Source organism: Streptomyces sp. NPDC004788 (assembly GCF_053601115.1).
The window spans coordinates 1-111966 of sequence record NZ_JBSGBF010000003.1; the positions used below are offsets into that span (position 1 = coordinate 1).

Annotated in this window: 113 protein-coding genes and 1 pseudogene (1 of these 114 only partly in view); 33 read left to right on the forward strand and 81 right to left on the reverse strand. The window is 71.7% G+C overall.

All coding sequences use genetic code 11. The features are described 5' to 3' along the window. Positions 1–92: 92 nt before the first annotated feature. On the forward strand, positions 93–407 hold the full coding sequence (locus ACWEJX_RS02105; protein WP_403795611.1) for a chorismate mutase: 315 nt from the start codon (positions 93–95) through the stop codon (positions 405–407). 604 nt (positions 408–1011) lie between these two features. On the opposite strand, the gene ACWEJX_RS02110 is transcribed toward ACWEJX_RS02105, so the two are convergent. The 6 genes from ACWEJX_RS02110 to ACWEJX_RS02135 all read right to left on the reverse strand — a co-directional run bounded on the left by ACWEJX_RS02110 (position 1012) and on the right by ACWEJX_RS02135 (position 13707). Beyond that, a complete protein-coding gene (locus ACWEJX_RS02110) occupies positions 1012–2832 on the reverse strand; it encodes a GMC oxidoreductase (RefSeq protein WP_451605648.1) in 1821 nt (606 codons plus the stop codon). Between the two features lie 60 nt (positions 2833–2892). Continuing rightward, entirely contained in the window at positions 2893–4554 is a 1662-nt protein-coding gene (locus ACWEJX_RS02115) for a succinic semialdehyde dehydrogenase (protein WP_451605649.1), read from the reverse strand. 114 nt (positions 4555–4668) lie between these two features. Continuing rightward, the gene (locus ACWEJX_RS02120; protein ID WP_451605650.1) at positions 4669–6396 is read right to left on the reverse strand and encodes a serine/threonine-protein kinase; all 1728 of its coding nucleotides are present in this window, start codon (positions 6394–6396) and stop codon (positions 4669–4671) included. Between the two features lie 158 nt (positions 6397–6554). Further along, positions 6555–9437: a protein kinase gene (locus ACWEJX_RS02125; RefSeq protein ID WP_451605651.1), complete on the reverse strand. Its 2883-nt coding sequence runs from the start codon at positions 9435–9437 to the stop codon at positions 6555–6557. Between the two features lie 81 nt (positions 9438–9518). Next, positions 9519–11837 carry a protein kinase domain-containing protein gene (locus ACWEJX_RS02130; protein ID WP_451605652.1) on the reverse strand — a complete coding sequence of 773 codons (2319 nt, stop codon included), beginning with the start codon at positions 11835–11837 and terminating at the stop codon, positions 9519–9521. Positions 11838–12000: 163 nt separating this feature from the next. Further along, the gene (locus ACWEJX_RS02135) at positions 12001–13707 is read right to left on the reverse strand and encodes a glycerol-3-phosphate dehydrogenase/oxidase (protein ID WP_451605653.1); all 1707 of its coding nucleotides are present in this window, start codon (positions 13705–13707) and stop codon (positions 12001–12003) included. 274 nt (positions 13708–13981) lie between these two features. Here ACWEJX_RS02135 and ACWEJX_RS02140 point away from each other — a divergent pair, with 274 nt between their 5' ends. Further along, positions 13982–15235 (forward strand): nucleotide sugar dehydrogenase, encoded by a 1254-nt coding sequence (locus ACWEJX_RS02140; protein ID WP_451605654.1) that lies wholly within the window; start codon positions 13982–13984, stop codon positions 15233–15235. Positions 15236–15330: 95 nt separating this feature from the next. On the opposite strand, the gene ACWEJX_RS02145 is transcribed toward ACWEJX_RS02140, so the two are convergent. The 4 genes from ACWEJX_RS02145 to ACWEJX_RS02160 form a co-directional block, all read right to left on the reverse strand. Continuing rightward, on the reverse strand, positions 15331–16455 hold the full coding sequence (locus ACWEJX_RS02145) for a GuaB3 family IMP dehydrogenase-related protein (protein WP_451605655.1): 1125 nt from the start codon (positions 16453–16455) through the stop codon (positions 15331–15333). 105 nt (positions 16456–16560) lie between these two features. Beyond that, complete coding sequence (gene guaB, locus ACWEJX_RS02150; RefSeq protein ID WP_451605656.1) at positions 16561–18060, reverse strand: IMP dehydrogenase; 1500 nt, start codon at positions 18058–18060, stop codon at positions 16561–16563. Positions 18061–18211: 151 nt separating this feature from the next. After that, positions 18212–18814 carry a sigma-70 family RNA polymerase sigma factor gene (locus ACWEJX_RS02155; protein ID WP_403795584.1) on the reverse strand — a complete coding sequence of 201 codons (603 nt, stop codon included), beginning with the start codon at positions 18812–18814 and terminating at the stop codon, positions 18212–18214. Positions 18815–19060: 246 nt separating this feature from the next. Continuing rightward, a complete protein-coding gene (locus ACWEJX_RS02160) occupies positions 19061–19672 on the reverse strand; it encodes a response regulator transcription factor (RefSeq protein ID WP_003948568.1) in 612 nt (203 codons plus the stop codon). A gap of 439 nt (positions 19673–20111) precedes the next feature. Here ACWEJX_RS02160 and ACWEJX_RS02165 point away from each other — a divergent pair, with 439 nt between their 5' ends. Next, positions 20112–20459 (forward strand): WhiB family transcriptional regulator, encoded by a 348-nt coding sequence (locus ACWEJX_RS02165; RefSeq protein WP_403795581.1) that lies wholly within the window; start codon positions 20112–20114, stop codon positions 20457–20459. Between the two features lie 623 nt (positions 20460–21082). Here the strand turns inward: ACWEJX_RS02165 and ACWEJX_RS02170 are convergent. After that, the gene (locus ACWEJX_RS02170) at positions 21083–22018 is read right to left on the reverse strand and encodes a LysR family transcriptional regulator (RefSeq protein ID WP_451605657.1); all 936 of its coding nucleotides are present in this window, start codon (positions 22016–22018) and stop codon (positions 21083–21085) included. An 87-nt stretch (positions 22019–22105) separates the two neighbouring features. On the opposite strand from ACWEJX_RS02170, the gene ACWEJX_RS02175 reads away from it, so the two are divergent. Both ACWEJX_RS02175 and ACWEJX_RS02180 read left to right on the forward strand, forming a co-directional pair. Next, a complete protein-coding gene (locus ACWEJX_RS02175; protein ID WP_451605778.1) occupies positions 22106–22780 on the forward strand; it encodes an MOSC domain-containing protein in 675 nt (224 codons plus the stop codon). Between the two features lie 67 nt (positions 22781–22847). Beyond that, a complete protein-coding gene (locus ACWEJX_RS02180; RefSeq protein ID WP_451605658.1) occupies positions 22848–23621 on the forward strand; it encodes an SDR family NAD(P)-dependent oxidoreductase in 774 nt (257 codons plus the stop codon). A 46-nt stretch (positions 23622–23667) separates the two neighbouring features. Here ACWEJX_RS02180 and ACWEJX_RS02185 read toward each other — a convergent pair whose 3' ends face one another. Then, complete coding sequence (locus ACWEJX_RS02185; RefSeq protein ID WP_451605659.1) at positions 23668–25527, reverse strand: DUF2264 domain-containing protein; 1860 nt, start codon at positions 25525–25527, stop codon at positions 23668–23670. Positions 25528–25701: 174 nt separating this feature from the next. Between ACWEJX_RS02185 and ACWEJX_RS02190 the strand changes: the two genes are divergently transcribed. From ACWEJX_RS02190 to ACWEJX_RS02210, 5 genes are all read left to right on the forward strand, one after another. Continuing rightward, positions 25702–26814 carry a substrate-binding domain-containing protein gene (locus ACWEJX_RS02190; protein WP_451605660.1) on the forward strand — a complete coding sequence of 371 codons (1113 nt, stop codon included), beginning with the start codon at positions 25702–25704 and terminating at the stop codon, positions 26812–26814. A gap of 99 nt (positions 26815–26913) precedes the next feature. Then, positions 26914–28239: an ABC transporter substrate-binding protein gene (locus ACWEJX_RS02195; protein ID WP_451605661.1), complete on the forward strand. Its 1326-nt coding sequence runs from the start codon at positions 26914–26916 to the stop codon at positions 28237–28239. Between the two features lie 4 nt (positions 28240–28243). Next, positions 28244–29131 (forward strand): carbohydrate ABC transporter permease, encoded by an 888-nt coding sequence (locus ACWEJX_RS02200; RefSeq protein WP_451605662.1) that lies wholly within the window; start codon positions 28244–28246, stop codon positions 29129–29131. Further along, on the forward strand, positions 29128–29988 hold the full coding sequence (locus ACWEJX_RS02205; RefSeq protein ID WP_451605663.1) for a carbohydrate ABC transporter permease: 861 nt from the start codon (positions 29128–29130) through the stop codon (positions 29986–29988). The genes ACWEJX_RS02200 and ACWEJX_RS02205 overlap by 4 nt, the downstream gene beginning before the upstream one ends. Positions 29989–30005: 17 nt before the next feature. Further along, the gene (locus ACWEJX_RS02210) at positions 30006–31073 is read left to right on the forward strand and encodes a hydroxyacid dehydrogenase (RefSeq protein WP_451605664.1); all 1068 of its coding nucleotides are present in this window, start codon (positions 30006–30008) and stop codon (positions 31071–31073) included. Here the strand turns inward: ACWEJX_RS02210 and ACWEJX_RS02215 are convergent. Beyond that, complete coding sequence (locus ACWEJX_RS02215; protein WP_451605665.1) at positions 31050–34451, reverse strand: hypothetical protein; 3402 nt, start codon at positions 34449–34451, stop codon at positions 31050–31052. The genes ACWEJX_RS02210 and ACWEJX_RS02215 overlap by 24 nt on opposite strands. A gap of 85 nt (positions 34452–34536) precedes the next feature. Between ACWEJX_RS02215 and ACWEJX_RS02220 the strand changes: the two genes are divergently transcribed. Next, entirely contained in the window at positions 34537–35235 is a 699-nt protein-coding gene (locus ACWEJX_RS02220; RefSeq protein ID WP_451605666.1) for an ester cyclase, read from the forward strand. Between the two features lie 97 nt (positions 35236–35332). Here the strand turns inward: ACWEJX_RS02220 and groL are convergent, their stop codons facing one another. From groL to ACWEJX_RS02240, 4 genes are all read right to left on the reverse strand, one after another. Further along, positions 35333–36961: a chaperonin GroEL gene (groL, locus tag ACWEJX_RS02225; RefSeq protein ID WP_451605667.1), complete on the reverse strand. Its 1629-nt coding sequence runs from the start codon at positions 36959–36961 to the stop codon at positions 35333–35335. A gap of 126 nt (positions 36962–37087) precedes the next feature. Then, positions 37088–37396 (reverse strand): co-chaperone GroES, encoded by a 309-nt coding sequence (gene groES, locus ACWEJX_RS02230; RefSeq protein WP_020132158.1) that lies wholly within the window; start codon positions 37394–37396, stop codon positions 37088–37090. 174 nt (positions 37397–37570) lie between these two features. Beyond that, entirely contained in the window at positions 37571–37855 is a 285-nt protein-coding gene (locus tag ACWEJX_RS02235) for a hypothetical protein (protein WP_451605668.1), read from the reverse strand. Further along, entirely contained in the window at positions 37852–38835 is a 984-nt protein-coding gene (locus ACWEJX_RS02240; protein WP_451605669.1) for a polysaccharide deacetylase family protein, read from the reverse strand. The genes ACWEJX_RS02235 and ACWEJX_RS02240 overlap by 4 nt, the downstream gene beginning before the upstream one ends. A 101-nt stretch (positions 38836–38936) precedes the next feature. Here ACWEJX_RS02240 and ACWEJX_RS02245 point away from each other — a divergent pair, with 101 nt between their 5' ends. After that, positions 38937–40175 (forward strand): THUMP-like domain-containing protein, encoded by a 1239-nt coding sequence (locus ACWEJX_RS02245; protein ID WP_451605670.1) that lies wholly within the window; start codon positions 38937–38939, stop codon positions 40173–40175. On the opposite strand, the gene ACWEJX_RS02250 is transcribed toward ACWEJX_RS02245, so the two are convergent. The 8 genes from ACWEJX_RS02250 to tsaB all read right to left on the reverse strand — a co-directional run bounded on the left by ACWEJX_RS02250 (position 40120) and on the right by tsaB (position 46056). Further along, positions 40120–40806, reverse strand: coding sequence for a hypothetical protein (locus tag ACWEJX_RS02250; RefSeq protein WP_451605671.1), 687 nt, complete (start codon positions 40804–40806; stop codon positions 40120–40122). The genes ACWEJX_RS02245 and ACWEJX_RS02250 overlap by 56 nt on opposite strands. A 9-nt stretch (positions 40807–40815) precedes the next feature. Further along, on the reverse strand, positions 40816–42045 hold the full coding sequence (locus ACWEJX_RS02255; RefSeq protein WP_451605779.1) for an RNA polymerase sigma factor: 1230 nt from the start codon (positions 42043–42045) through the stop codon (positions 40816–40818). Between the two features lie 129 nt (positions 42046–42174). After that, a complete protein-coding gene (locus ACWEJX_RS02260) occupies positions 42175–42531 on the reverse strand; it encodes a YciI family protein (RefSeq protein ID WP_451605672.1) in 357 nt (118 codons plus the stop codon). A 96-nt stretch (positions 42532–42627) separates the two neighbouring features. Continuing rightward, positions 42628–43494 carry a polysaccharide deacetylase family protein gene (locus tag ACWEJX_RS02265; protein ID WP_451605673.1) on the reverse strand — a complete coding sequence of 289 codons (867 nt, stop codon included), beginning with the start codon at positions 43492–43494 and terminating at the stop codon, positions 42628–42630. A gap of 46 nt (positions 43495–43540) precedes the next feature. Next, complete coding sequence (locus ACWEJX_RS02270; protein WP_451605780.1) at positions 43541–43783, reverse strand: hypothetical protein; 243 nt, start codon at positions 43781–43783, stop codon at positions 43541–43543. Between the two features lie 23 nt (positions 43784–43806). Next, positions 43807–44919: a tRNA (adenosine(37)-N6)-threonylcarbamoyltransferase complex transferase subunit TsaD gene (gene tsaD, locus ACWEJX_RS02275; RefSeq protein WP_451605674.1), complete on the reverse strand. Its 1113-nt coding sequence runs from the start codon at positions 44917–44919 to the stop codon at positions 43807–43809. Beyond that, a complete protein-coding gene (gene rimI, locus ACWEJX_RS02280) occupies positions 44909–45379 on the reverse strand; it encodes a ribosomal protein S18-alanine N-acetyltransferase (protein ID WP_451605781.1) in 471 nt (156 codons plus the stop codon). Before rimI ends, tsaD begins: the two co-directional genes overlap by 11 nt. Before the next feature lie 17 nt (positions 45380–45396). Further along, positions 45397–46056 carry a tRNA (adenosine(37)-N6)-threonylcarbamoyltransferase complex dimerization subunit type 1 TsaB gene (tsaB, locus tag ACWEJX_RS02285; protein ID WP_451605675.1) on the reverse strand — a complete coding sequence of 220 codons (660 nt, stop codon included), beginning with the start codon at positions 46054–46056 and terminating at the stop codon, positions 45397–45399. Between the two features lie 121 nt (positions 46057–46177). On the opposite strand from tsaB, the gene ACWEJX_RS02290 reads away from it, so the two are divergent. Further along, complete coding sequence (locus ACWEJX_RS02290; protein ID WP_451605676.1) at positions 46178–46747, forward strand: hypothetical protein; 570 nt, start codon at positions 46178–46180, stop codon at positions 46745–46747. A gap of 112 nt (positions 46748–46859) precedes the next feature. Here the strand turns inward: ACWEJX_RS02290 and ACWEJX_RS02295 are convergent, their stop codons facing one another. The 8 genes from ACWEJX_RS02295 to ACWEJX_RS02330 all read right to left on the reverse strand — a co-directional run bounded on the left by ACWEJX_RS02295 (position 46860) and on the right by ACWEJX_RS02330 (position 54907). Further along, positions 46860–47036, reverse strand: coding sequence for a hypothetical protein (locus ACWEJX_RS02295; protein WP_451605677.1), 177 nt, complete (start codon positions 47034–47036; stop codon positions 46860–46862). A gap of 111 nt (positions 47037–47147) precedes the next feature. Beyond that, entirely contained in the window at positions 47148–47648 is a 501-nt protein-coding gene (gene tsaE, locus ACWEJX_RS02300; protein WP_451605678.1) for a tRNA (adenosine(37)-N6)-threonylcarbamoyltransferase complex ATPase subunit type 1 TsaE, read from the reverse strand. 28 nt (positions 47649–47676) lie between these two features. Then, positions 47677–48816 (reverse strand): alpha/beta fold hydrolase, encoded by a 1140-nt coding sequence (locus ACWEJX_RS02305; RefSeq protein WP_451605679.1) that lies wholly within the window; start codon positions 48814–48816, stop codon positions 47677–47679. A gap of 13 nt (positions 48817–48829) precedes the next feature. Next, entirely contained in the window at positions 48830–49978 is a 1149-nt protein-coding gene (gene alr, locus ACWEJX_RS02310) for an alanine racemase (RefSeq protein ID WP_451605680.1), read from the reverse strand. Between the two features lie 133 nt (positions 49979–50111). Then, positions 50112–51560 (reverse strand): NAD(P)H-hydrate dehydratase, encoded by a 1449-nt coding sequence (locus ACWEJX_RS02315; RefSeq protein ID WP_451605681.1) that lies wholly within the window; start codon positions 51558–51560, stop codon positions 50112–50114. A 335-nt stretch (positions 51561–51895) separates the two neighbouring features. Next, positions 51896–52264 (reverse strand): holo-ACP synthase, encoded by a 369-nt coding sequence (locus tag ACWEJX_RS02320; protein WP_451605682.1) that lies wholly within the window; start codon positions 52262–52264, stop codon positions 51896–51898. A 61-nt stretch (positions 52265–52325) separates the two neighbouring features. Further along, positions 52326–54173: a glutamine--fructose-6-phosphate transaminase (isomerizing) gene (glmS, locus tag ACWEJX_RS02325; RefSeq protein ID WP_451605683.1), complete on the reverse strand. Its 1848-nt coding sequence runs from the start codon at positions 54171–54173 to the stop codon at positions 52326–52328. 53 nt (positions 54174–54226) lie between these two features. Further along, positions 54227–54907 (reverse strand): hypothetical protein, encoded by a 681-nt coding sequence (locus ACWEJX_RS02330; protein WP_451605684.1) that lies wholly within the window; start codon positions 54905–54907, stop codon positions 54227–54229. Between the two features lie 352 nt (positions 54908–55259). On the opposite strand from ACWEJX_RS02330, the gene ACWEJX_RS02335 reads away from it, so the two are divergent. The 4 genes from ACWEJX_RS02335 to ACWEJX_RS02350 all read left to right on the forward strand — a co-directional run bounded on the left by ACWEJX_RS02335 (position 55260) and on the right by ACWEJX_RS02350 (position 59832). Further along, positions 55260–56342 (forward strand): acyltransferase family protein, encoded by a 1083-nt coding sequence (locus tag ACWEJX_RS02335; protein WP_451605685.1) that lies wholly within the window; start codon positions 55260–55262, stop codon positions 56340–56342. A 332-nt stretch (positions 56343–56674) separates the two neighbouring features. Continuing rightward, positions 56675–57739, forward strand: a complete 1065-nt coding sequence (locus ACWEJX_RS02340) for an acyltransferase family protein (RefSeq protein ID WP_451605686.1) — start codon at positions 56675–56677, stop codon at positions 57737–57739. 59 nt (positions 57740–57798) lie between these two features. Then, positions 57799–58803: a type I pantothenate kinase gene (coaA, locus tag ACWEJX_RS02345; RefSeq protein ID WP_451605687.1), complete on the forward strand. Its 1005-nt coding sequence runs from the start codon at positions 57799–57801 to the stop codon at positions 58801–58803. Positions 58804–58872: 69 nt separating this feature from the next. Next, complete coding sequence (locus tag ACWEJX_RS02350; protein WP_451605688.1) at positions 58873–59832, forward strand: DUF389 domain-containing protein; 960 nt, start codon at positions 58873–58875, stop codon at positions 59830–59832. Between the two features lie 72 nt (positions 59833–59904). On the opposite strand, the gene glmM is transcribed toward ACWEJX_RS02350, so the two are convergent. The 4 genes from glmM to ACWEJX_RS02370 all read right to left on the reverse strand — a co-directional run bounded on the left by glmM (position 59905) and on the right by ACWEJX_RS02370 (position 63087). Next, complete coding sequence (gene glmM, locus ACWEJX_RS02355) at positions 59905–61263, reverse strand: phosphoglucosamine mutase (RefSeq protein ID WP_451605689.1); 1359 nt, start codon at positions 61261–61263, stop codon at positions 59905–59907. A 213-nt stretch (positions 61264–61476) separates the two neighbouring features. Further along, positions 61477–61989: a 30S ribosomal protein S9 gene (rpsI, locus tag ACWEJX_RS02360; protein ID WP_403795494.1), complete on the reverse strand. Its 513-nt coding sequence runs from the start codon at positions 61987–61989 to the stop codon at positions 61477–61479. A 42-nt stretch (positions 61990–62031) separates the two neighbouring features. After that, positions 62032–62475, reverse strand: coding sequence for a 50S ribosomal protein L13 (gene rplM / locus ACWEJX_RS02365; protein ID WP_451605690.1), 444 nt, complete (start codon positions 62473–62475; stop codon positions 62032–62034). A 204-nt stretch (positions 62476–62679) separates the two neighbouring features. Then, complete coding sequence (locus ACWEJX_RS02370; RefSeq protein WP_451605691.1) at positions 62680–63087, reverse strand: winged helix-turn-helix transcriptional regulator; 408 nt, start codon at positions 63085–63087, stop codon at positions 62680–62682. Positions 63088–63208: 121 nt separating this feature from the next. On the opposite strand from ACWEJX_RS02370, the pseudogene ACWEJX_RS02375 reads away from it, so the two are divergent. Continuing rightward, a pseudogene (locus ACWEJX_RS02375) lies at positions 63209–64008 on the forward strand (alcohol dehydrogenase catalytic domain-containing protein). A gap of 132 nt (positions 64009–64140) precedes the next feature. Here the strand turns inward: ACWEJX_RS02375 and ACWEJX_RS02380 are convergent. After that, the gene (locus ACWEJX_RS02380; RefSeq protein WP_451605692.1) at positions 64141–65763 is read right to left on the reverse strand and encodes an ABC-F family ATP-binding cassette domain-containing protein; all 1623 of its coding nucleotides are present in this window, start codon (positions 65761–65763) and stop codon (positions 64141–64143) included. A gap of 56 nt (positions 65764–65819) precedes the next feature. Between ACWEJX_RS02380 and ACWEJX_RS02385 the strand changes: the two genes are divergently transcribed. Further along, on the forward strand, positions 65820–66809 hold the full coding sequence (locus ACWEJX_RS02385) for a hypothetical protein (protein WP_451605693.1): 990 nt from the start codon (positions 65820–65822) through the stop codon (positions 66807–66809). On the opposite strand, the gene ACWEJX_RS02390 is transcribed toward ACWEJX_RS02385, so the two are convergent. The 35 genes from ACWEJX_RS02390 to rpsJ all read right to left on the reverse strand — a co-directional run bounded on the left by ACWEJX_RS02390 (position 66803) and on the right by rpsJ (position 89991). Beyond that, a complete protein-coding gene (locus tag ACWEJX_RS02390; protein ID WP_451605694.1) occupies positions 66803–68281 on the reverse strand; it encodes a glycosyltransferase family 39 protein in 1479 nt (492 codons plus the stop codon). The genes ACWEJX_RS02385 and ACWEJX_RS02390 overlap by 7 nt on opposite strands. After that, complete coding sequence (locus ACWEJX_RS02395; protein WP_451605695.1) at positions 68278–69708, reverse strand: glycosyltransferase family 39 protein; 1431 nt, start codon at positions 69706–69708, stop codon at positions 68278–68280. Before ACWEJX_RS02395 ends, ACWEJX_RS02390 begins: the two co-directional genes overlap by 4 nt. A 242-nt stretch (positions 69709–69950) precedes the next feature. Further along, a complete protein-coding gene (locus ACWEJX_RS02400; RefSeq protein ID WP_451605696.1) occupies positions 69951–70943 on the reverse strand; it encodes a glycoside hydrolase family 26 protein in 993 nt (330 codons plus the stop codon). Between the two features lie 71 nt (positions 70944–71014). Continuing rightward, on the reverse strand, positions 71015–72442 hold the full coding sequence (locus ACWEJX_RS02405; protein WP_451605782.1) for a glycosyltransferase family 2 protein: 1428 nt from the start codon (positions 72440–72442) through the stop codon (positions 71015–71017). 380 nt (positions 72443–72822) lie between these two features. Next, entirely contained in the window at positions 72823–73677 is an 855-nt protein-coding gene (gene truA / locus ACWEJX_RS02410) for a tRNA pseudouridine(38-40) synthase TruA (RefSeq protein ID WP_451605783.1), read from the reverse strand. A gap of 94 nt (positions 73678–73771) precedes the next feature. Beyond that, a complete protein-coding gene (rplQ, locus tag ACWEJX_RS02415) occupies positions 73772–74242 on the reverse strand; it encodes a 50S ribosomal protein L17 (protein WP_451605697.1) in 471 nt (156 codons plus the stop codon). 190 nt (positions 74243–74432) lie between these two features. After that, the gene (locus ACWEJX_RS02420) at positions 74433–75455 is read right to left on the reverse strand and encodes a DNA-directed RNA polymerase subunit alpha (RefSeq protein ID WP_003966937.1); all 1023 of its coding nucleotides are present in this window, start codon (positions 75453–75455) and stop codon (positions 74433–74435) included. A gap of 151 nt (positions 75456–75606) precedes the next feature. Continuing rightward, positions 75607–76011: a 30S ribosomal protein S11 gene (rpsK, locus tag ACWEJX_RS02425; RefSeq protein WP_003956432.1), complete on the reverse strand. Its 405-nt coding sequence runs from the start codon at positions 76009–76011 to the stop codon at positions 75607–75609. A gap of 98 nt (positions 76012–76109) precedes the next feature. Beyond that, the gene (rpsM, locus tag ACWEJX_RS02430) at positions 76110–76490 is read right to left on the reverse strand and encodes a 30S ribosomal protein S13 (protein WP_351192692.1); all 381 of its coding nucleotides are present in this window, start codon (positions 76488–76490) and stop codon (positions 76110–76112) included. 186 nt (positions 76491–76676) lie between these two features. Next, on the reverse strand, positions 76677–76790 hold the full coding sequence (rpmJ, locus tag ACWEJX_RS02435) for a 50S ribosomal protein L36 (RefSeq protein ID WP_003956441.1): 114 nt from the start codon (positions 76788–76790) through the stop codon (positions 76677–76679). Between the two features lie 63 nt (positions 76791–76853). Then, positions 76854–77075, reverse strand: a complete 222-nt coding sequence (gene infA, locus ACWEJX_RS02440; protein ID WP_003956442.1) for a translation initiation factor IF-1 — start codon at positions 77073–77075, stop codon at positions 76854–76856. 140 nt (positions 77076–77215) lie between these two features. Further along, positions 77216–78067 (reverse strand): type I methionyl aminopeptidase, encoded by an 852-nt coding sequence (gene map, locus ACWEJX_RS02445; RefSeq protein ID WP_451605784.1) that lies wholly within the window; start codon positions 78065–78067, stop codon positions 77216–77218. 98 nt (positions 78068–78165) lie between these two features. Beyond that, a complete protein-coding gene (locus ACWEJX_RS02450; protein ID WP_451605698.1) occupies positions 78166–78813 on the reverse strand; it encodes an adenylate kinase in 648 nt (215 codons plus the stop codon). Beyond that, positions 78813–80132, reverse strand: coding sequence for a preprotein translocase subunit SecY (gene secY, locus ACWEJX_RS02455; RefSeq protein ID WP_451605699.1), 1320 nt, complete (start codon positions 80130–80132; stop codon positions 78813–78815). The genes ACWEJX_RS02450 and secY overlap by 1 nt, the downstream gene beginning before the upstream one ends. 213 nt (positions 80133–80345) lie before the next feature. Further along, positions 80346–80801: a 50S ribosomal protein L15 gene (gene rplO / locus ACWEJX_RS02460; RefSeq protein WP_169088488.1), complete on the reverse strand. Its 456-nt coding sequence runs from the start codon at positions 80799–80801 to the stop codon at positions 80346–80348. Positions 80802–80803: 2 nt separating this feature from the next. Next, entirely contained in the window at positions 80804–80986 is a 183-nt protein-coding gene (gene rpmD / locus ACWEJX_RS02465; protein ID WP_005313525.1) for a 50S ribosomal protein L30, read from the reverse strand. After that, positions 80986–81591 (reverse strand): 30S ribosomal protein S5, encoded by a 606-nt coding sequence (gene rpsE / locus ACWEJX_RS02470; RefSeq protein ID WP_030201551.1) that lies wholly within the window; start codon positions 81589–81591, stop codon positions 80986–80988. The genes rpmD and rpsE overlap by 1 nt, the downstream gene beginning before the upstream one ends. 45 nt (positions 81592–81636) lie before the next feature. Beyond that, positions 81637–82020, reverse strand: coding sequence for a 50S ribosomal protein L18 (gene rplR, locus ACWEJX_RS02475; protein ID WP_030759358.1), 384 nt, complete (start codon positions 82018–82020; stop codon positions 81637–81639). 3 nt (positions 82021–82023) lie between these two features. After that, positions 82024–82563: a 50S ribosomal protein L6 gene (gene rplF, locus ACWEJX_RS02480; RefSeq protein WP_128985127.1), complete on the reverse strand. Its 540-nt coding sequence runs from the start codon at positions 82561–82563 to the stop codon at positions 82024–82026. A 20-nt stretch (positions 82564–82583) separates the two neighbouring features. Then, positions 82584–82982 carry a 30S ribosomal protein S8 gene (gene rpsH, locus ACWEJX_RS02485; RefSeq protein WP_041130779.1) on the reverse strand — a complete coding sequence of 133 codons (399 nt, stop codon included), beginning with the start codon at positions 82980–82982 and terminating at the stop codon, positions 82584–82586. A 223-nt stretch (positions 82983–83205) separates the two neighbouring features. Then, positions 83206–83391, reverse strand: coding sequence for a type Z 30S ribosomal protein S14 (locus ACWEJX_RS02490; RefSeq protein WP_003956452.1), 186 nt, complete (start codon positions 83389–83391; stop codon positions 83206–83208). Between the two features lie 5 nt (positions 83392–83396). Beyond that, positions 83397–83954: a 50S ribosomal protein L5 gene (rplE, locus tag ACWEJX_RS02495; RefSeq protein ID WP_265864084.1), complete on the reverse strand. Its 558-nt coding sequence runs from the start codon at positions 83952–83954 to the stop codon at positions 83397–83399. Next, positions 83951–84262: a 50S ribosomal protein L24 gene (gene rplX, locus ACWEJX_RS02500; RefSeq protein ID WP_030494259.1), complete on the reverse strand. Its 312-nt coding sequence runs from the start codon at positions 84260–84262 to the stop codon at positions 83951–83953. The genes rplE and rplX overlap by 4 nt, the downstream gene beginning before the upstream one ends. Before the next feature lie 2 nt (positions 84263–84264). Continuing rightward, entirely contained in the window at positions 84265–84633 is a 369-nt protein-coding gene (gene rplN, locus ACWEJX_RS02505) for a 50S ribosomal protein L14 (protein ID WP_003956455.1), read from the reverse strand. 100 nt (positions 84634–84733) lie between these two features. After that, complete coding sequence (rpsQ, locus tag ACWEJX_RS02510) at positions 84734–85015, reverse strand: 30S ribosomal protein S17 (protein ID WP_386863973.1); 282 nt, start codon at positions 85013–85015, stop codon at positions 84734–84736. After that, complete coding sequence (rpmC, locus tag ACWEJX_RS02515; protein WP_265864047.1) at positions 85015–85239, reverse strand: 50S ribosomal protein L29; 225 nt, start codon at positions 85237–85239, stop codon at positions 85015–85017. Before rpmC ends, rpsQ begins: the two co-directional genes overlap by 1 nt. Continuing rightward, the gene (gene rplP, locus ACWEJX_RS02520) at positions 85239–85658 is read right to left on the reverse strand and encodes a 50S ribosomal protein L16 (protein ID WP_030494257.1); all 420 of its coding nucleotides are present in this window, start codon (positions 85656–85658) and stop codon (positions 85239–85241) included. Before rplP ends, rpmC begins: the two co-directional genes overlap by 1 nt. Before the next feature lie 5 nt (positions 85659–85663). Continuing rightward, entirely contained in the window at positions 85664–86491 is an 828-nt protein-coding gene (gene rpsC, locus ACWEJX_RS02525; RefSeq protein ID WP_128985132.1) for a 30S ribosomal protein S3, read from the reverse strand. Then, the gene (rplV, locus tag ACWEJX_RS02530; RefSeq protein ID WP_030359020.1) at positions 86491–86838 is read right to left on the reverse strand and encodes a 50S ribosomal protein L22; all 348 of its coding nucleotides are present in this window, start codon (positions 86836–86838) and stop codon (positions 86491–86493) included. Before rplV ends, rpsC begins: the two co-directional genes overlap by 1 nt. A 44-nt stretch (positions 86839–86882) precedes the next feature. Further along, the gene (gene rpsS / locus ACWEJX_RS02535; protein ID WP_030759378.1) at positions 86883–87164 is read right to left on the reverse strand and encodes a 30S ribosomal protein S19; all 282 of its coding nucleotides are present in this window, start codon (positions 87162–87164) and stop codon (positions 86883–86885) included. Between the two features lie 12 nt (positions 87165–87176). After that, positions 87177–88013 carry a 50S ribosomal protein L2 gene (gene rplB, locus ACWEJX_RS02540; RefSeq protein WP_282694360.1) on the reverse strand — a complete coding sequence of 279 codons (837 nt, stop codon included), beginning with the start codon at positions 88011–88013 and terminating at the stop codon, positions 87177–87179. Positions 88014–88052: 39 nt separating this feature from the next. Continuing rightward, positions 88053–88370 (reverse strand): 50S ribosomal protein L23, encoded by a 318-nt coding sequence (gene rplW / locus ACWEJX_RS02545; RefSeq protein ID WP_403795456.1) that lies wholly within the window; start codon positions 88368–88370, stop codon positions 88053–88055. Next, entirely contained in the window at positions 88370–89020 is a 651-nt protein-coding gene (gene rplD / locus ACWEJX_RS02550) for a 50S ribosomal protein L4 (protein WP_403795454.1), read from the reverse strand. Before rplD ends, rplW begins: the two co-directional genes overlap by 1 nt. A 4-nt stretch (positions 89021–89024) precedes the next feature. Then, the gene (gene rplC / locus ACWEJX_RS02555; protein ID WP_189948240.1) at positions 89025–89669 is read right to left on the reverse strand and encodes a 50S ribosomal protein L3; all 645 of its coding nucleotides are present in this window, start codon (positions 89667–89669) and stop codon (positions 89025–89027) included. Positions 89670–89682: 13 nt separating this feature from the next. Beyond that, complete coding sequence (rpsJ, locus tag ACWEJX_RS02560; protein ID WP_003948644.1) at positions 89683–89991, reverse strand: 30S ribosomal protein S10; 309 nt, start codon at positions 89989–89991, stop codon at positions 89683–89685. 624 nt (positions 89992–90615) lie between these two features. Here rpsJ and ACWEJX_RS02565 point away from each other — a divergent pair. From ACWEJX_RS02565 to ACWEJX_RS02585, 5 genes are all read left to right on the forward strand, one after another. Continuing rightward, positions 90616–91080 (forward strand): SseB family protein, encoded by a 465-nt coding sequence (locus tag ACWEJX_RS02565; protein WP_451605700.1) that lies wholly within the window; start codon positions 90616–90618, stop codon positions 91078–91080. Next, positions 91077–91739: a hypothetical protein gene (locus ACWEJX_RS02570; protein ID WP_451605701.1), complete on the forward strand. Its 663-nt coding sequence runs from the start codon at positions 91077–91079 to the stop codon at positions 91737–91739. Before ACWEJX_RS02565 ends, ACWEJX_RS02570 begins: the two co-directional genes overlap by 4 nt. Then, positions 91739–93910, forward strand: coding sequence for a putative T7SS-secreted protein (locus ACWEJX_RS02575; protein ID WP_451605702.1), 2172 nt, complete (start codon positions 91739–91741; stop codon positions 93908–93910). Before ACWEJX_RS02570 ends, ACWEJX_RS02575 begins: the two co-directional genes overlap by 1 nt. A 389-nt stretch (positions 93911–94299) precedes the next feature. After that, positions 94300–95382 (forward strand): ADP-ribosylglycohydrolase family protein, encoded by a 1083-nt coding sequence (locus tag ACWEJX_RS02580; protein ID WP_451605785.1) that lies wholly within the window; start codon positions 94300–94302, stop codon positions 95380–95382. 17 nt (positions 95383–95399) lie between these two features. Further along, positions 95400–96098 carry a toxin glutamine deamidase domain-containing protein gene (locus ACWEJX_RS02585; RefSeq protein ID WP_451605703.1) on the forward strand — a complete coding sequence of 233 codons (699 nt, stop codon included), beginning with the start codon at positions 95400–95402 and terminating at the stop codon, positions 96096–96098. On the opposite strand, the gene ACWEJX_RS02590 is transcribed toward ACWEJX_RS02585, so the two are convergent. Continuing rightward, complete coding sequence (locus ACWEJX_RS02590) at positions 96085–97272, reverse strand: hypothetical protein (RefSeq protein ID WP_451605704.1); 1188 nt, start codon at positions 97270–97272, stop codon at positions 96085–96087. The genes ACWEJX_RS02585 and ACWEJX_RS02590 overlap by 14 nt on opposite strands. 139 nt (positions 97273–97411) lie before the next feature. Between ACWEJX_RS02590 and ACWEJX_RS02595 the strand changes: the two genes are divergently transcribed. After that, positions 97412–98206 (forward strand): RNA repair domain-containing protein, encoded by a 795-nt coding sequence (locus tag ACWEJX_RS02595; protein ID WP_451605705.1) that lies wholly within the window; start codon positions 97412–97414, stop codon positions 98204–98206. Positions 98207–98282: 76 nt separating this feature from the next. Next, entirely contained in the window at positions 98283–100289 is a 2007-nt protein-coding gene (locus ACWEJX_RS02600; protein ID WP_451605706.1) for a PIG-L family deacetylase, read from the forward strand. A gap of 194 nt (positions 100290–100483) precedes the next feature. On the opposite strand, the gene ACWEJX_RS02605 is transcribed toward ACWEJX_RS02600, so the two are convergent. From ACWEJX_RS02605 to ACWEJX_RS02630, 6 genes are all read right to left on the reverse strand, one after another. Further along, the gene (locus tag ACWEJX_RS02605) at positions 100484–101734 is read right to left on the reverse strand and encodes an N-acetylmuramoyl-L-alanine amidase (protein ID WP_451605707.1); all 1251 of its coding nucleotides are present in this window, start codon (positions 101732–101734) and stop codon (positions 100484–100486) included. 130 nt (positions 101735–101864) lie between these two features. After that, on the reverse strand, positions 101865–103058 hold the full coding sequence (gene tuf, locus ACWEJX_RS02610; RefSeq protein ID WP_365754583.1) for an elongation factor Tu: 1194 nt from the start codon (positions 103056–103058) through the stop codon (positions 101865–101867). A gap of 158 nt (positions 103059–103216) precedes the next feature. After that, positions 103217–105343: an elongation factor G gene (fusA, locus tag ACWEJX_RS02615; RefSeq protein ID WP_403795440.1), complete on the reverse strand. Its 2127-nt coding sequence runs from the start codon at positions 105341–105343 to the stop codon at positions 103217–103219. A gap of 39 nt (positions 105344–105382) precedes the next feature. After that, positions 105383–105853, reverse strand: coding sequence for a 30S ribosomal protein S7 (gene rpsG, locus ACWEJX_RS02620; protein ID WP_389204802.1), 471 nt, complete (start codon positions 105851–105853; stop codon positions 105383–105385). A 2-nt stretch (positions 105854–105855) separates the two neighbouring features. After that, positions 105856–106227, reverse strand: coding sequence for a 30S ribosomal protein S12 (gene rpsL, locus ACWEJX_RS02625; protein WP_003948652.1), 372 nt, complete (start codon positions 106225–106227; stop codon positions 105856–105858). A gap of 515 nt (positions 106228–106742) precedes the next feature. After that, on the reverse strand, positions 106743–107201 hold the full coding sequence (locus tag ACWEJX_RS02630) for a helix-turn-helix domain-containing protein (protein WP_451605708.1): 459 nt from the start codon (positions 107199–107201) through the stop codon (positions 106743–106745). Positions 107202–107455: 254 nt separating this feature from the next. On the opposite strand from ACWEJX_RS02630, the gene ACWEJX_RS02635 reads away from it, so the two are divergent. The 3 genes from ACWEJX_RS02635 (at position 107456) to ACWEJX_RS02645 (ending at position 109006) form a co-directional block, all read left to right on the forward strand. Continuing rightward, the gene (locus tag ACWEJX_RS02635) at positions 107456–107797 is read left to right on the forward strand and encodes a WhiB family transcriptional regulator (RefSeq protein ID WP_451605709.1); all 342 of its coding nucleotides are present in this window, start codon (positions 107456–107458) and stop codon (positions 107795–107797) included. Positions 107798–108047: 250 nt separating this feature from the next. Further along, on the forward strand, positions 108048–108803 hold the full coding sequence (locus ACWEJX_RS02640) for a hypothetical protein (RefSeq protein WP_451605786.1): 756 nt from the start codon (positions 108048–108050) through the stop codon (positions 108801–108803). After that, the gene (locus ACWEJX_RS02645; RefSeq protein ID WP_403795431.1) at positions 108797–109006 is read left to right on the forward strand and encodes a MerR family transcriptional regulator; all 210 of its coding nucleotides are present in this window, start codon (positions 108797–108799) and stop codon (positions 109004–109006) included. Before ACWEJX_RS02640 ends, ACWEJX_RS02645 begins: the two co-directional genes overlap by 7 nt. Before the next feature lie 66 nt (positions 109007–109072). On the opposite strand, the gene ACWEJX_RS02650 is transcribed toward ACWEJX_RS02645, so the two are convergent. After that, complete coding sequence (locus ACWEJX_RS02650; protein ID WP_451605787.1) at positions 109073–109903, reverse strand: hypothetical protein; 831 nt, start codon at positions 109901–109903, stop codon at positions 109073–109075. 334 nt (positions 109904–110237) lie between these two features. On the opposite strand from ACWEJX_RS02650, the gene ACWEJX_RS02655 reads away from it, so the two are divergent. The 4 genes from ACWEJX_RS02655 to ACWEJX_RS02670 all read left to right on the forward strand — a co-directional run. After that, complete coding sequence (locus tag ACWEJX_RS02655; protein WP_451605710.1) at positions 110238–110648, forward strand: hypothetical protein; 411 nt, start codon at positions 110238–110240, stop codon at positions 110646–110648. Between the two features lie 136 nt (positions 110649–110784). Continuing rightward, complete coding sequence (locus ACWEJX_RS02660; RefSeq protein ID WP_451605711.1) at positions 110785–111396, forward strand: phage tail tube protein; 612 nt, start codon at positions 110785–110787, stop codon at positions 111394–111396. A 121-nt stretch (positions 111397–111517) separates the two neighbouring features. Beyond that, a complete protein-coding gene (locus ACWEJX_RS02665) occupies positions 111518–111808 on the forward strand; it encodes a hypothetical protein (protein WP_451605712.1) in 291 nt (96 codons plus the stop codon). A 71-nt stretch (positions 111809–111879) separates the two neighbouring features. Continuing rightward, a protein-coding gene (locus ACWEJX_RS02670) for a hypothetical protein (protein ID WP_451605788.1) crosses the window boundary here: on the forward strand, positions 111880–111966 show its 5' portion. 255 nt of this gene lie beyond the right edge of the window; the window shows 87 of its 342 coding nt (coding positions 1–87); it begins with the start codon at positions 111880–111882; its stop codon lies off the right edge, out of view.

Here is a 111966-nt window from a genome sequence, read left to right on the forward strand (position 1 = left end):
GTCACCGCCAAGGCCACCGCGACCTGGGCGAAGCAGGGCGCCGTCCCCGCCGTCATCCGGGGCATCCCCGAGAACCACGAGGAGCCCCACCCATGAGCACCAGCACCGCCACGAAGACCGCCGGCAAGACCGTCGCCGAGCAGACCGGCGCCCGCACCGACGAGGCCGCGGCCCTGATCGGCGACGCCCGCGAGCGGATCGACGCGCTCGACGACCGGATCATCGGACTGATCCAGGAGCGGATGGCCGTCTCGGCCGTCATCCAGGAGGCGCGGATCTCCTCCGGCGGCCGCCGGGTGAACCTGGCCCGCGAGATGGAGGTCCTCGGCCACTACCGGGACGCCCTCGGCAAGCCGGGCACGGCGCTCGCGATGACGATGCTGGAGCTGTGCCGCGGCCGCGTCTGACCCGCACCGCGTGTGAGTGCCGTCCCGCACCCGAGTTCGGTCGCCGTCTCACCCGTACGGCGCGTGACCGGGCCCGGCGCCGGTTCGTTGGTCGTGGTGTCCGTGCCAGCCAGGGGCGGGCCCGATGAAGACCACGCGTGGCTTCGCTGGGGCGTGTGGCGTACCTCGGTACGTCGTGGGACCTCGCTCCAGCGCGCGTGACCGGACGGCAGGGGACAGCAGCCCGGTCACCCAGAAAGGGCGGTCGGTCCCGGGGACGCCCGGGGCCGACCGCAACCGGCCGAACGATCCGACATCCCCGCGTCCCCGCTCCCCCACACCCCCGATCCCTCCTCCCCACCCCGCGTGGCGCCCGCCTCCCCCGGCGCCCGCAGCAGGGCCCCGCGCCGCGACCGGAATCGCGCCGCGGGGCCCTTGCGATGCGCCCGGACACCGCGCTCCCCACGACGTGACGCGCGTCACATAAAGATTGCGTGAGAGGGCTACAACCAATCCCCCAGGTCACGGGTCTCCTATGCAGCACCACCCAGAAACTGGAGAGGCGCTGCACTCGGAGGGGGGTGCAGCGCCTCTTCTGTTTTCCGGAATCCGTCCCGGAGGTGGCTCACGCCTTCTTCTGCGGGACCGTCGGGATGCCCAGGAACGGCAGCCGCAGCGCGCCGAAGGCCTCGGCCGGGACGGCCGGCGACTTGGGCTCGACGGCGGCGAGCCGGACGTACGCCTCGCCCTGACGCGGCCGCGGGTCCTCCTCGCCCTTGTTGGGCCAGAAGGACATGGCCCGCTCCGCCTGCGCCGTGATCGTCAGCGACGGGTTGACGCCCAGGTTGGCGGAGACCGCCGCGCCGTCGACGACGGAGATGCCCGGGTGGCCGTAGAGCCGGTGGTACGGGTCGATGACGCCGGACTCCGCGTCCGCGCCGATCGGGCAGCCGCCCAGGAAGTGCGCGGTGAGCGGGGTACCCATGAGCTCGCCGACGTTGGAGCCGGCGAAGCCGTTGATCTCCTCGGCGAGCAGCGTGGCGGCCTGCGTGGCCTCGCGGATCTGGGTCGGGTTGGGCGCGCCGTGGCCCTGGCGGGCGGTGAGCAGGCCCTTTCCGAGGCCGCCGGGCTTGCGGTAGGTGGTCAGCGAGTTGTCCAGGGACTGCATGACCAGGCCGATGATGGTGCGCTCCGACCAGTGCCAGTTGGACAGCGAGCGGACGGCGAGCGCCGGGTGCCTGACCAGGTTGAGCAGCCAGTTGCGGACCCGGTGGGCGCCGTAGGGCACCTGGAGGACGGTGAGGCTGCCCATCGAGTTGGAGCTCTTGCCGTAGCGGACCGGCTCGATGTGGGTGTTCTCGTTCGGGTGGACGGACGAGGTGATGGCGACGCCGCGGGTGAAGTCGGCCTTGGGCTTGCCGTGCCGCTTCCGGTAGCGGCGGTCGGTGGTCTGGGCGCCGACGAGGCCCTCGGAGTTGGTGCGGGTCAGCTCGCCGAGGCGGCCGGAGATGTGCGGCAGCAGGCCGGTGTCCTTCATCCGGTGCAGCAGGGTCTGGGTGCCGTAGGTGCCGGCGGCGATCACGACCTTGGGGGCGGTGAAGGTGCGGCCCGCGCCCTTCTTGCGGTTGTCGGTCGGGAGGGTCCGGACCGCGTAGCCGCCCCGGGAGTCCTCGGTGACGGCGACGACCGAGGTCATCGGGTGGACCACCGCGCCCGCCTTCTCGGCGAGGTAGAGGTAGTTCTCGTTGAGGGTGTTCTTGGCGCCGTGCCGGCAGCCGGTCATGCACTCGCCGCACTCGACGCACGCCTTGCGCGAGGGGCCCGCGCCGCCGAAGAACGGGTCGGCCACCTCGGTGCCGGGCTTCACCTTGCCCGTACCGGCCCCGTCCTCGCCGACGGCGTCCTTGCCGTCGCCGAAGAACACGCCGACCGGCGCCATGTGGAAGGTGTCGCCGATGCCCATCTTCTGGGCGGCCGCCTTCAGGTGCACGTCCGACGGGGTCATCGTCGGGTTGAGCCGGACGCCCAGCATCCGCTTGGCCTGGTCGTAGTACGGCGCGAGCTCGGAGCGCCAGTCGGTGATGCCCTTCCACTGCGGGTCGTCGAAGAACGGCGCGAGCGGCTCGTACAGCGTGTTGGCGTAGTTGAGCGAGCCGCCGCCGACGCCCGCGCCGGCGAGCACCATGACGTTGCCGAGCAGGTGGATGCGCTGGATGCCGTACAGGCCGAGCGCCGGGGCCCACAGGAAGTTCTTCAGGTCCCAGGAGTTCTTCGGCAGCTCGGCGCGCGCGAAACGGCGGCCGGCCTCCAGGACGCCGACCCGGTAGCCCTTCTCGGTCAGCCGGAGGGCCGTGACCGAGCCGCCGAAGCCGGAGCCGACGACGATGACGTCGTAGTCGTACGCCTCGGAGTCGTCCTGATTCTGGGCAGGGGGTACCGCGGTCATGGCTCTCCTCGTGCGAAAAGGGGCGAACAGGGTCCGGGAACGGGGGCCGGCGAACGGCGGTCAGCGCAGGCGCAGGGCCTTCATCACCTTCAGGGAGGTGCTCATGAAGGCCGCGTACTTCTCGTCGTCCATCCCGAAGGAGGGCGCGAGCGGGATCAGCCGCTGCTGGGCGACGGTCTGCGCCTCGGTGTACTTGAGGATGCCCTCGGAGCCGTGGCGCCGGCCGAGGCCGGAGTCCTTCATGCCGCCCATCGGGGACTGGACGCTGCCGTACGCGGGCGCGTACCCCTCGTTGATGTTGACGGTGCCGGTGCGCAGCCGGGCGGCGACGGCGTGGCCGCGGCGCGCGTCGGTGGTCCAGACGGAGGAGTTCAGGCCGTACGGGGTGGCGTTGGCCAGCTCGACGACCTCGTCCTCGTCGGTGAAGCGGTAGATAGAGACGACCGGGCCGAAGGTCTCCTCGGCGCAGACGGCCATCGGGGCCTCGACGCCGTCGAGGATGGTCGGCTCGAAGAAGTACGGGCCGATGTCGGGCCGGGCGACGCCGCCCGCGACCAGCTTGGCGCCCTTGGCGACGGCCTCCTCGACGTGCCGGGTGACGGTGGTCAGCTGGCGCTCGCCGACGAGGGAGCCCATGTCGGCGCCGTACGCGAGGGAGGTGCCGAGCCGCATGGCCTTCGTGCGGGCGGCGAAGCGGGCCACGAAGTCGTCGGCGACGGACTCGTGCACGTACAGCCGCTCGATGGAGATGCACAGCTGGCCGGCGGAGGAGAAGCAGGCGCGGACGGCGCCGGCGGCGGCCTTCTCGACGTCGGCGTCCTTGAGGACGATCATCGCGTTCTTGCCGCCGAGTTCGAGGCTGACGCCGACGAGCCGGGCGGCGGCGCCCTGGGCGACCTCGCGTCCGGTGCGGGTGGAGCCGGTGAAGGAGACGTAGTCGGCGTGCCGGACGACCTCGGGGCCGACGACCGGGCCCTCGCCGAGGACGACCTGGAAGACCTCGGCGGGCAGCCCGGCCTCGATGAGCAGGTCGCGGGCCCACAGGGCGGTCAGCGCGGTCTCGGTGTCCGGCTTCATGACGACGGCGTTGCCGGCGACGAAGGCGGGCAGGGCGTCGCCGACCGACAGCTCCAGGGGGTAGTTCCACGGCGCGATCTGGCCGACGACCCCGCGCGGCTGGCGCAGCTCGGTGACCTTGGTGAGGGTCGGCACGACACCGGTGTGGTGCTTGGGGCGGAGATAGGCGGGGGCCTTGCGGCCGTAGTGGCGCGCGGCGACGGCGACGGCCTGGATCTCCTCGTGGGCGTGCAGGCGCGCCTTGCCGGTCTCCAGCTGGATGAGGTCGAGGACCTCGGACTGGCGCCGCAGGATCAGGTCGTGGAAGCGCAGCAGCACGGCGGCGCGGGCCCGGACGGGGGTCGCGGCCCAGGCGCGCTGGGCGGCGCGGGCGCGCGCGTAGGCGTCGGCGACGTCCTCGGGCGTGGACTCGGGCAGGTCCGCCAGCTTCTCCCCGGTGAAGGGGGTGTGGTTGGCGGTACGGCCGGAGCCCGCGACCCCGCGGGTGAGCCGGGCGACCAGCTCGGGCGTGACCACGTCGGCGGCGGTACGGGCGCCGGCCGGCGCGGGCGCGACGGGGTTGGTGCCGCCGGGGGCGATCGAGGCCGCGGCGGCCGTCGCCGTGGTGGGCCGGTCCGTGCCGGGGAGAGGCTGCGAGTCCGTCATGAGGGTGAGGGTAGGCCGCATTCCGGGCTTTGGGTACCCGGCGGTAACGTCTTTTCACCCACCCCGCACATCGTGCCAGCGATCGCTGGCACATAAGCCCTGATCAGGGGCTTATCAAGGGCTCACGGCGTCTGCGGGAGTCCGCCAGTACTTCTTCACGATGTCGAACTGTTCCCTCGTACGGGCCCAGTCCTCCTCCGGCGAGGACATGTAGACGGCGTACTCCGTGCCGTCGTCCTCGTAGTACACCTGGTCGATCGCGTGGCGCGGTCCGGGGAAGGTCTTCCGCTCGTGCCAGGTGAACTCCCACACGCAGGACTGGACCTGGTCGCGGAAGGTGTTCTGGTTCAGCATCACCCGCTGGTAGGCGGGCAGCCGCTTCTGCAGGCTCTTCTCGACGTCGAGCATGTGCACGTACGGGTTCTCGAAGTCCGGGGACTTGTCGATGCTGATCCGGATCCGGTGGCGGCCGTTGTCCGGCGTGTAGTCGATCGAGTCGCCGTCCTTCTGGCGCTTCCAGCCGTCGGGGACGAGCAGGCTGACGCCCTCCGGGTCGTCGACACGGTGCCAGCCGACCGGGATGGCGCCCTTGTTCCTCTCCGCGCCGGAGGTCCCGCCGGAGCTCGCGCCCGAGCTCGTGCCGGCGGTGGGGTCGGTGGTCTTGCCGTTCCGGTCGCCGCCCTTGCCGCCGCCGAGACCGCCCAGATGGGTCATGGCGGCGAAGACCGCGCCGCCGGCGAGCAGGCCCGCGACCGCGGCGGCGAGCAGCGCGACGCGCCAGCGGCCGCGGCGCGGGGCGGCGGAGGCGGAGGCGGAGGCGGAGGCGGGCACGCCGGAGGCGACGGTGGCTCCCGTCGGCGTCGGTGCGGGGGCCGGGGCCGGCACGGCGGCGGGGCGGGGCTCGTCGTGCGGGACGGGCAGCGGAGTCGTCACGGACGGGGCCGCGGCGGCCAGTTCCTCCGCCGGTACCGGCCGCGTCGGCACGTACGCCTGCGCGGCCTGCGGCTCGCGCCCCTCCATGGCTTCGAGGAGCATCCGCTCGGCCTCGTCCGCGCGCGGGCGCTGGTCCGGGTCCTTGCGCAGCAGCGCGACGATGACCGGGGCGAGCGGACCGGCCTGCTCCGGATACGGCGGCTCCTCGGTCACCACCGCCTGCATGGTGCTGATCGGCGAGCTGCGGCGGAACGGCGAGGTGCCCTCCACCGCCGTGTAGAGCGTCGCGCCCAGCGACCAGAGGTCGGAGGCCGGGCCCGGGTCGCCGCCGCGCACCCGCTCGGGCGCCAGATAGTCGATGGAGCCGACGAGTTCGCCGGTACGGGTGATGGAGCTGTCGCCCTCGATCGCGGCGATGCCGAAGTCGGTGATGAGGACCCGGCCGTCGCGGGCGAGCAGCACGTTGCCGGGCTTCACGTCCCGGTGCAGCACGCCGGCCGCGTGCGCGGCGCGCAGGGCGCCGAGGACGTGCAGGCCGATCCGGGCCGCCTCGCGCGGCGCGATCGTGCCGGCCTCCTTGGCGGCGTCCGCGAGCGAGGGCCCGTCCACGTACTGCATCACGATCCACGGGCGGTCGTCGTGCTCCAGGACGTCGTGCACGGTGACCACGCCCGGGTGGGTGATCCGGGCCGCCGCCCGGGCCTCCTTCTGCGTCCGGGCGTGCAGGACCAGCCGGTCGGCCTCGGCCACGAACCGGCCCGCCGTCAACTCCTTGACGGCCACCACACGGTGCAGCACCTCGTCGTGCGCGCGCCAGACCTTGCCCATGCCGCCGCGCCCGATGGACTCGCCCAACCGGTAACGCCCGGCCAGCAGAAGTCCGGTTCCGGTGCTCTCAGACTGTTCCACGTGCCCCCGCCTGTTTGCTTCGGAAGCAAGGGTACGGAGGGAAGGGCAGTGCGCGGAACCTCGGGGCTGGTTAAGGAACAACACTGTGACCGGGGGCGAGTTTCAGCCAGTCCGGCACGTGCCGTTCACGGCTCATTTGTACGCCGTTGGAGCGTCGCTCAACGGGTGGCGCGGTACGCCTTCACCGCCTGCTCGTAGATCTCGGAGACCTTGTCCCGCTCGCCCTCCGGGCCGATGACCTGGACCACGTGGTAGCGGCCGCGGTCGATCAGCGCCAGGTTGCGCACGAAGACCTCGCGCCCGGTGCTGTCCTGCCAGGTGAACTGGCCCTCGGCCGTGGCGCGCTGCCCGATGTCCACACGGCGCAGGCCGGAAGCGCTCGACCAGGAGGATTCGCGCCACGGAGTGAGTTCGCGCTCCTTGGTGCTCTGGTAGCGCAGCGGGTCGTCGCCGTTGGCCTGAACCGAGTCCCGGCCGGGGACGACGACGAGGGTGAAGTCACCGCCGGTGAAACGCACTTGCCCGGCGTCGTTGATCGGGCTGCGCCGCCAGCCGCTCGGTACGCCGACCTGGAAGCCCTCGGGGTCCTTGCGCAGGACGTAACCGGAGGCGAGCGCGGGCGCCGAGGGGTCGGCGGCGGGCGGGGTGGTGGCGGCCGGGGGCCGGGAGGACGCGGGCGGGCGGGTGGCCGGGGCGGAGGACGGGGCGCCGGAGGACGGCGCGGCCGAGGCCGGGGGCTTCTGTGCCGACGGCCCGTTCTTCTCGCCCTTCTCGCCCTCCTCGGGCATGAACAGCACGGCGTACGCGACCGCCCCGCCGAGCAGCAGCAGGACCAGGAGCAGCAGCGTGCGGCCGAGGGCGCGCGGGGAGCCCGCGGGGCGCCCGGGAGCACGGGGGGCCCGCGGGGCGCGCTGCGGGATCTCGTCGTGCGCCGGTTCGTACGCGCGCTCCTGGCGCGTGTCGTGCATCAGGTCGTGCAGGGAGGCGTCCTGGTGCAGGTCCTCGCGCGCGGCGCGGCCCTTCGCGTGCCGGTGCCGCCCGTTCGCGGCGGCACCCCGGCGCCGCCGCCGCACCAGCTCGCCGCGGCGGCGCACGATGGGCAGCCGGGCGGCGTCGGGGGACGGCAGCGGTACGACGCCGAGGCCGGCGTCCGGTTCGGGCGCCGACCGTACGAGGGAGCGCAGCCAGCCGCTCAGCTCCTCCACGTCGGGGCGCTCGGTCGGGTCCTGGCGCAGCAGCGACTCGACGACGGGCCGCAGCGGGCCGGACTCCTCGGCGAACGCGGGCGGTTCGGCGCAGACCAGCTGGACCAGTTCGGCGGTGCTGTCCTCCGGGTACGGGGCGTGGCCCTGGACGGCCCGGTAGAGCAGCGCGCCCAGCGCCCACAGGTCGGTGGCGGGGCCGATGGGCGGGGCGAGCCGCCAGTGCTCGTGCACCGGGCCCGCCTGCTCGGGCGCCCAGCGCTCGGTGACCGCGCCGACGACCGCCATCCGGGTCTGCCGGGCCCGCTCGGCGGCGAGCCGCGTCACCGGGCCGCGATACGGCTCCGCGCCAGGCGCCGCGCCGGACGCCCCGGGCGTCGTCCCGGACGGCGCGCCGGAGCCCGCGGTGGAGCCGGTGACGGGCTCGGACGCGGGGCGCGGGGCGGGGGTGGCCGCCGTGTACCCGGCCGGCAGCGCGGGCAGCGCGGGACCGCCGCCGCCCGCAGGAACGTTGCGCCCGCCGTCGCGTGAGGCGTGCGGCCCGTCGCTCCAGCTCCCGGCGAGGTACGCGCGGGGCGGCGGGGGCGGCCCGTCCTCGCCGTCGGTCTCGACGTCGGTCCCGCCGTCGACGTGGTCGTCGACGTGGTCGTCGTCGTCATCATCGTCGTCGTCGCCCGTCCGCGCCCACCACTGCGGCTCGGGCGGGACCGGCGGCCCGGGAGGCGCGGGCGGACCCTGCGGTGCCGGGCGCTGGACCGGCAGCGCACCGGTGTCCCCGATGCTCGCCGCGGCCCGGGCCCCCGCCCGGTAGGCCGCGATCGCCCCGGCCCTGGCCGCCCGGACGTCCGCGCCGGCCGGGACCCCGGCCGCGGGCACTCCGGACGCGGCCGGCAACTCGGGCCTGCCGCCCGCGCGTCCGGCGTCGCCGTAGGGGGTGCCGCCGTGGGGCCCGTAGCCGGTGCGGTCGGGGGCCTCGGGCGGGTCCGGCTCGCCACGCGGGGGCACGACCGAGGTGCCGTACGGGGCGCCGTGCGGGCCGTACGCCTCACCGAGCGCGCCGGCCTCCAGCTCGTACGCGTCGGCCTCGTACACCCCGTCGCCGGGCTCGTCCTGCTCCGCGTACGTCTCCTCGTACCCCTCCGGCTCGTACCCCTCTGCCCCGTACCCGTCCGATCCGTACGCCTCCGATCCGTACGCCTCCGATCCGTACGCCTCCGATCCGTACGCCTCCGACTCGTACGGGTCGGGTCCGAACTCGTCCTCCGGCGGCACCGGCGCGTAGCCGCACAGCGCCTCCTCGGCCGCGCCGGCGGCGAGGCCGGTCAGGACGACGCGGCCGTCGTCGCAGACGAGGACGGTGCGGGCGGTGACGTTGCGGTGGGTCCAGCCGTGGGCGTGCAGGGCGCGCAGCGCGGTGAGGAGGTCGGCGCCGATCTCGGCGGCGCGGTAGGGGCTGAGCGGGCCCTCGGCGAGAAGTTCGGAGAGCGGGACGGCGGGGACGGACTCGCTGACGATCCACAGCGAGCCGGCCTCGGCGAACACGTCGAAGACCTGGTCGAGGCGCGGGTGGTCGGGGATGCGGGCGGCGGCCTGCGCGGCCTCGACGGCGCGGCGGACGGCCGGGTCGGCCGGTCTTCGGGTGGCCCGGCCGGGGTCCGCGTAGGGCCGGCCGTCGAGGAGTTCGGCGTCGACGACCTCGGGCAGCGGCACCTGACGGATCCGCACTTCCTGGCCGCTGTAGGTGTCGAAGGCGCGCGTCTCGACGAGTTCGTAGGCGTCGGGCGGCGGCAGGGGCAGGCGGTAGCGGTCCGCGAGCACCCTTCCCGCGTAGTCGTCCACGACGCCTCCCCACGCGCCTGCCGTCCCCCGTGCCCCGCCCTCACGGTCTCGGGACGGGGCTTCTCACGATACGTCCGCCGGTCAGTCCTTGGGGCTGAACGTGGCGAACGCCGTCTGCCGCAGCGTCTTGCACTCCGCCGCGTCCCACTGGTCGGCGCGGCAGCTGATCATGATCGAGTAGCCGCGCTCGCCGTCGACCTTGAAGCCGCGGTTGAGCACGTGGACGCGCTGGCCTGCCTGGTTGCGCTCGAACTCCCAGTCGGCGACGGTCGGATAGCCCTTGTACGAGACCGGGTGTATGCCGATGTGCCGGTAGCCGTTGCTGGTGGCGGCGACCGCGGCCAGGGCGGCGCGCCAGGCGGCGGCCGCGTCGTCCTTGGGGCTGTCGTTGAAGTCGACCTGGACGCGCGGGAAGGCGCCGGCGGCGGCGTTGAAGATGCCGCCGGAGTTCTGGCCCGCTATGGCGGTGAGCCGGAAGGAGGCGGGCATCGCCATCGAGAAGTGGAAGCGGTCGTTGGTCACCATGACGTACCCGGCGGGCAGCGCCGCACCGCCGCCGTTGCCGTTGCCGCTGCCGTTGCCGCCGCCCTGGTCGCCGCCGCCCGGTGTCCCGCCGGGCGTGCTGCCGCTCTGGCCGCCGCTGCTGGCGGCCGGCTTGGCGCCGCCGCCCTGCTGGGTCGGGCCGCTCGGCGAGGTGCCGGTGTTCCCGCCGCCGGACGCGGCGCCCGCGGAGGCGGTGGTGCCGCCGGCCGTGGCGCCCTTGCCCTGGTCGGTGTCGTCCTGGCCGCCGCCGAGGGCGACGTACAGGATCGTGCCGAGCAGCGCCAGGAGGACGACCGCGGCGATGATCACCAGGGTGCGGCGCGGTACGACGTCGGTGAGCGACGCCTTGGCGGGCGCGGACGCGGGCCGGCCCGGGGTGCCGGGGCCGGCCGGGCGGGCGGGCGCGGTCGCGCCGGCGGCCGCGTTCCGTACCGACTTCAGCGCGCCGCGCAGCCGCTCGGCCGTCGCCTCGCCGGCCTTCTCGCGGGCCGGCTTGTCGCGGCCGGGCACGGCCGGGGCCGAGGCCGGGCGCTCGGGCAGCGGCGGGAGCGGCGGCAGCGGTACGACCCTGGTCGCCTCCGGGCCCGGCTCCGGGGGCGCCTCGGGCGCGTCGAGCACGGCGCGCAGCAGCGCCCGGGCGCCGGCGTCGTCGAGCCGCTCGGCCGGGTCCTTGGCGAGCAGGCCGTAGATGACCTTCTCCAGCTCCGGGCCCGCGTTCTTCGGCGGGTCGACGGGCTCGGTCATCACGGCGGTGAGCGTGGCGATGGCGGAGCCCTTGTCGTACGGCGGGCTGCCCTCCACGGCCGCGTAGAGCAGACCGCCGAGCGACCAGAGGTCGGCGGCGGGACCGGGCTTGTGGCCGCGGGCGCGCTCGGGCGAGATGTACGAGGGGGCGCCGACGAGCATGCCGGTGGAGGTGATCGAGGGGTCGCCCTCGACCTGGGCGATGCCGAAGTCGGTGAGGACGGCCCGGCCGTCCTCACCGATCAGCACGTTCGACGGCTTCACGTCGCGGTGCAGGATGCCCTCGCGGTGCGCGGAGCGCAGCACGTCGAGGATGGCGAGGCCGACCTCGGCGGCGCGGCGCGGGGTGAGCGTGCCGTCCTCGCGGATCGCGTCGGCGAGGGACTTGCCCTCGATGAGCTCCATGACGATCCACGGGCGGTCGTCCTCGTCGACGACGTCGTAGACGGTCACGGCGCCGTTGTTGCGGATCCGGGCGATGGCCTTGGCCTCGCGCAGGGTCCGGGTGATGAGGCGTCGCTTCTCGTCGTCGTCGATGCTGTTGGGGAAGCGGAGCTCCTTGACGGCGACGGTCCGGCCGAGCGTCTCGTCGACCGCGCGCCACACCGTGCCCATGCCGCCGCGGCCGAGGACCGCGCCGAGCCGGTACCGCCCCGCGAGCAGCCGCCCTCCGGCGGACGCCGCGTCAGCCTTCCGGCCCCGCCCACCGGTTCCGGTCGCGTCGGCCCCGAACCCGGCCGCCGGAGCGGCGCCGTCCGTCGAACCGCTCCCGCCGGCACTCTTGGCCAGCCCGACCGCGGGCCGCGCCGCGGCGCCGTCCGTCGGACCGCTCCCACCGGCACCCTTGGTCAGCCCGACCGCGGGCCGCGCCGGCTCGGCGCCGGGCGCGTCGGCCGCGCGCCCGTCCTGCGACTCCGTGGCCTCCGGCGCGTCCGCCGTGCGCGCGCCCTTCGGCGCCGCCGGCTTCGCGTCCTTGCCCTCGGCCGTCGCCTCGTCCTGTTCCGCCGTGCGCGCGGCCGGGATCCCGTCCCGGTCGGCGTCGGTGGCGGCGCCCGCGGCGGCGTTCCGCCGGGGGGCCTGCCCCGTGTTCCGCGACTGCTCCGCCTCCGACATGCGTCCCCTCTGCGATCCCTGTTTCTCGCCCGCGTCCGGAGCTCCCGCGTTCTGCGGCAACCCGCCCTGGAAGAGAGCTCATTGTCCCTCACTCCGCGACCGCTGCCTCCCCCGGGTCCGAAGTGCGAGAACGCCGGGACACGCCCAGGACGCCTGCGAGGTCCTAGATCGGCACGATGTCCGGTGCTCCGAGGCGGGCCGCGTCGGCCGTCAGGTCGTCGGGCTGGCGCTGCGATTCGCGTTCGGCCTCGACCCGCTTCTCGTAGTGCTCGACCTCCTTGTCGATCTGGCGGGAGTCCCAGCCGAGCACCGGCGCCATGAGTTCGGCGCACTCGCGGGCGCTGCGGGTGCCCCGGTCGAAGGTCTCGATGGAGATGCGGGTGCGCCGGGTGAGGACGTCGTCGAGGTGGCGGGCGCCCTCGTGGGAGGCGGCGTGGACGATCTCGGCCTTCAGGTAGTCCTCGGCGGCCGGGAGGGGCGCGCCGAGGGCGGGTTCGGCGGCGACGAGGTCGAGGATCTCCTCCGTCAGGGAGCCGTAGCGGTTGAGGAGATGTTCGACTCGGGCGACGTGGAGGCCGGTGCGGGCGGCGATGCCGGCGCGCGCGTTCCACAGCGCCTTGTAGCCCTCGGCGCCGAGGAGCGGGGTGTCCTCGGTGACGCAGGCGGCGACGCGTTTGTCGAGTCCGTGGACGGCCTCGTCGACGGCGTCCTTCGCCATGACGCGGTAGGTCGTGTACTTGCCGCCGGCGACGACGACCAGGCCGGGCACGGGGTGGGCGACGGTGTGTTCGCGGGAGAGCTTGCTGGTGGCGTCGGACTCGCCGGCGAGCAGGGGGCGCAGGCCCGCGTAGACGCCCTGGACGTCGTCGCGGGTGAGCGGGGTGGCGAGCACGCCGTTGACGTGTTCGAGCAGGTAGTCGATGTCGGCGCTGGAGGCGGCGGGGTGGGCCTTGTCGAGGTCCCAGTCGGTGTCGGTGGTGCCGACGATCCAGTGCCGGCCCCAGGGGATGACGAACAGGACGGACTTCTCGGTGCGCAGGATGAGTCCGGTGGTGGAGTGGATGCGGTCCTTGGGCACGACGAGGTGGATGCCTTTGGAGGCGCGGACGTGGAACTGGCCGCGCTCGCCGATGAGGGCCTGGGTGTCGTCGGTCCACACGCCGGTCGCGTTGACGATCTGGTGGGCCCGGACCTCGTACTCGCCGCCGGCCTCGACGTCCCGGACGCGGGCGCCGACCACCCGCTCGCCCTCGCGCAGGAAGCCGACGACCCGGGCCCGGCTGGCGACCCTGGCCCCGTAGTGGGCGGCGGTGCGGACGAGGGTGGTGACGAAGCGGGCGTCGTCCATCTGGGCGTCGTAGTACTGCAGGGCGCCGACGAGGGCGTCCTTCTTGAGGCAGGGGGCGACGCGCAGGGCGCCGCGCCGGCTGAGGTGGCGGTGGACCGGGAGGCCGCGGCCGTGGCCGGAGGAGACGGACATCGCGTCGTACAGGGCGACGCCGGAGCCCGCGTACAGCCGCTCCCAGCCCTTGTGCTGGAGCGGGTAGAGGAACGGGACGGGTTTGACCAGGTGGGGGGCGAGCCGTTCGAGGAGCAGGCCGCGCTCCTTGAGGGCCTCGCGCACGAGTGCGAAGTCGAGCATCTCCAGATAGCGCAGGCCGCCGTGGATCAGCTTGCTGGACCGGCTGGAGGTGCCGGAGGCCCAGTCGCGGGCCTCGACGAGGCCGGTGGAGAGTCCTCGGGTGACGGCGTCGAGGGCGGTGCCCGCGCCGACGACTCCGGCGCCGACGACCAGTACGTCCAGTTCGCGCTCGGCCATGGCCGCGAGCGCCTCGGTGCGCTCGGCAGGTCCCAGTGTCGCTGTCCTCACGGTCGGTGCCTCCCGTCGTCCCCCGTCTGTCCAGCACACGAACCGGGCCTGTGTGGTCCGGCTCACAGACTTGATTCTGTCCCGGTCCACCGACTTCAGCCACCGCCCCTGCCCCACCCTGTGGATAACACTCGGCGACCTTCACCCCGACAATGCCACACATCGGTCATATTTACGCTTAGTCTGACATTGCGTCAGCCACCTTCGGTCCACAGGGCTTGCGCACCGCGTCCCCTCCGGCTAACCGGCTTCTGGGAAGGACGGCCCATCCCCCATGCCCGCTGATCTCGCCGTCATCGGCCTCGGCCACCACGGACTCCCACTCGCCCAGGCGGCCACCGCGGCCGGTGTCGACACCATCGGCTACGACACCGAGCCCCGCCCCGTCGCCGAACTCGCCGCCGGACGTCCCCCGGTCGACGGCTCCCTCACCGCCGCCGAGATCCGCCGGATGCTGTCCGCCGGCTTCCGGCCGACCACCGACCCCGCCGAGCTCGGCCGGGTCCGCACCGCCGTCATCTGCGCCCCCACGCCGCCCGCGCCCGACGGCGCGCTGGACCTCGGCGCCGTCACCGCGGCCGCCCGCGCGCTCGCCGCCCGGCTGCGCCCGCACACCACGGTCCTCCTGGAGTCACCGGTGCCGCCCGGCACCACCGAGGGCCTGCTGCGCGAGCTCCTGGAGACCGGCTCGGGGCTGCGCGCCGGGCGCGACTTCCACCTCGCGTACTCCCCCGGCCGGCTCGACCCGGGCAGCCGGGCACCCGGCGGGGCGCGCGACTTCTCCGCCACCCCCAAGGTGATCGGCGGTCTGACCCCCGCCTGCACCGAGTCCGCGGCGGCCTTCTACGGGCGGCTCACCGACAAGGTCGTCCGCGCGCGGGGGCCGCGCGAGGCCGAGACCGTCAAGCTCCTGGAGACCAACTTCCGGCACGTCAACATCGCCCTCGTCAACGAGATGGCGGTGCTCTGCCACGAGCTCGGCGTCGACCTCTGGGACGTCATCCGCTGCGCCGAGACCAAACCCTTCGGCTTCCACGCCTTCCGCCCCGGGCCCGGCGTCGGCGGCCACGGCGTGCCCGTGGACACCATCGGCGCCCACCGCCCGCTGCGCCTGGTCGAGCTCGCCGGCCAGGTCAACGAGCGCATGCCGGGATACGTCGTCCAGCGCTCCGCCACGCTCCTCAACGAGCACGGCAAGTCCGCGCGCGGCGCCCGCGTCCTGCTGCTCGGGGTCACGTACAAGCCCGATCTCGCCGACCGCCAGGGCTCCCCCGCCGACGAGATCGCCCGCCGTCTGATGGACCTGGGCGCGGCCGTCAGCTACCACGACCCCTACGTCCCCGACTGGCGCGTGCGCGAGCTGCCGGTCCCGCGCGCCGACTCCCTCTACGAGGCCGCCGCCCACGCCGACCTCACGATCCTGCTCCAGCACCACCGCACCTACGACCTCCAGGGCCTCGCCGTGAAGGCCCAGCTCCTCCTCGACACCCGCGGCGCGACCCCGGCGGGCGCGGCGCACCGCCTGTAGGGCCCTGGGCGCCCCCACGAGCGCGTACGGCGAAGGGGTACGGCGAAGGGCCCCGCACCACCCGGTGCGGGGCCCTTCTTCGTACGCCGGGGGCGTCAGCGCTTGTGCTGCGCGTCCGCCACGGTCACCTCGACGCGCTGGAACTCCTTGAGCTCGCTGTAGCCGGTGGTGGCCATCGCGCGGCGCAGGGCGCCGAAGAAGTTCATGGAGCCGTCCGGGATGTGCGACGGGCCGGTGAGGATCTCCTCGGTGGTGCCGACGATGCCCAGGTCGACCAGCTTGCCGCGCGGGACGTCCTCGTGGACGGCCTCCATGCCCCAGTGGTGGCCCTTGCCGGGCGCGTCGGTGGCGCGGGCCAGCGGGGAGCCCATCATGACGGCGTCGGCGCCGCAGGCGATGGCCTTCGGGAGGTCGCCGGACCAGCCCACGCCGCCGTCGGCGATGACGTGCACGTAGCGGCCGCCGGACTCGTCCATGTAGTCGCGGCGGGCGGCGGCCACGTCGGCGACGGCGGTGGCCATCGGGACCTGGATGCCCAGCACGTTGCGGGTGGTGTGCGCGGCGCCGCCGCCGAAGCCGACCAGGACGCCCGCGGCGCCGGTGCGCATCAGGTGCAGGGCGGCCGTGTAGGTGGCGCAGCCGCCGACGATCACGGGGACGTCGAGCTCGTAGATGAACTGCTTCAGGTTCAGCGGCTCGGCGGCGCCGGAGACGTGCTCGGCGGAGACGGTCGTGCCGCGGATGACGAAGATGTCCACGCCGGCGTCGACGACGGCCTTCGAGAACTGCGCGGTGCGCTGCGGGGAGAGCGCGGCGGCGGTGACCACACCCGAGTCGCGCACCTCCTTGATGCGCTGCCCGATCAGCTCTTCCTTGATCGGAGCGGCGTAGATCTCCTGCAGACGCCGGGTCGCCGTGGCCTCGTCCAGCTCGGCGATCTCGTCGAGGAGCGGCTGCGGGTCCTCGTAGCGGGTCCACAGACCCTCGAGGTTCAGCACGCCGAGGCCGCCGAGCTCGCCGATGCGGATGGCGGTCTGCGGCGAGACGACCGAGTCCATGGGGGCGGCCAGGAAGGGCAGCTCGAAGCGGTAGGCGTCGATCTGCCAGGCGATCGAGACCTCCTTCGGGTCCCGGGTGCGCCGGCTCGGTACGACGGCGATGTCGTCGAACGCGTACGCCCTGCGGCCGCGCTTGCCGCGCCCGATCTCGATCTCAGTCACGATGTGTGGCCTTTCCCTCTGTGTCTGCGCCTACCAGTATCCCCGACCCACGCCGAAGGGGCGGCTCCGGCCACATGCCGGAACCGCCCCTTCCGTCGCGCGCTGTTACTTCCTGCTGTAGTTCGGCGCCTCGACCGTCATCTGGATGTCGTGCGGGTGGCTCTCCTTGAGGCCCGCCGAGGTGATCCGGACGAAGCGGCCGCGGTCCTGGAGCTCCGGCACCGTGCGCCCGCCGACGTAGAACATCGACTGGCGCAGGCCGCCCACCAGCTGGTGGACGACGGCCGAGAGCGGGCCGCGGTAGGGCACCTGGCCCTCGATGCCCTCGGGCACGAGCTTCTCGTCGGAGGCGACGCCCTCCTGGAAGTAGCGGTCCTTGGAGAAGGAGCGCTGCTCGCCGCGGGACTGCATGGCGCCCAGCGAGCCCATGCCGCGGTACGACTTGAACTGCTTGCCGTTGATGAAGAGCAGCTCGCCCGGGGACTCCTCGCAGCCCGCGAGCAGCGAGCCGAGCATCACCGTGTCGGCGCCGGCGACCAGGGCCTTCGCGATGTCGCCGGAGTACTGCAGACCGCCGTCGCCGATGACCGGGACGCCGGCCGCCTTGGCGGCGAGGGAGGCCTCGTAGATCGCGGTGACCTGCGGGACGCCGATGCCGGCGACCACGCGGGTGGTGCAGATGGAGCCCGGGCCGACACCGACCTTGATGCCGTCGACACCGGCGTCGATCAGCGCCTGGGCACCGTCGCGGGTGGCGACGTTTCCGCCGATGACGTCGACCGAGGAGTTCGACTTGATCTTGGCGACCATGTCGCCGACCAGGCGGGAGTGCCCGTGGGCGGTGTCGACGACGATGAAGTCGACGCCCGCCTCGATCAGGGCCTGGGCGCGCTCGTACGCGTCACCGGCGACACCGACGGCCGCGCCGACGAGCAGCCGGCCTTCCTTGTCCTTGGCCGCGTTCGGGTACTTCTCGGCCTTGACGAAGTCCTTGACCGTGATGAGGCCCTTGAGCAGCCCGGCCTCGTCGACGAGCGGAAGCTTCTCGATCTTGTGGCGGCGCAGCAGCTCCATGGCGTCCACGCCGGAGATGCCGACGTGGCCGGTGACCAGCGGCATCGGGGTCATGACCTCGCGCACCTGGCGGCTGCGGTCGGACTCGAAGGCCATGTCACGGTTGGTGACGATGCCGAGGAGCTTGCCCGCCGGGTCGGTGACCGGGACGCCGCTGATGCGGAACTTGGCGCAGATCGCGTCGGCCTCGGCGAGCGTGGCGTCCGGGTGCACGGTGATCGGGTCGGTCACCATGCCGGACTCGGAGCGCTTCACCAGGTCGACCTGGTTGGCCTGGTCGGCGATGGAGAGGTTGCGGTGCAGGACACCGACGCCGCCCTGACGGGCCATGGCGATGGCCATCCGGGACTCGGTGACCTTGTCCATCGCGGCGGAGAGCAGCGGGATGTTCACCCGCACGTTCTTCGAGATGTACGAGGAGGTGTCGATCTGGTCGGGAGCCATGTCCGAGGCTCCGGGCAGCAGCAGCACATCGTCGTAGGTCAGCCCGAGTGTCGCGAATTTTTCGGGCACTCCGTCGACGTTGGTCATGACACCTTCCCCAATGGCCTTGATCGGTGCGGATGTCCATGCTAACGGGCTGCGGCCGTGTCTCATTCCACGAGCAAGATCAGCGAGGATCTTTGGACATTCCTACGTGTACGTGAGGGACACCTGCCCCTCACGAGGCTTACTCGCCGGACTACTGCTCGGCCAGCGCGCGCAGCCGGCTCAGCGCGCGGTGCTGCGCCACCCGGACCGCGCCCGGCGACATGCCGAGCATCTGCCCGGTCTCCTCGGCGGTCAGCCCGACGGCCACCCGGAGCACGAGCAGCTCGCGCTGGTTCTCCGGGAGGTTGGCGAGCAGCTTCTTGGCCCATTCGGCGTCGTCGCTGAGCAGCGCCCGCTCCTCGGGCCCCAGCGAGTCGTCGGGCCGCTCGGGCATCTCGTCGGAGGGCACCGCCGTCGATCCGGGGTGCCGCATGGCGGCCCGCTGGAGGTCGGCGACCTTGTGTCCGGCGATGGCGAAGACGAACGCCTCGAAGGGCCTGCCGGTGTCCTTGTAGCGCGGCAGCGCCATCAGGACGGCGACACAGACCTCCTGGGCGAGGTCCTCCACGAAGTGGCGGGCGTCACCGGGCAGCCGGTTCAGCCGGGTGCGGCAGTAGCGCAGGGCGAGCGGGTGCACGCGCGCCAGAAGGTCGTGCGTGGCCTGCGCGTCGCCGTCCACGGCACGGTGTACGAGTGCACCGATCTCCCCCTGCCCGGCGGGCACGGGTGACCCCACGGTCTCGTCGTCGCGCATCGCTCCATGGTGCCCCGGCGCCGCTTCGTTCGCGGCACCGTGTCCGTAGTTGTGCACCGAAGCGTTATGAGCAGGTGCGCCGGGACTCATATCCTGCGCCCTCCCCTTCCGCTTGTCTTCCGCCGGCTCGCTCGTCTCGTCCCCGAGGAACTCCACGTCTTCAAGGATGCGGCATTCCGCGGGGAAGTGACACAAGCCCACCCCGTCCGCCCCGCGGCGGACGGGGATGCGGCCGACGGCCGCAGGTCAGCGGACCAGGCCCCAGCGGAAGCCGAGCGCGACGGCGTGCGCCCGGTCCGAGGCGCCCAGCTTCTTGAACAGACGCCGGGCGTGCGTCTTGACGGTGTCCTCGGAGAGGAAGAGCTCGCGGCCGATCTCCGCGTTGGACCGGCCGTGACTCATGCCCTCCAGGACCTGGATCTCGCGGGCGGTGAGGGTGGGTGCGGCGCCCATCTCGGCCGAGCGCAGCCGGCGCGGGGCGAGCCGCCAGGTCGGGTCGGCGAGGGCCTGGGTGACGGTGGCCCGCAGCTCGGCGCGCGAGGCGTCCTTGTGCAGATAGCCACGGGCACCGGCGGCGACGGCGAGCGCGACGCCGTCCAGGTCCTCGGCGACGGTGAGCATGATGATGCGGGCGCCGGGGTCCGCGGAGAGCAGCCGGCGGACGGTCTCCACGCCGCCCAGACCGGGCATGCGCACGTCCATCAGGATGAGGTCCGAGCGGTCCGCGCCCCAGCGGCGGAGGACTTCCTCGCCGTTGGCCGCGGTGGTCACGCGCTCGACGCCGGGCACGGTCGCGACCGCGCGGCGGAGCGCCTCTCGGGCAAGCGGGGAGTCGTCGCAGACGAGGACGGATGTCATGACTGACCTCCGCGGCTCTCGCAGCTGATGCGCGTCACCTTGAGCCTCCAGGGCTGGTACGTCGGGTCACCTGTGCGGTTGACGCCCTCGGACACCTGCCCGAGCGCTTGTTCCTTCAACCGCCTCGCACTCTCAACGATGGTCACCCGAAAGAGTTACGGGTCGGACGGCGGCCTTCGGCACTCTGCGTGAGGGACCGTACGCGGAGGAGAGCGTCGCAGGTCATCCGTCCTTCACCCGAAGCTATGCCCCATTTAGCGGGTTTTCTTCCCTTTTTGCGGTGTCTGTGGCTAGATTCGCAATGAGTCATATTTACATCTACTTAGACAGTAGACGTAGGTATCCGAGACCCACGAGGGGCGAAGGGCCCCGTCGATCAGCCATCCACCCGCCCACTCAATCCGTATCCGCTCGACACGGTTTCAAGGGGACAAGCGCAATGGCAGATTTCTCCCGCCTTCCCGGACCCAACGCCGATCTGTGGGACTGGCAACTCCTCGCGGCCTGCCGCGGGGTGGACAGCTCCCTGTTCTTCCACCCCGAGGGAGAGCGCGGCGCGGCACGGAGTGCGCGTGAGAACTCGGCGAAAGAGGTCTGCATGCGGTGCCCGGTGCGCGCGGAGTGCGCGGCACACGCGCTCGCAGTACGGGAGCCCTACGGCGTCTGGGGCGGCCTCACCGAGGACGAACGCGAGGAACTCATGGGCCGGGCGCGCAACCGCCTGGTCACCACGACGGCCGGGCCGCCCGGCCCGGCGACGACGGCGAGGGCGGCCGCCACGACCTGAAGGAACGTTTCATCACCCGGACTCGTCCGGGAGTCATCCGGGCTTGCCCGTACGTGATCTGACGGGCCGGCACACCGGGCGCCGCACCGCGCGCGGCCCGGGGGCGCGCGGCGCGGACCGATCGGACGGGCGTCGGCCCCGTTCGGCCCGTTCGGCCGGACCCGGTCACCCGTGCGGTCCCGGCCCGCACCGGCCGTCGTCCCCCGTACGGCGGCGGGGCCGTCACCCGTACGGGCCCGGGGCGCTCACTCGGACGGCCCGCACCGCCTCACCCGAACGGCCCTGGGGCGCACGCCCGTAGACCCCCGCACGCTCGGCCGCGCGAGTGGGTGACGTCACCCGTACGCCGGGCCGCGGTCCACCCGTACGGCCCTGCCCGCACGTCACCCGAACGGCGGCGGACGCCGGGACCCGAGCGGGCGCCGCGACGCCCTGGGACGCCGCGCGGATCGCCTGCGCGGCCCCCGCGGGCGGGCCTCGCCGCCCGCGTCGCGCCTCCCGCTGCCCCGGCCGGGCCAGGGCCGATCCGCCGAACGGCCGCCGGAACCGCCCCGGGAACGGTGCCGTGGACCGGGCCGTGGGCGGTCGGGTCCGCGAGGCCGGCAGGGTCCCGGAGGCAGTTGCTACGCGCCCGCCGCGCGCGGCCGGCCGGCCGCGCGGGTTGCCGCGCGGGCGAGTTCGTCGAGGGTGGCGGCGACGGCCGGGACCTGGGCCAGGTCGGGCAGGGTGAGGGCGACGATCTCGCGCTCGACGGCCGGTTCGACGGTCACGGTGACCGCGCCCCGGGGCCGTACGGACTCGATGGCGAGCGCCGGCAGGACGGCCACGCCCAGGCCCGCGCCCACCAGGCCCATCACGGCCGGGTAGTCGTCGGTGGCGAAGTCGATGCGGGGCGTGAAGCCGGCCGCCTCGCAGACGTCGACCAACTGGCGGCGGCAGCGCGGGCAGCCCGCGATCCAGGGGTCCTCGGCGAGTTCGCCGATCGCGACGGAGCCGGCGCCGGCGAGCCGGTGGTCCTCGGGGACGAGGCCGACGAGCCGGTCGGCGAGCAGCGGGCGGACGACCAGGTCGTCCCAGGCGTCGCGGCCCGCGGCGTCCGGCCCGGTCCCGTAACGGAAGGCGAGCGCCACGTCGCAGTCGCCCTCGCGCAGCATCTCCACCGAGCGCGGCGGCTCGGCTTCCACCAGGGAGACCCGGGTGCCGGGGTGGGCGGCACGCAGGGCGGCGAGGGCGGTCGGGACGAGGGTGGAGCTGCCGCTGGGGAACGAGACCAGCCGGACCCGGCCGGCGCGCAGGCCCGCGATGGCGGCGACCTCCTCCTCGGCGGCGGTGAGCCCGGCGAGGATGCCGGAGGCGTGCCGCACCAGCGCCTCGCCGGCCTGCGTGAGCCGCATCTCGCGGCCGGTGCGGACGAGCAGCGGGGTGCCGGCGGAGGCTTCGAGCGCCTTCATCTGCTGGCTCACCGCGGGCTGGGTGCAGCCGAGTTCGCGCGCGGCGGCGGAGAAGGAGCCGGTGGCCGCGACGGCGCGCAGGACACGGAGGTGGCGGGCCTCGATCACAGGTCGAGCATAAGCGATTCTTGGAGCCGCAGGCGAATTTCGCTGGTCAACTTTGAGACGGCGAATTAGGGTGCCGCCATGGAGTCCATGGAGCTGCTGAGCGTGAACGCGGGCCGGGCCAAGGCCGTGGAGTACACCAACGCCCCCTCGGGCATGACGGGCATCGACAAGCGGCCGGTCGCCGGCCCCGTGCGGGTCGAGGCGCCCGGCCCGGCCGGGACGGCCGCGAGCGGGGTCGCCGGGGACGACGTCTGCGACCTGCGCTTCCACGGCGGGAACGACCGGGCCGTGTACGCCTTCGCCCGCGAGGACCTGGACCACTGGGAGCGCGAACTGGGCCGCGCCCTCGTCCCCGGCACGTTCGGCGAGAACCTCACCACCCGCGGCCTCGACGTCGACAACGCCCTGATCGGCGAGCGCTGGCGGATCGGCCAGGACGTCGTCCTGGAGGTGACCGGCGGCCGCATACCGTGCCGCACCTTCGCCGGCTTCCTGGAGGAGGCCGGCTGGGTCAAGCGCTTCAACGAGTCGGCGGCCGGCCCCGGCGCGTTCTGCCGCGTGATCGTTCCGGGCGAGGTCAGGGCGGGCGACCGCATCGAGGTCGTCCACCGCCCCGACCACGACATCACCGTCGCCCGGCTGCACCACGCGGCCACCCTCGACCGCACGCTGCTCGCGGACATGCTGCCGGCGGCCGAGTGGATGGAGTCGGGGCTGCTCGGGCTGGTCCAGCGGTACACCGACAAGTACGCGGAGCGATAACGAGAGCGGCCCAGGGCGGTGGATTCCCGCACACGGCCTTCACACACCGCGGGCTAACGTGCCGCGTATGACGACTGCACTGATTACGGGCGCGACCGCGGGCATCGGCGCCGCCTTCGCGCGGCGGCTCGCCGCGGACGGGCATGACGTGGTCCTCGTGGCCCGGGACGTGAAGCGGCTGCGCGAGCAGGCCACCGAGCTGCACGACCGGCACGGGATCGAGGCCGAGGTGCTCACCGCGGACCTCGCCACGGAGGAGGGCATCACGGCCGTGGAGGCGCGGCTCTCCGACACCAGGCGCCCGGTCGATCTGCTCGTCAACAACGCCGGGTTCGGCAACAAGGGCCGCTTCCTCGAAGTGTCCATGGCCGACGAGCTGACCATGCTGAAGGTGCACTGCGAGGCGGTGCTGCGGCTGACCTCGGCGGCGGCCGGGGCGATGCGCACGCGCGGCCGGGGCGGCGTGGTGAACGTCGCCTCGGTGGCCGCGTTCGTGCCGCGCGGCACGTACGGCGCGTCCAAGGCGTGGGTCGTGCAGTTCACCCAGGGCGCGGCGCGGGACCTCGCGGGCAGCGGGGTGCGGCTGATGGCGCTGTGCCCCGGCTTCGTACGCACGGAGTTCCACGAGCGGGCCGGGATGGGGACGGACAACATCCCGGGCTGGATGTGGCTGGACGCGGACAAGCTGGTGGCCGCGGCACTCACCGACCTGGCCCGGGGCAAGACGCTGTCCATTCCCGATCCCCGCTACAAGGCGCTGATGGGCGTGGTGAAGCTGGCACCGCGCGCGCTGCTCGGCGGGGTGTCGTCGAAGGCGGGCCGCAAGTACGGGCCGCAGTAGGCCGTATGTACGGCCGGTCCACGATGTCCCCTCCTGCGCATCCGCCTCAGCGGTCGAAGACGTCGAGGGCGAGCCGTGCGGTGGTGCCGTTCCGCCAGGTCACGGTGAGCGTGTGGGGGCCGGTGACCTGGACGTCCGCGAGGTCGGCCACGGGGGCCGGGTCGGGTTCCGCGGTGAGCGAGGCGAGGGAGACGAAGAGGGCGGCGGGGCCGGTGACGGTGCCGTGCAGGGCGGGGGTACGGGTCGGGGCCGGGCCCTGGAGGGTGGCGCCGGTGGGGAGTTCGGTGAGGTCGGGGCCGTAGCCGTGGACCGGGTGGAGCTGCGAGGTCGGGCCGTCGTCGGGCACGGGCCAGCCGGTCTGCCGTACTAGGGTCCCTTCCGGGGCGCCGAGGACGAGGTGGGCGCGGACCTCGGCGCGGCCGCGGACGAGGACGGCGGAGACGACCCGGACGCCGGGCAGCGGGCGGTGCGCGGAGACGGCGCGGTCGGAGCCGGTGCCGAGCGGGACGGCGGGGCCGCGGGTGGTGGCGGTGCCGTCGGGGCGTAGCAGCGCGAAGTGGTTGTCGGCGGGGTCGGGGGCGGTGGTGGGGCCCGTACGGGTGGAGTAGGCGTGGCGGGCGTAGCCGGGCTCGTCGTCGGCTCCCCACTCGGTGGCCCCGACGTGGTTGCTGCCGTGGTTGTGGAGGCGGACGAGTCCGTCGGCCGCGGTGGTCTGGACGAGCAGGCCGGTGGGGCCGAAGGGCCGCACGGTGTCGGCGCGTTCGGCGGGCAGCGGCTCCTCGGTGGCGGTCCAGACGGGGTGGTCGGCGGGGAGCAGCAGGCCGAGGAAGCCCTTGGACGCCCAGTAGGGGGAGCCGGGCCCCGAGTAGGCCTGGAGGACGGGCTCGTAGGGGCCGTGCCAGCCGAGGGTGAGCAGGCCGTGTTCGTCGGTGGCGCCCCGGTCGAGGAAGTGGCGCAGGGCGCCGGAGGCGAGCCGGCGGGTGGCGCCGGGGGTGAGCGGGGTGTGTCCGGTGAGGGCGCCGAGCCAGGGGGCCGCGGCGGCGGCGAAGCGGTAGGTCAGGGACCGCCCGTACGGGACGGGGGCGCCGTTGGCGTCGAAGAGGTGGACGTGGTCGTCGAGGTGGGCGCGGAGGCGGGGGCCGTAGCGGTCGAGCAGCCCGCGGTCGCCGGCGAGGTGGGCGTGGAGGACGGGATAGAAGTGCAGGGCCCAGGCGTTGTAGTGGTCGAAGGCGCGGTTGTCGCCGTCGCTGTACCAGCCGTCGCCGAGGTACCACCGCTCGATCCGGTCGAGGGAGCGGCTGATGGTGGCGGCGGCCCGGTCGGTCTCGATGCCGGCCTCCTGGAGGAAGCCGGCGACGGTGAGGCCGAAGAGCCACCAGTTGTTGTCGACGGGGGACGGGCCGAGGGCGGGGAGCAGCCAGTCGACGGCCCGTTGGCGCACGTGGTCGTCGAGCCGGTCCCAGAGGCGGGCGCGGGTGAGGCGCAGGGCGAGGGCGACGGAGGCGGACTCGACGACGGCCTGGCGGGTGTCGGCCATGAGCGGCCAGGCGTCGGGTCCTTCGCCGCCGGGTTCCTCGGTGCCGGCGGCGAGTCCGACGGCGTAGCGGTCGAGGTGGGTGTCCCTGCCGAGGAGTGCGGCGAGGAGGAAGGTGCGGGCGTAGCCCTCCAGGCCGTCGGAGCGGGCGCCGGACCAGCTGGGGCGGGGGCCGGGGAGGTCGATCAGGCCGCCGCCGGGTGAGGCGTGGGGGCGGACGGCGAGCAGGAGGCGGTCGGCGGCGTCCTCCCAGTGGGCGCGGGTCCAGCCGGTGTACGGGCTGAGCTCCCGGTTCTCGGGCTCCGGGTTCTCGCGCTCCGGGTTCTCGCGCTCCGGGTTCTCGGGCTCACGGTTCTCGGGCGGCGTGGGCATGATGCTCCCTGGAACTCGCTGGGGACGTCGGGCGTCGCCCGGCATCCTGAGGACGCTTCGATCGAGCGTCAAGAGGCGAGGGAGCGAATGATCGAAACTCCTTCCGTTCGATCATTCCATCCCGGCCTGGTCTAAGGTCGGGTGACACCCACCACCGCAAGGGGGAACCGCACCGTGCGCGAGAGTGCTGCCGAACGACACGACCGACTGCTGGCCCTGGTGCGCGAGCGCGGCACGGCCCGCGTCTCCGACCTGGCCGGACTGCTCGGCGTCTCCCCCGTGACCGCCCGCCGGGACGTCGAGGCGCTGGCCGAGCGGGGGCTGCTCGACCGGGTGCACGGCCAGGTGTCCTGGCCGCGGGGCGCCCCGGGGCCGGCGGGTTCCGGGACCGGCGCCGGCGGCCTGGTGCTCGGCCTGCTCGCGCCGTCCGCCACGTACTACTTCGCCGAGGTCATCCGGGGCGCCCACGAGGCCGCCGCCCGGGCCGGCGCCCGGCTGATCCTGCGGATCTCCGACTACCGGCCCGAGGAGGACCGGGCCCGCACCGAGGGGCTGCTGGCGGCGGGCGCGGAGGGCGTGCTGGTGGCGCCCGGCTGGCGCGGCCCCGAGGACCGGCTCGCGTACGGGGACTGGCTCGCCGAACTGCCGGTGCCGGCCGTGCTCGTGGAGCGCCGGGCCGATCCGGGCAGCCCGCTCGACGGCCTCGACCGGGTGTCGTCCGACCACGCGCACGGGGTGCTGCTCGCCGTGCGCCACCTGCTCGGGCTCGGCCACGGGACCCCGCTCCTGGTGGCGCGCGGGGACAGCCCGACGGCGCTCGCGGTACGCGCCGGGTACGCCGAGGCGCTCGCCGCCCTGGGCCTGCAGGCGCCGCACGCGGTGATCGACTCCGTACCGGCCGAGACCGATCCGGAGGGCTTCGAGCGGGCGGTGCGGGCGCTGCACGCGGCGGTGGCCGGAGGGCGGGCGAGCGCGGCGCTCGTGCACAACGACGTGGACGCGATCCAGATCGTGCAGCGGCTCGCCGAGCTCGGGGTGCGGGTGCCGCAGGACCTGGCCCTGATCGCGTACGACGACGAGGTCGCCGCGCTCGCCGACACCCCGCTGACGGCGGTCGCGCCGCCCAAGCGACAGGTGGGCCGGCACGCCACGGAACTGCTCGTGGAGCGGCTCCGGGAGGCGTCCGCGGACGGCGCCGGCGAGGAGCCCGCGAGGCGGCATCTGAGCCTGCTGCCGCGACTGCGGGTGCGGGCCTCGTGCGGGGCGCCCCGGGCGGAGATGGTCTGATCTTTTTTCGATCAATCAATCTTTCGCTCTTGACTTCGCTCATGAACCGTCCCAGGATCACGGCCAACCCGTCCACGCCGCCGTGTCAGGAGCCGTGCCGTGAGCCTCAGTTGGAGCAGTTGGACCAGAACCACCCGCGTCATAGCCGGCACCGCCACCGCCCTGGCCGTCCTCACGGCCTGCGGCGGAAACGGTGACTCCGGTACCTCCAAGGACTCGTCCGGGCCCGTGACCATCACGTTCTGGGGCTGGGCCAAGGGCTCCAAGGACGTCGTCGACGCCTTCAACGCCTCGCACAAGGACATCCGGGTGACCTTCGAGGAGATCCCCTCGGGCACCGCCGGCGGCTACGCCAAGATCTCCAACGCGGTGAAGGCCGGCAACGCCCCCGACCTGGTCTCCATCGAGTACGCCTCGCTGCCCGAGTTCGTCTCCTCCGGCGCCCTGCAGGACATCGGCGACCAGTTCACCGAGCAGGACCGGGCCAAGCTGCTGCCGCAGGCCGTCGAGCTCACCACCCTGGGCGGCAAGAGCTGGGCCGTGCCCTTCGACGCCGCCCCGCAGGCCTTCTACTACCGCAAGGACCTCTTCGCGAAGTACGGCGTCGAGGTGCCCAGGACCTGGGACGAGTTCAAGTCGGCGGCGGAGAAGGTCAAGAAGGCCGACGCCAAGGCCCGGATCGCCACCTTCTTCCCGGACGACCCGACCACCTTCGAGGCCATGGCCTGGCAGGCCGGCGCCCAGTGGTTCAAGGCCGAGAACGACACCTGGAAGATCGACACCACCGACCCGGCCACCACCAGGGTCGCGAACTTCTGGCAGGGCCTCCTCGACGCCGACCTCGTCCACAAGAACGCCTCCTTCAGCCCCGAGTGGACCGGCTCCCTGAAGAACGGCACCACCATCGGCTACCTCGGCGCCTCGTGGGGCGCGGGCGTCCTCAAGGGCACCCTGCCCGAGCAGAGCGGCAAGTGGGCCGTCGCGCCCATGCCGAACTGGGGCACCCCCGCCAGCGGCATGCTCGGCGGCACCTCCTTCGCCGTCACCAAGGGCAGCGGGAAGAAGGCCGCCGCGGTCGAGTTCGCCGAGTGGATGTCCACCACCGAGGCCGGCGTGAAGGCCCGCATCTCCTCCGGCACCTCCAGCGCCTTCCCCGCCGCCACCGCGCTGCGCCCGGTCGCCAGGTCCGTCTTCGACGCGAGCTACTACGGCGGCGAGGACATCTACGCCCTCTTCGAGCGGTCCGGCGCGACCATCCAGCAGAACTGGGCCTGGGGGCCGACCACCGGCACCACCAACACCACCATCAAGGACCAGTTCGGCCGGATCGCCAAGGGCGGCCCGACCATCGCCGACGCCGTGAAGGCCGGCCACGACGCCACCGTCGCCGAACTCACCAAGCGCGGCCTGAAGGTCGAGGGCTGACCCCGTGAAGGCCCGCACCCGCGCGGCGGCGACCCTGCTGACCCCGTTCTTCCTGCTCTTCACCGCGGTGACGGTGGTGCCGATCGGCTACGCCGGCTGGCTCAGCCTCTTCACCGAGAAGCAGTCGGGACTCGGCTTCGGCGGCACCGAGACCGTCTTCAGCGGACTCGACAACTACACCGCGGCGCTGGGTGACCGGGCCTTCCGCGAGGGCTTCGGCGTGCTGCTCGGCTACTGCCTGCTCTACATCCCGCTGCTGCTCGCCGGCGCCCTCGGCCTCGCTCTGCTGCTGGACTCCGCGCTCGCCCGCGCCCGCCGCTTCTTCCAGCTGGCGCTCTTCCTGCCGCACGCCGTGCCCGGCATCATCGCCGCGCTGATCTGGGTCTACCTCTACACACCCCAGCTCAGCCCGGTCGTCCAGGCCATGGAGGCCGGCGGCGTCGGCTTCGACTTCTTCTCCCCTTCGGGTTCCCTCCCCTCCGTCGTCAACATCGCGCTGTGGGAATGGCTCGGCTACAACATGGTGATCTTCTACGCGGCGCTCCAGGCCATCGACCGCTCCGTCCTGGAGGCCGCCACCGTCGACGGCGCCGGCGCCTGGCGGACCGCCCTCGCCGTCAAACTCCCGCTGATCAGGCCCTCCCTCGTGATGGTCGCCCTGTTCACCGTCATCGGCTCGCTCCAGCTGTTCACCGAGCCGCTGATCCTCAACAAGGGCACGGGCTCGGCCGTCACCTCCACCTGGACGCCCAACATGTACGCGTACACCGCCGCGTTCGACCGCAACGACTACGGCCTGGCCGCCGCCGCGGCCGTACTGCTCGCGCTGACGGCGGCGCTGCTGTCCTTCGCCGTGACGAGGCTGACCAGCCGGAAGGGGAAGGCCGCATGAGCACCACCCGCAACCGCCCCCCGAGCGTCTGGCTGTCCAGGGCCGCCGTCAACGGCGCCCTCGTCCTCGCCGTCGTCTACACGCTCTTCCCCCTCGTCTGGCTGCTCACCGCCGCCACCAAGGACGCCGGCGGACTCCTCGCCGGAGACGCCTTCTCCTTCGAGGGCTTCGACCTCGGCGGCAACCTGAGCCGGCTCGCCGCCTACAACGACGGCATCTACTTCCACTGGTACCTCAACAGCCTCCTCTACGCGGTCCTGGGCGCCCTCGGCTGCTCGCTGGTGAGCGTCGCCGCCGGATACGCCTTCGACAAGTACGACTTCCGGGGCAAGGAGCAGCTGTTCGGCGTCGTCCTGCTGGGCGTGCTCGTGCCGACCACCGCGCTCGCCCTGCCCATGTACCTGCTCGCCAGCAAGGCGGGCGTCGTCAACACGTACTGGGCCGTCCTCGTCCCCGCCCTCGTCAACCCCTTCGGGGTCTACCTCGCCCGGGTCTTCAGCGCCGGCTACATCCCCGACGAGGCTCTCGAAGCCGCCCGTATCGACGGGGCCGGCGAGCTGCGCACCTTCTGGTCCATCGGGCTGCGCATGATCATGCCGGGCTTCGTGACCGTCTTCCTCTTCCAGTTCACCGCGATCTGGAACAACTTCTTCCTCCCCCTGGTGATGCTCTCGGACCAGAAGCTCTTCCCGCTGAGCCTCGGCCTCTACGCGTGGAACAGCAACGCCCACGCCGAACCCGGCTACTACCCCCTCGTCGTCACCGGATCTGTGCTCGCCGTCGTCCCCCTCGTCGTCGCCTTCGTCTCCCTCCAGCGCCACTGGAAGGCGGGCCTGACCGCCGGCAGCGTCAAGTGAGGAGCACGAATCCCAGCATGCACCCCACCACTGACAACCACCCGAACCCCCGCCCGAACAACCACCCGAACAACCGCCCGGACCGCCGCCCGAGCCTCCTGCTCGCGATGGGCGAGGGCGTGGCGGGACGCCTCCTCACGGACGCCCACCGCACCCGCCTCGCCGCCCTCACCCGCACCGATCCCCTGCTCGTCGCCCACGACCTCACCGCGCCCACCCCCGAGGTCGCCGCCGCCCTCGCCGAGGCCGAACTCCTCCTCACCTGCTGGGGCGCCACCCCACTCACCCCCGACGTCCTCGCCCGCGCCCCGCGCCTCAAGGCCGTCGTCCACGCCGCCGGCTCGGTCAAGCACCACATCACCGACGCGTGCTGGGAGCGCGGCATCCGGGTCACCTCTGCCGCCGCCGCCAACGCGCTTCCGGTCGCCGAGTACACCCTCGCCGCGATCCTCCTCGCCGGGAAGCAAGTCCTCCGCTCGGCGCAGCGATACGCCGAACTGCGCACCGACCGCGCCTGGCTGACCGAGTCCACCGCCTGGGGCAACTATCGCCGCACCATCGGCATCGTCGGCGCCTCCCGCATCGGCCGCCGGGTCCTCGACCTGCTGCGCCCCTTCGACTTCGACGTCCTGCTCCACGACCCCTACGTCACCGCTCCCCCGCCCGGCGTCGAACTCGTCGGCCTCGACGAGCTGTGCGCCCGCAGCAGCGTCGTCTCCGTCCACGCGCCCCAACTGCCCGCCACGTACCGCATGATCGGCGCCGCACAGCTCGCCGCGATGCCCGACGGCGCGACCCTGATCAACACCGCGCGCGGCTCCCTGGTCGACGAGGACGCGCTGCTGCCGCACCTCCGGTCGGGCCGCCTGCACGCGGTCCTCGATGTCACCGACCCCGAACTCCCCGCCCCCGACTCCCCGTTGTGGGACCTGCCCAATGTGCTGCTGACCCCGCACGTGGCCGGCTCGCTCGGCAACGAGCTGCACCGGATGGCGGACCAGGCGCTCGACGAGGTGGCGCGGTACGGGCGGGGCGAGCCGTTCGCGGAGGAGGTGCGGGCGTCAGACCTCCGGCACTCCGCGTAGCCGGTCGCCCTCCGCGTCGCCCTCCGCCTCCGCGTACGCGACGAGCACCGGCACCGCCTCCGGGGCGCGGGCGACGACGGCGGGCAGGCAGTACGTCCAGGGATCGAAGCGCAGGGCGTGAGCGACGAGTTCGCGGGCACGACCGGCGTCGGAGTGCGCCAGGGCGAGGGCGACGGACGCCGGGACGCGGTACGAGGGCCCCAGCGGTGCCATCTCGGCCAGCAGGGCCTCGGCACGCTCGTACGCACCGGCCCGGGCGAACTGCGCGACGAGGCCGGCCCGCACCCCCGGGCGCCAGGCGCGCCGGGCGAGGTCCAGTGCCTCGTCGTACCGTCCCCCGGCGACGAGCCCGGCGACGAGTTCGTCGAGCGCCACGCCGGAGAGCCGCGCCCGGTCCTCGGGCCGCCGCCCCGTCCCGTGGAACAGGTCCTCCGCCTCGTCGAGCAGGCCGGCCGCCTCCCGTTCCCGTCCGCACACCCGCAGGGCACGGACGACACCGGGAAGCGGGCGGAAGTCGTGGCGGAGCAGGTCGCGAGTCCGCGCCGCCGCGCGGTCCAGCCACCGGTCCGCCTCCTCGCGGCGCCCGTCGGCGTGCAGGGCCAGGGCGATGTCGGCGCACGCCTCCGCCGTGTGGGGGCGGGACGTCATCGCCCGCTCGATCTCGCCGGCCGCGAGCAGCTCCCGCACATAGAGGTGGATCAGCCGGAAGCGCCCGGCCCCGTACTTCTCCGCGCGCAGGAGTTCCTCGGCCTCGGTGAAGCGCCCCGTGCGGACGCAACGCCGCAGCACCAGGCGGGCGAACCCGGGACTCCACTCGCCGGACTCCGTCACGAGCCGCCAGGCCCGGTCGAACCGGCCGACGGACAGAGCCCGCAGGACGCCCGCCCACGGTCCGGCGGCCGGTACGGTCGAGGCAAGCCGCTCCGCGGCGGCCTCGTACCCCCCGTCCGCCAGCGCCCCGACGACGGCGTCGACCCTCCCGCTTCCCGCGTCCGATCCGCGCTCACGGCTCACCGCCTCCGCACGCGTGAGGAGTTCCGCGGCGCGCGCGAGGTGACCGCCGCCCGCGTCGGCCAGGGCGTGCGCCAGTGCCACGCAGAGCGCCGCTTCCCGGTCGTGGGCCGCCACGATCCCCTCGGCCTCGTCGATCCGGCCCGCTCGCACCAGGGCCCGGATCCAGGCGGTGAGAACCTGCTTCCGGTAGTACGGCGGCCAGTTCCACGCGCGCACCAGTCCGAGGGCGTCCAGCCGCCCGGACTCCGCCCAGGCGCAGGCGACGTCCGCCCGGCCGCCGTCGCCCGGCGCCGTCTCGATGCCGGCCACCAGCATCCACGGATGGTGGGTCCGGCCGGTCCTGGCGAGGGCGGTGGCGAGCGCGACCCGCAACGCGGCCGTCTCCGGCGGCCCGTGGCGGCCGCCGGACAGCGCCTCGGCCCATGCGACGGCCCCGGCGTCAACAAGCAGCCCGACCAGCTGCGGCACCATCTCGGCAGCGCCCTCGGACGGCGCCCACCACGGCTCGCTCAGGGCTTCGGCGACCAGCGCGGCCGCCTCCTCCTCTCGGCCACCGACCCGGCGCAGGGCCACCGCCGCGCTCAGCAGACCGATGGACCGCGGGATCTCCCCCTCGGGCCGGGCCAGCTCCGCCGCCTCGGCCGCCCGGCCGCTCTCCGCCAGGCCGGCGCACGCCTCCGCGAGCGCGGCGGCCCGCCATCGGTCGGCCACCGGCTCGCTCCGGAGCGCCTCCGCGCGGTCCGGCTCGCCGGCCCGGTGCCAGGCGCCGACCAGGCCGGGCAGGCCCGCGTCCCGGACCGGTCCCGGGGAGAGGGTCCGCCACGCGCGCTCGGCCTGGTCGGGGGCGCCGACGGCGATCCAGGTCTCGATCCACGCGAGGAGGACGAGCGGATTCAGGGCCTGGCGGCCCCACGTCTCCGCCATGACCTCCCGGGCCCGTGCCCGCTCCCCCTTGTCGTGGAGCACCCGGGCCGTCGCGGACAGGGCCTCGACGGCCGCGTCCTCGTCGAGGCCACGGGCCAGGGCGAGGGCCCGGTCCGTCTCGCCGAGAGCCGCCCACGCCGCCGGCAGAGCGGCCGGTATCCCTCCGTTGCGTTTCCGGAGCGCCGCCGCGCGCCACGCGAGCCGCAGCGACGTGGTCACCAGGTCGGGCCGGTCGCCCCTGGCCAGGACCGCGTCGGACGCCGCCCACACCTCCGCGAAGGCCGCCGCGTCCCCGCCCGTCGCCGCGAGCAGCCGGTCGTGCCGTACGGCGTCCAGGGCGCAGTCCACCATGCCGGCCACGTCGCCGGCCGCCCGCAGCATCGGCACATAGCCGTGCAGCAGGTAGGCGGGCGTCTCAGCGGGCCAGCCGCGCTTCCGCCATCCGTCCGCCCACCTCCGCAGCTCGTCGCGGAAGTGGGAGAGGCGGCCCTTGGGCAGCATCTTCCGTGCGTCGACGGCCAGTTCCTCGTGGGCGAGGAGGTAGGCGTCGCCGCGCAGGAGGAACGTCCGCCCCGGTCCCGTACGCAGTACGTCCCGCACCTCGTACGGTTCTCCCCCCGTCAGCTCCGCGAGGTCGTCCGCCGTGAGGCCGCCGCCCGCGGCCGTCAGCAGGACGAGCAGGTCGTACGGCAGGCCGCCCGCCGCCAGCAGGAGCTTCAGCTCGCGTTCGGCGTCGACCTGGATGGCGCGGGCGACCGGGGACGGTTCCAGGATCCGTACGACGGCCGGGTCCCGCAGCGGATGGTCGGGCGGGACGTCGGGCGGCAGGGGCGGGTTGAGGCGGCCGGACACGACCGCGTGCGCGTCCGGCGGCAGCAGCGCCGCGATCGAATACGAGTCGGGGCCCGTGGTCACGCCCCGGTCCTCGTCGAGGCCGTCGACGAGGAGGACCAGCCGCTCGCCCCGTGCGGCGCAGGCGCGGGTGGCCACCCGGTACAGGTGGAGCAGATGGCTTTCCCGGGTCGCGTCGGGGAACCGGGCGGGCAGCGGTTCGCCGGCCAGTTCGGCGAGCTGTTCGACGACGACGTCCACGAACGCGACCACGTCGTTCTGGCCGGACCAGCGGGCGGTGACGAAGAAGGGCACGATCCGCACACCGGCAGGCGGGTTCAGGGCGAACCACGAGAGCAGGGCCGTCTTGCCGGCCCAGGCGTCCGCACGCCACCACGCGTATCCCGCGCCGGTCCGGCAGAAGTCGGCCAGTTCCGCCAACTCGCGCTCCCTGCCGACGAGATCGGCGGGGGCGATGCTGCGGACCCGTTCCCGGTACGCCGAGCGGGCGGCCCGTGTCGCCGTGCCCGTCACGACGCTGTTGCCGTCGCCGATCACCACGACGCCCGTCCCGTTGTCGATCCTGACCGATCGCTCCCCCCGCTCCATGGCCCCATGCTGCCAGGGCATCCCGTGCTCCCGGACCTAGACTGGAAGGGTCCTACCGGGCTCGCGGACGTCTCCGGGAGGCGCCATGACCTTCGTACAGATCATCGATCTCAAGACCAGCCGGGCGGACGACCTGAACCGGCTGATGGACCAGTGGGTCGAAACGACCAAGGGCAAGCGCACCGCCACCCACAACATCGTCGGCAAGGACCGCACCGACTCCTCCCACCTGGTGGAGATCGTCGAATTCCCCTCGTACGACGTGGCCATGCGCAATTCGCAGCTCCCCGAGACGGACCGGATCTTCAAGGAGATGGTCGCGCTCTGCGACGAGATGCCCACCTTCACCGACCTGGACGTCGTCCGGGACGAGGCGCTCTACAAGGCCAACTGCCGCCGCCTCTTCGAGCTGCTCGGGACCGAGGGAGAGCTGCCGCCGCTCGACGAGGTGGTCGCGGAGTCGTACCACGACCACGACCCCCACAACGAGCAGGACACCATCGGCATGGACGCGCTGCGGCGCGAGGCCGAGATGTGGCGGCAGGGCTTCGACTTCGACTTCGAGATCCACGACCAGATCGCCGAGGGCGACCGGGTGTGCACGCGCTGGACCTGGAACGCGACCCACACCGGGGACTTCATGGGACTCCAGCCCACCGGCATGGCGGTGGCCATGACCGGGATGACCGTCTACCGCTGCCGCGAGGACGGGAAGATCGTCGAGGGGTGGTGGCAGTACGACCTGCTCGGGCTGATGGGGATGCTCGGCGCGGTCGAGGCGTGAAGGCTCCGGAAACGCACCGAGGCCCGGTGCTCCCGCGACGGGAGCACCGGGCCTCGGCCTGTTACAGGCTATCGAGAGCTACGGAGAGCTACTGGCCTCAGTGGGAGTGGCCGTGACCGTGGCCGTGGCCCGCGTCCGCCGGCTCCTCTTCCTTCTTCTCCACCACGAGGGTCTCGGTGGTGAGCAGCAGGGAGGCGATGGAAGCGGCGTTCTCCAGGGCGGAGCGCGTCACCTTGACCGGGTCGATGACGCCGGCCTTGACCAGGTCGCCGTACTCGCCGGTGGCGGCGTTGAAGCCGTTGCCCTTCTCCAGCTCCGCCACCTTCGAGGTGATGACGTAGCCCTCGAGGCCGGCGTTCTCGGCGATCCAGCGCAGCGGCTCGACGGCGGCGCGGCGGACGACCGCGACACCGGTGGCCTCGTCGCCGGTCTTGTCGAGGTTGCCCTCGAGGACCTTGACGGCGTGGACGAGCGCGGAGCCACCACCGGAGACGATGCCCTCCTCGACCGCGGCGCGGGTCGCGGAGATGGCGTCCTCCAGACGGTGCTTCTTCTCCTTCAGCTCCACCTCGGTGGCGGCGCCGACCTTGATCACGCACACGCCGCCGGCCAGCTTCGCGAGGCGCTCCTGGAGCTTCTCGCGGTCCCAGTCGGAGTCGGTGGCGTCGATCTCGGCCTTGATCTGGTTGACGCGGCCCAGGACGTCCTCGGAGGAGCCGGCGCCGTCGACGATGGTGGTGTCGTCCTTGGAGACGGTCACGCGGCGGGCGGTGCCCAGCACGTCCAGACCGGCCTGGTCGAGCTTGAGGCCGACCTCCTCGGAGATGACGGTGGCGCCGGTGAGGACGGCCATGTCCTGGAGCATCGCCTTGCGGCGGTCACCGAAGCCGGGCGCCTTGACGGCGACGGCGTTGAAGGTGCCGCGGATCTTGTTGACGACGAGGGTGGAGAGGGCCTCGCCCTCGACGTCCTCGGCGATGATCAGCAGCGGCTTGGAGCCACCGGACTGGATGACCTTCTCGAGCAGCGGCAGGAGGTCCTGGATGGAGGAGATCTTGCCCTGGTTGATCAGGATGTACGGGTCGTCGAGGACGGCCTCCATACGCTCCTGGTCGGTCACCATGTACGGGGAGAGGTAGCCCTTGTCGAAGGCCATGCCCTCGGTGAAGTCGAGCTCCAGGCCGAAGGTGTTGGACTCCTCGACGGTGATGACACCGTCCTTGCCGACCTTGTCCATGGCCTCGGCGATGAGCTCGCCGACCTGCTGGTCCTGCGCGGAGAGCGCGGCGACGGCGGCGATGTCGGCCTTGTCGTCGATCGGGCGCGCGGTCGCGAGCAGCTCGTCGGAGACGGCCTTGACGGCGGCGTCGATGCCCTTCTTCAGGGCGGCCGGGGAGGCACCGGCAGCGACGTTGCGCAGACCCTCGCGGACCAGGGCCTGGGCGAGCACGGTGGCGGTGGTGGTGCCGTCACCCGCGATGTCGTTGGTCTTGGTCGCCACCTCCTTCACCAGCTGGGCGCCGAGGTTCTCGTACGGGTCCTCCAGCTCGACCTCGCGGGCGATGGTGACACCGTCGTTGGTGATGGTGGGGGCGCCGAACTTCTTGTCGATGACGACGTTGCGACCCTTGGGGCCGATCGTCACCTTCACCGTGTCGGCAAGCTTGTTGACGCCGCGCTCAAGGGCGCGACGGGCGTCCTCGTCGAACTTCAGGATCTTCGCCATGGGAGCGGTTCAGCCCTCTCGGAAATCGTTGTAACGAAACTGCGCCCCACGACGCCCGCGGGAATCCAGGGGGTCGGGGGCGCAGCTCAAAGCATCTGCGAGGTGCCTTGGATGGTCCTCGGTGACTTACTTCTCGATGATCGCGAGAACGTCGCGAGCCGAGAGGACGAGGTACTCCTCGCCGTTGTACTTCACCTCGGTGCCGCCGTACTTGCTGTAGAGCACGACGTCGCCGACCTTCACGTCGAGCGGCAGGCGCTCGCCGTTCTCGAAGCGGCCCGGACCGACGGCGAGGACGGCGCCCTCCTGGGGCTTCTCCTTCGCGGTGTCCGGGATGACCAGGCCAGAGGCGGTGGTCTGCTCGGCGTCGAGCGGCTGGACCACGATGCGGTCCTCGAGCGGCTTGATGGCAACCTTGGAGCTGGTGGTCGTCACGATCCGACCTCCCCCTTCGGAGATCTCACGGGGTTAACTGTCTGAGGTGGCGACCAGGTGGATCCGTCGTCGCGGGTGCCGGACCTGCCCGTCGCTGTGTTGGCACTCTCCTGCGGGGAGTGCCAGAGCCGAGACTATGACCGCGATTAGCACTCGGTCAAGCGGAGTGCCAATTCACCATCTCGTGGCGTGCTCCGCCGGCCGAGAAGGGGGAACGCTCGGACGGTGTCCGCGGTTCCGTGCGAGGGGTACGACGGGGGCGGCGGGCGCGGGCGACGCCGAAGGTCCGCGCACCGCCACCGGTTTCGGACCGCGGTGCGGACGCGGATGCGGGGTGACCTTCTCGGCCGCCTTGCGGCCGAGCCGTTCGATCGGGTCGACGGAGGAGGCACAGGCCGGGAGGGCGAACAGCGCGCCGGCCAGGGCCAGGGCGGCGGTGAGCCGGCGCGCCCGGCTCACACGTAGTCCTCGAGCTTCGCCACCGCGTACCCCTTGTCCGTCACGGTCTTCATCACCCGTCGGATCATGTCCGGCATGGTGCCCTTCCAGTCCTCCTTGCCCCGGAAGTGCGTGAGGATGATGTCGCCGGGGTGCAGGTCCCGGTCCCACTCGCGCCACTCCATGTGGTCGGGGAACGCCTCCTCCGCCCACAGCGGGACCGCCTTCACGCCGCACGCCTTGGCCGCGGTCAGGGTGTCCTCGTTGTAGTTGCCGTACGGCGGGCGGAAGAGCCGGGGCCGCTTGCCGTACTGCTTCTGGATGATGTCCTGCATCCCGCAGATCTGCTTCTTCTGGTCGTCGTAGTCGAGACCGGGCAGATAGGGGTGGGTGAGCGTGTGGTTGTGGATCGAGACGCCGGAGCCCTGCATCTTCCTGAAGTAGCCGTAGTCGTCCTTCACCAGGTAGTTGCTGAGGAAGGCGCTGTACGGGATCTTCAGGTCGCTCATCATGCGCAGCAGGTCGGGGTCCTTCTCCGCGCCGTCGTCGATCGTCAGGAAGACGATCTTCTGCTTGGTCGGCACGGTGGTGAAGACCGGCGGCAGGTCCTCGCCGTCGGTCTCGAATCCCTTGCGGGTGGTGATCCTCGGTTTGACCGCGGGCGGCTCGGGCGCGTCGAGCGGCGGCTTGGCCAGGCCCCACTTCTTGGCCGCGGCCACGCGCGCGGCCCGCGCCGCGCGCACCCGCTCCACGTACGCGTCGAGCGCGCCGGCCGGGCCCTGCCTCGCCGCGGGCCCCTTGCCCCCGGCCTGCTTGCCGGCCGCCTGCTTGCCCGCGGCCTGCTGTCCGGCGGCCGGCTTGGGCTCCTTCGCCGGTACGGCGGTGTCGTCGCCGCCCGACCCGGCGCAGGCGGAGCCGAGCGCGGCGACGAGCAGGGCGGCGCCGGCCACCCGCACCGAGCGGAACGCTCTTCTCTTTCCCTTTTGTCGTACTAGCTGCATGGCGCCGCATCCTGTCAGCGCCGCGCCGCTCCACCGCCCCGACACCACCGGCGCCGCCCGCACCATCCCCCGGGCGGCCCACACCGTCCGCGACCACGACAATGGGTGGGGTGACCGACCTCGCCGCCTTCGCCGCCCTGCTCGCCCCCGAGGGGCAGGCCCTGCTCGACACCCTGCGCGACTACGACCCCGCCCAGGAGCTGGCCGTCGCCTCCCGGCTGCGCCGGGAGCATCCCGCCGAGCTGGTGTCGGCGGCGCTCGGTCAGGCCCGGCTGCGGCAGCGGGCGGTGGCGAAGTTCGGCGCGGAGGACGCGTACCGGATGTACTTCACGCCGAACGGCGTCGAGCAGTCCACCCGCGCCACCGTCGGCGCCTACCGCGCGGCCCGCCTCAAGGCGCTCGGCGTCGGCAGCGTCGCCGACCTGTGCTCGGGCATCGGCGGCGACGCGATCGCGCTCGCGCGGGCCGGGATCAGGGTGCTCGCCGTCGACCGCGACCCGCTGACCGCCGAGACCGCGCGCGCCAACGCGGCGGCGCTCGGGCTCGCGGAGCTGATCGAGGTGCGGTGCGCGGACGTGATGGAGATCGACACGAGCCCGTACGACGCCGTCTTCGTCGACCCGGCGCGGCGCGGCGGCAATCCAAGAGGGGCCGCGCGCAACGCGTCGGTGAGGGGCGGTGGTCGGGCGACGGGTGGGCGGATCTTCGACCCCGAGGCGTACTCGCCGCCGCTCTCCTGGGCGGTCGAGGCGGCCCGCAAGGCCCCGCACGCGGCCCTGAAGATCGCGCCGGGCATCCCGCACGAGGCGGTGCCGGAGGAGGCCGAGGCGGAGTGGATCTCGGACGGCGGCGACGTGAAGGAGGCCGTGCTCTGGTTCGGCACCGAGCCCGGCGCCCGCCGCGCCACGCTGCTGCCCGGCGGCGCGTCGCTCACCGGGGGCGCGCTCCCCGACCCGGCGGTCCGGCCCGTCGGGCGCTATCTGTACGAGCCCGACGGCGCCGTCATCCGGGCGCACCTGGTGGCCGAGGTGGCCGCGGAGCTCGACGGCGGCCTCGTCGACGAGACCATCGCGTACGTGACGGCGGACGAGCTGCGCCCCACCCCGTACGCCGCCGCCTACGAGATCACCGACGAACTCCCCTTCAACCTCAAGAAGTTGAAGGCCCTGCTGCGGGAGCGGGAGGTCGGCACGCTCACCGTGAAGAAGCGCGGTTCGGCCGTCGAACCCGAGGAGATCCGCCGCAGGGTGAAGCCGAAGGGGCCCAACTCCGCGACGGTGCTGCTCACTCGGGTCGCGGGAGCCCCGACGATGCTGATCGGGCACCCGGCGGGCCGCTGACCGGCCCGGTGAGGCGCAGCGCCATCCGGTAGTGCCCGACGGCCTTCACGAGGCCCGTGAGGCCGGTCACCCAGAGGATGAGCGCCGCGCCCATCCCGTACACGACGAACGGGTAACCGCCGTTGTCCCGCGTCGTGTTGAGCGGCACGGCGAAGGCCGTCCACAGGCCGACCGCGCACATCGCGAAGGACAGCAGCAGCCAGCAGACGCTCAGGCCCGGTGCCCGCAGCCGGGCGTCGGCGGCGCTGTCGCGGTCGAGGGCGGCCCAGGCGATCAGGCGCTCGCGCACCACCCGGTCGCGGCGCAGGCTCCGTACGGTCAGCCAGACGGCCGGGACCAGCACCCCGATCCCGAGGATCCCGCTGAACAGACAGAGGATCCAGGAGATCGGATCCACGATCGCACCGCCGTCGACGGCCGTGAGGCCCACGCCGACGAACCCCCAGCCGAGTTCGAGCAGCAGGAACCAGGTCAGGAAGAGCGCGAGCCGCCCGGCGCCCAGGAAGCGGCGCAGCAGGTCGTCGAGGGCGAGCGCCCGGTCGGCGAGCCGGGCCGCGCGGTCCGGCCAGCTCTGCAGCTCGGCGGGCGGCGGGGGCGGCGGGAGATGCGGCAAAGCGGTACGGCGGGACATGCCGTGAGCCTAACCTCCGGACTTCCGGGCCCGTGCGGCCCGTTGGAGCAGGAGGGCCCGCTCCCGCTCGTTACGGGTCAGGGCGGCGGCCCGCTCGAACTCCGCGCGCGCCTCGGCGCCCCTGCCGAGGCGGGCCAGGAGGTCGCCGCGGACGCTCGGCAGCAGGTGGTAGCGGTCCAGGCCGGGCGCTGCGGCGAGGGCGTCGACGAGGGCGAGGCCGGCCTCGGGGCCGTCGGTCATGGAGACCGCCACGGCCCGGTTGAGCTCGACGACCGGCGAGGGCGCGACGGCGGCGAGCCGCCCGTAGAGCGCGGCGATGGTGGCCCAGTCCGTCTCCGCGTACGTCACCGCCCGCGCGTGGCAGGCGGCCACGGCGGCCTGCAGGGCGTACGGCCCGGTCGCGCCGCCGGTCGCGCCGCCGCCCGCCTCGACGGCCCGCTCCAGGGCCGCGAAGCCGCGCCGGATCAGCAGCCGGTTCCAGCGCGTGCGGTCCTGGTCCGCGAGCAGCACGGGCGCGCCGTCGGGCCCGGTCCGGGCCGCGGTCCGCGACGCCTGGAGCTCAAGGAGCGCGGCGAGGCCGTGCACCTCGCCCTCCTTGGGCATGAGCGCGGCGAGCTGCCGGGCCAGCCGGAGGGCGTCCTCGCACAGGCCGGGGCGCAGCAGGTCGTCGCCCGCGGTGGCCGCGTACCCCTCGTTGAAGACCAGGTAGATGACCTCCAGGACCGAACCGAGCCGGGCCGCCCGGTCCGCCCCGTACGGCACCTCGAACGGCACGCCGGCCCGGGCGAGCGTGCGCTTGGCCCGCACGATCCGCTGGGCGACCGTCGGCTCGGGGACCAGGAAGGCGCGGGCGATCTCGTCGGTGCGCAGGCCGCCGACCAGCCGCAGGGTGAGCGCCGTGCGGGCCTCGGCGGACAGCACCGGGTGGCAGGCGGTGAAGACGAGCCGCAGCATGTCGTCGTCGATGTCGCCGGGGCCGGACGGCTCGGGGTCGTACGCCTCCTCGTCGAGCGTCCGGCCCACCTCGGCGAGCTTGCGCGCGTACGTCTCGCGGCGCCGCACCAGGTCGACGGCGCGGTGCTTCGCGGCGGCCGTGAGCCAGGCGCCCGGGCGGTCCGGGACGCCCGACTCGGGCCACTGCTCCAGGGCGGCCAGGAACACGTCCTGGGCGATCTCCTCGGCGATGCCGACGTCACGGACGATCCGGGCCGCGGTCGCGATGATCCGCGCCGACTCCATCCGGAAGACCGTCCCGAGCGTGTCCCGCAGCGTGCTCTCCACCGTCACGCTTCACACTCTGGCAGCCGCCTGTGACATCGGCGCGCGACATCAGCCTCGGCAGCCCTCGTCAGCCCTCCGCAGCCCTCGTCAGCCCTCGTCGAGCTGGCGCAGCTCCAGGCCGACGGTCCACTGCGCCGGGTGGACCTCCAGGAAGCGGCGGCCCCACTCCAGGGCCTCGGCCTTGTCCTTGCACTGCATCAGCGCGTAGCCGCCGACGACCTCCTTGGTCTCGGTGAACGGGCCGTCGGTGTACGACAGCTTGCCGTCCTGCCAGGTGATGCGGGTGCCCTCGGAGGTCGGCAGGAGGCCGGCCGTGTCGAGCATGACGCCCGCCTTGGTGATCTCCTCCAGGAGGGCGCCCATCCGCGCGCCGAACTCGGGGCCGGCCTCCTCCATGTCGATGGTGTTCTCCTCGATGCGGACGAGGGACAGGAAGCGGGGCATGGTGACTCCTCGGGTGCGGTGGCGGGGCCGTTCCCCGCCTTCCACTCATACGTCGAACGGGAGACGCCCGCATCGACACCCGGGTGCGATTTTTTTCTAGAGGTAGTCCTCCAGGCGCGCCACCGTGAAGCCCTGCTCCTGGATGTGCCGGAGCAGGTTGGTCATCATCTGCGTCATCGTGCGGCCCTTGAGCTCGGACGGGCCACGGAAGTGGGCCAGGATGATGTCGCCGGGGTGCAGCTTCCGGTCGGGGCGCTGGTACTGCATGTTCTGGATCTGCATGGACTCGCGCCAGAGCACGATCGCGTCGAGGCCGCACTGGCCGACGGCGGCGCGGGTGGCCTCGTTCCAGTTGCCGTAGGGCGGGCGGAAGAGCCGGGGCGGCTTGCCGTACTCCTTGGTCAGCTTCGCCTGCTGGCCGCAGATCTCCCGGTGCTGGGCCTCGGCGGAGAGGGTGCGCAGGTTGGGGTGGGTGAGGGTGTGGTTGGCGATGCCGTTGCCCTCGGCGGCGAGCCGGGTGAAGTAGGGGTAGTCCGAGCGGATCGAGGCGTCGGTGAGGAACATCGTCACCGGGACCTTGAGGTCGCGCATCATCTCGACGAAGCGGGGGTCCTTCTCGGCTCCGTCGTCGATCGTGACGAAGACGATCTTCTCGGTGGTGGGGATGTCGCTGACGACCGGTACGGGCCCGCCGGCCGCGCGCCGCTGCACCGGCTTCTTCGCGGGCGGGGCCGGCGGCGCCGGGAAGGGCTTGAGGCCCCACTTCGCGTACGCGGCCGTGCGCGCCGCCTCCGCGGCGGCGGCGTCCGGGGCCTTGGCGCCCGCGTCGCCGCCCGCGCGGGAAGGGGTGGCCGCCCTGGGGGCCGCCGGGGCGGGGGCGTCGGCGTCGGCCGCCGTGCAGCCGGTCGTCGCGAACAGGGCCACGGCGGTCAGCACCGCCCACAGCGCGATCGTCTTCTTCACGCGCTGTGGGATGCCCGATCAGGGCGAAAGGTTGCTCGAAGTACGACTATCCGACTGATTCGAAGCGCCAGCGGTGCACCGGACGGGTGATCAGCTCCCCGTCCGGCTCCGGCAGCTCGGGCAGTTCCGCGTCGACGCCGTCCGCCGTCTCCCACCACGTGAGGACGAGGACCCGGTCCTGCGGGGCGCGGAAGGTCTCCCGGCGCACCGGCTCACCCGGCAGCTCCTGCGCCCGCGCCCAGTCGAGGAGTTCGGCGCCCCGCCCCTCGGCGGCCCGGGCCTCCCACATCAGGGTCACCGTGGTCACGGCCGTCACGAGTAGAGGTTCTCCTTGCTGACCTCGTGCACGTGGTCGTGGTCGTGGCCGTGGCCGCCGTGGTTCCCCGGCACGTGCGACTCCGTCACCGGCAGCGAAGAGTCCGCCGACAGCTCCAGGTCCGAGGCCGCCCGCCCGCGCGCCACCATCTCGGCGCCGAGCGCCGCGACCATGGCGCCGTTGTCCGTGCACAGGCCCGGCCGCGGCACCCGCAGCCGGATGCCGGCCCGCTCGCAGCGCTCCTCGGCGAGCGCCCGGAGCCGCGAGTTGGCGGCCACGCCGCCGCCGATCATCAGGTGGTCGACGCCCTCGTCCTTGCAGGCCCGGACGGCCTTGCGGGTGAGCACGTCGACGACCGCCTCCTGGAAGGACGCGGCCACGTCCCGTACCGGCACCTCCTCGCCCGCGTTCCGCTTGGCCTCGATCCAGCGGGCCACGGCGGTCTTCAGACCGGAGAAGGAGAAGTCGTACGCCGGGTCCTTGGCGCCGCTCAGGCCGCGCGGGAAGGCGATGGCGGCCGGGTCGCCCTCCTTGGCGAGCCGGTCGATGACCGGACCGCCCGGGAAGCCCAGGTCGAGGACGCGCGCGATCTTGTCGAAGGCCTCGCCCGCCGCGTCGTCGATGGTCGCGCCCATCGGCCGCACGTCGGAGGTGATGTCGCTGGAGAGCAGCAGCGAGGAGTGGCCGCCGGAGACGAGCAGCGCCATCGTCGGCTCGGGCAGCCGGCCGTGCTCCAGCTGGTCCACGCAGATGTGCGAGGCGAGGTGGTTGACGCCGTAGAGCGGCTTGCCGAGGGCGTACGCGTACGCCTTGGCCGCCGAGACGCCGACGAGCAGCGCGCCCGCCAGGCCGGGGCCCGCCGTGACGGCGATGCCGTCCAGGTCCTTCGGGGAGACGCCGGCGGTCTTCAGGGCGCGCTCGATCGTCGGGACCATCGCCTCCAGGTGCGCGCGGGAGGCGATCTCGGGGACGACGCCGCCGAAGCGGGCGTGCGTGTCGACGCTGGAGGCGACGGCGTCGGCCAGCAGGGTGGTGCCGTGCACGATGCCGACGCCGGTCTCGTCGCAGGAGGTCTCGATGCCGAGTACGAGCGGTTCGTCAGCAGCCATCTGAATCAGTCTCTGTTCCTTGAACGGTGTGTCGCATCACGAGCGCGTCCACGTTGCCGGGCTGGTAGTAGCCGCGGCGGAAGCCGATGGGTTCGAAGCCGAAGCGCTCGTACAGCTTCTGGGCCCGGGTGTTGTCCACGCGCACTTCGAGGAGGACCTCCTCGCACTCGAAGGCGGTCGCGGCCTGGAGGAGGTCGGTGAGGAGCCGCGCGCCGAGGCCGGTGCCCCACTGGTCGCGGGAGACGGCGATGGTCTGCACGTCGCCGAGCCCGCCGGCCGCGGCCAGCCCCGCGTACCCGACGAGCCGGCCGGACGCGTCCTCGGCCACCACGTAGTGCCGGGTCGCGCGCGGCCCGCGGGCGTGCGCGAGCTCCGACCAGAACATCCCCTCCGACCAGGCGTCCTCGGGGAAGAGCTCGGCTTCGAGCGCGAGCACGGGCTCCAGGTCCCACCAGCGCATCTCACGGAGCACGGTCGTCACTTGGGGGTGACCACCTTGTAGTTCTTCGGCACCTGGGCGTCGGGGCGCCGCAGGTACATCGGCAGCGGCTCCAGGAAGGCGTCCCGGTCCCCCGCCGCCAGCCGCTCGGCCGCGAGGCCGGCGAGCGCGGCGGCCGACTGGTGCTCGGGGTCGCGGGCGTCGGGGAAGACGTCCGGGTAGAGCCGGGCCCCGGCGCCGACGACCGGCACTCCGGCGAGCTGTCCGGCGATGTCGGCGGGCCGGTCGACGGACGCCTCGGTCACCCGCGTACGGGCGTTCTCGTAGCGGGCCCAGTAGACCTCCTTGCGCCGCGCGTCCGTGGCGACGGCGAAGGGCTCGTCGATCCCGGAGGCGTACGCGAGGCCGTCGAGGGTGCACAGGCCGTGCACCGGCACGCCGAGCGCGGAGGCGAAGGTGGCGGCCGTGACGAGGCCGACGCGCAGTCCGGTGTACGGGCCGGGGCCGACGCCGACGACGATGCCGGTCACGGCGTCGAGCTTCAGCCCGGCCTTCTCAAGCACCCGGTCGACGGCGGGCAGCAGCAGCTCCCCGTGCCGGCGGGCGTCGACCTGGCTCGACTCGGCGACGACGGAGTCGCCGTCGTGGAGGGCGACGGTGACGGCGGGTGTGGCGGTATCCATGGCGAGCAAGAGCACGCGAACAGCCTACGGCGCCGGGCGTGGGGGTGCGGCGCCCCGCCCTCCGGCCCCGGCGGCTGCTACGGTCAGCCCGTCAGATTGACACCGATACGTACGTACGACAGAAGGTGGGCGCACGGTGGCACGGAGCAGCTCGGGATTCGTGGCCGGGCTCACCGCGGCGGCCGTCGCCGCGGTCGGTTTCCTCGCCTATCAGGCCTCGGCCCACGCACCCTCGCCGGCCGAGCTGGCCGCCCAGCCGCGGACGCCGGTCACGGCGCCGTCCGCCGCGCCGAGCGGACGGCCCGAGCGCCCGCACAAGGACCCGACGGCGCTGCCCGCGAACTCCGGCAAGGGCGAGCGCGTGGTCTACGCGCTCGGCGACCGCCGGGTGTGGCTGGTGGACGCGAAGAACCAGGTCACCCGCACCTTCTCGGTCATGCCGAGCACGGTCTCGCCGCTGCCGGGCTCGTACGTGGTGACCTCGCGGTCCGGTTCGGTGCGCGGCTCCGACGGCGTGCAGATCGAGCACGTGGTGCGGTTCGCGACCGCGCAGGACGTGTCGGTCGGCTTCAGCGCGGCGGTCGACGGCTCGACGCCGAGCCCGGACCCGGGCAAGAAGACCGGCGGCATCCGGATGAAGCGGGCGGACGGCGACGCGCTGTGGACGTTCGCGTCGATCGGCGCGAAGGTCGTCGTGGTCGCGTAGACCCGTGGGGCGCCGCGCGGGCCCGAGCGCCGTCGCGCAGGCCGGTACGGCGTCGCGTCAGGCCGGAGCGCCATCGCGCAGGCCGGTACGGCGTCCCGCAGGCCCGTACGGATCAGGCGGCTTCGTCGCGTACGGGCCGGGGCTCGCCGTCCGCCGGGGGCCGGGGCTCGCGCGGCGGGGTCGACACGGCGTCGGCGGCGGCGCAGGCGGCGAGCAGCTCTCTCATCGAGACGTTCTCCGCCCGGTGCGCTCCGCTGTCCTCGCGGTCCTCACGCTCTGGCGTCGCCATGCCTGCCTCCCGTAGGTTAGGTACACCTAACCAGCCTCGTGCATCCATGTGACCACGGTTCGGAGCACCTGCGCAACATTTTCCCGACAGGTTGTCGGAACCTACGTACGTTCAGGTCAACGACAGGTCCGCGTCCGCCCAGCGCGCGCCGATCCCGTTCAGGACGAGGGTGCGCCGGTCGTCGTCGGCGTCCGCCGTGTCGCCCACGACGCGGTGGATGAGCACGTGCAGCCGGTCGTCCGTCAGCTCCTCGACCTTGCCGTCACCCCATTCGACGACCACGACCGAGTCGGGCAGCGAGACGTCGAGGTCCAGGTCCTCCATCTCGTCGAGACCGCCGCCGAGCCGGTACGCGTCGACGTGGACGAGCGCCGGGCCGCCGGAGAGGGACGGGTGGACGCGGGCGATGACGAAGGTCGGCGAGGTGACCGCGCCCCGTACGCCCAGGCCCTCGCCGAGGCCGCGGGTCAGCGTGGTCTTGCCGGCGCCGAGCTCGCCGGTGAGCATCACGAGGTCACCGGGGCGCAGCAGCTTGGCGAGGCGGCGGCCGAGCTCCTTCATGCGCTCCGGCGAGTCGACTTCGAGGGTGACCTGGTTGAGCGGAGAGTCCATTCCGCCAACTTATCGAGCCGGCGGACGCCTAGCGGACGGCGGGCACCGCCCCGACCCGCCCCAGCAGGTCGGCGATCCGGTCCGTGACCGCCTCCGGGTGCTCCAGCATCACCAGGTGACCGGCGTCGGGCACGATCACCAGCTCGGCCTCCGGCAGCAGGTCGGCGATGGCCTCGGTGTGCGAGCTGGGGGTGACCAGGTCGTGGTCGCCGGCGAGGGCGAGCACCGGAAGCTCCCGGAACGCGGTGAGCGCCGCCGTCTTGTCGTGCTCGACGAACGCCGGGTAGAACTCGGCGACCACGTCGATCGGCGTCGACTCGATCATCCGCTCGGCGAACCGCACGACCGCCGGGTCGACGTCCTTCGACGAGAACGAGTACTTCTTGATCAGCCCGGCGAACAGGTCGGCCGTGGCCCGCCGCCCGCGCTCCACCAGCTCCGCCTGCGAGCCGAGCGCGCGCAGTACGCCCGGCAGCACGCGGCGCACCGCGTTGACGCCGGCCACCGGCAGGCCGTAGCTGACCTCGGCGAGCCGGCCCGCCGACGTACCGACGAGGCCGACGCCGACGACCCGCTCCCGCAGCAGTTCCGGGTACAGGCCGGCCAGGGCCATGACCGTCATGCCGCCCATGGAGTGCCCGACCAGGACGAGCGGCCCCTCGGGCGCGGCTGCGTCGAGGACGGCCTTCAGGTCGCGGCCCAGCTGGTCGATCGAGACCGGCACCCCGTCGGGCCCGGCCTGGGCGACCCCGCGCCCGGAGCGCCCGTGGCTGCGCTGGTCCCAGTGCACGGTGCGGACCAGGCCGCGCAGGGCGGCGCGCTGGAAGTGCCAGGAGTCCTGGTTCAGGCAGTAGCCGTGGCTGAAGACGACGGTGACGGGCGCGGGGGCCTTGCGCCCGAAGAGGCGGCGCCGGCGGAGCCCGGAGGGATCCGGCTCCACCTCGTCGACCTCGTAGTACAGCTCGGTGCCGTCGTCGGCGAGCGCCCGGCCCGGGGTGCCGCGCAGGGCGCCGTACGGGCCCTCGGCGTCGAGCGCGAGCCGCGCCTTCTGGCGTACGGAGCGCCCGACCGTGAGCCGTTCGAGGGCGACGCCGGCCGCCGCGCCTGCGGCGAGCACGCCTATCGCGGCACCGGCCCAGCCGGCCCGCCGCCAGGTGTCGTCGCCCACGGCCGCTCCCCCCTTACTCCCCGAGGTGGACGCGCGGGACGCGCGCGCCGATCCGGGTGACGATCTCGTACGCGATGGTGTCGGCGGCCTCGGCCCAGTCCTGCGCCGTCGGCTCGCCCCGGTCGCCGGGGCCGAAGAGGACGGCCTCCGTGCCCGGCTCGGGCGTGTCGCCTTCGAGGTCGACGACGAACTGGTCCATGGCGACCCGGCCGGCCACCGTCCGCACCCGGTCGCCGACCAGGACCGGGCCGCGGCCCGAGGCGTGCCGCGGGACGCCGTCCGCGTAGCCGAGCGGGATCAGACCGAGCGTGGTCTCGCCGGGCGTGACGTAGTGGTGCCCGTACGAGACGCCGTGGCCGCCCGGCACCTGCTTGACCAGGGCCACGCTCGCCTTCAGCGACATCACCGGGCGCAGCCCGAGCTCGGCGGAGGTGCCGACGGCCGGGTCGGGCGACACGCCGTACATGGCGATACCGGGGCGGACGAGGTCGAAGTGGGACTCGGGGAGGGTGAGTGTGGCGGGCGAGTTGGCGAGGTGGCGCACCTCGGGTTCGACGCCGGCCTTCTCCGCGAAGTCGAGCATCGAACGGAAGACGTCGAGCTGGCCGGCGATCGACGGGTGCCCGGGCTCGTCGGCGCAGGCGAAGTGCGACCACAGTCCGGTGATCTTCACCAGGCCCTGCGCCTCGGCCTTCAGCGCCTCGGAGACCAGCTCGGGCCAGTCGGCGGGCTGGCAGCCGTTGCGGCCGAGGCCGGTGTCGGCCTTGAGCTGGATGCGGGCGGGCCGGCCGACGGCCTGCGCGGCCCGCGTCACCTCGCGGAGCGCCCACATGCCGCTGACCGACATGTCGAGCCCGGCCTCGATGCCCTGGTCCCACGGGTCGCCCGGCGTCCACAGCCAGCACATGATCCGCGCCTCGGTCAGCCCCGCCGCCCGCAGCGCCAGCGCCTCGTGCGGCGTCGCCGTCCCCAGCCACGTCGCCCCCGCCTGCAGCGCGGCCCGCGCACACGGCACGGCGCCGTGTCCGTACGCGTCCGCCTTCACCACGGCCATCACCTGGACGTGTGGCGCGACCCGGGCGCGCAGCGTGCGGACGTTCGCACGCAGCGCCCCGAGGTCGATCTCGGCGCGGGCTCGGCGGGGCGGCTGTGTCTGGCTCATCGCGCCCCAGTCTCTCAGGTCGCGAACCCGGGGCCACGTACCCGGTCACCCGGGCCGCGTTGTGGGCGGTCGTCCCGCAGGGTGAGACGGTTGGGCGGCACGAGGGGACGACGCCCCTTGCCGGGCCCGGGCCTCAGCCCCCCGTCACGTCCGCCCACGCGCCCCGCAGCGCTCCCGCCACGTCTCCCGCCGTGATCGGGGTTCCGGGCGTCGAGGCGCGGCGGGCCGCCAGGCCGTGCAGGTAGGCCGCCGCCGAGGCGGCGTCCGTGGGCGGGAGGCCGGCGGCGAGGAGGGAGCCGGCCAGGCCGGAGAGGACGTCGCCGCTGCCGGCGGTGGCGAGCCAGGAGGTGCCGGTGGGGTTGACGCGGACCGGGCCCGCGCCGCCCGGCCCGCAGACCAGGGTGGTGGAGCCCTTCAGGAGGACCGTGGCGCCGAAGCGCCCCGCCAGCTCGCGGACCGCGGCGAGGCGGCCCGACTCGACCTCCTCGCGGGAGGTGCCGAGGAGGGCGGCGGCCTCGCCGGCGTGCGGGGTCAGGAGGGTGGGGGCGGTACGGGACTTCACCGCCTCGGGCGACAGGTCGCGCAGCCCGTCCGCGTCGACGAGGACCGGGACGTCGGAGGCGAGGACCTCCGCCACACCCGGGTCGTCGCCCAGGCCGGGTCCCACGACCCACGCCTGGACGCGGCCCGCCTTCGCCGGCGGGCCCGGGTGGACCAGGGTCTCGGGGTGCGCGGCGATGACGGCGTCGGCGGCGGGGCCGACGTACCGCACGGCACCCGCGCCGCCCCGCAGCGCGCCCGCGACGGCGAGGACGGCGGCGCCGGGATAGCGGGCGGAGCCGGCGACGACGCCCACGACGCCGCGCCGGTACTTGTCGCTCTCCGCGGCCGGCCGGGGCAGCAGCCGCGCCACGTCCTCGTGCTGCAGCGCCTCCAGGTCGGGTACGGACGGCAGCGTGGCGCCGAGGCCGATGTCGACGAGCCGCAGCGCACCGGCGTACTCGCGCGCCGGGTCGACGAGCAGCCCCGGCTTGTACGTGCCGAAGGTGATCGTCGCGTCGGCGCGCAGCGCCTCGCCCGCGACCTCGCCGGTGTCGGCGTCGACGCCGCTGGGCAGGTCGACGGCCACGACGACGGCGTCGGAGCCGCGCGCCGCCCGGGCGACGGGCACGGCCTCGGGCCGCAGCCCGCCCCGGCCGCCGATCCCCGTGATCCCGTCCAGGACAAGGTCGGCGGCGGCGATGGCGTCATAGGGGTCGTCGTGCGGGCCGACCACCCGGCCGCCCGCCCGCCGCAGCGCCGCGAGCCCGCCCTCGTGCGCCCGCGCGCCGAGCGGCACGGCCGTCACGCCGGCGCCTCTCCGGGCGAGCCGGGCGCCCGCGTACAGCGCGTCGCCGCCGTTGTCGCCGCTGCCGACGAGCAGGACGACCCTGGCCCCGTACACCCGTCCCTTCCCGAGCAGCGAGCAGCAGGCGGCCGCGAGCCCGGCCGCCGCCCGCTGCATCAGGGCGCCCTCGGGCAGCCGGGCCATCAGCTCGGCCTCGGCGGCCCGTACGGTCTCCACGCGATAAGCGGTACGCATGGCACCCACCCTGGCGGTTCCGCCCCGGCAGCGCCACCTCCCCGGGCGCGCCGCCATCCCGGGCGCGCCGCCTCCCCGCGCGCCACCATCCCGGGCGCGCCACCATCCCGGGCGCGCCGCCATCCCGGGCGCGCCGCCTTTCCCCGGCCGTGGCACCGTCGCGGCCCGCGCCACCATCCCGGCCGCGCCACGATCCCGGCCCCGCCACCTCCCCCGCACGCTGTCTTTCCCCGGCCGCGCCGCCTCCCCGCGCGCGCTGCCTTCCCGGCCGCGCTGCCTTCCCGGCCCCGCCACCTCCCCCGCGCGCCACCATCCCAGCCGCGCGCGTCGCGGGCTCAGCCCTCCGCGATCACCACCGCCGACGCCACTCCCGCGTCGTGGCTGAGGGACACGTGCCAGTGCCGTACGCCCAGTTCGGCGGCGCGGGCCGCGACGGTGCCGCGGACCCGTAGCCGTGGCTGCCCGCTGTCCTCGACGTACACCTCGGCGTCCGTCCAGTGCAGGTTCCCGGGTGCGCCGAGGGCCTTGGCCAGCGCCTCCTTCGCGGCGAACCGCACCGCGAGGGAGGCCGGGCCGCGCCGCTCGCCGCTCGGCAGGAGCAGCTCGCGCTCGACGAAGAGGCGCTGGACGAGCCCCGGTGTGCGTTCGAGCGACGCGACGAAGCGGTCGATCTCCGCCACGTCGATCCCCACCCCGATGATCATCCGCCCACTACCTCACTCACTCGCCACTCACACGCCACTCGCTCGCTGCTCACGCGCCCACTCACTCCACCGTCACGGACTTGGCCAGGTTGCGCGGCTGGTCGACCTCGTTGCCCCGGGCCGTGGCCAGTTCGCAGGCGAAGACCTGGAGGGGCACGGTGGCGACCAGCGGCTGGAGCAGCGTGGGCGTCACGGGGATGCGGATGAGGTGGTCGGCGTACGGGACGACGGCCTCGTCGCCCTCCTCCGCGATGACGATCGTGCGCGCGCCCCTGGCCCTGATCTCCTGGATATTGGAGACGATCTTGTCGTGGAGGACGGCCCGGCCGCGCGGCGAGGGCACCACGACGACGACCGGCAGGTCCTCCTCGACGAGCGCGATCGGCCCGTGCTTGAGCTCGCCGGCGGCGAAGCCCTCCGCGTGCATGTAGGCGAGTTCCTTGAGTTTGAGCGCGCCTTCGAGGGCCACGGGGTAGCCGACGTGCCGGCCGAGGAAGAGGACCGTGTCCTTGTGGGCGAGCGAGCGGGCGAGCGCGCGCACGGGCTCCATGGTCGCCAGGACCCGCTCGACCCCGTCGGCGCTCCGTGCGAGCTCGCGGATGACGGCGTGGATCTCGTCGCCCCACTGGGTGCCGCGCACCTGGCCGAGGTAGAGCGCGAGCAGGTAGCAGGCGACGAGCTGCGTCAGGAAGGCCTTGGTGGACGCGACGGCGACCTCGGGGCCGGCGTGCGTGTAGAGCACGGCGTCCGACTCCCGCGGAATCGTCGACCCGTTGGTGTTGCAGACGGCGAGGACCTTGGCGCCCTGCTCGCGGGCGTGCCGCAGCGCCATCAGGGTGTCCATCGTCTCGCCGGACTGGGAGATCGCGACGACGAGGGTGCGCTGCCCGAGGATCGGGTCGCGGTAGCGGAACTCGCTGGCCAGCTCCACCTCACAGGGGATCCGGGTCCAGTGCTCGATCGCGTACTTGGCGATGAGTCCGGCGTGGAAGGCGGTGCCGCACGCGATGATGACGATCTTGTCGGCCTCGCGGAGCACGCGGTCGGGGATGCGGACCTCGTCGAGGCGGAGGCGTCCTTCGGCGTCGATCCGGCCGAGGAGGGTGTCGGCGACGGCCTTCGGCTGCTCGGCGATCTCCTTGAGCATGAAGGAGGCGTAGCCGCCCTTCTCGGCGGCGGAGGCGTCCCAGTCGATGTGGAAGGCCCGTACGTCGGCGGGGGCGCCGTCGAAATCCGTGACGGTGACGCCGTCGCGGGTGAGCTCGACGACCTGGTCCTGGCCGAGCTCGATCGCCGAACGGGTGTGGGCGATGAAGGCGGAGACGTCGGAGGCGAGGAAGTTCTCGCCCTCGCCGACCCCGACGACGAGCGGGGAGTTACGGCGGGCGCCGACGACGACGTCCGGCTGGTCGGCGTGGACGGCGACCAGGGTGAAGGCGCCGTCGAGCCGCTTGCACACCAGCCGCATGGCCTCGGCGAGGTCGCCGACGGAACTGAACTCCTCGGCGAGCAGATGGGCCACGACCTCGGTGTCGGTCTCGGACAGCAGCTCGTGGCCGCGCTCGGCCAGTTCGGCCCTGAGGGTGGCGAAGTTCTCGATGATGCCGTTGTGGACGACGGCGACGCGGCCCGCGTTGTCGAGGTGCGGGTGCGCGTTGCTGTCGGTGGGGCCGCCGTGCGTGGCCCACCGGGTGTGTCCGATGCCGGTGGAGCCGCTCGACAGCGGCCGCTCCACCAGCTCCTTCTCCAGATTGACGAGCTTTCCGGCCTTCTTGGCCGCGGCGAGGCCGCCGTCGGAGAGCACCGCGACTCCGGCCGAGTCGTAGCCGCGGTACTCGAGCCGCTTCAGGCCCGCGATCACCACATCGAGCGCCGACTGTCCGCCGACGTAACCCACGATTCCGCACATGGCGGCAGCCTACGGCGGAACCCGGCCCACCGGCCGGACTGACCCGGCCGCACTCAGCGCAGCTTGGCCGCCTGCGCGTCGGCCACGGCGGTGGGCAGCCGGTCGGCCGTGACGGCGACGAGGCTGTTGCCCTTCCGGAAGACGACGAGGGCGCCGGCGCCGCCCTTCTTGCCGGCGACCGTCCAGGCGAGGGCCTCGTCACCGGCGGTGACGGGCTTCGGCACGAGCTCGGTGATGTCCTCGGTCCTGACGGTCGAGGTCAGACGGAAGCCCTGGGCGCAGGCGGTGCCCGCGGCCTTGACCGCCTCGAACGCCCGCTGCGCCCCCTCCCCGTCGTACGACCCGAGCGCCACGTCCGTCCGCGCCCCGCCCTTCTCCGCCCTGCGGTGCGCGGTGGCCGCCGGCGTGCCGGGCGCCGCCCCGGCCAGCGCCTCGGCCAGCGGCCCGCAGGCCGGCTTGTCGGAGCTGACGTCGCCGACGTTGACGACGTCGGCGCCCTCGACCTTCGTCACCCGGTAGCCCCTGAGGTCCGCCGGGCCGACGGCCAGCTTGTCGAGGGCGACGGCGGGCAGCGCCCGTACGTCCGGCTTCGCGGCGGCGGACGCGGCGACGTCGGCCTTCCCGCTGTCCTCCCTCGGCTGGTCGTCACCGCCACAGGCGGTCAGCACCAGCGCCAGCGTGACGGCGGCGGACGCGGCGGCGGCGGTACGGCGGAGCGGGGTGGGGCGGCGCATGTCTCGTCTTTCGGCTCGGGAACGCGGCATTCCGTGCGCAGCCTATGCGCGCCCTGCCTGTCATGCCCACGCGGTACCCGATCGCAAAGCTCCCTCCCCCGCCCTCCGCGCCCGCACCGCCCTCCCCACACGTGCACCGGCCCTTCACCGACCCTTCCCAGGGCCTTCCCGGCGCCTTCCCCGCAGCCGCCTACCGTCGGACCTTTGCCATGCGTCCGTACGACCCAGGGATCCGGCCATCTCTTCTTCCGCCGCCGTCACCACCCTCGCCACCCCCGCCACCCCCGCCACCGCCTCCGAAACGGCACGTCCTACGAGGTCCCGCCGCACACCCCTGCCCGGCGCGACCCGGGTGGACTCCCTCACCGGGCTGCGCTGGTTCGCGGCCTTCGGGGTGTTCCTCTTCCACTCCTACGGCTACGTCAAGGAGGCCCCGGCACTGGCGCGGCTGATGACGACGGGCTACGAGGGCGTGGTGTTCTTCTTCGTCCTCTCCGGCTTCGTCATGACCTGGGTCGCCCGCCCCGAGGACACCCCGGCCCGCTTCTACCGGCGCCGCTTCGCCCGGATCTGGCCACTGCTCGCGGTGACGACGCTGGTCTTCGCGGTCCTGGAGAAGTGGTGGCTGGGACTGCCGGTCTCGGCGGCGGACGTCGTCTGGACGCTCACCCTCACCCAGGCCTGGAGCCTGGACCACTTCTACAGCCTCAACATCGTGACGTGGACGCTGTCCGTGGAGGCCTTCTTCTACCTGGCCTTCCCGCTGCTCCACCGGCTCCTCGCACGCCGCTCCTCCGCACAGCTCGGCCTGCTCGCCGCCCTGACGGTGGCGGCCACGGCGGCGACGCGCGCGGTCGCCCTGGGCCTCGGACTGCCGACCGAGGTGGCCCGCCTGGTCACCTCCTCACCGCTCTCGCTGACTCCGATGTTCGTCCTGGGCATGTGCGCGTCCCTGCTCGTCCGCCGCGGCCACCGCCCGCCCTGCGGCTCCGGCGCCGCCCTCGCCCTGACCGCCGCCTCCCTGCTCCTCGGCTGGCTCTGGCTGTGCCACCCCGACACCGTCCCGGGCGTCACTCCGGGTCCGGGCATGCTCGACGCCCTGCTGATGCCGTCCTTCGCCCTGCTCATCACGACGGCGGCGCTGCATGACGTTCGCGCCGACACCACCGGCGGCCGCTCCCTGCTGCGCTCCCGGCCGCTGGTGAAGCTCGGCGAGTGGTCCTTCGCCTTCTACATCTGCCATCTGGTGATGCTGCGGATCTTCCGCCACCTGGGCCTCGGCCCGGGCCCCGGCCTGCGCGCCGACGCCCTCTCGATGACCCTGGTCCTGCTGCCCACGCTCGTGCTGGCGGCCCTCCTCCACGAGTACGTCGAGAAGCCGGCCGAACGCCGACTGCGCTCCCCGGGACTCCGGTCCGCGGCGACGCGGAAGTGAATAACCGGCCGTTTTCACGGATGTGACAAATCTCAGCCGCCTCATGGACGCCTCACAGGGCACTCAAAGCTCGTGATACGTTCCCGGCCGGGCAAGCCATTCTTTCCACGCGCGTCATGGGGTGGGAGCCGGACGGCACTCCCCTTCGCCGGAGCAGCCGATTCCCCTTTCCGCCGGTCACCGGATCTCCCAAGGGGTGGGGCATCATTTCCGCAACAACGAGTCATTCCGTCGCGCCCGCGCAGGGCATACCGCGGCGGACGCCGCCGACCGGGGCGGTCGTCCGCTGGTCACGCGAGGCGCCCTGGGCGATGCCGCTGGGCGGGACCCGCGTGGACTCACTGACCGGACTTCGCTGGTTCGCCGCGTTCGGCGTCTTCCTGTTCCACGCCCGCACCTACTTCAAGGAATCGGAAGGCGCCTTCGATCTCGCCGATATCGGCTATGAGGGCGTCCCGTTCTTCTTTGTTCTGTCCGGCTTCGTCATGACCTGGGTGGCCCGCCCTTCGGACACCCCGCTGAATTACTACTGGCGCCGCTTCGCCCGCATCTGGCCGCTGCTCGCCGTCACCACGGCCGCGACGGTGACTCTGATGAAGTGGTGGTGGCACGTTCCGGTCTCCGGGGCCGACATCGTCTGGACGCTGACTTTCGGCCAGGCCTGGACCATGGACCACTTCCTGACGATGAACATCGTCACCTGGACGCTGTCCGTGGAGGCCTTCTTCTACCTCGCGTTCCCCCTGCTCCTCCGGCTGCTGCTGCGGCGCTCGTCCGCCACGATCGGCGTGCTCGCCGCGCTGTGCGTGGCGACCACCGCGAGCACCCGGGTGGTCTCCGAGCTGCTCGACCGGCCGGCCGAGGTGGAGCGGCTGGTCTACTCCTCGCCGCTCGCCCTGACGCCGATGTTCGCCCTCGGCATCTGCACGGGACTCCTGGTCCGGCGCGGATGGCGGCCCCCGTTCGGCACCGGGGTGGCGGCCACCCTCACCGCCGGAACGATTCTCCTGTGCTGGCTGTGGCTGCGGCAGCCGGACCTCCTGCATCCCTTCCAGGGCGCGATCGGCTTCTTCGACGTCGTCCTCATGCCGGTGTTCGCGCTCCTGATCGCGACCGCCGCGGTGGGCGACGTGCACGGCAGGCGCTCCCTGCTGCGCTCCCGGCCCCTGGTGAAGCTCGGCGAGTGGTCCTTCGCGTACTACCTGTGCCACGCGGTGGTCCTCAAGGTCGTCGAACACCTCGGCTACGGCCCGGACCCCGGCCTGCGCCGGGACCTCGTGGAGATGGCCGGCGCGGCCGTCGCGGCCCTCGTCGTCGCCGCGATGCTGCACGAGTTCGTGGAGAAGCCGGCCGAGCGGCGGCTCCGGAAGCTGCTGCCCGCCCGCACGGCGGCCTGACACCGCCGAGTGACCCACCCCACCCCCCGCTCGCGTCCCGCACCCACGACAATGGGCGGGTGATCGATTCGCCGCCACGAAGCCCCAAGGGAAACGGGAACGGTGCCACAGGGCGCCGGGTCGCCGAGCCGACGCCGTACGTCGACCTCACACGGGCGGAGTGGAGCGCGCTGCGGGACAAGACGCCGCTGCCGCTCACCGCGGACGAGGTGGAGCGGCTGCGCGGGCTCGGGGACGTCATCGACCTCGACGAGGTGCGGGACATCTATCTGCCGCTGTCCCGGCTGCTCAACCTGTACGTGCAGGCCACCAGCGGGCTGCGCGGGGCGCTCAACACCTTCCTCGGCGAGCGGGCCGAGCAGCGCGGCACCCCGTTCGTCATAGGGGTGGCCGGCTCCGTCGCCGTCGGCAAGTCGACCGTCGCCCGGCTCCTGGAGGCGCTGCTCGCGCGCTGGCCCGAGCACCCGCGGGTGGAGCGGATCACCACCGACGGGTTCCTGTACCCGATGGAGGAGCTGAAGGCACGCGGGCTGATGTCCCGCAAGGGCTTCCCCGAGTCGTACGACCGGCGGGCGCTGACCCGCTTCGTCGCGGACGTCAAGGCGGGCAAGGAGGAGGTCTCCGCGCCGGTCTACTCGCACCTGATCTACGACCGGGTCCCCGACGAGAAGCTCGTCGTGCGCCGCCCCGACATCCTCATCGTCGAGGGCCTCAACGTGCTGCAGCCCGCGCTGCCCGGCAAGGACGGCCGGACCCGGGTCGGTCTCGCGGACTACTTCGACTTCTCCGTGTACGTGGACGCGCGCGCCGAGGACATCGAGCAGTGGTACCTCAACCGCTTCCGCAAGCTGCGCCAGACCGCGTTCCAGGACCCGTCCTCGTACTTCCGGCGCTGGACCCAGGTCTCCGAGGAGGAGGCCCTGGACTACGCCCGCACGATGTGGCGCACCATCAACAAGGTCAACCTCCTGGAGAACGTGGCCCCGACCCGCGGACGGGCGACGCTCGTCGTACGCAAGGGCCCGGACCACAAGGTGCAGCGGCTGAGCCTCCGCAAGCTCTGATCCGTCGTGGGCCCTGGGTCTCCGCAGACTCTGACCCGCCATGGGCCCTGGTCTCCGTAAGCTCTGAGGATGCTGCACCTGCGACTGATCGTGCCGCCGGACCGTACGGATTCGGCAGTCGGGCTCATCGAGCGGACCGTCGGCACCACCCACCTGGTGGTGGTGCCGGGCGCGGCCCGCGACCCGGCCGGGGACGTCGTGATGTGCGACGTGGCCCGCGAGGCCGGGCAGGAACTCCTGCGCGGGCTGCGGGAGCTGAGGATCGATCAGGACGGCTCGATCGCCGTCGAGAACATCGACCTGTCGCTGTCGACCCGCGCCACCGCCGCCGAGGAGGAGGCCCCGGGCGAGGCCGCCGACGCGGTGATCTGGGAGCAGCTGACCGACGCCACCCACGAGGAGTCGACGCTCACCATCACGTACAGCGCCTTCATGATCCTGGCGACGATGATCGCGGCCTGCGGTGTCGTGCTCGACAACGCGATCCTGATCGTGGGCGCGATGGCCGTAGGACCGGAGTTCGGTCCGCTCGCCGGCATCTGCACCGGGATCGTGCGGCGCGCCCCCAAGCTGGTGCTGCGTTCCTCGTACGCGCTGGTCGTCGGCTTCGCGGCGGCGATCATCGCGACGACCGTGTTCAGCCTGGGGATGGACGCGCTCGGCCTGTTCAGCATCGAGCAGCTCGACGCGCCGCGCGCCAACACCAGCTTCATCTGGAAGCCGGACCCGTTCTCCTTCGTCGTCGCCCTGCTGGCGGGCGCGGCCGGCACCCTCTCGCTCACCTCGACGAAGTCGGGGGCGCTGATCGGCGTCGCGATCTCCGTGACGACGGTCCCGGCGGGCGCGAACGCCGCCGTCGCGCTGAGCTACGGCCAGTACGCCCAGATGTGGGGCTCGGTCGAGCAGTTGTTCCTCAACCTCACCGGCATCATCCTGGCCGGCACCGTCACCCTGTACGGGCAGGTGCTGCTGTGGCGGACGCAGCGCGGTCAGTGGACCCGCAAAGGCAAGGGCAACGGCAAGGCGTGAGACGCGCGTCGGCCCCCGTCCCGCCCCTATGGAAAAGGAGGCGGGACGGGGGCCGACAGGCCGTCATACGGACTAGCCGAGCGCCGACTTCACGGCGTCCGCGAGCCGTCCCGCCACCGACCGGGCCTGCTCGATGTCCGCCGCCTCCACCATGACCCGCACCAGCGGCTCGGTGCCCGACGGACGCAGCAGTACGCGGCCGGTGGTGCCCAGCTCGCGCTCGGCGTCGTCGACGGCGTGGGCCAGTTCGGCGGAGGTGTTCACGCGGGCCTTGTCGACGTCCGGCACGTTGACGAGGACCTGCGGCAGCCGCTCCATCACGCCGGCGAGCTCGGCGAGGGACTTTCCGGTGGCGACGACCCGGGCCGCGAGCATCAGACCGGTCAGGGTGCCGTCGCCGGTGGTGGCGTGGTCGAGCACGATGACGTGGCCGGACTGCTCGCCGCCGAGGGCGTAGCCGTGCTCCTTCATCGCCTCCAGGACGTAGCGGTCGCCGACCGCGGTCTGGACGAGCTGGAGGCCCTCGCGCTCCATGGCGAGTTTGAAGCCGAGGTTCGACATGACCGTGGCGACGACGGTGTCGCCGCGCAGCGTGCCGGCCTCGCGCATGGCGAGCGCGAGCACGGCGAGGATCTGGTCGCCGTCGATCTCCGCACCCGTGTGGTCGACGGCCAGGCAGCGGTCGGCGTCGCCGTCGTGGGCGATGCCGAGGTCGGCCTGGTGCTCGACCACGGCGGCCTTGAGCAGGTCGAGGTGGGTGGAGCCGCAGCCGTCGTTGATGTTGAGGCCGTCCGGCTCGGCGCCGATGGTGACGACGGTGGCGCCGGCCCGGGAGAACGCCTCGGGCGAGACGCGGGCGGCGGCGCCGTGGGCCTCGTCGAGGACGATCTTCAGGCCGTCGAGCCGGTTCGGGAGTACGGCGACGAGGTGGGCGACGTACTTGTCGAAGCCCTCGTCGTAGTCACGCACCCGGCCGACGCCCGCGCCGGTGGGACGGTCCCAGGGGGCGCCGGTGCGGTGCTCCTCGTACACGGCCTCGATGCGGTCCTCCAGCTCGTCGGCGAGCTTGTGGCCGCCGCGGGCGAAGAACTTGATCCCGTTGTCGGGCATGGCGTTGTGCGAGGCCGACAGCATCACGCCGAGGTCGGCGCCGAGCGCGCCGGTGAGATACGCCACGGCCGGCGTGGGCAGCACGCCGACGCGCAGCACGTCGACGCCCGCGCTGGCGAGGCCGGCCACGACGGCCGCCTCCAGGAACTCTCCCGAGGCGCGCGGGTCGCGCCCCACCACGGCGGTCGGCCGATGGCCCTCGAACGTGCCCGCCTCGGCCAGCACGTGCGCGGCCGCGACCGACAGGCCGAGCGCCAGCTCCGCCGTCAGGTCGGCGTTGGCCACGCCCCGCACCCCGTCCGTGCCGAAGAGTCGTCCCACAGCTGTCCTCCGAAAGTGCTCCGAAAATGCGTTGCCCTGAACGACGCGCCGAACGTCTCTGAACGGCTCATGCCCGTTTTCGCTCGGCAGCGCGCGCAGGGTTGTGCCCAGATTATGAAAGCAAGAAGTGAAAAAGCCGTACGCCCCGGCAGCACGGGAGTGCCGCCGGGGCGTACGGACCAAGCCAAGCAGGCCTGGCAGGCCAGCAGGCGATTAGCGCTTGCTGTACTGCGGGGCCTTGCGGGCCTTCTTGAGACCGGCCTTCTTGCGCTCGACCGCACGGTCGTCGCGGGAGAGGAAGCCGGCCTTCTTCAGCGGGCCGCGGTTGTTCTCGACGTCGGCCTCGTTGAGGGCGCGGGCCACGCCGAGGCGCAGGGCGCCGGCCTGGCCGGACACGCCGCCACCGGCGATGCGGGCGATGACGTCGTAGCGGTCGTCGAGCTCGAGCACCTTGAAGGGCTCGTTGACTTCCTGCTGGTGCACCTTGTTCGGGAAGTAGTCCTCGAGGGTGCGACCGTTGATCTTCCACTTGCCGGTGCCCGGAACGATCCGGACGCGGGCGATGGCGTTCTTGCGACGGCCCAGGCCGGCGGCCGGCTGCGGGTCGCCGAAGCGGGAGGCGAGGGACTCGGAGGTGTAGTCACCCTCGACGATCTCGGTCTCGGTGGTGTACTCCTCGACGCCCTCGAACTCGTCGACGGGGGTCTCGGGGGTGGTCTCGGCCACGATGCTCCTCAGATTTCTTTCGTTCTTAGGGGGTGGCCGGAACTACTGCGCGACCTGGGTGATCTCGAACGGGACCGGCTGCTGGGCAGCGTGCGGGTGGTTCTCGCCCGCGTAGACCTTCAGCTTCGAGAGCATCTGACGGCCCAGGGTGTTCTTGGGGAGCATGCCCTTGATGGCCTTCTCGACGGCCTTCTCGGGGTTCTTGTCCAGCAGCTCGTCGTAGCGGACGGAGCGCAGACCACCCGGGTAGCCGGAGTGGCGGTAGGCCATCTTCTGGGTCCGCTTGTTGCCGGACAGGTGCACCTTGTCGGCGTTGATGATGACGACGAAGTCACCCATGTCCATGTGGGGGGCGTAGACGGGCTTGTGCTTGCCTCGCAGGAGGTTCGCAGCCGTCGTCGCCAGACGGCCCAGGACGATGTCCTGCGCGTCGATGATGTGCCACTGGCGAGTGACATCGCCGGGCTTGGGGCTGTACGTACGCACTTCGTAGCCTTCGCTTCTTCAGTGGATGGAGTCCAGACACACCTGAAGCGATCATGCAGCTGGGGCCTACACTGCCGGGATCACTGCCCGTATGCAAGCCACTGGTAACTGCTCCAGGGAACCTGCGCAACGGCCCATCGCGTGAGAACGACGAAGCCAATACGCATAACAAAGCAGAAGCGTACCCGGGCTCCCCCGAGCGGGTCAAAACGCGTCGGCGCCGCGGTCGTACGCCTCCCGGGCCGAGGCCACCTCCTCGATATGGGTGTCCGCCCACTCCTTGATCGCCCGCACCACCGGAAGCAACGACGCGCCCAGCTCCGACAGCTCGTAATCCACCCGGACGGGCACGGACGCGGTCACCGTACGCACCACCAGACCATCCCGCTCCAGACCCCGCAAGGTCTGCGTGAGCATCTTCTGGCTGACGCCGGCGACCTTGCGGCCCAGGTCGCTGTAGCGGTGGGGGCCGTCGGCGAGGGCGGAGAGGAGGAGGGTGACCCACTTGTCGGAGATGCGGTCGAGGAGCCGGCGGGCGGGGCAGTCGGCGAGGTACGCGTCGTAGGCGCGGCGGGCGTCCTCGCGGCGTTCGGCGGCGGTGCGGGTGGCCATGGGCGCTCCTTCCGGTGCGGTACGCACTTCCGGGTACGCACTTCCCGACGGAGAGTAGCGCTCCCTAGGTTCGTTCCGTAGCCCCCTCTCCCCCACGCCTTCACGGAAGGAACCTCACGCCATGCGCGCTCTCGTCATCGACTCCTTCGGCGGCCCCGAGGTCCTGCGGATCGCCGAGGTCCCCGTCCCCGCCGCCGGCCCCGGCCAGGTGCTGATCCGGGTCGAAGCCGCGACCGTCCACCCCGTCGACCTCGCCACCCGCTCCGGCGTCCTGGCGGAGGCGGGCCTGATGGCCGGGACGGGCCGGACGGGGCTCGGCTGGGACGTGGCCGGCGTCGTGGAGGCGACAGGGCCGGGCGTCGGCGGTGTGCGGCCCGGCGACCGGGTCGTCGGGATGAACGACCGGCTCGACGTGGAGCTCGGCACCCACGCCGAGTACGTGGTCCTGGACGCCCACGCGGTGGCCCCGGCGCCCGTCTCGCTCGCACCGGCGGCCGCCGCGACCCTGCCGCTGGCCGGTCTCACCGCCCTCCAGGCCCTGGACGCGCTCGACCTCCCGGCCGGCGAGACCCTGCTCGTCACGGGCGCGGCGGGCGCGGTCGGGGGCTACGCCGTGCAGCTGGCCGCCGCGCGCGGCCTACGCGTCGTGGCGGCCGCCCGCCCCGGCGACGACGAGCGCGCTCGGGCGGCGTCTTCGCCGCCCTGGTCGCGGGCGGCGCCCCGTACCCCCTGCGCGGCATCCGCGTCCTGCCGGTCTGGGTCCGCGCCGACACCGCCGACCTCACCCGCCTCGTGTCCCTGGCGGACGCGGGCGCCCTGACGCCGCGCGTCGCGGCCACCCTGCGGCTCGCGGAAGCGCCGGAGGCGCACCGCCGCCTGGCGAAGGGGGGCCTGCGGGGCCGCGTGGTGCTGGTTCCGTAGGCCGGATCCAGGAGCCGGGATCCCAGTTGTTGGAGTGCGGATTTCGGATCCAAGATCCTGGATCCGCAGCACGCCGGGATGTCGGATCCCGGATCCAACATCTCGGATGCCGGATCCAAAATCCGCCCCGGCTCAGCGCGCCCGCTCCACCCTCCGCTCGTCCCACACCGGCTCGCTCGTCTCCCGCACGACCCCGTCCGACCCGAAGACCAGGTAGCGGTCGAAGGACCGGGCGAACCAGCGGTCGTGGGTGACGGCCAGCACCGTGCCCTCGTAGGACTCCAGGCCGTCCTGGAGGGCCTCCGCGGACTCCAGGTCCAGGTTGTCGGTGGGCTCGTCGAGGAGCAGGGCGGTGGTGCCCGCCAGCTCGAGGAGGAGGATCTGGAAGCGGGCCTGCTGGCCGCCGGAGAGCTTGTCGAAGGGCTGGTCGCCCTGGCGCTCCAGCTCGTAGCGGCGCAGCATCGACATCGCCGCCCCGCGGTCCTTGGCGTGCTCGGTCCACAGGATGTCGACGAGCGGGCGGCCCTGGAGCTCGGGGTGGGCGTGGGTCTGGGCGAAGTGGCCGGGGACGACCCGGGCGCCCAGCTTCCACGTACCCGTGTGGGCGACCGACTCGTCGCCCGCGAGGAGCCGCAGGAAGTGGGACTTGCCGGAGCCGTTCGAGCCGAGGACGGCGACCCGCTCGCCGTAGAAGATCTCCAGCGAGAACGGCTTCATCAGGCCGGTGAGCTCCAGGTTCTCGACCGTCACGGCCCGCACGCCGGTGCGGCCGCCGCGCAGCCGCATCCGGATGTCCTGCTCGCGCGGCGGCTCCGGCGGCGGGCCGGCCTCCTCGAACTTCTTCAGCCGGGTCTGCGCGGCCGCGTACCGCGAGGCCATCTCGTGGCTGACCGCGGCGGCCTGCCGCAGGTTGATCACGAGCTTCTTCAGCTGCGCGTGCTTCTCCTCCCAGCGCCGCTTCAGCTCCTCGAAGCGGGCGAAGCGCTCCCGCCGCGCTTCGTGGAAGGTGTCGAAGCCGCCGCCGTGCACCCACACGTCGGAGCCGGCCGGGCCGGGCTCGACGGCCACGATCTTCTGGGCGGCGCGGGAGAGCAGCTCGCGGTCGTGGGAGATGAAGAGCACGGTCTTGCGGGTCTCCCGCAGCCGCTCCTCCAGCCAGCGCTTGCCGGGGACGTCCAGATAGTTGTCCGGCTCGTCGAGGAGCAGCACCTCGTCGTTGCCGCGCAGCAGGTACTCCAGGACGAGCCGCTTCTGCTCGCCGCCGCTGAGCGTGCGCACCTGCCGGAACTGCGCCTTGTCGTACGGCACGCCCATCGCGGCCGTCGTGCACATGTCCCAGAGGGTCTCGAACTCGTACCCCTGGACCTCGGCCCAGTCGCTGAGGGCCTGCGCGTACGCCATCTGCGCGGCCTCGTCGTCGACCGTCATGATGCGGTGCTCGGCCTCGTCGACGGCCTTCGCGGCGGTGCGGATGCGGGCGGGCGCCACCGAGACCAGCAGGTCGCGGACGGTGGACTCGTCGCGCACGGAGCCGACGAACTGCGGCATGACGCCGAGGCCGCCGCTGACGGTGACGGTGCCGCCGTGCGGCTGGAGCTCGCCGGAGACCAGCCTGAGCAGGGTCGTCTTGCCGGCGCCGTTGGCGCCGACCAGGGCGACGACGTTGCCCTCGCCGACCCGGAAGGAGACGTCCCCGAGCAGGACCCTCCCGTCCGGCAGGTAGTACTCCAGATGTGCGGCCTCGACATGTCCCATGCGGGGCATTGTCGCCGCCCGCACCGCTGTCGCCCAACCGGATTAGGATGCCGCGCATGAGCTTCGGGGGACCGCAGTGGCCGCAGCAGGGCCAGGGGCAGGCGCAGGGTCAGGGACAGCAGCCGTACGGACAGCAGCCGCAGCAGCCGCAGCAGCCGCAGTACGGGCAGCAGCAGTACGGGCAGCAGCAGTGGCAGCCTCAGCAGCCGAACCCGTTCCCCGGCGCGCAGGCCCCGCAGGCCGGCGGTCCGACCCCCGACTGGGGCGCCCTCGCCGACGCCTCCGCCGCCCGTGACCAGCGCAGGCGCTGGCTGGTGATCGGCGGCGGCGTGGTCGGCGCGCTCGTAGTCGGCGCGGTCGTCGCGACCGCGATCGTCGCCACGAACAAGAGCAACGACGAGGCGAAGAACGGCGGCCCGACGGCGACCGGCCCGGCCGTCCCCTCGGACTCCGCCACCCCGGCCCCGTCGTTCTCCTCGGTCGCCCCGCTGCCGCCGCCGAACCCGCGCGACTACATCTCCGACGCGAAGAAGGACAAGGCTCCGCTGAGCGCCGAGGGCCTGTTCCCGGGCAAGAAGCTGACCATGAGCGGCCGCGCCTACGCCAAGGGCGCGACCGCCTCCACCACCAACTGCGCGGCGGTCACCCAGGGCGGCCTCGGCTCGGTCCTCACCGGCAACGGCTGCACGCGCGTGCTGCGCGCCACGTACGTGAAGGACGGCGTCGCCGTCACCGTCGGCGTCGCCGTCTTCCCCACCGACGAACAGGCCCTCAAGGCGAAGAAGCAGGCCAGCGGCGGCATCGCCCCGCTGACCGGCGCGGGCGTCGGCGACTTCTGCCACGCCACGGTCTGTCTACGCCGCACCAACTCGATCGGCCGGTACGTGTACCTCACCCAGGCCGGCTTCCTCAACGGCAAGAAGGTCACCACCGGCGACCAGGCCGTCTTCAAGGCCAGCGACGACCTGGGCACCTTCGCCTTCAACCAGATCTACGCCCGCGGCCGCAGCCAGGCAGCCGCGGCGGCCGGGGCGCCCGGTCAGTGAGGCCGGCGTTCGAGGAGCTGGACGGTCATGTGCCGGAGATGCTCGGTGCGGGCCACCGTGTAGCCGTCCTTGAGTGCCCTCTCCTTCGGCTCGGGCATGTAGGCGTACGGGTCCTCGTCGTCGCCCGGTGAGACGAACCAGAGACGGTCGGAGCCGGACAGGCGCCCGCTGGGCTTCTGGTACTCATGCGCCCAGAACCAGCCGGTCTGCTGCGGCGCCCGCTTCATGAGGATGTCCTCGGGCCGGGCGCCCTCGCGCAGCTGGTACGCCATGGCGAGCCGTGAGTTGAAGCTCCGGTGGAAGACGATGCCGTCACCGGGGCGCTGTCCGGCCTTCACCAGCCGGGCCGCGCCCGCGTAGTCGGGCTCGGTGGGGATGTCCTGGCGGACGCCGCGCAGGGCGGGCAGGGTCAGCACAAGGAAGCAGGCCACCGCGGCGGCCACCAGGAGGGCGGCGCGCGTCCGGCGCCAGAGGGCGCCGCGGCCGACGGCGGCCAGCAGGCCCACGGCCCGGACCGCGCCGACCGCCGCGAGGAGCGCCCACGCCGGGATCGTGAAGAGCAGATAGCGGGGCAGGAAGAGGTGCAGCCACTCGCCGGTCGCGGCGGTCACCACCGGCGGCACCAGGGCCCAGGCCGCCAGCGCGGCGGCGCCGGGACGGCCGGCCGCCCACAGTCCGAGGACGGCGAGCCCGAGCACGATCGTGGCGATGGTCCAGTTCCCGAACAGGTCCGACGCGTACCAGAGCAGGTCACGCCTGGAGACGTCGTTCCAGGCGATCTGGCCGCTCTGGCCGGTGCTCCGGTACGCCATGGGGAGGACCACGGAGGTCCCCATGACCGTGGCGCAGGCGAAGGCCCAGTGCGCGACGGGGTCGCCGGACCGTCTGGCCCGCAGCACCACCACGACGTGGGCCGCGAGCACGCTCAGCGCGACCAGGTGGCTGAACCCGGTCAGCGCGACGGCGAGCGCGTAGCCCGCCCAGACCCGCAGCGTGGGCCGCTCCAGGGCACGGAGCAGCAGCACGGTGGCGAGCAGCGAGAAGAACATCGCGAAGGCGTACGGGCGGGCCTCCTGGCCGTACCGGGCGACGGTCGGGAGCAGGGCGAAGAGCAGCCCGGCCACCACCCCGACGCGCGCGGTGAACAGCCGGCGGCCGACGAGCGCGACCAGTCCGGCCGAGGCCGTCATGGCCAGTGCCTCGGGCAGCCGCAGCGCGGCGGTGGAGCTGCCGACGAGCCACATCCACCCGTGCATGAAGGTGTAGTACGGCACGAACACGATGTCGACGTGCTCGGTGAGCCGGTCGAAGGCGGCGGACGGCAAGGAGGACGCCCACCAGGTGGCGTACTCGTCGAACCACAGCTGGCGGTTCCCGAGGCGGGTGAGGACGGACACCAGTGCGACGACCGTGGGCGTCAGGAAAGTCAGGAGCGGCCCGCGCCGGGGGCTCCCCGCGGTCGGCGCGGTCATCGTCTCACCCAGATCCGATAGGTGCCCTGACCTTCGCCCAGCCGGAACGGCAGGGTGCCGAGGAGGCGGTACTTGTCACTGTCCTTCAGGGCCGCGGCGATGACCTTGTCCTTCTGCGGGACGGTGACCCCGTCGAGCACGATCAGGTCGAACCAGCCGTCCGCGATGGCCGTGCGGTAGCCGTCGTCGTCGTGGTGCACGGCGCCGTCGGCGTCCTGGTAGCCGATCCAGTAGAGCGAGGTCCAGTGCGTGTGGTCGGTGATGTCCCGCAGGTAGTACACGGGCACGTTGGGCAGCGATGCGAGGTACCGGCCCTCGCCCGGGGTGATGTACTGCCGGAGCGAGGCGGTGAGCCGGCTGGAGTCCGGCCAGCTGGCGAATCGTTCCACCGACTGACCCATTCCCAGGCACAGCATCACGACCCACAGGGCGCAGGCGAGCTGTGGATGCCGGAAGTGGGCGCCGACGAGCCGGGTCAGCCCGACACCGGCCAACGGCGCGGCGAAGAGCAGGCCGAAGCCGAGGTGCTTGTAGAGCGCGACGGACGTGTGAAGGTGGATCTGGTAGGCCGGGGCGAGCAGGGCCGTGCCGCACAGGAGCAGGCCGAGCAGCACGCGCCAGCTCCGGCCCGGGACGGGCAGCCCGCGGGTCGCCGGGGACTCGTTCATGCGGCCGCGCCGGGCGTACGCGACGGCGCCACCGCACGCGGTCAGGAACAGCAGTCCGGACCAGATCGCCGACTTCTGCAGCAGGTCGAGTGCCTCTTCGTTGCCGTGCGCGCGCGCCGTGGTGGTCATCCGCACGCCCGCCATGACGTCGGTCCCGTACAGCGCGGCCGCGAGCAGCCCGGCGACGGTCAGGCCGAACGCCGCGGCGCGCCACAGGCTCGCCCGGCCGCGATGCGGCCAGGCGATCAGCACGGCGAGCACGATCAGGGTCGGCAGGTACAGCGCGGCGGCGTACTTCGTTCCGGCGGCGAGCACAGCGACCGGCGCGGCCAGGGCCGCGAGTGCCGGGTGCGCCCGATCGGTCCGTACGAGGATCCAGGCCGCGAGGGCGAGCAGGAGGATCGCGGGCGCGTCGTAGGTGGCGAACCAGCCGAGGACGACCGTCGACTGGGTCACGGCGAACAGTGCGGCGGCGGCGAGCGCGGCCCGCTCGTTGAACAGCCTCCGGGTTGTCCCGTAGAGGAGGGTCGTGGCGCCGAGCATGCACGCCAGGCTGAGCAGCCGGGCGCCGGTCAGGCCGAGCCAGGCGTCGGCCAGGCCGGCCACGAGGGGGTACAGGGTCGGCGAGCCGGAGAAGTAGCTCGCGTAGTCGGTCAGCACCGGAGTGCCGTGCAGCAGGTGGGCGAGCTCCAGGTGGCCGGCGGTGATGTAGAGGGCCTCGTCGGAGTACGCCGTGTTCTCCAGGCGGAACGAGAGCACGGCCTGCAGGAGCAGGATGCCGAGCAGGATCCCCCGGGCGGCCCAGGTGCGCCGAGGGCCCCCGGCAGTGGTCCAGGCCGTCCGCGGCGGGCGGGGGACGTGATAGCCGTCGCGGGCGTCGGGCGGTCCGGCTGGTCTGGGTGGTCCGGACGGTCTGGGTGGTCCGGACGGTCCCGGTGGTCGGTGCCCGGCGGCCTGCGGGACCGCCGGGAGGGTCGCTCTGGAGCCTGGCTCTGTGGCTGTCATCTGACCTTCCGCACGTCGAAGCCGTAGATGTCGTCTGCTGCCAGTCGCTTGAACTCCGCGGTCGTCGTCGTGCCCTCGTCGAGGCGCCAGTCCGCGCGGGCCGCGACGTGGTCGAACCAGACGAAGCCGAGGACGTCGGGGTCCTCCGCGGCGCCCTTCACCAGAGCCCGGACGTCGGCGTCGCGGCGCCAGCCGCGCTCGGCGGCCGTCTCCAGGAGGATGAAAGGCTTGGAGGTGAAGGCCCGGACCTCGTTCTTCGTCGGCCCGAACAGCTCGGCGAAGGTGTCGGGCCGCTCGTTGTAGGTGAAGTAGCCGATCAGGCCGACCCAGTCGACGAACGCGTCTCCCGGGTAGTACGGCTTGAGGGCGACGTCCCGCACGGGGTTGACGACGTTCGGGGACCACGCCCAGATCACGTTGGCCGCGCCGACGTCCTGGAAGACGTCGTGGATGTGCCGCCAGGCCCTCACGTACGCCTTGGGCGTGGTGGCCTCGGTGCCCCAGTTCTCCCAGGCGCCGTTCATCTCGTCGGCGAAGGTGATCGCGACGGGCAGGTTCAGCTTGCGCACCGCCCTCGCGTACTTCCGGATGTAGTCGTCCGACCGGCCGGAGGCGATGTCCTCCAGGGTCGTGTCGAAGGGCTCCCAGGAGACGACGGTCAGCGCGCCGGACCGCCAGGCGTTGCGCACCCCGGTGATGTCGAAGCCGTCGCCCCAGGCCGCGTAGTAGCCGATGAGGTTCGGGCGCTTGCCGACCTTGCGGGTGTACGCGTCCACCGGCTTCATCGAGTTCGGGGCGCCGGCCGTGGACACGCCGAAGTACTTCTTCGCGGGCCGGATCAGCGGCCTGACGTCGTACGGGACCTCGACCGCCGGCTGAGCGGCGCCGTGCTGCCCCCGGGTCACGGCCGACCGGCCGCCGGAGTCCGGGGCGGTGCACGCGGTCAGGGCAAGGAACAGCGCGGCGAGCAGCGCGGCCGCCGCGGGCACGCGGGGGCGCGTCGGACGCGGGCGCAGGGGGCCAGGGCACAGGGGGCCAGGGCACAGGCTACGGAGGCGCATCAGGCGGCGGCCCCCGTCCGGGGCTGCACCAGGGCGCGGCAGACGATCATCGCGTAGAAGAGCCCTGAGGAGAGCAGCAGCGCGAAGTCGTACGCGTCCACGGTGACCATCCGCCAGACCGCGGCCCCGACCCAGAGCAGGGCGGTGCCGCCGCCCCACGCCCACAGTCCGATCCAGAACCGCCGGGTGCCGTTGCGCCTGGCCTGGCTGGATCCGGTGGCCTGCCAGCCCATGCGGGTGCCGCAGAGGAGGTCCCAGATCGCGAAGAGGTGCGCCCAGGAGTACATCATCCGCACGGCCCAGGCCTCCAGGCGGTACGGGACGCGGTGCCACAGCGGGAAGACGATCGTGGTGTACGCGATGGCGGGCACGACGAGCCAGATGTTCTCGAACCGGGGCTGCTCGGGGAAGGCGAGCAGCAGCACGATCGGCAGGAGCGGCGCCACGAAGGTGAACAGCGCCGTGTGGATGTAGTAGAAGAACCCGGACAGGTAGCAGAGCCGGCTGCTGAAGCGGAGTCTGGCCTGCCAGAACTTCTTGCTGCCGAGCAGGCTCATCGAGCCCGCGCACCAGCGGTACTGCTGGTTGAAGAAGGCTCCCGCGCTGTCCGGGCAGACGCCCGCCGCCAGCGCGACCGGCACATAGCGCAGGTCCCAGCCGAGGCAGCGCAGGTCGAAGCCGGTGTGGACGTCCTCGGAGTGCTCGATGAGCGTGGTGCCGCCGTTCTCCTCCAGGGCCGCGCGCCGGTAGACGGCGCAGCTGCCGACGCAGATGGCGCCGTCGCGGCTCTGCCGGGAGACCTGCACGGCCCGGTAGAACAGCTCCTGTACGGCTCCGGCGCCGCGCTCGATCCAGTTCTGGGCGTCGAGCACCCGGAAGAACTGCGGGGACTGCACGATCGCCGTCCGGCTGTCCTTCTCCATGTACGGGAGGAGCTCTTCGAGCAGGTCGGCGCGCGGCGCGAAGTCGGCGTCGAGGATGAGGACGTACGTGCCGTCGGACTGGTCGAAGCCGAAGCGCAGGTTGCCGGCCTTCTTGAACCAGCCGCGCCGGGGGCGGGTGCCGTAGCGGAAGCCGAAGTCCTCAGCCATCGCCCGCAGTTCGGGGCTGGCGGAGTCGTCCAGGACGAACGGCTCGCAGACGCCCGGATAGCGGTCGGCGAGCGCCCGCACATGGGTCCAGGTGTTGTGCAGGACCTCGATGGGCTCGCCGCACACCGGCAGGAAGACATCCACCGACGGGTACCGCTCGGGGCGCCACTCGCGCACCAGCCGGCGGTGCTCGTCGAGGTCGAAGTCGCGGGTGAAGGCGTTCACCCGCAACGAGACCAGGTAGTAGACCACCGTGAAGGCGAGCAGCGGGGCGAACAGCCAGAGCAGCGGGGTGGCGGACGTGAGCCGGAACTGGCTCAACGCCAGGCAGCCCATGCTCACCAGCGACGCGACCGTCAGCACCCAGAGCCGGCGCCGGGCGTACAGGTACCTCTCGTCGTCCGACGGCGGTGCCGGCAGCAGCCCGACGGCGCCCGCTCCCGGGTCGTCGTACGGGAGCCGCGGTTCGGCCGGTCGTGTTGCCGTGCCCGTCCCGATCGGCCGGGCCTCCGTTGCACTCATCCCAGAACTCCCGACACCTTCTCCGCGGAGCGAACCAAGCGACGTGCGGAAACGTAAGCCGGGGCGGGACGGGCGGGGACGCGACGCGACCGAAGGATAAGTGCATTTAGCCCGATTTGCCTTATTTCATGAAGGTGGGTATCAGCCGATCAGCAGAAGCCGGACGACAGCGGGCACCGGCCGGTGGGCGACGGTCAGCAGCATCCGGTCCCCGGCAGCGACCGCCTGTTCCGCGCCTCCCTGCTCCGCGCCGCCAGCTGGTCGTCCGCCGGGTAGCCGACCTCTTCCAGGGTCAGCCCGTGCGGCCGCACGACGTGCACCGCCGAGTCCCGCACACCCGCGGCCAGCACCTTCGCGGGCCACTCCACCGGGCGGTGGCCGTCGCCCACGAACAGCAGCGCGCCCACCAGCGAGCGGACCATGTTGTGGCAGAAGGCGTCGGCCTTGACCGTGGCCTCCATGATCCCGTCGGGGCGGCGCTCCCAGCGCAGCTCCTGCAGGGTGCGGATGGTGGTGGCGCCCTCGCGCTTCTTGCAGTACGCCGCGAAGTCGTGCTCGCCGACGAGCCGCTCGGCGGCCGCGTTCATGGCGTCCATGTCGAGGGTCCAGTCGTGCCACAGGACGTGGCCGCGGAGCAGCGGGTCGACACCGCCCGGGTGGTCGGTGACGCGGTAGGCGTAACGGCGCCAGATGGCCGCGAAGCGGGCGTTGAAGCCCGCCGGGGCCTCGGTCAGGCGCCAGATCCGCACGTCGTGCGGGAGCCGTCCGGCCATCCGCCGGAGCAGCTTCTCCTGGTGCTCCCGCCACAGCTCCTCGGGCAGGTCGACGTGTGCGACCTGGCCGCGCGCGTGCACGCCGGCGTCGGTACGGCCGGCGACGGTCAGCTCGTACGTCTCCTGGGAGCGGGTCACGGTGCGCAGGGCGTCCTCGATCTCGCCCTGGACGGTGCGCTGGCCGCGGGCCTGCTTGGCCCAGCCGGAGAAGTCCTTGCCGTCGTAGGACAGGTCGAGCCGGATCCGCACGAATCCGGGCTGCACATCGTCACGCACGTCAGTCACGCCGTAAATCCTCTCAAACACACGGGAGCGGGCCCGCACCCCTGGGGGTACGGGCCCGCAACACGAGACGAGATCGTCAGAACGCTCAGGCGTCCTGCGCGTCCTCGGTCTTGGTCTCGACCGCGGCGGCCTCGTCGGCCTCCTTGACGGCGCGCTTGGTGGCGGCCTCGGCCTCGGCGACGGTCGCCTTCTTGGCGATCTCGCCCTCGACCAGCTCGATCACGGCCATCGGGGCGTTGTCGCCACGACGGTTGCCGATCTTGGTGATGCGGGTGTAACCACCCGGACGCTCCGAGTAGCGCGGGGCGATCTCGGTGAAGAGCGTGTGGACGACGCCCTTGTCCGTGATGGTCTGCAGCACCAGGCGACGGTTGTGGATGTCGCCCTTCTTCGCCTTGGTGATCAGGCGCTCGGCGACCGGACGCAGGCGACGGGCCTTGGCCTCGGTCGTGGTGATGCGGCCGTGCTCGAAGAGCGACTTCGCCAGGTTGGCGAGGAGCAGCTTCTCGTGCGCGGCGGAACCGCCGAGGCGGGCACCCTTCGCGGGACGCGGCATGGTGTTTCTCCTTGAGATCTGCACCGGCCGTATCAGGTACCGGTGTCAGTGTCCGAGCAGGCGGTTACCTGTCGGAGACCCCGCGCCCTCGAAGGGGCGCGGGGAGGTGTCGATCTGCGGCTACCGCCGCGTGGGCGCAACCGGCCGAAGCCGGTCCGCAGCGAGTTACGAGACCGTCGGTCCCGAGCTCTCAGTACTGCTCGGTCTCGACGAAGCCCGCGTCCGCGTCGTCGTCGGCGCCGAAGGCGTCGGCGGCGGCGGTCGGGTCGAATCCGGGCGGGCTGTCCTTGAGGGCCAGGCCCATGCCGGCCAGCTTCGCCTTGACCTCGTCGATCGACTTCGCACCGAAGTTGCGGATGTCGAGCAGGTCGGCCTCGGAGCGGGCGACGAGCTCACCCACGGAGTGGATGCCCTCGCGCTTGAGGCAGTTGTAGGAGCGGACCGTGAGCTCCAGCTCCTCGATCGGCAGCGCCAGGTCGGCGGCCAGGGCGGCGTCCGTCGGGGACGGACCCATGTCGATGCCCTCGGCGTCGATGTTCAGCTCGCGGGCGAGACCGAACAGCTCGACCAGGGTCTTGCCGGCGGACGCCATGGCGTCACGCGGGCGCATGGCCTGCTTGGTCTCGACGTCGACGATGAGCTTGTCGAAGTCGGTGCGCTGCTCGACTCGGGTCGCCTCGACCTTGTAGGTGACCTTGAGAACCGGCGAGTAGATGGAGTCGACCGGGATACGGCCGATCTCCTGGCCCACCTGCTTGTTCTGGACGGCGGAGACGTAGCCGCGACCGCGCTCGACGGTCAGCTCCATCTCCAGCTTGCCCTTGCCGTTGAGCGTGGCGAGGACCAGGTCGGGGTTGTGCACCTCGACACCGGCCGGCGGGGCGATGTCGGCGGCGGTGACCAGACCCGGGCCCTGCTTGCGCAGGTACATCACGACCGGCTCGTCGTGCTCCGAGGAGACGACCAGCTGCTTGATGTTCAGGATGAGGTCGGTGACGTCCTCCTTGACGCCCGGCACGGTGGTGAACTCGTGCAGGACACCGTCGATGCGGATGCTGGTGACAGCAGCGCCGGGGATCGACGAGAGGAGCGTGCGGCGGAGCGAGTTGCCGAGGGTGTAGCCGAAGCCCGGCTCCAGCGGCTCGATGACGAACCGGGAACGGAACTCGTCGACGACCTCTTCGGTCAGCGAAGGACGCTGAGCGATAAGCATGTCTTCGTTTCCTTCGTTTGTGGACGCCCACTATTTGACGCCCGACAGGTACTGCCAGTACTGCGAGGTACTGCCAAGGGTACGGGCGGCACGTCCCCTTTCGGGGTCGTACCGCCCGGACACTCAAAGACGCACAGGTGCGCCCGCTACGTCAGACGCGGCGGCGCTTCGGCGGACGGCAGCCGTTGTGCGGGGTGGGGGTGACGTCCTGGATCGAGCCGACCTCGAGGCCGGTGGCCTGGAGGGAGCGGATCGCGGTCTCACGGCCGGAGCCGGGACCCTTGACGAAGACGTCGACCTTGCGCATGCCGTGCTCCTGCGCGCGGCGGGCGGCCGACTCGGCGGCCATCTGCGCGGCGAAGGGGGTGGACTTGCGCGAGCCCTTGAAGCCGACGTGGCCGGCGGAGGCCCAGGAGATCACGTTGCCGGACGGGTCCGTGATCGAGACGATCGTGTTGTTGAACGTGCTCTTGATGTGCGCGTGGCCGTGAGCGACGTTCTTCTTTTCCTTGCGGCGCACCTTCTTGGCAGCGCCCTGACGACCCTTGGGGGGCATCTATAACTCCTACGGGAGGTGGTCGGTCCTGCAGCGAAGACCGTGGGAAACGCGGGTTCGGGGGTCGCCCCCCGAAGGACCGCAGTGTCCGCTGAGGACTACTTCTTGCCCGGCTTCTTCTTGCCGGCGATGGCGCGACGCGGGCCCTTGCGGGTACGAGCGTTCGTGCTGGTGCGCTGACCGCGGACGGGCAGGCCACGACGGTGGCGCAGACCCTGGTAGCAGCCGATCTCGACCTTGCGGCGGATGTCGGCCGCGATCTCGCGGCGGAGGTCACCCTCGGTCTGGAGGTTGGCGTCCACGTACTCGCGGATCTTGACGAGGTCTTCCTCGGCAAGGTCACGGACACGGGTGGACTCGTTCACGCCGGTCGCGGCGAGGATCTCCTCGGACCGGGTGCGCCCGATACCGAAGACGTAGGTGAGTGCGACCACCACACGCTTGTCACGCGGGATGTCAACACCGGAAACGCGTGCCATTCAATGGCTCCTGTGTTCTCGGGGGTCTGCTGCAGAACCGGTCTCGACCGCCGTATGAGGTACGAATCGAGTCCCCGGCCCCCGCCGGAGGTGTCGCCGACCCTGATGGGCTGGGCGGGCTCTGCGTATGTACGTGTTGCTATGCGTCGCGCGAAGAACTGCGAAATGCAGGTCGGTCGGCGTGCGTCAGCCCTGGCGCTGCTTGTGGCGCAGGTTGTCGCAGATGACCATGACCCGGCCGTGACGGCGGATCACCTTGCACTTGTCGCAGATCTTCTTGACGCTCGGCTTGACCTTCATGGGATGTGAGGTTCTCCGGGTCAGTGCCACCCCCCGCACGGAACGGCGGGGTGCGAGCAAGATCTACTTGTACCGGTAGACGATCCGGCCACGCGTCAGGTCGTACGGAGACAGCTCCACGACGACCCGGTCGTCCGGGAGGATTCGGATGTAGTGCATCCGCATCTTGCCGGAGATGTGCGCGAGGACCTTGTGACCGTTCTGGAGCTCCACCTTGAACATGGCGTTCGGCAGGGACTCGATCACGGTGCCCTCGATCTCGATGGCACCTTGCTTCTTGGCCACGCTTCGCCCTTCGAATCGGCTACCTTGATCGACTCTCGCCTCCGGGTGAGGACACACGGGTACACGAGAGCCGACGCATCAGTCTACGTCAGGCCCCACGAAAAGACGAATCCGGGGAGTTTGCCCAACGTCGGAGATCGTTACGCCAGCGGATCGGGCGCCGCCGTGACGCCCAGTTCCGCCAGCTTCGCCTTGCCTCCGTCGACGGCCGTCAGGACCAGCGGGCCCTCCTCCGTCAGCGCCACGCTGTGCTCCCAGTGGGAGGACCAGGTGCCGTCGGTGGTGATGACCGTCCAGTCGTCGGCGAGGACCTCGGTCTGCGGGGTGCCCAGCGAGACCATCGGCTCGATCGCGAGGCAGAAGCCGGGGACCAGCTTCGGGCCCTTGCCGCGCTTGCGGGAGACGTAGTTCAGGAGGTGCGGGTCCATGTGCATCTCGGTGCCGATGCCGTGGCCGCCGTAGTCCTCGATGATGCCGTAGCGGCCCAGGCTGTGGTCGCCCACGGCCGGGCGCGGCTGGCGCTTGATGTACGTCTCGATCGCCTTCGAGATGTCGACGAGCCGCGCGCCCAGCCGCATGGCCGCGATGCCCGCCCACATCGACTCCTCGGTCACCCGGGAGAGCTCGACCAGCTCCGGCGCGTGACCGGTGCCCACGAAGCAGGTGTACGCGGCGTCGCCGTGCCAGCCGTCGACGATCGCGCCGGCGTCGATGGAGATGATGTCGCCGTCCTTCAGGACGGTCTTGTCGTCCGGGATGCCGTGGACGACGACCTCGTTCACCGAGGTGCAGATGGTCGCGGGGAAGCCCCCGTACCCGAGGAAGTTCGACTTGGCCCCGTGGTCGGCGATGACCTTGCGCGCGACCTCGTCGAGGTCCTTCGTCGTGGCGCCCGGCACCGCGACCTCGCGGGTGGCCGCGTGGATGGCCGCGACGACCAGCCCCGCCTCGCGCATCTTCGCGATCTGCTCGGGGGTCTTGATCTGCACCATCTCGGCCGCGGCCTTTCCGTAGGACATCAGGGGTCGGAACAACGATACGGCCGCGGCGCCCCTTCCGGGCACCGCGGCCGTATCGCAGCGATCTTGGGTTACTTCTTCAGCGCGTCCATCGCCCGCGCCGTGACCTCGTCCACCTTGCCGAGAGCGGAGATCGTCGCGACGAGCCCCTGCTTCTTGTAGTAGTCGATGATCGGCTCGGTCTGCGTGTGGTAGACCTCCAGGCGCGTGCGGACCGTCTCCTCGGAGTCGTCCGGGCGCTGGAAGAGCTCGCCGCCGCAGACGTCGCAGACGCCCTCGGTCTTCGGGGCGTTGTACGTCACGTGGAAGACGTGCGCCGAGTCGTTGCGGCAGATGCGGCGACCCGCGATCCGCTTCACGACCTCGTCCTCGGGGACCTCCAGGTCCAGGACCGCGTCCAGCTGCATGCCGTCCTCCTTGAGGGCGGCGTCCAGCGCCTCGGCCTGGGCCACGTTGCGCGGGAACCCGTCGAGCAGGAAGCCCTTGGCGGCGTCCGCCTGCTCCATCCGGTCCTTGGCCATCCCGATGGTCACCTCGTCCGGGACGAGCTCGCCCCGGTCCATGTAACCCTTCGCCGCGAGGCCCAGCTCCGTGCCCTGCGAGATGTTGGCACGGAACAGGTCACCCGTGGAGATGTGCGGGATGTCCAGGTTCTTGGCAAGAAACGCGGCCTGCGTTCCCTTGCCGGCCCCGGGCGGTCCGACGAGGACGATTCGCATCAGCGGAGGAACCCTTCGTAATTGCGCTGCTGGAGCTGGCTCTCGATCTGCTTCACGGTCTCCAGACCCACACCGACGATGATGAGGATGCTGGTGCCACCGAACGGGAAGTTCTGGTTGGCGCCACCGAAGCCTGCCAACGCCATCGTCGGCACGAGAGCGATCAGACCCAGATACAGCGAGCCCGGCCAAGTGATCCGGTTGAGCACGTAGCTCAGGTACTCGGCAGTAGGTCGACCAGCCCGGATACCCGGGATGAAGCCACCATACTTCTTCATGTTGTCGGCGACTTCCTCGGGGTTGAACGAGATAGCCACGTAGAAGAAGGCGAAGAAGACGATCAGAAGGAAGTAGGCGGCGATGTAATACGGGTGGTCACCCTTGACGAAGTGGGCTTCGATCCAGGTCTTCCATCCCGCGGTCGAGTTCGAGAACTGCGCGATGAGCGCCGGGATGTAGAGCAGCGACGAGGCGAAGATGACAGGAATCACACCTGCCTGGTTCACCTTCAACGGGATGTAAGTGGACGTACCGCCGTACGACCTGCGGCCGATCATGCGCTTCGCGTACTGCACCGGGATGCGGCGCTGGGCCTGCTCGACGAAGACGACGAGGGCCACCATCACGAAGCCGATGAGGATGACGGTGCCGAACTCGATCCAGCCCTTGGCGAGCTTGCCGCTCGTCTTGATGGCCCACAGGGCGCCCGGGAAGCCGGCCGCGATCGAGATGAACATGAGGATCGACATGCCGTTGCCGATGCCGCGGTCGGTGATGAGCTCGCCGAGCCACATCACGACGCCGGTGCCGGCGGTCATGGTGATGACCATGACGGCGGTGGTGAAGATCGACTGGTCCGGCACGACCTGGCTCGCGACGGTGCAACCACTGAACAGCGCGCCGCTGCGGGCGGTGGCGACGAGGCCGGTGCCCTGGAGGATCGCGAGGGCGACCGTCAGGTAACGCGTGTACTGCGTGATCTTGGCGGTGCCGGCCTGGCCCTCCTTCTTGAGGTTCTCCAGGCGCGGGATCACGACGGTCAGCAGCTGCAGGATGATGCTCGCCGTGATGTACGGCATGATGCCGAGCGCGAAGATGGTGATCTGCAGCAGCGCCCCGCCACTGAACATGTTGACCAGGCCGAACAGGCTGTTGCTGCCCTGCCTCGCCTGATCCACACACGTCTGGACGGCCTCGTAGCTGACGCCGGGGACGGGGATGTGTGCCCCGACCCGGTACAGCACGATGATGCCGAGCGTGAAGAGCAGCTTCTTGCGCAGGTCGGGCGTCTTGAACGCCCGGGCGAACGCGGTGAGCACGGTGCCTCCTGCGACCCCCGCGCACGTGCGTCAGAGGTGACGGTCTTGAGGTTCGACTGGGTAGTGATCGGTCCGAGCACCCGCGGGCACACCGCACGCACTCTAGACAGTGGACGCCACCTTACCGGCGACATAGGTCCCCTAGGAACGACCAACCGGGGATGCCCCTTTTGAGAGGCATCCCCGGTCGGATGTTCAGGCCATCGAGTCGTCTCAGACGAGCTCGGTGACGGTGCCGCCGGCGGCGGCGATCTTCTCCTTGGCGGAGCCGGAGACGGCGTCGACCGTCACCTGCAGCGCCACGGAGACCTCGCCCTGGCCCAGGACCTTGACGAGCTGGTTCTTACGAACGGCACCCTTGGCGACCAGGTCGGCCACCGTGACCTCGCCACCCTGCGGGTAGAGCGCGGCCAGCTTGTCCAGGTTCACGACCTGGTACTCGGTGCGGAACGGGTTCTTGAAGCCCTTCAGCTTCGGGAGGCGCATGTGGAGCGGCATCTGGCCACCCTCGAAGCGCTCCGGAACCTGGTAACGGGCCTTCGTGCCCTTGGTACCACGACCGGCCGTCTTACCCTTCGACGCCTCACCACGACCCACACGGGTCTTGGCGGTCTTGGCGCCCGGGGCGGGACGGAGGTTGTGGATCTTGAGCGGGTTGTTCTCCGCCATGATCAGTCGACCTCCTCAACCGTCACGAGGTGGCGGACGGTGTGCACCATGCCGCGGAACTCGGGGCGGTCCTCCTTGACGACCACGTCGTTCAGGCGCTTGAGCCCGAGCGAACGCAGGGTGTCGCGGTGGTTCTGCTTGCTGCCGATGTACGACTTCGTCTGCGTGATCTTGAGGCGAGCCATTACGCACCCGCCCCAGCACGCGCACGAAGGAGAGCCGCGGGGGCGACGTCCTCGAGCGGCAGACCGCGGCGGGCCGCGATCTCCTCGGGACGCTGCAGGCCCTTCAGGGCCTCCACGGTCGCGTGCACGATGTTGATCGCGTTGTCGGAGCCGAGCGACTTCGACAGGATGTCGTGAACGCCGGCGCACTCGAGCACGGCGCGCACCGGGCCACCGGCGATAACACCGGTACCGGGGGAAGCCGGCTTGAGCAGGACGACGCCCGCGGCCTTCTCACCCTGGATCGGGTGCGGGATGGTGCCCTGGATACGGGGGACCTTGAAGAAGTGCTTCTTGGCCTCCTCAACACCCTTGGCGATGGCGGCCGGCACCTCCTTGGCCTTGCCGTAACCGACACCCACGGTGCCGTCACCGTCGCCCACCACGACCAGCGCGGTGAAGCTGAAGCGACGACCACCCTTCACAACCTTGGCGACGCGGTTGATCGCGACAACGCGCTCAACGTACGCGGTCTTCTCGGCGGCGGCAGCGCCACCGTCGCGGCCCTTCCGGTCCCGCCGCTCGCCGCCACCGGCACCGCTGCCGCGGCGCTGGGGTCCAGCCATTGGAATACCTCTCTCTGTTACGTCCGTTAGTCCCGGAACCGGGGCTTAGAACTTCAGCCCGGCTTCGCGGGCGGCGTCAGCCAGAGCGGCAATGCGCCCGGCGTACCTGTTGCCACCACGGTCGAACACGACGGCCTCGACACCGGCGGCCTTGGCGCGCTCGGCGACCAGGGCGCCGACCTGCTGGGCCTGCGAGGACTTCGAGCCCTCGCCACCGCGGATCGAAGCGTCCAGGTGGGACGCCGACGCGACGGTGTGACCCTTCAGGTCGTCGATGACCTGCGCGGTGATGCCGCGGTTCGAGCGCGTCACGACGAGGCGCGGACGCTCCGCCGTACCCGACACGTTCTTGCGGATGCGCAGGTGACGGCGCGCCTTCGCAGCGCGCTTGTAAGCGTCGCCCTTGGCGATCTTGACACCGTATGCCATGGCTTACTTACCAGCCTTTCCGACCTTGCGGCGGATGACCTCGCCCGCGTACTTGACACCCTTGGCCTTGTACGGGTCGGGCTTCCGCAGCTTGCGGATGTTGGCGGCGACCTCGCCGACCTTCTGCTTGTCGATGCCCTCGACCGAGAACTTGGTCGGCGACTCGACCTTGAAGGAGATGCCCTCGGGGGCCTCCACCAGGATCGGGTGGCTGTAGCCGAGCTGGAACTCCAGGTTGGAGCCCTTCGCGGCCACGCGGTAACCGACACCGCTGATCTCGAGCGCCTTCGTGTACCCCTGGGTCACACCGGTGATCATGTTGGCCACCAGCGTGCGGGACAGGCCGTGCAGGGCCTTGTTCTGACGCTCGTCGTTCGGACGGGTGACGTTCAGAACGCCGTCCTCGCCCTTAACGATCTCGATCGGAGCGGCAACGGTGTGGGTGAGGGTGCCCTTGGAACCCTTCACCGTGACCGTGCGGCCCTCGATGGTGACGTCCACGCCGGCGGGAACCGGGATGGGGAGCTTGCCAATGCGAGACATAGCTTTTCCTCCGTTCCCGACTACCAGACGTAGGCGAGGACTTCCCCACCCACGCCCTTCTTCTGAGCCTGCTGGCCGGTCAGGAGACCGTGGGACGTGGAGATGATCGCCACGCCCAGGCCGCCGAGGACCTTCGGCAGGTTGGTGGACTTCGCGTAAACCCGGAGGCCCGGCTTCGAGATCCGCTTGATGCCCGCGATGGAGCGCTCACGGTTCGGACCGAACTTCAGGTCGAGCACGAGGTTCTTGCCGACCTCGGCGTCCTCGACCTTCCAGCCGGTGATGAAGCCCTCCTGCTGGAGGATTTCCGCGATGTGCGACTTGATCTTGCTGTGCGGCATCGTCACGGAGTCGTGGTACGCCGAGTTCGCGTTACGCAGACGCGTGAGCATGTCTGCGATCGGATCAGTCATGGTCATGAATTGGCCTTCGGCCTCTCTCGCCGGGGTTTCCTGGTGCACCATCCCTCTCCCCGATCCGAGACGGGGCGGGTGCGGTGCGGTGGACCTACGGCGTAGTAAGTCGTACGGGCGGCGGACGCCCAACCCTGCAAGCCTACGGCATGCAGGGTCGGACCTCCGCCAGCCCAATGCTTACCGAGAGACTCCGGTCATTCGCCAACGCCCAGAGGGCGAAGGGGAATTACCAGGAGCTCTTGGTCACGCCCGGCAGCTCGCCACGGTGAGCCATCTCACGAAGGCACACGCGGCAGAGGCCGAACTTGCGGTACACGGAGTGAGGACGGCCGCAGCGCTGGCAGCGCGTGTACGCACGCACACCGAACTTGGGCTTGCGGGCAGCCTTCGCGATGAGAGCCTTCTTCGCCATCTCGCTTACGCCTCCTTGAACGGGAAGCCGAGGTGACGCAGAAGGGCACGGCCCTCGTCGTCGTTGGTCGCCGTGGTGACCACGGTGATGTCCATACCCCGGACGCGGTCGATCTTGTCCTGGTCGATCTCGTGGAACATGACCTGCTCCGTGAGACCGAAGGTGTAGTTGCCACGGCCGTCGAACTGCTTCGGGGACAGGCCGCGGAAGTCGCGGATGCGCGGGAGCGCGAGCGACAGGGTGCGGTCCAGGAACTCCCACATGCGGTCGCCACGGAGCGTGACGTGGGCACCGATCGGCTGACCCTCACGCAGCTTGAACTGCGCGATGGACTTGCGGGCCTTGGTGACGGCCGGCTTCTGACCGGTGATCGTGGTGAGGTCGCGGATCGCGCCCTCGATCAGCTTCGAGTCACGGGCGGCGTCGCCGACACCCATGTTGACCACGATCTTCACGAGGCCGGGGATCTGCATGACGTTCTCGTACTTGAACTCGTCACGCAGCTTGCCCGCGATCTCCTCGCGGTACTTCGTCTTGAGACGCGGAGTGGTGGTAGCCATCAGATGTCCTCACCCGTCCGCTTGGCAACGCGGATCTTGTTGCCCTCGTCGTCGAAGCGGTAACCGACACGCGTGACGACCTTCTTGCCGTCCTTCTCCACGACCAGCTGGACGTTGGAGACGTGGACCGGAGCCTCGGTCGTCACGATGCCGCCGGCCTGGTTCGGGCCGGCCTTGGTGTGCTTCTTGACCCGGTTGACACCCTCGACGAGGACGCGGTTCTCAGCCGGCATGGCCGCGATGACCTTGCCCTGCTTGCCCTTGTCCTTGCCGGTGATGACCTGTACCAGGTCGCCCTTCTTGATCTTCATGCTTACAGCACCTCCGGCGCGAGCGAGATGATCTTCATGAACTTCTTCTCGCGCAGCTCACGGCCGACCGGGCCGAAGATGCGGGTGCCGCGAGGGTCGCCGTCGTTCTTCAGAATGACGGCGGCGTTCTCGTCGAAGCGGATGTACGAGCCGTCCTGGCGGCGGCGCTCCTTGACGGTGCGAACGATGACCGCCTTGACGACGTCACCCTTCTTCACGTTGCCACCGGGGATCGCGTCCTTGACGGTGGCGACGATGACGTCACCGATGCCCGCGTAGCGGCGACCCGAGCCACCGAGAACACGGATGCAAAGGATCTCCTTGGCACCAGTGTTGTCGGCGACGCGAAGTCGCGACTCCTGCTGGATCACGTCTATCTCCTGATTGTCTGCCGGTTCCCGGCAGGGGTTGATCGCTCAACCCCTGCCGAGCCTGGCGGAACGAACCCGAGGGGGAAGCCCCTCGGATGAATTACTTGGCCTTCTCGAGGATCTCGACGACGCGCCAGTGCTTGGACGCCGAGAGCTTCCGGGTCTCCATGAGGAGGACGCGGTCGCCGACGCCGGCCTGGTTCTGCTCGTCGTGAGCCTTGAGCTTGTTCGTACGGCGGATGACCTTGCCGTACAGCGCGTGCTTGACGCGGTCCTCGACAGCGACGACGACGGTCTTGTCCATCTTGTCGCTGACGACGAGGCCCTCACGGACCTTGCGGGCGTTGCGCTCGGTCTTCTCAGTCACGTTGTTCTCGCTCATCAGGCGTTCTCCACCGTCTCGATGCCCAGCTCGCGCTCACGCATCAGGGTGTAGATCCGGGCGATGTCCTTACGGACGGACTTGAGCCGACCGTGGTTCTCGAGCTGGCCCGTCGCCGCCTGGAAGCGGAGGTTGAACAGCTCTTCCTTGGCCTCGCGGAGCTTGCCAACAAGCTCCTCGTTGCCCAGCTCGCGCAGCTCGGACGCCTTGGTACCGGCCGACATCACAGCTCACCTGCCTCGCGCTTAACGATCTTGCACTTCATCGGCAGCTTGTGAGCCGCACGAGTCAGAGCCTCACGCGCGATCTTCTCGTTCGGGTAGGACAGCTCGAACATCACCCGACCGGGCTTGACGTTCGCGATCCACCACTCCGGCGAACCCTTACCGGAACCCATGCGGGTCTCGGCAGGCTTCTTCGTGAGCGGACGGTCCGGGTAGATGTTGATCCAGACCTTGCCGCCACGCTTGATGTGGCGGGTCATCGCGATACGCGCGGCCTCGATCTGGCGGTTGGTCACGTAGGCCGGGGTGAGGGCCTGAATGCCGTACTCGCCGAACGCAACCTGCGTGCCACCCTTGGACATACCGTTGCGCTTCGGGTGGTGCTGCTTGCGGTGCTTGACCCTACGGGGGATCAGCATTTCGGTCAGGCCTCCGTTCCGGTGCTCTCAGCAGCCGGAGCGGCGGCGGCGTCGGCCTTGGGGGCCTCGGCAGCGGGAGCCTGCTGCGGCTTGCGACCGCGACCGCCACGCTCGCCACCGCGGCCACCACGGGCCGGGCGGTCAGCGCCACCACGGGCCGGGCGGTTGCCGGCGCGGGCAGCAGCGTTCTCGGCGCGGACCTCGGCGATGTTCTTGACGTCGCCCTTGTAGATCCAGACCTTCACGCCGATGCGGCCGAAGGTCGTCTTGGCCTCGAAGAAGCCGTACTCGACGTTCGCGCGGAGGGTGTGCAGCGGCACACGGCCCTCGCGGTAGAACTCCGAGCGGGACATCTCGGCGCCGCCGAGACGGCCACCACACTGGATCTTGATGCCCTTGGCGCCGGCCTTCATGGCGGACTGCATGCTCTTGCGCATGGCCCGACGGAAGGAGACGCGGGAGGACAGCTGCTCGGCGACGGCCTGGGCCACCAGCTGAGCGTCGACCTCGGGGTTCTTGACCTCGAGGATGTTCAGCTGGACCTGCTTGCCGGTCAGCTTCTCCAGCTGGCCACGGATCTTGTCGGCCTCGGCGCCACGGCGACCGATGACAATGCCCGGGCGAGCGGTGTGGATGTCAACGCGGACGCGGTCGCGGGTGCGCTCGATCTCAACCTTCGAGATGCCGGCGCGCTCCATGCCGGACGTCAGCATCCGGCGGATGGCGACGTCTTCCTTGACGTAGTCCTTGTACAGCTTGTCGGCGTACCAGCGGGACTTGAAGTCCGTGGTGATGCCGAGCCGGAACCCATGCGGGTTAACCTTCTGGCCCATTACCGGGTTCCTTCCTTGCTGCTGACGACCACGGTGATGTGGCTGGTCCGCTTGCGGATCCGGTAGGCACGGCCCTGGGCACGCGGACGGAACCGCTTCAGGGTCGGACCCTCGTCGACGAACGCCTCGCTGATGAACAGCGAAGAAGCGTCCGTGTGGTCGTAGTTGTGCGCGGCGTTGGCGATGGCGCTGTCGAGCACCTTGCCGACCGGCACGGAGGCTGCCTGCGGAGCGAATCGCAGAACAGCCTGAGCCTCCGTGGCATCCATGCCACGGATAAGGTCCACCACGCGGCGGGCCTTCATGGGCGTAACGCGGATGTACCGCGCCTGGGCCCTGGCTTCCATGGTTGTCCCTCTCAGTTACTTACGAATCTGAATGCGATCCGCTGCTAGCGGCGCTTCGACTTCCGGTCTTCCTTGACGTGACCCCGGAAGGTGCGCGTCGGCGAGAACTCGCCGAGCTTGTGGCCGACCATCGACTCGGTGACGAACACCGGGACGTGGGTCTTGCCGTTGTGCACCGCGATCGTGTGCCCGAGCATCGCCGGGATGATCATGGAGCGACGGGACCAGGTCTTGATGACGTTCTTGGTACCGGCTTCGTTCTGGGCGTCCACCTTCTTGATGAGGTGGCCGTCGACGAAGGGTCCCTTCTTGAGACTGCGCGGCATCTAAACCCGCTCCTAGCGCTTCTTGTTCGTCTTGCGGCGGCGGACGATGTACTTGTTCGAAGCCTTCTTCGGCGAACGAGTACGACCCTCCTTCTGACCCCACGGGGAGACCGGGTGACGACCACCGGAGGTCTTGCCCTCACCACCACCGTGCGGGTGGTCAACCGGGTTCATCGCCACACCGCGAACGGTCGGGCGAACGCCCAGCCAGCGCTTGCGGCCGGCCTTACCCCAGTTGATGTTCGACTGCTCGGCGTTGCCGACCTCGCCGATGGTGGCGCGGCAGCGGGCGTCGACCAGACGGATCTCGCCGGAAGGCATGCGGAGGTGGGCCATGGTGCCCTCCTTCGCGAGCAGCTGCACGGAGGCACCTGCGGAGCGGGCGAACTTGGCGCCACCGCCGGGACGGAGCTCGATCGCGTGGATCGTGGTACCGACCGGGATGTTGCGGAGGGCCAGGTTGTTGCCGGGCTTGATGTCGGCCGTGGGGCCGTTCTCCACCCGGTCGCCCTGCGAGAGACCACGCGGGGCGATGATGTAGCGCTTCTCGCCGTCCGCGTAGTGGAGCAGCGCGATGCGCGCGGTGCGGTTGGGGTCGTACTCGATGTGAGCGACCTTGGCCGGCACGCCGTCCTTGTCGTGACGACGGAAGTCGATCACACGGTAGGCGCGCTTGTGGCCACCGCCCTGGTGACGGACGGTCACACGACCGGTGTTGTTACGGCCACCCTTGCTGTGCAGCGGGCGGACCAGCGACTTCTCCGGCGTGGACCGCGTGATCTCGACGAAGTCGGCTACGGAGGCGCCACGACGGCCCGGCGTAGTCGGCTTGTACTTGCGGATACCCATTTCTCAGTCCTCGTCCGATATCGGACGACTCGACCGCCCTTAGGCGGCCGGGCCGCCGAAGATGTCGATTCGGTTGCCCTCAGCAAGGGTCACGATGGCGCGCTTGGTGTTGGCGCGCTTGCCGAAACCGGTGCGGGTGCGCTTGCGCTTGCCCTGGCGGTTGATCGTGTTGACCCCGGCGACCTTGACCGAGAAGACCGCCTCGACGGCCTGCTTGATCTGGGTCTTGTTGGCGGTGGGCGCGACGATGAACGTGTACTTGTTCTCGTCGAGCAGCGCGTAGCTCTTCTCGGAGACAACCGGCTTGACGAGGATGTCGCGCGGGTCCGTGAAGGTCTTGCTGGTGATCTCGGCCATCAGGCTTCGTTCCCCTCGTTGTCAGCGGCCTTGGGGCCAGACACGAAGGACTCGAACGCGGCCTGGGTGAAGACCACGTCGTCAGAGCGCATCACGTCGTACGTGTTCAGCTGGCCCGGCTCCAGGATGTGCACCTGGGGCAGGTTGCGGGCGGACAGCCACGCGGCCTCGTCGGTGCGCTCGGCGACCAGGAGCAGGTTCTTGCGCTCCGAGATCTTGCCGAACAGCGTCTTGGCGGCCTTGGTGGAGACGCCACCCTCGACCACGCCGGAGACGACGTGGATACGGGAGTGGTTCGCCCGGTCGGAGAGGGCACCGCGGAGGGCGGCGGCCTTCATCTTCTTCGGGGTCCGCTGCGAGTAGTCACGCGGCACGGGACCGTGCACGACGCCACCACCGGCGAACTGCGGGGCGCGGGTCGAACCCTGGCGGGCGCGGCCGGTGCCCTTCTGGCGGTAAGGCTTCTTGCCACCACCGCGGACCTCGCCACGCGTCTTGGTCTTGTGGGTGCCCTGGCGGGCAGCCGCAAGCTGCGCGACGACGACCTGGTGGATCAGCGGGACGCTGATCTTGGCGTCGAAGATCTCGGCCGGGAGCTCGACGGTCCCGGTCTTGTCGCCGGAGGGCGACAGAATGTCAATGGTGCTCATATCCTCAGGCCCCCTTGGCCGCGGTGCGGACCAGGACGAGGCCGCCGTTCGGACCAGGAACCGCGCCCTTGATGAGCAGCAGGCCCTTCTCCGCGTCAACGGCGTGAACGGTCAGGTTCTGGGTGGTCACGCGCTCGTTGCCCATGCGGCCGGCCATGCGCATGCCCTTGAAGACGCGGCCCGGGGTGGCGCAGCCACCGATCGAACCGGGCTTGCGGTGCACGCGGTGGGCACCGTGGGAAGCCTTGCCACCACGGAAGTTGTGGCGCTTCATGACACCGGCGAAGCCCTTGCCCTTGCTCTTGCCGGTCACGTCGACCTTGATGCCCGCCTCGAAGACCTCGGCGGTGATCTCCTGGCCGAGGGTGTACTCGCTGGCGTCAGCGGTACGGATCTCGACGAGGTGACGGCGCGGGGTGACGTCGGCCTTGGCGAAGTGGCCCTTGAGGGGCTTGTTCACCTTGCGCGGGTCGATCTCGCCGAAGGCGATCTGGACCGACTCGTAGCCGTCGACGTCGTTCGTACGCACCTGGGTCACGACATTCGGGCCGGCCTTGACGACGGTCACCGGGACGACCCGGTTGTTCTCGTCCCAGACCTGCGTCATGCCGAGCTTCTCGCCCAGGATGCCCTTGATGTTCTTAGCCATCTCGCGCGTCACCTCAGAGCTTGATCTCGATGTCGACACCAGCCGGCAGGTCGAGGCGCATGAGCGAGTCAACCGTCTTCGGCGTGGGGTCGAGGATGTCGATGAGGCGCTTGTGCGTGCGCATCTCGAAGTGCTCGCGCGAGTCCTTGTACTTGTGCGGCGACTTGATGACGCAGTACACGTTCTTCTCAGTGGGCAGCGGCACCGGGCCCGCGACCGACGCACCAGTGCGGGTCACCGTCTCGACGATCTTCTTCGCCGAGGAGTCGATGACCTCGTGGTCGTAGGCCTTGAGCCGGATGCGGATCTTCTGTCCCGCCATGGCTACTCAGTAGTCCTTTGTCTCGTAAAACGCTCTGGAACCCGGGGGTTCTACCGACTCCTCCTCCGACCCACGCGGTCGGGCGTGTCGCACTCCCTCTACGAAGAACTCCCGAAGGATTTCCCAACCAAGGGGGTACGGGCCCTGAAAACCCGCGAAGCCGGGGGTGGAACACCCACCGGGCGCCTGGCTGGTACCCCGCTGACACTTCCCGGAAGATTCCCGTACGTCCGCTCCTGATCAGGGGCGACGAGTACTGTGGGACTCGCTTCCGGTCCTCCCGGCGGGAGGCGCGCAGCATCGGCACTCAACCGAGCAACCCCGCTAGTCTGCCATACGGGGGCTAGTGGCCGCCAATCGGGGCGAAGACTGTACCCCACGTCACGCGGGGTTACGCACAGGGGCGCGCGTGCTGTGGACGAGCGCGCCCGGCGCCCGCGGCGCCGCACCCGCACGACCTGACTGAGCCGCGTACATCGCCTGGGTACCGGCGCTGCCCTTCTGCCAGTGTGGCCCGGTGATCGATCCCGGGGGCGGCTCGGACACGCCGGTACGGCGGTCCCGGCTGGCCGACTACGCAGACATGTCCTTCGAACCGCGGGGCGAGCGGGCGACGGCCCCGCTGTGGCCTCCGCCTCCCTCACCACCGCCCTCCCCCGGCACGCGCCTCTCCCCGCCCGGGGGGGGACGCGGGACGCGCAGGCGGCGGCCCGCCGGCGCGAGTTCGCCGCCGTACTGGCGCTCTTCCGGGAGACGGCGGTGCTCGTGCCGCGCCGGGACCGGTCCTGGCTGACCGTCGACCTCGGCGGCGTCCGCTGGATCCTCGCGTTCTCCGACGAGTCGGCGCTGGCCCGGTACGCCCTCGCGAGGGGCGAGGGCGGGGCGGAGTGGGAGTACGAGACCGTGCTCGGCGCGCGGCTCCTGGACGTGGCCGCGCCGGGTGCAGGGGTGCCGTGCGGCGTGGCCCTGGACGCGGCGGACGGCCCGGAGCACGCGGTGTTGTTTCCGCCGGTGGCCGGGGTCGTGCCGGACGCGGTGGCGGTGGACGGCGGCGTCACGGGCGACGGCGAGAAGGGGGCGGCGCGGTGAGCGGGGGCGCGGGCGGGGCCGGCGACGAGCTGGCGGTGAGCGGCCTGGGCGAGATCGCCGACGGACTGACGTCGGCCCTGGGCGAGCTGAAGGAACTCGGCCAGGTCGGCATGGCGGGGGCGGGCCGCGGCTTCGGCGACGTCGGACTCTCCGGCCTCGACCTGGGCCACGAGGGGCTGACCGAGGCGTTCTCGTCGTTCTGCGAGCGCTGGGAGTGGGGCGTGCGCGCCCTGATCAACGAGGGCAACGCGTTCGCCCTCAAGGCGGGCCTGTCGGCCGGCACGTACTACGAGGCCGAGCAGTACGTGGAGGGCACGTTCAAGATCGTGACCAACGCGGCCATCGGGAACCCGTACGCGTCCGAGGACGAGGTCACGAAGCAGGGCTGGGGCGACATCGCCACGTCCGGGGCGTACGGCGGGGTCGACTACAGCCAGGAGTCCTTCGAGCAGGCGCGGGCCAACATGGTGCAGGGCTGGAAGGACGCAGGGCGCGACGTGGCGACCTCCGAGACGATGGTGCCCGGCCTGAACCCGCAAGCGCTGCACTCGTCTGTCGGGATCTCCGACGACCAGTACGAGCAGATGCTCGACACCGCGTTCGGCCCCACGCCCGAGGAGCGGGCCGCCGCCCCGCAGCAGAACCACGGGGCGGACTGATGGGCGGCCTGCTGGACGACATCGGCGACGGCCTCAGCGGCCTCGGCCACGGCATCGAGAACGGCGTCAACGCGGGCCTCGGCGCGGTCGAGGACGGCATCGACTCCGGAAAGAAGGCGCTGGGCCAGGCCGTCGACCGGGCGACCGACGAGGTCGGCGAGCGCCTCGACACGTACGGCCTGCACAAGGTCGCCGACGTGGTCACCGACTGGGGCGACGGCTTCGCGTCGGACCTCGGCGCGACCCCCGGCGAGCGGCAGCTCGGCCAGACCGAGGAGGCGAACGAGCTCGTCCGGGGCAACCCCGCGCGCATCCTCGAGAGCGCGGGGCACCTGAAGCGTTTCCGGGCGGCCTTCGAGAAGGTCGGCCAAGGCATGAGGAAGGTCGACTCCTCGCGCTGGAAGGGCCTCGGTGGCGACGCCTTCCGCGAGAAGTTCGGCGTCCACCCCACGCAATGGCTGTACGCGGCCGACGCGTGCGAGGAGGCCGCCGCCGCGCTCGAGGCCTATGCCGACACCGTGAAGTGGGCTCAGGACCAGGCGAGCGCGGCCGTCGACCTGTACCGGGAGGGCAAGCGCGTCGCGGAGGAGGCGAAGGCCGCGAAGGCCGCCGCTGCCGACCCGGGGGCCGGGCCCGCCCAGGCCGACGACGCCGGCAAGGCGATCATCGAGGAGGCCACGGCCCGGCTCGCCGACGCCCGCCGGCAACGCAACACCGCCGCAGCCGACGCTCAGACCAGGGTCGAGAAGGCCCTGGCCCACGCCCCGGCCGAACCGCCGCCCCTCGATCGTCTGGGCTACGGCCTCGTCGACGGCTTCCAGGCGTACGACATGCAGCTGGCCCATGTCGTGGGCGGCGCCGTCAAGGGAACGGCGGGCTTGCTCGACTTCGTCCGGGGCCTGAACCCCGCGGATCCGTACAACCTGACCCACCCCGCCGCGTACATGCAGAACGTCTCGATGACGCTCTCCGGCCTGGTGTCCACGGTGGCCCACCCCGATCGGGTGGTGACGGCCGCGGTGGACGGCTTCAAGAAGGACCCGGCCGAGTTCCTCGGCCGCCTCATCCCCGAACTGATCGGTACCAAGGGCACGGGCCTCGCCCGCGGTGGCCTGCGGCTCGCGGCCAGGGAGGGACTGGAGGCGGGGGCGACGAACCTCGCCGCGAAGGGCGTGAAGTACGGGGACGACCTGGCCGCCGCTTCCCCGCTGCACCCGCCGCCGGCGGGACTCGCGGACGAGGCGGTCGCCGGCCTGCCCAAGAGCTGGACGATCGACAGCGCGGCCGCCCACCCGACTCCGTCCGGGCTGCTCGACGACCTGCCGGCCGCCAAGAGCTGGGACGACCTCACCCAGACCCCGCACCACCTGGACGAGGGGGCTGTCCACGCGGAGTCGGTGGAGCCGAAGACGGCTCAGGGGTTCCTGGACGACCAGTATCCGGAGCTCAAGGGGGTCAATGACGGGGTCGGGGGGCACGCGGACGGTGGCTTCACTTATGAGCCGCACGTTTCGGCGGACGAGTTCAAAGAACTCAGCCTCGAACAGAAACACCAGACCGCCGCAGCCGAACTGAGCGACGGTGCCGTTTCATTCCCCGACAGCAATGACGCGATCGCGTACGGCCGGGACCACTGGAACGACTATGCGAGCAGTCTCCCCGACACAACCAAGAAGTCGCTCTTCGACTACTCGGGCGACCACTTCGGAGGCGCGGACCCCCGGTACGCCACCTACAAGGAGATGAACGGATACCTCCGAGGGAATTCCGACCTCGGCACCCCCGATGTCCTCCGCAACATCGAGGAGGTCGACAAGGCTCTCGCCGGTCGTCCACTGGCGGAAGATGTCATGGTGGTGCGCGGGCAAGGAATGAGCCACTACGACGTCGACTCTCCTACAGACTTGGTGGGGAGGACGGAGACCGAGCCGGCCTACATGTCCACCTCGCTCGGGAATCACCCGGTAGCGGCTTTCGCACATGAGGGCGCCATCCTCCACCTGCGTGTCCCGGAGGGCACCAGCGCCTTGTGGCTGGAGAAGGTCAGCCATTACGGCACGAGCGAGCGGGAGCTCTTGCTCGGGCGCGGGACGAGCTACAAGGTGACGCGTGCCTTCGAGGACGAGACTGGCCAGTGGCATATCTACGGGGAAGTCTTGCCAGCAAATTGAGAAAGGTAGCGTGAATGCAGGTCGAAAACAGGGGAGCGTTCCGCTTCATCAAACGGACAACCTCTCCGCACAGCTTGGACTACGGGCCTACGATTTCATCGGGCCCTCCGGAATATGCAAAACGAACCGACAAACCCGTCCAATATGTCACCGTGGCACACTCCAGCGGCACAGTGCTCGGATACCTGTGGGTCAACGACGAGGATGAGGCATCGCACTGGATTCCTCGGAGGGCCGACCCCGAAGCGGGCACCGAGTGGACCCAGCGGCTGCGTGACGCCAAGGCACGTGGCCTCGCGCCGTCGGAGGCGCTGGCCGAGTTGATCCAGAACTCACCCGCGTACAGCCAGGTCGTTCCGGGATCACTCGCCGTGGCGCCCAACTCCGCCATGGTCAGGGACCTTGCCGGATGGCCCCCCACGGCGCGCCCTTGGCACGCGGCGCACGGGGTGTTGCTCGGCCTCGCACTCGGGGATGCCATGGGCTACCCCACCGAGTTCATGAACATGGAGCAGATCACCGCTGCATTCGGCCCCTGGCACGAGATGGAAATGCCCCTTTCCGAGGGCGACGTCGTACGAGTCACCGACGACACCCAGATGACGCTGGCCGTCGGGGAGGCCCTGGCGGAAATCACTACGAGTCCCAGCCAGACGGGAGAGGCCTGGAGCGCAGCGCAGTCCCTCACCCCCGCCCAGGTCGAAGCGGCGCTGCGCAGGCATCTCGTGACCTGGCTGCGCTCCCCGGACAACAACCGGGCCCCCGGGCAGACCTGCCTGAACGCCTGTGTCGCGCTGGAGCGCGGCATCCCGTGGCAGGACGCCACGGTGATCAGTTCCAAGGGTTGCGGTGCGAACATGCGGGTGGCTCCCGTCGCGCTCGTACCCGGCCTGACGCCCGAGCAGCGCTCGGGCATCGCCCAGTTGCAGGCGGCCATGACGCACGGCCACCCGACCGCCCTCGCCGCCAGCGATCTGACGGCCCACGCGATCTGGCTCCTCTCCCAGGGCTGCTCTCTGGACGACCTCCTCGGCCAACTGCGCCTCTACGCCCTGCAGGCTCGGCGGAAGTACCACGGCGACTGGCTCGGCGACCTGGCGAGTAAGGCAGGGGCAGCGGACCCCGCGTCGTACATCGCATTCGGATGGGACGAGTGCCTCGGAGCCCTCGACAAGGTGACCGAGGCCCTGCGCAAGCCGGACATGGACCGGGATCCCAGCGTGGCGGTCGGGCCCGGCTGGATCGCCGAGGAAGCCCTGGCGACGGCCCTGTACTGCTTCCTCGTCGTCAACGGGGACGCCCGCGGATCGATCATGCGAGGAGCGCACTCCTCCGGAGACTCCGACTCCATCGCAGCCCTCGCCGGCGCGTTCGCGGGGGCCAAACACGGGACCCATTACTGGCTGTACGAGTGGGTCCACGTACTCGAGTACCGCGACCGGCTCGGCGCCCTGAGCCGCGCCTGGGACTGAGCACCGAGGTGAGAGGCATGGAGGAACACCGGCCCGCGTCGGGCCGGCCCCACCCCGCCCACCAGGCGGCCGCCTGGCTCCGCGCGGTCTACGGCGGGCTCGTCGAGCTCGCCGTGCCGCGGCCGGTGCACGAGACGGACGCGGCGTGGCTGATGTCCTGCCGGGCCCTCCCGCAGCCCGGCTACCCGCGCACGCCCATGCTCGCGGCCTCGCTCGTCGTGCCCAAGGACGGGAGCTCCCCGTTCCACCCCGCGTCCAGCGCCCCGCTGGCGGACCTGGAGCCGGCCCCCGCACGCGAGACCTCGGCCCGCGTCCGGAACCAGGCCCGCCGCGTCAACGCGCGCGGCTGCGCGGCCGCCCTGCACTCCGCGCTCGACGGGCACCCGGCGGTCGCCTCGCCCTGGCGTCCCGCGCATGAGGCGCCCGGCTGGTGGGACAGGCTGCACCGCCGGTACTTCCAGGGCTTCACGCGGCTGCCCGTCGAGGACTGGAACGACGTGATCAGGGCCGTACGCGCACCGGGCCCCGACACCCGGGGCCTGGTGTGGGTCCGTCGCGAGATCGGCGGTCACGAGGCGACCGGCAACCTCGTCTACGCCCACAACAACAACGGCCGGGTCGTCCTCCTGGACGGCGTCACGGCCTCCTTGGCCGTGCTGGACACCACCCACGTGCGCGAGCTGGTCCTCCTCCGCCGCGGGGTCAGCTGCGCGTGACGGTGCCGCACTCGTGCGGCAGCTCGTCGAGCCTCTTGGTCCGGTCGTACGGGTCGACCAGCGGGCCCGACCGGCCCGGGGCCGGCAGGGCGGCGCGGTCCTCGGCGAAGTCGGGCCGGAGGAAGCCCTTGCGCTGACGTTCGCAGTCGACGTTGCCGAAGTTCGCGTTCCAGCCGTTCATGCCCAGTTTGCCCCGGGTGACCCGGAACCTCGCCGGATCGACGAACCCGAACGTGATCACTCGCCGGACGATCGTCCGCTCCACCGCGTCGGCCCCCGGCCGCGCCTTCACGACCGGGTAGACGAAGGTGTAGTCCGTGTGGACGAGCACCTGCCCGCTTTCCTCGCCCGTGCCCTTCTCCACGCTCATCCGCCCCCGGGTCTTCACCACGGAGCCCACGACCCGCACCTCGGTCGGGTCGAACCGGCTGAAGATGCTCGTGGGGTCGTGCTGCTCGGTGGGCCGGGCCAGTGCCTGCTCCAACTCGGATCGGATGTTCCCGTACTTCTGGTCGACCAGCTCCAGCGCCTTGCTCGGCATGCCGCCCTTCAGCACCGCCGGGTCCAGGTTCGACGCCACGAGGAAGTCCTTGGAGAGCTGAAGGGCGTCCGCGACCTGCTTCTGCGACATCCAGCCCGTCGCCTTCACCTCCTCTGGCAGCTCGATGCCCGCCGCGCCGTCCGCCCAGCGCAGGGCCGGGGAGCCCTTGAAGGGCTCCTTCAGGGTCGGGCGGTGCGGGTCGACCTCGTCCGGCGCGGCCGTGGGGCGGGCGGTCTCCGCGGCGAGCGGGGTGGTGTCGTCGGGGTGGTCGGTCCAGCTGCTCGGCAGCGCCGAGGTCACGCCGTCCGGCAGGACGCCGGTGAGCAGCTGCGGGCGTACGGCGACGACCGCCACCGCCGCCGCCAGGACGATGCCCAGGACGCCCTTGACGCGGCGCTTGCGGGCGGCGCGGCCGTTCATCTCCTGCCAGGCGGGGCCGGTGCGCCAGCCGACCGGTTCCTGCCGCTTCGAAGCCTCTGGAGGCTTCGGCGCCTTCGGGGGCTTCTTCGGCTTGACCTTGCGCAGCGCCTTCGACTGCTCCTCCGTGCCGAGGCCCTGCTCGCGCGCGCTCTCGACGAACGAGGCCCATTCCTCGTCGGAGACCGACGGCTTGTCCGACGGCTTGTCGCTCATGCTGCGTCCCACCCCTGTGCTGCGTACCGCGTACCGCGTACTGCGAAGCGGACGCTCTCACACCGCCGGACGGGCGGAAAACCCAGGTCAGAGGCTCTTGATCAGTTCGTGACCGGTCGAATCCGGGCAGACCCGGAGTATGCGCACCAGCGACGAGGTCTACCACCGGGTGCTCTGGGATCCGCGCCTCGACGCCGAGCGCTTCGTCATGGGGATCGCCGAGCGCGGCGGCGCCGCGCCGACCCGCGTCGATCTGGTCGACTTCGTGCCCGGCGGCGAGATCCCGTGGCACCGGGTGGTGTTCTTCGAGGCGGACGGGGAGGTCGTCTGGGACCGGGCGGCCCACGTCGACCGGCTCGACGACTCGGCGGCCGGCCGGGTGCACGCGGACGTGCTCGCCGCCGCGCCCACGTACCGGACCGCCGTCGCCTGGCTGCCGCCGGACTGGCTGTGGCCGGCGATCCAGGACATCCGGCGGGTGCACGACCGGCAGATCCGCCGCTGGCCGCCGCACGTCAACGTGGTGTACGGGTTCGTGCCCGAGTCCGCGTTCCTGCAGGCGATCCCGCTGGTCGCGGCCGCGCTGCGGACCGTGGAGCCGTTCCGCGCCCGGCTGCAGGGCGTGCGCTGGTTCCGGCACCGTACGGACGCCACGGTCTGGCTCGACCCGGCCGCGGCGGGAAACGAACCCTGGCTGCGAATGCGGGAGGCCCTGGAGGAGCGCTTCCCGCTCTGCGTCGACACCCGGGCCTTCACCCCGCACCTGTCGCTCGGCCGCTCCCGTACACCGGCCGTCCTCGCCGCCGAGTGCGCGGACCTGCTGGGGACGGCGAGCGTCCGCGTGGACGAGCTGGTGCTGCTCGCCCGGCGCGGCGACGAGCCCATGCGGGTGCGTGCCACGGTGCCGCTCGGCGGAGCCTCCGCAGCGGGTTGAACCCCTGACCCCGAAAATCCGTCTAGCCAGGCGCACGAGCTCGGCACGGAACACGCACACGGGGGACACAGGACCGGTGGACAGCAGAAGAGTGGCGCGGCGCACCGTACTCGCGGGAGCGGCCCTCGCGGGAGCGGCCGTCGCGACCGTCGCCGGTTGCTCCGTACCCCAGCCGCCACGGACCACCCGGTCCGCCGACCCGGCGCCGGGCCGGCCGATCGCGACGGGCCGGCGGGCGCTGCTCATGCAGTTCGCCGCGCACCCGGACGACGACCTGTACTTCATGAACCCGGATTCCCAGCGGCTGCTCGACGCCGGGGTGCCGCTGGTCTCCGTGTACGTGACGGCGGGCGAGCACATCGGCAAGAACGGGCTGCCGGGCATGCCGCAGGCCAAGCCCGACAAGGCCGCCTACTCCTCGGCGCGCCACCAGGGCCTGCGGCAGGCGTACGCGGAGGCGCTCGGCCTGGACAGGTTCACCGCCTGGGACCGGCGGACCGTCGCGCTGGTGGGCGGGCGGCACGCCGAGCTCGACGTCCTGGAGCACGCCGGGCGCCGGGTCGAGCTGGTCTTCCTGAATCTGCCCATGCACACCCCGCGCCACTACATGGCCGTGCCCGCGCTGTGGCAGGACCGAGCCCTGGAGCTGCGCACGCATCTGTCCGCCGGCTCCCCCGTCACCCGCGCCGACACCTACGACCACGAGCAGCTCATCGAGGTCCTGGCCGGGCTGCTCGCCGCGTACCGGCCGACCGTCGTGCACACCCTCGACCCGGATCCGGACATCCAGACCGGCGACGTCGCCTCCGCCAACCGCAACAGCGAGCAGCCCGGCTACTCCGACCACGGCGACCACACCGCCGTCGCCTGCTTCACCTGGGCGGCGCTGCTGCGCTGGGTCGCCGACGCCACGGCGGACGGCGGGCCGGTGCCGGCGTTCACCACGACCGGCTTCCGCGGCTACTACAACCGCCACTGGCCGAAGAACCTGCCGCCGCAGGTCCTGAAGGAGAAGGCCGCGCATCTCGTCCCGTACGGCGGCGACCCGGCCTGGCGCTGCGGCAACCCGGGCGGCTGCGGCGACTACGGGCAGGGCGGCGACCGGCCGCTCACCAACCGCAAGGGCTGGGTGCGCGCCACCCACCACCGCTGGCCCGGTGCCCGTCCGGCGCTCGCCGAGGAGCCGGGCGGCCGGCTCGCCGCGTACGGCGTGCTGGGCCTGCGCGCGGTCCGCTGGCGGGAGACCGCGCCGCACTCCGGGGTGTGGGGCGAGCCCGAGGACCTGGGCGGCGGGCCGCTGGTGCCGGCGCTGGGCTCGGCGGTGCTCGGCGACGGGCGGCTGCTGCTCTTCGGCGTGCGGTTCGCGGCGCTGGAAGGGCGTGGTGGCGCCAACCGGCGCGAGCTGGTGCTCCTGGAACAGCGCTCCGCCGGCGGGCCCTTCCTGGCCTGGCGGGGTCTCGGCAATCCGGAGCGGGACGACGACCGGGGCCGGAGAATCGGTTCTCCGGTGGCGGTGGCCGCCCCGGACGGGCGGGTCCACCTCTTCGTGCGGAACGCGGAGAAGGGCGTCTCCACCCGCGTCCGGTCCGCCGACGGCGGCTGGGGCCCGTGGCGGGACCTGCCGGCTCAGGAGGAGGTCCAGGACGGACTGACGGCCCTGGTCGACACGCGCGGCCGGGTGCACCTGCTGGCGGCGGGCCGGACGGGCGTACAGCACTGGGTGGACGGCCGTCCCGCGGCCCCGCTCCCCCTCGCCGGTGACCCGGTCGCGGCGGTTCCCGCGGCGGGCCCGGACGGCGTCCAGGTCTTCTACCGCGCCCCCGCCGAGGGCCGGCTGCGCGCCACGCCGGGCGCGGCGGCCGCCTTCGACGGCTACGGCGACCTCGTCGCCGCCCCGGGCCCCGGCCCGGACCCGGTGCTGCTCGGCCGCGATCTGCACGGCCGGATCCAGCTGCGCCGCGCGCGCACGCTCTTCGTCCGTACCCAGGGGACGGTCCCGGCCGGGGATCCGGCGCTGTACGGCGCCGGCACGGTGGTCGGGCTCGGGGCGGACGCCCGGCCGTGGGCGTGGCGCCCGCGATGAGCTTCGACGAGCCTCGTACCGGCGTCAGGCGTACCCGACTGGCTGGTTCCAGCCGGCGACCGGGCGCCACACGGGGCCGGCACGGTGGTCGGGCTCGGGGCGGACGCCCGGCCGTGGGCGTGGCGCCCGCGATGACCGCCGACTCCGCGCCTGCCGCCGTCAGTCGATGACCGCCGACTCCGCGCCTGCCGCCGTCAGTCGAGGAGGCCGAGGACTCCCCCGCCGCCGGCCGCGCGGTCCCGGATCCCGGGCAGCTGCGGGTAGAGGCTGTTGCCCGGGCACTCGGTCGCGAAGCCGTCGCGGTGGCCGGAGACGGCGTTGAACTCGTAGACCTGCCCGAGCTCGAAGGCCTCGCCGAAGTAGTTCTTCTGCGTCGCGCCCGCCGTCAGCCGGACCCGGCCCCGCGGGTCGACCCCGTACTGCCCGAGCTTGTACGCGATCACCCGCGCCGCCGCCGCGAGCGCCGCGTCCGGCGCGGACCGCGCGGTGAAGTCGCCGATGAAGGCGACGCCCGTCGACTCGGTGTTCCAGCCGTAGGTGTGGGCGCCGAGGACCGGCTGGTCGATGCCGCCCTTGCGGCCCTCGAAGACCGTGCCGCACTTGTCGACGAGGAAGTTGTAGCCGATGTCGCGCCACTTCTCGACGTCGACGTGGTAGTCGAGGATGCTCCGCACGACGCTCGCCGACTCGGCGCAGTCGTACTCCGCGCTCGTCGTGTGGTGCACGAACGCGGCCTTGATCCGGCCGCCCGGCAGGTACTGCGCCGGCTCCGGCGTCTTCTCCTCGATCTCCTCGCCGCCCCATTCGGCGCGGCTGACGATCTCCGGGCGCGGGGCGCTGGAGGGCGGAGGCGGGCCGTCCGCGCGGGCAGGGGCCGTGAAGGCGGCGGCCGCGAAGGCGGCCGGTCCGGCGCCGAGGTCCGCGGGCCCGGCGCCGCCCGGGTCGATCATGTTCAGCGTGAGCCCCGCCGGCAGCCGGCCCGGGACACCCCCGCCGCCGTCACCGTCGCGACCACCACCGCCGCCGCCGGCACGGCCGTCACCGCCCCAGCCACCGCCGTCACCGTCACCGTCGCCGGCGCTGATCCGCACCTCCGCGCCGTCCGAGGCGCCCACCCACACGGGCTCGGTGGAACCCGGCGCGCCCGGACGCCGGCCGTCCAGGTCCGCCGGGTGCGGTTCGAGCGCGATCCAGTCGGACCACTCGCCGTCGTCGGCGTCCCGGGTGCGCACCTCGATCCGGCCGTCGAGCTCCGCGTACGGATCGCTCCAGGTCACTCCGAGCAGCGCGAAGGGCTCGGTGGTCCGCCGGCTGAGCACGGCCTCACCGCCGCCCAGGTCGGTCAGCGCGAGCCGGTGCAGCTCCTCGCCCCGGTCGTGGCCGCCGGCCCCGCTGGCGGCTGCCTGCAGGCCGAACACCGCCACGGCCCCCAGGGCCGTACCCATCGCCGTACGGCGCACCCATCTCAGTCCCATACCCGGAAAACGCGGAGGGCCCCGTACCACCGAAGTGGTACGGGGCCCTCGCAGCAGCTCAACGAGCTACCAGGTCAGACCGTAACGTTCGCGAGGAACCTTACTTCGTGATCTTGACGACCTGGCCGGCGCCGACGGTACGACCACCCTCACGGATGGCGAACTTGAGGCCCTCCTCCATGGCGACGGGCTGGATCAGCGCGACGCTCATGGAGGTGTTGTCGCCCGGCATGACCATCTCGGTGCCCTCGGGGAGGGTCACGACGCCGGTCACGTCCGTGGTACGGAAGTAGAACTGCGGGCGGTAGTTGTTGAAGAACGGGGTGTGACGGCCACCCTCGTCCTTCGACAGGATGTAGGCCTGGGCCTCGAACTCGGTGTGCGGGGTGACCGAACCGGGCTTGATGATGACCTGGCCGCGCTCGACGTCCTCGCGCTTGATGCCACGGAGGAGCAGACCGACGTTCTCACCGGCCTGGCCCTCGTCGAGCAGCTTGCGGAACATCTCGATGCCGGTGACCGTGGTGGTGGTCTTCTCGGTCTTGATGCCGATGATGTCGACGGTCTCGTTGACCTTGAGGACACCACGCTCGATACGACCGGTGACGACGGTGCCACGACCGGTGATCGTGAAGACGTCCTCGATCGGCATCAGGAACGGCTTGTCGACGTCACGCTCGGGCTGCGGGATGGACTCGTCCACGGCCTTCATGAGGCCGAGGAGCTTCTCGCCCCACTCCTTGTCGCCCTCGAGGGCCTTGAGCGCGGAGACGCGGACGACCGGCAGGTCGTCGCCCGGGAACTCGTACTCGGTGAGGAGCTCACGGACCTCGAGCTCGACGAGCTCGAGGATCTCCTCGTCGTCCACCATGTCGGCCTTGTTCAGGGCGACGACGATGTACGGAACGCCGACCTGGCGGGCCAGGAGCACGTGCTCCTTGGTCTGCGGCATCGGGCCGTCGGTGGCGGCGACCACGAGGATGGCGCCGTCCATCTGCGCGGCACCGGTGATCATGTTCTTGATGTAGTCCGCGTGACCCGGGCAGTCGACGTGGGCGTAGTGACGCGACTCGGTCTGGTACTCGACGTGCGCGATCGAGATCGTGATACCGCGCTGGCGCTCCTCGGGAGCCTTGTCGATCTGGTCGAAGGCCGAGGCCTCGTTCAGGTCCGGGTACGCGTCGTGCAGCACCTTGGTAATGGCGGCCGTGAGGGTCGTCTTACCGTGGTCAATGTGACCGATGGTGCCGATGTTGACGTGCGGCTTAGTCCGCTCGAACTTCGCCTTCGCCACTGGGGTCCTCCTGTGGAGTGGTTCTGTACGCCTTGGTTCATCGGCGCCAGGTGATCTTTGCTGGGGTGCCGCCCGCGGGGGTCTTCCCTTGCGGGCCGACCCCCGACGGTCGGTGTCAAGCCTAAAGCGTGTGAACGCGGTGCGTTAAACGCGGTGCGTTACTCGCCCTTGGCCTTCGCGATGATCTCCTCGGCGACGTTCCGCGGAACCTCGGCGTAGGAGTCGAACTGCATCGAGTAGCTTGCGCGACCCGAGGTCTTGCTGCGGAGGTCGCCGACGTAGCCGAACATCTCCGACAGGGGCACGAGGCCCTTCACGATGCGGGCACCGTGACGCTCCTCCATGGCCTGGATCTGGCCACGGCGGGAGTTGATGTCGCCGATGACCTCGCCCATGTAGTCCTCGGGCGTGGTGACCTCGACGGCCATCATCGGCTCAAGGAGCACGGGGGAAGCCTTGCGCGCGGCCTCCTTGAAGGCCTGCGAGCCGGCGATCTTGAAGGCGAGCTCGGAGGAGTCGACCTCGTGGTAGGCACCGTCGTGCAGGATCACACGGACGCCGGTCATCTCGTAACCGGCGAGGATGCCGAACTGCATGGCCTCCTGGGCACCCGCGTCGACCGAAGGGATGTACTCCTTCGGGATGCGGCCACCGGTGACCTTGTTCACGAACTCGTACGAGGTCTCGCCGCCCTCGATCGGCTCGATGCCGATCTGGACCTTGGCGAACTGGCCCGTACCACCGGTCTGCTTCTTGTGCGTGTAGTCCACGCGCTCGACGGCCTTGCGGATCGTCTCGCGGTAGGCCACCTGCGGCTTGCCGACGTTGGCCTCGACCTTGAACTCACGGCGCATGCGGTCGACCAGCACCTCGAGGTGCAGCTCGCCCATACCGCCGATGATGGTCTGGCCGGTCTCCTCGTCCGAGTGGACCTGGAAGGAGGGGTCCTCCTCCGCGAGACGCTGGATGGCGACACCCAGCTTCTCCTGGTCGCCCTTGGACTTCGGCTCGATGGCGACCTGGATGACCGGGGCCGGGAAGTCCATGGACTCCAGGATGACCGGGTTCTTGTCGTCACAGAGCGTCTCACCGGTGGTGGTCTGCTTGAGACCCATCACGGCGATGATGTCGCCGGCGCCCACCGAGTCGATCTCCTCACGCTTGTTCGCGTGCATGCGGTAGATCTTGCCGATGCGCTCCTTCTTGCCCTTAACGGAGTTGAGGACAGAAGAACCGGAGTCGAGGCGGCCGGAGTACACGCGGACGAAGGTGAGCTTGCCCAGGTGCGGGTCGCTCATGATCTTGAACGCGAGGGCCGACAGCGGCTCGTCGTCGGACGGCTTGCGCTTGACGACCTCCTCCGGGTCGTTGACCGCGTGGCCCTCGATGGCCTCGATGTCAAGCGGGGAGGGGAGGTAGCGCACGACCGCGTCGAGCAGGGGCTGGACGCCCTTGTTCTTGAACGCGGTGCCACAGAACACCGGGGTGACCGTGGTGTTGTCCGGGTTGCCGGAAGCGATCGTGATGCGGCGGATGGCCGCGTACAGCTGCTCCTCGGTGGGCTCGACGCCCTCGAGGAAGAGCTCCATGATCTCTTCGTCGTTCTCGGCGACGGCCTCGACCAGCTTGCCGCGGTACTCCTCGGCGAGCTCGGTGTGGGTGTCCGGGATGTCGACGACGTCGTACATCTCACCCTTGGTGGCCTCGGCGGACCAGACAAGAGCCTTCATGCGGACGAGGTCGACGACGCCCTGGAAGTCGGCCTCGGCACCGATCGGGAGCTGCATGACGATCGGGGTCGCGCCGAGGCGGTCCACGATCATGTCGACGCAGCGGAAGAACTCGGCACCGGTGCGGTCGAGCTTGTTGACGAAGCAGATGCGCGGAACGCCGTAGCGGTCCGCCTGACGCCAAACGGTCTCGGACTGCGGCTCGACGCCGGCCACGCCGTCGAACACCGTCACAGCACCGTCGAGCACGCGCAGCGAACGCTCCACCTCGACGGTGAAGTCGACGTGGCCCGGCGTGTCGATGATGTTGATCGTGTGGTCGACGTCCTCGAGCGGCCAGTGGCAGGTGGTGGCAGCAGAGGTGATCGTGATGCCACGCTCCTGCTCCTGCTCCATCCAGTCCATCGTGGCAGCGCCGTCGTGGACCTCACCGATCTTGTACGAGACACCGGTGTAGAACAGGATCCGCTCGGTGGTGGTCGTCTTGCCCGCGTCGATGTGGGCCATGATGCCGATGTTGCGCACCTTGGCCAGGTCAAGCGAAGTGGTAGCCATAAGGCTTCAGTCTTCTCTCGGTCTCGATGTGGGTTGCGACTACCAGCGGTAGTGCGCGAAGGCCTTGTTGGACTCGGCCATCTTGTGCGTGTCCTCGCGCTTCTTGACCGAAGCACCGAGGCCGTTCGAGGCGTCGAGGAGCTCGTTCATGAGGCGCTCGGTCATGGTCTTCTCGCGACGGGCGCGGGAGTAACCGACCAGCCAGCGCAGCGCCAGGGTGGACGCGCGACCGGGCTTGACCTCGATCGGCACCTGGTAGGTGGCGCCACCGACACGGCGGGACTTGACCTCGAGGGACGGCTTGACGTTCTCGAGCGCGCGCTTCAGCGTGACGACCGGGTCAGCACCGGTCTTCTCGCGGAGGCCCTCCATGGCGCCGTAGACGATGCGCTCGGCGGTGGAGCGCTTGCCGTCCAGCAGGATCTTGTTGATCAGCGACGTGACAAGAGGAGAACCGTAGACCGGGTCGATGATGACCGGGCGCTTCGGGGCGGGGCCCTTACGAGGCATTCTTACTTCTCCTTCTTGGCGCCGTAGCGGCTGCGAGCCTGCTTGCGGTTCTTGACACCCTGGGTGTCGAGCGAACCGCGGATGATCTTGTAACGAACACCCGGCAGGTCCTTCACACGGCCACCACGCACGAGCACGATGGAGTGCTCCTGCAGGTTGTGTCCCTCACCCGGAATGTAGGCCGTGACCTCGATGCCCGAGGTCAGACGCACACGCGCGACCTTACGGAGGGCCGAGTTCGGCTTCTTCGGGGTGGTCGTGAACACACGCGTGCAGACGCCGCGGCGCTGAGGGGAACCCTCGAGTGCGGGCGTCTTGTTCTTCTCGACCTTGTCCTGCCGGCCCTTACGGACCAGCTGCTGGATCGTAGGCACTACTTCTCCGGTTTCTGTGTGCCGTTCGGTAAAACTAACCTGGAACTTCGCCGACCCACGCGGTCGGGTGTGTCGGATCGCGCGAACCTCCGCCGAGGGCGGAAAAGGGCGCTGATCGCGGTGGCCGGTCTCGGAGACCCAGTGCGGTTGAGGACACGCACACGGCTCCGGGCACACCCCAGGCACAAGGCATGAGCGTACCTATCGCATGCACTCCGGTCAAAACAAATGCCCACGCGCACGACGGGCCGGGCGACAGGGGAGAAGCCGGTCCGAGGCGGGGCCGGGGCCGGTCCGGGAAGACTTCCGGAGGGCCGCGGCCGGGTACGGGCGGGATGCGGAGTGTTGTGCGGGAAGGGTACGCGGAGGGGTGCGATGCCCGGAGACCGGCACCGTCCCGGACGTCGGGTCCGGGACCGCAGGTCGGCCCTGCGGGTCAGTCCTGCGGGTCAGTCCTGCGGGTCAGTCCTGCGGGTCGGTCCCGCGCGGCGCGGCGCGCAGGTCGGCCCTGCGGGTCAGTCCTGCGCGGCGCGGCGCGCCTCGGCGGCGGCCACGGCCCGTCCGTCACCGGCGTCGGCCGGCTCGGGCTCCAGGAACTGGTGCACGACCTTGACGAAGACGTCCATGCGCTCGTCGGGGACCCCGAGCCAGCGCGCGAAGTCCTCCATGGTCGGCTGCCAGTCGCTCGGCGGCAGCAGGTCGGCGGCGACCGGAAGCTCTTCCGGGGTCACCCGGCCCGACCGGATCAGCATGTCGCGGACGGACACCCCGAGGAGCGGGGCGATCCTGCGCATGGTCTCCAGGTCGGGCATGCTCTGCCGCTGCAGCAGTCGCGTCACGGCCGCGCGGTGCACGCCCGCCTCGTCCGCGATCCGCGACTTGCCCCCGCCACGGGGGCTGTCGATGTCGTAACCGCGCGCGCGCATCAGGCCTTCGACCCATGCCGCGAACTCGTCGAGCCCTTGAGTGCTCATCTGTACCGCTCCCTGTTTATTCCCCCACCCTTCGGGCCCCTTACTTTAGCGTGCTTGCGCGCACGGAATTACGTGCTTTCGGGCACGCAACCGTGTCGAATCGGTGAAGGGGTCACCAAGGGTTCACCACGAAGATAGTTGCGAGCTCGCACGCAACATGTCTATGTTGCTGGCCGCCGCACTCGTCGGCCTCACGAGTCCCACAGGCCCCACAGGCCCCAGGGGCAGCGGGGCCCCGGAACGTGGAGAACCCCTTGCTCCAGCCCGACACCTCCCCCTGGCAGGCCGCCGCCGCGTGCGCCGGCCTCGACCCGACCGTCGTCTTCTCCCGCCGCGGCAAGGAGGCGGCCCCGGCCCTGCGGGCCTGCGCCGTCTGCCCCGTGAGCCGCGAGTGCGAGGCGACCGTCGCCCCCGCCGAGAGCTGGTTCGACGGCGTCTGCGCGGGCCGCCTGTGGCGCAACGGCCGCCCGGTGAAGCCCCGCAAGCGCCGCGGCCAGTCGTCCGAGGCCGCGGAGGCGACGGAGTTCGCCGCCGCCCTGGACGAGGCCGGCGCCCGGCTGCCGCTCGCGAGCGTGGCGGGGGGCGGCCGTGGCTGAGAACGGTGAGCCGGTTGCCGAGCAGCAGCAGGCGTCCGCCCAGCGCGTGACCGGACCGGCGCCCGCAGGCGAATCCGCCGGCGACGGGCAGCGCGTGACCGGACCGACGCCCGCGGGCGATTCGGCCGGCGGCGCGCAGCGCGTGACCGGACAGATGCCCGCGGGCGAATCGGCCGGCGGCGGGCAGCGCGTGACCGGACAGATGCCCGCGGGCGAATCCGCCGGCGGCGCGCAGCGCGTGACCGGACAGATGCCCGCGGGCGAATCGGCCGGCGACGGGCAGCGCGGGGCCGACGAGCGGGTCGTACGGGACATCACGCTCTGGGCCGCCTCCCTCGTACGGCAGTTCCCCGAGCTCGCCGAGGAGCTCGCGCCCGGCCGCAAGGCCCCCGCCGGGACCGCGCCGACCGCCCCCCACCCCGGGCGCGACGAGCTGATCCGCGCCGAGCGGCGCGAGGCGCTGCTCCTGGAGCAGCGGCACGGGCTGTCCGTCCCCGGCCACGGGGCCGCGCCGATCCGGCTGCACATATCCGACGCCATCCGTGACATCACCGACGGCGTGGTGGAGCTGGAGGAGGCGGTCTGCGCCCGCCTGGGGCTCCCCCGGCCGCGCCGGGCGGGGGTCGTGGAGCGGCTGCGCCGGGTCGTCGGGTTCCTCGACGAGATCGCCGCGCACCCGGTGCTCGCCCGGCACGTGCGCGACGAGGTCCGCCGGATGGCGCGCCGCTGCGCGCGGACGCTCGGCGACGCGGAGACGGTGGTCCGGGTGTCGGGGCGCTGCCCCTGGTGCGACTCGGTGTCGCTGCGGGCCTTCCCGGACCGGCGGGCGGTGCTGTGCGTGAACCCGGCGTGCGTGTGCACGGACGCGGCCTGCGGCTGCCAGGACGACCCGTCGTACCGGCACCTGTGGCCGGAGGCGGAGTGGGCGGAGCTCGCGGACGCGTCCGGGGCGCGTACGGACGAGATCGAAGCGGCGATGGACGACACGAAGGAGACCTCATGCTGAGCTCGACCGCGCTTTCCCTGCCGGCCCTGATCCCGGGCCCGCTCGCCGCCGAGGAGGCGGGGGTGGCCCCGGCGACCATCCGCAAGTGGGTCCAGCTGGGCCACCTGCGGGCGGCGGGAAAGGCCGGCCGGGCGCAGCTGTTCCGCCTGGAGGACGTGTTCGCGGCGGAACGCGCGGCGCGGCGGCGGCCTCGTACCGCCTGAGCCGTAGACGTACGGAAACGAGAAGGGCCCCTGTCTCACCGGAGACAGGGGCCCTTCGTCGTTCCCTCACACCTTGAGGAACGCGTGCAGCGACTCCGCCATCGCCGCGACGAAGCCCTCCCTCGTCTCCTCCGGCACGCGGTCGAGCGACAGGTACGGGTTGAGGTCCTCCAGCTCGACGAGGAGCAGCTCGCCCTCGCGCGTACGGCAGGCGTCGACGCGCTGGATGCCGTGGTCGAGGGTGTTCCAGTCGACGAAGCGGCGGGCGAAGCGCAGGTCGTCCTCGGTGGCCTCGTATGGCTCCAGGACCCAGCGGCGCTCGGGGTCGGGGGCGTGGAGGGCGTACTGGAAGCGGTCGTCGACGAAGTAGAAGGACACCTCGTAGCGGAAGTCGATCCGCGGCTGGACGAGGATCCCGCCGTACGGGAGTTCAGCGAGTTCCTCGTACGGGACGAAGCGCAGTCCTATGGAGTCGGCGCCGGCCTTGGGCTTGACCGCGTACGTCTCGGCGGCGGGCAGTCGGTCGAGGTCGGCGGCGCGGTCGACGGTGGGGATGACGGGCAGTCCGGCGGTGGTGAGGTCGAGCAGGTACTGCTTGCCGGCCATGTCGCCACGCCCGTGCAGCGGGTTGTAGACGCGGGCGCCGGTGGCGGCGGCCCGGGCGCGGAAGGCGTCGTAGGCGTCCTGGTAGTGCAGGACGGGGCCGCTGTTGCGGACGACGACGGCGTCGAAGCCGGCCATGAGGGCGGCGGCGTCGCGCGGGTGGCACAGGGCGAGGTCGAACTCGGCGCGCAGCCGGGCGGTGAGGTCGATGTCCTCGTCGCAGTAACGGCGGCCGCGGGCCGGGTAGGCGAGGTCGGTGACGTAGAGGAGGCGGGGGCGGGAGGGGGCGGGCAGGGGCGGCACGGGCGGCTCCTCTGGTCGGGGAGCCTCAACCTATCGCGGCCACTTCGTCCACAAAGCCGCAGGTCAGAGACGCATGGCCCGCTCGATGGGCGCCCTTTCCGGAACTGGTCACCGAACTAGTTGCGTGCGCGCACGCTCTCTGTCACAGTTGGTGCAGCGGCGGAGCTGTGCCCGCGAGACGGGCCGCAGTCTCCGCCGTTCGCCGTCCGGGAGCGCTCCGCGCCCCCGCCCCCTTCCCCGCGTCGAGCGCCCCGGGCGGCCCCCCGCACCACCGCACCACCGCACCACCCCGCCTCATCTCCCCCTATCCCTGAGGAGAACCGTCATGACCACTCCCCCGAGTGCGTTCCCGGACGTCGAGAAGCTGGTCGTCGACGTCCTCAAGGCCGACCCGGCGCTGGCCGGCGCCACGGTCGCCGCCCAGGCCCCCGCCGGCTTCGACGGGACCCAGACCGCGGTCCTCGTCAACCGCCGCGGCGGCGCCTGGATCGGTGACCTGCACCTGGACAAGCCGCTGATCGAGTTCGAGGTCTACGCGCCGACCAAGCCCGCGGCCCACATCCTCGCCAACGCCGCCCGCAAGTCGCTGCTCATGACGCTCGGCAAGGTGATCGGCAACAACCTCGTGCAGGACGTGGAGGAGATGGACGGGCCGCGCTGGACGCCCGACTACCTCTACCGGGGCGCCAACCGCTACCTCTGCCTGATCCAGCTCTCCCTGACCGTCGCTCCGTAACGGTCCCCCGCCGGCCGTCCCCTCGTGACGGTCGCCCCACAGACCAGGCCTCGCCGTCCGGCGGGGCCTTTGCCGTACCCGGGTCCTGACGGCCCGGGGCGGTGCCCTCACCCTCTCATCAAGGAGAAACCCCACCATGGCTGGAAACAACGCCGCCGAGATCCGCGTCGCCGGACAGGGCAAGCTCTACGTCGCCGCCGCCGGCAACGCCGCCCCGGCCTCCTTCGGCACGGACTCCGCCGCCGACTGGTCCGGCGCGGGCTGGAAGGACCTCGGCTTCACCACCGGCGACGGTGTCACCTTCTCGAAGAAGGACAAGCTGGAGGCCGTCGACTCGTGGCAGTCGGTCTCCCCGGTCCACTACATCTACTCGGCGCGTGACCTGTCGCTGAAGTTCGCCATGCTCCAGTTCAACGAGGACACGCTGCCGTTCTTCATGGGTGGCGACGCCGTCAAGGCGGAGCCGACCCCGGCGGTGGACACCTACCGCTACGAGATCGCCGAGCGTCCGTTCGTCGACGTGCGCGCCCTCGGCCTGGAGTTCACCGACGTCAAGGCCGGTGGCACGACCGTGGTCAAGTACCGCTTCATCATCCCGAACGGCCAGGTCACCGCGACCGACGACATCAAGCTGGGCCGCAAGGCCGCGTCCACGCTGGGCGTCACCTTCTCGGCCATGTCGAAGGGCGACGGCAAGCCGCTGGCGACCTTCCTCATGAAGGACAGCCAGTACTCCCCGACCGTCTGATCCACCGGATCAACGGCCGGCCGAGTCGGCCTCACCCGGGGCGGGGCGGTCACCACCGCCCCGCCCCACCCCTCTCCACCCTCTCCTCTCTTCACCCACTCGAACACAGGAGTACGCCACCATGGCCCGTTTCGACGTCAACGCCGCTCGTGCCCAGCGCATGGAGGCCTCCGGCCGCAGCTGGAGCTTCGAACTGGACGGCGAGACCTACACCCTCCCCACCGAGCTCTCCCGCGCGACGGCGAAGGCCCTGCGCAAGCTCGACGACAACGACGTGGACGGGCTGCTCGAACTCCTCATGGGTGAGAAGCAGTTCGCCAGCTTCGAGCAGCACGACATCACCATGCAGGACATCGCCGCCATCCTGGAGGCGTACGGCAAGGAGACCGGGCTCGGCCTGGGGGAAGACTGAGCCTCGTCGAGTTCGTCGACGAACACGCCGAGGCCCTTGAAGCGGACTTCCTCCGCTACTACAACACCGATCTGCTCGACTGGTACCGCGGCGAGCTGTCCAGCCGGCGGCTCTCGGTCCTGATCCAGCACCTGCCGACGGACAGCGCCGTGCAGCGT

Excerpts from the sequence above, each read along its gene's own strand:
- ACWEJX_RS02165 (WP_403795581.1), top strand. The coding sequence starts at position 20,112 with ATGGCAGATTTCTCCCGCCTTCCCGGACCCAACGCCGATCTGTGGGAC.
- ACWEJX_RS02420 (WP_003966937.1), bottom strand. The coding sequence starts at position 75,455 with ATGCTTATCGCTCAGCGTCCTTCGCTGACCGAAGAGGTCGTCGACGAG.
- ACWEJX_RS02595 (WP_451605705.1), top strand. The coding sequence starts at position 97,412 with ATGCGCACCAGCGACGAGGTCTACCACCGGGTGCTCTGGGATCCGCGC.
- rplP (WP_030494257.1), bottom strand. The coding sequence starts at position 85,658 with ATGCTGATCCCCCGTAGGGTCAAGCACCGCAAGCAGCACCACCCGAAG.
- rpmJ (WP_003956441.1), bottom strand. The coding sequence starts at position 76,790 with ATGAAGGTCAAGCCGAGCGTCAAGAAGATCTGCGACAAGTGCAAGGTG.
- fusA (WP_403795440.1), bottom strand. The coding sequence starts at position 105,343 with ATGGCTACCACTTCGCTTGACCTGGCCAAGGTGCGCAACATCGGCATC.
- ACWEJX_RS02210 (WP_451605664.1), top strand. The coding sequence starts at position 30,006 with ATGCACCCCACCACTGACAACCACCCGAACCCCCGCCCGAACAACCAC.
- alr (WP_451605680.1), bottom strand. The coding sequence starts at position 49,978 with ATGAGCCAGACACAGCCGCCCCGCCGAGCCCGCGCCGAGATCGACCTC.
- ACWEJX_RS02640 (WP_451605786.1), top strand. The coding sequence starts at position 108,048 with ATGCCCGCGGGCGAATCGGCCGGCGACGGGCAGCGCGGGGCCGACGAG.
- rpsG (WP_389204802.1), bottom strand. The coding sequence starts at position 105,853 with ATGCCTCGTAAGGGCCCCGCCCCGAAGCGCCCGGTCATCATCGACCCG.
- ACWEJX_RS02140 (WP_451605654.1), top strand. The coding sequence starts at position 13,982 with ATGCCCGCTGATCTCGCCGTCATCGGCCTCGGCCACCACGGACTCCCA.
- ACWEJX_RS02580 (WP_451605785.1), top strand. The coding sequence starts at position 94,300 with ATGGTCAGGGACCTTGCCGGATGGCCCCCCACGGCGCGCCCTTGGCAC.
- tsaD (WP_451605674.1), bottom strand. The coding sequence starts at position 44,919 with ATGGCTGCTGACGAACCGCTCGTACTCGGCATCGAGACCTCCTGCGAC.
- rplV (WP_030359020.1), bottom strand. The coding sequence starts at position 86,838 with ATGGAAGCCAGGGCCCAGGCGCGGTACATCCGCGTTACGCCCATGAAG.
- ACWEJX_RS02240 (WP_451605669.1), bottom strand. The coding sequence starts at position 38,835 with ATGCAGCTAGTACGACAAAAGGGAAAGAGAAGAGCGTTCCGCTCGGTG.
- ACWEJX_RS02390 (WP_451605694.1), bottom strand. The coding sequence starts at position 68,281 with ATGACCGCGCCGACCGCGGGGAGCCCCCGGCGCGGGCCGCTCCTGACT.
- rplD (WP_403795454.1), bottom strand. The coding sequence starts at position 89,020 with ATGAGCACCATTGACATTCTGTCGCCCTCCGGCGACAAGACCGGGACC.
- ACWEJX_RS02215 (WP_451605665.1), bottom strand. The coding sequence starts at position 34,451 with ATGGAGCGGGGGGAGCGATCGGTCAGGATCGACAACGGGACGGGCGTC.
- ACWEJX_RS02405 (WP_451605782.1), bottom strand. The coding sequence starts at position 72,442 with ATGGGCTGCCTGGCGTTGAGCCAGTTCCGGCTCACGTCCGCCACCCCG.
- rpsQ (WP_386863973.1), bottom strand. The coding sequence starts at position 85,015 with ATGAGCGAGAACAACGTGACTGAGAAGACCGAGCGCAACGCCCGCAAG.
- rplQ (WP_451605697.1), bottom strand. The coding sequence starts at position 74,242 with ATGCCGCGTCCCGCGAAGGGTGCCCGCCTCGGCGGTTCCGCCGCGCAC.
- rpsJ (WP_003948644.1), bottom strand. The coding sequence starts at position 89,991 with ATGGCGGGACAGAAGATCCGCATCCGGCTCAAGGCCTACGACCACGAG.
- ACWEJX_RS02260 (WP_451605672.1), bottom strand. The coding sequence starts at position 42,531 with ATGCCCCGCTTCCTGTCCCTCGTCCGCATCGAGGAGAACACCATCGAC.
- ACWEJX_RS02315 (WP_451605681.1), bottom strand. The coding sequence starts at position 51,560 with ATGCGTACCGCTTATCGCGTGGAGACCGTACGGGCCGCCGAGGCCGAG.
- rplX (WP_030494259.1), bottom strand. The coding sequence starts at position 84,262 with ATGAAGATCAAGAAGGGCGACCTGGTACAGGTCATCACCGGCAAGGAC.
- ACWEJX_RS02105 (WP_403795611.1), top strand. The coding sequence starts at position 93 with ATGAGCACCAGCACCGCCACGAAGACCGCCGGCAAGACCGTCGCCGAG.
- rplR (WP_030759358.1), bottom strand. The coding sequence starts at position 82,020 with ATGGCATACGGTGTCAAGATCGCCAAGGGCGACGCTTACAAGCGCGCT.
- tsaE (WP_451605678.1), bottom strand. The coding sequence starts at position 47,648 with ATGGACTCTCCGCTCAACCAGGTCACCCTCGAAGTCGACTCGCCGGAG.
- ACWEJX_RS02110 (WP_451605648.1), bottom strand. The coding sequence starts at position 2,832 with ATGACCGCGGTACCCCCTGCCCAGAATCAGGACGACTCCGAGGCGTAC.
- ACWEJX_RS02590 (WP_451605704.1), bottom strand. The coding sequence starts at position 97,272 with ATGAGCGACAAGCCGTCGGACAAGCCGTCGGTCTCCGACGAGGAATGG.
- rpmC (WP_265864047.1), bottom strand. The coding sequence starts at position 85,239 with ATGTCGGCCGGTACCAAGGCGTCCGAGCTGCGCGAGCTGGGCAACGAG.
- rplF (WP_128985127.1), bottom strand. The coding sequence starts at position 82,563 with ATGTCTCGCATTGGCAAGCTCCCCATCCCGGTTCCCGCCGGCGTGGAC.
- ACWEJX_RS02185 (WP_451605659.1), bottom strand. The coding sequence starts at position 25,527 with ATGCCCACGCCGCCCGAGAACCGTGAGCCCGAGAACCCGGAGCGCGAG.
- ACWEJX_RS02250 (WP_451605671.1), bottom strand. The coding sequence starts at position 40,806 with ATGTCCCGCCGTACCGCTTTGCCGCATCTCCCGCCGCCCCCGCCGCCC.
- ACWEJX_RS02655 (WP_451605710.1), top strand. The coding sequence starts at position 110,238 with ATGACCACTCCCCCGAGTGCGTTCCCGGACGTCGAGAAGCTGGTCGTC.
- ACWEJX_RS02270 (WP_451605780.1), bottom strand. The coding sequence starts at position 43,783 with ATGTGGGAGGCCCGGGCCGCCGAGGGGCGGGGCGCCGAACTCCTCGAC.
- ACWEJX_RS02330 (WP_451605684.1), bottom strand. The coding sequence starts at position 54,907 with ATGCGCCGCCCCACCCCGCTCCGCCGTACCGCCGCCGCCGCGTCCGCC.
- ACWEJX_RS02490 (WP_003956452.1), bottom strand. The coding sequence starts at position 83,391 with ATGGCGAAGAAGGCTCTCATCGCGAAGGCTGCCCGCAAGCCCAAGTTC.
- ACWEJX_RS02585 (WP_451605703.1), top strand. The coding sequence starts at position 95,400 with ATGGAGGAACACCGGCCCGCGTCGGGCCGGCCCCACCCCGCCCACCAG.
- ACWEJX_RS02630 (WP_451605708.1), bottom strand. The coding sequence starts at position 107,201 with ATGAGCACTCAAGGGCTCGACGAGTTCGCGGCATGGGTCGAAGGCCTG.
- ACWEJX_RS02175 (WP_451605778.1), top strand. The coding sequence starts at position 22,106 with ATGGAGCTGCTGAGCGTGAACGCGGGCCGGGCCAAGGCCGTGGAGTAC.
- ACWEJX_RS02205 (WP_451605663.1), top strand. The coding sequence starts at position 29,128 with ATGAGCACCACCCGCAACCGCCCCCCGAGCGTCTGGCTGTCCAGGGCC.
- glmS (WP_451605683.1), bottom strand. The coding sequence starts at position 54,173 with ATGTGCGGAATCGTGGGTTACGTCGGCGGACAGTCGGCGCTCGATGTG.
- rplB (WP_282694360.1), bottom strand. The coding sequence starts at position 88,013 with ATGGGTATCCGCAAGTACAAGCCGACTACGCCGGGCCGTCGTGGCGCC.
- ACWEJX_RS02320 (WP_451605682.1), bottom strand. The coding sequence starts at position 52,264 with ATGATCATCGGGGTGGGGATCGACGTGGCGGAGATCGACCGCTTCGTC.
- ACWEJX_RS02450 (WP_451605698.1), bottom strand. The coding sequence starts at position 78,813 with ATGCGAATCGTCCTCGTCGGACCGCCCGGGGCCGGCAAGGGAACGCAG.
- rplW (WP_403795456.1), bottom strand. The coding sequence starts at position 88,370 with ATGGCCGAGATCACCAGCAAGACCTTCACGGACCCGCGCGACATCCTC.
- rplC (WP_189948240.1), bottom strand. The coding sequence starts at position 89,669 with ATGGCTAAGAACATCAAGGGCATCCTGGGCGAGAAGCTCGGCATGACG.
- ACWEJX_RS02160 (WP_003948568.1), bottom strand. The coding sequence starts at position 19,672 with ATGACATCCGTCCTCGTCTGCGACGACTCCCCGCTTGCCCGAGAGGCG.
- rpsM (WP_351192692.1), bottom strand. The coding sequence starts at position 76,490 with ATGGCACGCGTTTCCGGTGTTGACATCCCGCGTGACAAGCGTGTGGTG.
- guaB (WP_451605656.1), bottom strand. The coding sequence starts at position 18,060 with ATGACCAACGTCGACGGAGTGCCCGAAAAATTCGCGACACTCGGGCTG.
- ACWEJX_RS02665 (WP_451605712.1), top strand. The coding sequence starts at position 111,518 with ATGGCCCGTTTCGACGTCAACGCCGCTCGTGCCCAGCGCATGGAGGCC.
- rpsS (WP_030759378.1), bottom strand. The coding sequence starts at position 87,164 with ATGCCGCGCAGTCTCAAGAAGGGACCCTTCGTCGACGGCCACCTCATC.
- ACWEJX_RS02380 (WP_451605692.1), bottom strand. The coding sequence starts at position 65,763 with ATGGGACATGTCGAGGCCGCACATCTGGAGTACTACCTGCCGGACGGG.
- ACWEJX_RS02220 (WP_451605666.1), top strand. The coding sequence starts at position 34,537 with ATGACCTTCGTACAGATCATCGATCTCAAGACCAGCCGGGCGGACGAC.
- rpsC (WP_128985132.1), bottom strand. The coding sequence starts at position 86,491 with ATGGGCCAGAAGGTTAACCCGCATGGGTTCCGGCTCGGCATCACCACG.
- groL (WP_451605667.1), bottom strand. The coding sequence starts at position 36,961 with ATGGCGAAGATCCTGAAGTTCGACGAGGACGCCCGTCGCGCCCTTGAG.
- map (WP_451605784.1), bottom strand. The coding sequence starts at position 78,067 with ATGGTGCAGATCAAGACCCCCGAGCAGATCGCGAAGATGCGCGAGGCG.
- ACWEJX_RS02605 (WP_451605707.1), bottom strand. The coding sequence starts at position 101,734 with ATGGGTACGGCCCTGGGGGCCGTGGCGGTGTTCGGCCTGCAGGCAGCC.
- ACWEJX_RS02370 (WP_451605691.1), bottom strand. The coding sequence starts at position 63,087 with ATGGCCACCCGCACCGCCGCCGAACGCCGCGAGGACGCCCGCCGCGCC.
- ACWEJX_RS02645 (WP_403795431.1), top strand. The coding sequence starts at position 108,797 with ATGCTGAGCTCGACCGCGCTTTCCCTGCCGGCCCTGATCCCGGGCCCG.
- rplO (WP_169088488.1), bottom strand. The coding sequence starts at position 80,801 with ATGGCGGAGAACAACCCGCTCAAGATCCACAACCTCCGTCCCGCCCCG.
- ACWEJX_RS02575 (WP_451605702.1), top strand. The coding sequence starts at position 91,739 with ATGGGCGGCCTGCTGGACGACATCGGCGACGGCCTCAGCGGCCTCGGC.
- rimI (WP_451605781.1), bottom strand. The coding sequence starts at position 45,379 with ATGCGCTGGTGGGACCTGGAGCCCGTGCTCGCGCTCGAAGCCGAGCTC.
- ACWEJX_RS02130 (WP_451605652.1), bottom strand. The coding sequence starts at position 11,837 with ATGTCGGAGGCGGAGCAGTCGCGGAACACGGGGCAGGCCCCCCGGCGG.
- ACWEJX_RS02155 (WP_403795584.1), bottom strand. The coding sequence starts at position 18,814 with ATGCGCGACGACGAGACCGTGGGGTCACCCGTGCCCGCCGGGCAGGGG.
- ACWEJX_RS02660 (WP_451605711.1), top strand. The coding sequence starts at position 110,785 with ATGGCTGGAAACAACGCCGCCGAGATCCGCGTCGCCGGACAGGGCAAG.
- rpsK (WP_003956432.1), bottom strand. The coding sequence starts at position 76,011 with ATGCCCCCCAAGGGTCGTCAGGGCGCTGCCAAGAAGGTGCGCCGCAAG.
- ACWEJX_RS02180 (WP_451605658.1), top strand. The coding sequence starts at position 22,848 with ATGACGACTGCACTGATTACGGGCGCGACCGCGGGCATCGGCGCCGCC.
- rpsE (WP_030201551.1), bottom strand. The coding sequence starts at position 81,591 with ATGGCTGGACCCCAGCGCCGCGGCAGCGGTGCCGGTGGCGGCGAGCGG.
- ACWEJX_RS02295 (WP_451605677.1), bottom strand. The coding sequence starts at position 47,036 with ATGGCGACGCCAGAGCGTGAGGACCGCGAGGACAGCGGAGCGCACCGG.
- ACWEJX_RS02385 (WP_451605693.1), top strand. The coding sequence starts at position 65,820 with ATGAGCTTCGGGGGACCGCAGTGGCCGCAGCAGGGCCAGGGGCAGGCG.
- ACWEJX_RS02255 (WP_451605779.1), bottom strand. The coding sequence starts at position 42,045 with ATGGAGTCGGCGCGGATCATCGCGACCGCGGCCCGGATCGTCCGTGAC.
- rpsH (WP_041130779.1), bottom strand. The coding sequence starts at position 82,982 with ATGACCATGACTGATCCGATCGCAGACATGCTCACGCGTCTGCGTAAC.
- ACWEJX_RS02115 (WP_451605649.1), bottom strand. The coding sequence starts at position 4,554 with ATGACGGACTCGCAGCCTCTCCCCGGCACGGACCGGCCCACCACGGCG.
- rpmD (WP_005313525.1), bottom strand. The coding sequence starts at position 80,986 with ATGGCTCGCCTCAAGATCACGCAGACGAAGTCGTACATCGGCAGCAAG.
- ACWEJX_RS02350 (WP_451605688.1), top strand. The coding sequence starts at position 58,873 with ATGCTGCACCTGCGACTGATCGTGCCGCCGGACCGTACGGATTCGGCA.
- ACWEJX_RS02245 (WP_451605670.1), top strand. The coding sequence starts at position 38,937 with ATGGGTGGGGTGACCGACCTCGCCGCCTTCGCCGCCCTGCTCGCCCCC.